The sequence below is a fragment of the Halomonas nitroreducens genome (genome assembly GCF_003966155.1).
Lineage (GTDB): Bacteria > Pseudomonadota > Gammaproteobacteria > Pseudomonadales > Halomonadaceae > Halomonas > Halomonas nitroreducens.
In genome coordinates, this window is sequence record NZ_RXNS01000002.1 from 1 (window position 1) to 111,650 (window position 111,650).

General features: G+C 66.8%; 106 protein-coding genes, 1 tRNA gene, 1 pseudogene and 1 CRISPR repeat array (1 of these 109 running past the window's edge). Of the genes and pseudogenes, 44 read left to right on the plus strand and 64 right to left on the minus strand.

Features of this window, described 5'->3' with window-relative positions:
• Window positions 1-256 (plus strand): hypothetical protein (locus EKG36_RS20580; RefSeq protein WP_126480488.1); only part of this gene is annotated, 256 nt, incomplete at its 5' end.
• A 3-nt stretch (window positions 257-259) separates the two neighbouring features.
• Here the strand turns inward: EKG36_RS20580 and EKG36_RS01910 are convergent.
• Together EKG36_RS01910 and hybE are read right to left on the minus strand one after the other, a co-directional pair.
• Complete coding sequence (locus EKG36_RS01910; protein ID WP_126480490.1) at window positions 260-1,030, minus strand: 3-hydroxybutyrate dehydrogenase; 771 nt, start codon at window positions 1,028-1,030, stop codon at window positions 260-262.
• A 70-nt stretch (window positions 1,031-1,100) separates the two neighbouring features.
• Window positions 1,101-1,526 (minus strand): [NiFe]-hydrogenase assembly chaperone HybE, encoded by a 426-nt coding sequence (gene hybE, locus EKG36_RS01915; protein ID WP_185827454.1) that lies wholly within the window; start codon window positions 1,524-1,526, stop codon window positions 1,101-1,103.
• Between the two features lie 113 nt (window positions 1,527-1,639).
• Between hybE and EKG36_RS01920 the strand changes: the two genes are divergently transcribed.
• The 3 genes from EKG36_RS01920 (at window position 1,640) to EKG36_RS01930 (ending at window position 3,782) form a co-directional block, all read left to right on the plus strand.
• Window positions 1,640-2,461 carry an inositol monophosphatase family protein gene (locus EKG36_RS01920; protein WP_126480494.1) on the plus strand — a complete coding sequence of 274 codons (822 nt, stop codon included), beginning with the start codon at window positions 1,640-1,642 and terminating at the stop codon, window positions 2,459-2,461.
• Between the two features lie 130 nt (window positions 2,462-2,591).
• Window positions 2,592-2,867 carry a GrxA family glutaredoxin gene (locus EKG36_RS01925; RefSeq protein WP_126480496.1) on the plus strand — a complete coding sequence of 92 codons (276 nt, stop codon included), beginning with the start codon at window positions 2,592-2,594 and terminating at the stop codon, window positions 2,865-2,867.
• 147 nt (window positions 2,868-3,014) lie between these two features.
• Window positions 3,015-3,782 (plus strand): VOC family protein, encoded by a 768-nt coding sequence (locus tag EKG36_RS01930; RefSeq protein ID WP_126480498.1) that lies wholly within the window; start codon window positions 3,015-3,017, stop codon window positions 3,780-3,782.
• Between the two features lie 177 nt (window positions 3,783-3,959).
• On the opposite strand, the gene EKG36_RS01935 is transcribed toward EKG36_RS01930, so the two are convergent.
• On the minus strand, window positions 3,960-4,622 hold the full coding sequence (locus tag EKG36_RS01935; RefSeq protein ID WP_126480499.1) for a CoA transferase subunit B: 663 nt from the start codon (window positions 4,620-4,622) through the stop codon (window positions 3,960-3,962).
• A 286-nt stretch (window positions 4,623-4,908) separates the two neighbouring features.
• Window positions 4,909-5,610 (minus strand): CoA transferase subunit A, encoded by a 702-nt coding sequence (locus EKG36_RS01940; protein WP_126480501.1) that lies wholly within the window; start codon window positions 5,608-5,610, stop codon window positions 4,909-4,911.
• 139 nt (window positions 5,611-5,749) lie between these two features.
• Here EKG36_RS01940 and EKG36_RS01945 point away from each other — a divergent pair, with 139 nt between their 5' ends.
• The 7 genes from EKG36_RS01945 to EKG36_RS01975 all read left to right on the plus strand — a co-directional run bounded on the left by EKG36_RS01945 (window position 5,750) and on the right by EKG36_RS01975 (window position 12,877).
• On the plus strand, window positions 5,750-6,652 hold the full coding sequence (locus tag EKG36_RS01945) for a LysR family transcriptional regulator (protein WP_126480503.1): 903 nt from the start codon (window positions 5,750-5,752) through the stop codon (window positions 6,650-6,652).
• Between the two features lie 25 nt (window positions 6,653-6,677).
• The gene (locus tag EKG36_RS01950) at window positions 6,678-8,627 is read left to right on the plus strand and encodes an acetoacetate--CoA ligase (RefSeq protein WP_126480505.1); all 1,950 of its coding nucleotides are present in this window, start codon (window positions 6,678-6,680) and stop codon (window positions 8,625-8,627) included.
• A gap of 92 nt (window positions 8,628-8,719) precedes the next feature.
• Window positions 8,720-9,589 carry an acetyltransferase gene (locus EKG36_RS01955; RefSeq protein ID WP_126480507.1) on the plus strand — a complete coding sequence of 290 codons (870 nt, stop codon included), beginning with the start codon at window positions 8,720-8,722 and terminating at the stop codon, window positions 9,587-9,589.
• Window positions 9,538-10,443 carry a LysM peptidoglycan-binding domain-containing protein gene (locus EKG36_RS01960; protein WP_126480509.1) on the plus strand — a complete coding sequence of 302 codons (906 nt, stop codon included), beginning with the start codon at window positions 9,538-9,540 and terminating at the stop codon, window positions 10,441-10,443. Before EKG36_RS01955 ends, EKG36_RS01960 begins: the two co-directional genes overlap by 52 nt.
• Window positions 10,444-10,554: 111 nt before the next feature.
• Window positions 10,555-11,712 carry a glycosyltransferase family 4 protein gene (locus EKG36_RS01965; RefSeq protein ID WP_126480512.1) on the plus strand — a complete coding sequence of 386 codons (1,158 nt, stop codon included), beginning with the start codon at window positions 10,555-10,557 and terminating at the stop codon, window positions 11,710-11,712.
• Window positions 11,684-12,223: a phosphatase PAP2 family protein gene (locus EKG36_RS01970; protein WP_126480514.1), complete on the plus strand. Its 540-nt coding sequence runs from the start codon at window positions 11,684-11,686 to the stop codon at window positions 12,221-12,223. Before EKG36_RS01965 ends, EKG36_RS01970 begins: the two co-directional genes overlap by 29 nt.
• A gap of 24 nt (window positions 12,224-12,247) precedes the next feature.
• Window positions 12,248-12,877: an alpha-ketoglutarate-dependent dioxygenase AlkB family protein gene (locus EKG36_RS01975; RefSeq protein ID WP_126480516.1), complete on the plus strand. Its 630-nt coding sequence runs from the start codon at window positions 12,248-12,250 to the stop codon at window positions 12,875-12,877.
• 91 nt (window positions 12,878-12,968) lie between these two features.
• Here the strand turns inward: EKG36_RS01975 and gcvT are convergent, their stop codons facing one another.
• Window positions 12,969-14,078: a glycine cleavage system aminomethyltransferase GcvT gene (gene gcvT / locus EKG36_RS01980; protein ID WP_126480518.1), complete on the minus strand. Its 1,110-nt coding sequence runs from the start codon at window positions 14,076-14,078 to the stop codon at window positions 12,969-12,971.
• Between the two features lie 68 nt (window positions 14,079-14,146).
• Window positions 14,147-15,523 carry an alanine/glycine:cation symporter family protein gene (locus EKG36_RS01985; protein WP_126480519.1) on the minus strand — a complete coding sequence of 459 codons (1,377 nt, stop codon included), beginning with the start codon at window positions 15,521-15,523 and terminating at the stop codon, window positions 14,147-14,149.
• A 521-nt stretch (window positions 15,524-16,044) separates the two neighbouring features.
• On the opposite strand from EKG36_RS01985, the gene gcvH reads away from it, so the two are divergent.
• Both gcvH and gcvP read left to right on the plus strand, forming a co-directional pair.
• The gene (gcvH, locus tag EKG36_RS01990) at window positions 16,045-16,437 is read left to right on the plus strand and encodes a glycine cleavage system protein GcvH (protein WP_126480521.1); all 393 of its coding nucleotides are present in this window, start codon (window positions 16,045-16,047) and stop codon (window positions 16,435-16,437) included.
• Between the two features lie 89 nt (window positions 16,438-16,526).
• A complete protein-coding gene (gene gcvP, locus EKG36_RS01995; protein WP_126480523.1) occupies window positions 16,527-19,421 on the plus strand; it encodes an aminomethyl-transferring glycine dehydrogenase in 2,895 nt (964 codons plus the stop codon).
• Between the two features lie 85 nt (window positions 19,422-19,506).
• Here the strand turns inward: gcvP and EKG36_RS02000 are convergent, their stop codons facing one another.
• Window positions 19,507-20,439, minus strand: coding sequence for a LysR family transcriptional regulator (locus tag EKG36_RS02000; RefSeq protein ID WP_126480525.1), 933 nt, complete (start codon window positions 20,437-20,439; stop codon window positions 19,507-19,509).
• A 189-nt stretch (window positions 20,440-20,628) separates the two neighbouring features.
• Between EKG36_RS02000 and ppnN the strand changes: the two genes are divergently transcribed.
• Window positions 20,629-21,990, plus strand: a complete 1,362-nt coding sequence (ppnN, locus tag EKG36_RS02005; RefSeq protein ID WP_126480527.1) for a nucleotide 5'-monophosphate nucleosidase PpnN — start codon at window positions 20,629-20,631, stop codon at window positions 21,988-21,990.
• Between the two features lie 114 nt (window positions 21,991-22,104).
• On the opposite strand, the gene EKG36_RS02010 is transcribed toward ppnN, so the two are convergent.
• Window positions 22,105-22,479, minus strand: a complete 375-nt coding sequence (locus EKG36_RS02010; RefSeq protein ID WP_126480529.1) for a hypothetical protein — start codon at window positions 22,477-22,479, stop codon at window positions 22,105-22,107.
• A 2-nt stretch (window positions 22,480-22,481) separates the two neighbouring features.
• The gene (locus tag EKG36_RS02015) at window positions 22,482-22,946 is read right to left on the minus strand and encodes a flavodoxin (protein ID WP_126480531.1); all 465 of its coding nucleotides are present in this window, start codon (window positions 22,944-22,946) and stop codon (window positions 22,482-22,484) included.
• Window positions 22,947-23,108: 162 nt separating this feature from the next.
• On the opposite strand from EKG36_RS02015, the gene EKG36_RS02020 reads away from it, so the two are divergent.
• A complete protein-coding gene (locus tag EKG36_RS02020; protein WP_126480533.1) occupies window positions 23,109-23,315 on the plus strand; it encodes a DUF2788 domain-containing protein in 207 nt (68 codons plus the stop codon).
• A gap of 67 nt (window positions 23,316-23,382) precedes the next feature.
• Here the strand turns inward: EKG36_RS02020 and ihfA are convergent, their stop codons facing one another.
• The 9 genes from ihfA to EKG36_RS02065 all read right to left on the minus strand — a co-directional run bounded on the left by ihfA (window position 23,383) and on the right by EKG36_RS02065 (window position 32,225).
• On the minus strand, window positions 23,383-23,685 hold the full coding sequence (ihfA, locus tag EKG36_RS02025) for an integration host factor subunit alpha (protein ID WP_126480536.1): 303 nt from the start codon (window positions 23,683-23,685) through the stop codon (window positions 23,383-23,385).
• Window positions 23,686-23,723: 38 nt separating this feature from the next.
• A complete protein-coding gene (gene pheT, locus EKG36_RS02030; protein ID WP_126480538.1) occupies window positions 23,724-26,105 on the minus strand; it encodes a phenylalanine--tRNA ligase subunit beta in 2,382 nt (793 codons plus the stop codon).
• A gap of 31 nt (window positions 26,106-26,136) precedes the next feature.
• Window positions 26,137-27,156: a phenylalanine--tRNA ligase subunit alpha gene (gene pheS, locus EKG36_RS02035; RefSeq protein ID WP_126480541.1), complete on the minus strand. Its 1,020-nt coding sequence runs from the start codon at window positions 27,154-27,156 to the stop codon at window positions 26,137-26,139.
• 134 nt (window positions 27,157-27,290) lie between these two features.
• Window positions 27,291-27,644: a 50S ribosomal protein L20 gene (rplT, locus tag EKG36_RS02040; RefSeq protein WP_021817421.1), complete on the minus strand. Its 354-nt coding sequence runs from the start codon at window positions 27,642-27,644 to the stop codon at window positions 27,291-27,293.
• Window positions 27,645-27,681: 37 nt separating this feature from the next.
• Window positions 27,682-27,876: a 50S ribosomal protein L35 gene (gene rpmI / locus EKG36_RS02045; RefSeq protein WP_016854829.1), complete on the minus strand. Its 195-nt coding sequence runs from the start codon at window positions 27,874-27,876 to the stop codon at window positions 27,682-27,684.
• Window positions 27,877-27,961: 85 nt separating this feature from the next.
• The gene (gene infC / locus EKG36_RS02050; RefSeq protein ID WP_126480542.1) at window positions 27,962-28,531 is read right to left on the minus strand and encodes a translation initiation factor IF-3; all 570 of its coding nucleotides are present in this window, start codon (window positions 28,529-28,531) and stop codon (window positions 27,962-27,964) included.
• A gap of 4 nt (window positions 28,532-28,535) precedes the next feature.
• Window positions 28,536-30,434 carry a threonine--tRNA ligase gene (gene thrS, locus EKG36_RS02055; RefSeq protein WP_126480544.1) on the minus strand — a complete coding sequence of 633 codons (1,899 nt, stop codon included), beginning with the start codon at window positions 30,432-30,434 and terminating at the stop codon, window positions 28,536-28,538.
• 223 nt (window positions 30,435-30,657) lie between these two features.
• Window positions 30,658-31,479: an OmpA family protein gene (locus tag EKG36_RS02060; RefSeq protein WP_126480546.1), complete on the minus strand. Its 822-nt coding sequence runs from the start codon at window positions 31,477-31,479 to the stop codon at window positions 30,658-30,660.
• A 278-nt stretch (window positions 31,480-31,757) separates the two neighbouring features.
• Window positions 31,758-32,225, minus strand: coding sequence for a DUF2489 domain-containing protein (locus EKG36_RS02065; RefSeq protein WP_126480548.1), 468 nt, complete (start codon window positions 32,223-32,225; stop codon window positions 31,758-31,760).
• A 167-nt stretch (window positions 32,226-32,392) separates the two neighbouring features.
• Here EKG36_RS02065 and EKG36_RS02070 point away from each other — a divergent pair, with 167 nt between their 5' ends.
• The gene (locus EKG36_RS02070; protein WP_126480550.1) at window positions 32,393-33,841 is read left to right on the plus strand and encodes an SLC13 family permease; all 1,449 of its coding nucleotides are present in this window, start codon (window positions 32,393-32,395) and stop codon (window positions 33,839-33,841) included.
• A gap of 55 nt (window positions 33,842-33,896) precedes the next feature.
• Here EKG36_RS02070 and cyoE read toward each other — a convergent pair whose 3' ends face one another.
• Genes cyoE through EKG36_RS02090 form a run of 4 tightly spaced genes read right to left on the minus strand, consistent with a single transcriptional unit; the run spans window position 33,897 to window position 37,148 of the window.
• On the minus strand, window positions 33,897-34,814 hold the full coding sequence (cyoE, locus tag EKG36_RS02075) for a heme o synthase (RefSeq protein WP_126480552.1): 918 nt from the start codon (window positions 34,812-34,814) through the stop codon (window positions 33,897-33,899).
• Window positions 34,796-35,872 (minus strand): COX15/CtaA family protein, encoded by a 1,077-nt coding sequence (locus tag EKG36_RS02080; protein ID WP_246007405.1) that lies wholly within the window; start codon window positions 35,870-35,872, stop codon window positions 34,796-34,798. Before EKG36_RS02080 ends, cyoE begins: the two co-directional genes overlap by 19 nt.
• Before the next feature lie 5 nt (window positions 35,873-35,877).
• Complete coding sequence (locus EKG36_RS02085) at window positions 35,878-36,414, minus strand: hypothetical protein (RefSeq protein WP_126480554.1); 537 nt, start codon at window positions 36,412-36,414, stop codon at window positions 35,878-35,880.
• Window positions 36,411-37,148: an SURF1 family protein gene (locus tag EKG36_RS02090; RefSeq protein ID WP_126480556.1), complete on the minus strand. Its 738-nt coding sequence runs from the start codon at window positions 37,146-37,148 to the stop codon at window positions 36,411-36,413. The genes EKG36_RS02085 and EKG36_RS02090 overlap by 4 nt, the downstream gene beginning before the upstream one ends.
• On the opposite strand from EKG36_RS02090, the gene EKG36_RS02095 reads away from it, so the two are divergent.
• Complete coding sequence (locus EKG36_RS02095; protein WP_126480558.1) at window positions 37,147-37,341, plus strand: DUF2909 family protein; 195 nt, start codon at window positions 37,147-37,149, stop codon at window positions 37,339-37,341. The genes EKG36_RS02090 and EKG36_RS02095 overlap by 2 nt on opposite strands.
• A gap of 6 nt (window positions 37,342-37,347) precedes the next feature.
• Here the strand turns inward: EKG36_RS02095 and EKG36_RS02100 are convergent, their stop codons facing one another.
• The 5 genes from EKG36_RS02100 to EKG36_RS02120 all read right to left on the minus strand — a co-directional run bounded on the left by EKG36_RS02100 (window position 37,348) and on the right by EKG36_RS02120 (window position 41,915).
• Window positions 37,348-38,211 carry a cytochrome c oxidase subunit 3 gene (locus EKG36_RS02100; RefSeq protein WP_126480560.1) on the minus strand — a complete coding sequence of 288 codons (864 nt, stop codon included), beginning with the start codon at window positions 38,209-38,211 and terminating at the stop codon, window positions 37,348-37,350.
• Window positions 38,208-38,801: a cytochrome c oxidase assembly protein gene (locus tag EKG36_RS02105; protein WP_126480562.1), complete on the minus strand. Its 594-nt coding sequence runs from the start codon at window positions 38,799-38,801 to the stop codon at window positions 38,208-38,210. Before EKG36_RS02105 ends, EKG36_RS02100 begins: the two co-directional genes overlap by 4 nt.
• A gap of 16 nt (window positions 38,802-38,817) precedes the next feature.
• A complete protein-coding gene (gene ctaD / locus EKG36_RS02110; RefSeq protein WP_126480564.1) occupies window positions 38,818-40,449 on the minus strand; it encodes a cytochrome c oxidase subunit I in 1,632 nt (543 codons plus the stop codon).
• Window positions 40,450-40,499: 50 nt separating this feature from the next.
• Window positions 40,500-41,618, minus strand: a complete 1,119-nt coding sequence (gene coxB / locus EKG36_RS02115) for a cytochrome c oxidase subunit II (protein WP_126480566.1) — start codon at window positions 41,616-41,618, stop codon at window positions 40,500-40,502.
• Window positions 41,619-41,741: 123 nt separating this feature from the next.
• Window positions 41,742-41,915, minus strand: a complete 174-nt coding sequence (locus tag EKG36_RS02120) for a DUF2970 domain-containing protein (RefSeq protein WP_126480568.1) — start codon at window positions 41,913-41,915, stop codon at window positions 41,742-41,744.
• A 207-nt stretch (window positions 41,916-42,122) separates the two neighbouring features.
• Here EKG36_RS02120 and EKG36_RS02125 point away from each other — a divergent pair, with 207 nt between their 5' ends.
• Complete coding sequence (locus EKG36_RS02125; protein ID WP_126480569.1) at window positions 42,123-42,479, plus strand: hypothetical protein; 357 nt, start codon at window positions 42,123-42,125, stop codon at window positions 42,477-42,479.
• Between the two features lie 193 nt (window positions 42,480-42,672).
• Here the strand turns inward: EKG36_RS02125 and EKG36_RS02130 are convergent, their stop codons facing one another.
• Together EKG36_RS02130 and EKG36_RS02135 are read right to left on the minus strand one after the other, a co-directional pair.
• Window positions 42,673-43,404 (minus strand): LrgB family protein, encoded by a 732-nt coding sequence (locus EKG36_RS02130; protein WP_126480571.1) that lies wholly within the window; start codon window positions 43,402-43,404, stop codon window positions 42,673-42,675.
• Window positions 43,401-43,760 carry a CidA/LrgA family protein gene (locus EKG36_RS02135; protein WP_126480573.1) on the minus strand — a complete coding sequence of 120 codons (360 nt, stop codon included), beginning with the start codon at window positions 43,758-43,760 and terminating at the stop codon, window positions 43,401-43,403. The genes EKG36_RS02130 and EKG36_RS02135 overlap by 4 nt, the downstream gene beginning before the upstream one ends.
• Window positions 43,761-43,972: 212 nt before the next feature.
• Here EKG36_RS02135 and EKG36_RS02140 point away from each other — a divergent pair.
• A tRNA-Pro gene (locus EKG36_RS02140) sits at window positions 43,973-44,049 on the plus strand.
• Window positions 44,050-44,457: 408 nt separating this feature from the next.
• A CRISPR array of direct repeats spans window positions 44,458-48,696; the repeat unit is 29 nt; unit sequence CGGGTCATCCCCGCACCTGCGGGGACCAG.
• A gap of 106 nt (window positions 48,697-48,802) precedes the next feature.
• Here EKG36_RS02140 and cas2e read toward each other — a convergent pair.
• Genes cas2e through cas3 form a run of 8 tightly spaced genes read right to left on the minus strand, consistent with a single transcriptional unit; the run spans window position 48,803 to window position 57,633 of the window.
• A complete protein-coding gene (cas2e, locus tag EKG36_RS02145; RefSeq protein ID WP_126480575.1) occupies window positions 48,803-49,099 on the minus strand; it encodes a type I-E CRISPR-associated endoribonuclease Cas2e in 297 nt (98 codons plus the stop codon).
• 1 nt (window position 49,100) lies between these two features.
• Window positions 49,101-50,021 carry a type I-E CRISPR-associated endonuclease Cas1e gene (gene cas1e, locus EKG36_RS02150; protein ID WP_126480577.1) on the minus strand — a complete coding sequence of 307 codons (921 nt, stop codon included), beginning with the start codon at window positions 50,019-50,021 and terminating at the stop codon, window positions 49,101-49,103.
• 24 nt (window positions 50,022-50,045) lie between these two features.
• Window positions 50,046-50,738: a type I-E CRISPR-associated protein Cas6/Cse3/CasE gene (gene cas6e, locus EKG36_RS02155; protein ID WP_126480579.1), complete on the minus strand. Its 693-nt coding sequence runs from the start codon at window positions 50,736-50,738 to the stop codon at window positions 50,046-50,048.
• Window positions 50,738-51,493 carry a type I-E CRISPR-associated protein Cas5/CasD gene (gene cas5e, locus EKG36_RS02160; RefSeq protein WP_126480581.1) on the minus strand — a complete coding sequence of 252 codons (756 nt, stop codon included), beginning with the start codon at window positions 51,491-51,493 and terminating at the stop codon, window positions 50,738-50,740. Before cas5e ends, cas6e begins: the two co-directional genes overlap by 1 nt.
• A gap of 9 nt (window positions 51,494-51,502) precedes the next feature.
• Window positions 51,503-52,576, minus strand: a complete 1,074-nt coding sequence (gene cas7e / locus EKG36_RS02165; protein WP_126480583.1) for a type I-E CRISPR-associated protein Cas7/Cse4/CasC — start codon at window positions 52,574-52,576, stop codon at window positions 51,503-51,505.
• 29 nt (window positions 52,577-52,605) lie between these two features.
• Entirely contained in the window at window positions 52,606-53,262 is a 657-nt protein-coding gene (gene casB / locus EKG36_RS02170; protein ID WP_126480585.1) for a type I-E CRISPR-associated protein Cse2/CasB, read from the minus strand.
• Window positions 53,259-54,947, minus strand: coding sequence for a type I-E CRISPR-associated protein Cse1/CasA (gene casA / locus EKG36_RS02175; protein WP_246007406.1), 1,689 nt, complete (start codon window positions 54,945-54,947; stop codon window positions 53,259-53,261). Before casA ends, casB begins: the two co-directional genes overlap by 4 nt.
• On the minus strand, window positions 54,928-57,633 hold the full coding sequence (gene cas3 / locus EKG36_RS02180; protein WP_126480587.1) for a CRISPR-associated helicase Cas3': 2,706 nt from the start codon (window positions 57,631-57,633) through the stop codon (window positions 54,928-54,930). The genes casA and cas3 overlap by 20 nt, the downstream gene beginning before the upstream one ends.
• Window positions 57,634-57,846: 213 nt before the next feature.
• On the opposite strand from cas3, the gene EKG36_RS21145 reads away from it, so the two are divergent.
• From EKG36_RS21145 to EKG36_RS02195, 4 genes are all read left to right on the plus strand, one after another.
• The gene (locus EKG36_RS21145) at window positions 57,847-58,362 is read left to right on the plus strand and encodes a helix-turn-helix domain-containing protein (RefSeq protein WP_484103581.1); all 516 of its coding nucleotides are present in this window, start codon (window positions 57,847-57,849) and stop codon (window positions 58,360-58,362) included.
• Between the two features lie 241 nt (window positions 58,363-58,603).
• Window positions 58,604-59,044, plus strand: coding sequence for a LexA family protein (locus EKG36_RS02185; protein ID WP_126480589.1), 441 nt, complete (start codon window positions 58,604-58,606; stop codon window positions 59,042-59,044).
• Window positions 59,041-60,318, plus strand: a complete 1,278-nt coding sequence (locus EKG36_RS02190) for a Y-family DNA polymerase (protein WP_126480591.1) — start codon at window positions 59,041-59,043, stop codon at window positions 60,316-60,318. The genes EKG36_RS02185 and EKG36_RS02190 overlap by 4 nt, the downstream gene beginning before the upstream one ends.
• A 189-nt stretch (window positions 60,319-60,507) precedes the next feature.
• On the plus strand, window positions 60,508-61,005 hold the full coding sequence (locus tag EKG36_RS02195; RefSeq protein WP_221766032.1) for a DUF2846 domain-containing protein: 498 nt from the start codon (window positions 60,508-60,510) through the stop codon (window positions 61,003-61,005).
• Between the two features lie 357 nt (window positions 61,006-61,362).
• Here the strand turns inward: EKG36_RS02195 and EKG36_RS02200 are convergent, their stop codons facing one another.
• The 3 genes from EKG36_RS02200 to EKG36_RS02210 all read right to left on the minus strand — a co-directional run bounded on the left by EKG36_RS02200 (window position 61,363) and on the right by EKG36_RS02210 (window position 62,703).
• A complete protein-coding gene (locus EKG36_RS02200; protein ID WP_246007407.1) occupies window positions 61,363-61,899 on the minus strand; it encodes an SOS response-associated peptidase in 537 nt (178 codons plus the stop codon).
• Window positions 61,900-62,016: 117 nt separating this feature from the next.
• Entirely contained in the window at window positions 62,017-62,175 is a 159-nt protein-coding gene (locus tag EKG36_RS02205) for a YqaE/Pmp3 family membrane protein (protein ID WP_126480595.1), read from the minus strand.
• 81 nt (window positions 62,176-62,256) lie between these two features.
• Window positions 62,257-62,703 carry a ComEA family DNA-binding protein gene (locus EKG36_RS02210; protein WP_126480597.1) on the minus strand — a complete coding sequence of 149 codons (447 nt, stop codon included), beginning with the start codon at window positions 62,701-62,703 and terminating at the stop codon, window positions 62,257-62,259.
• A gap of 296 nt (window positions 62,704-62,999) precedes the next feature.
• Between EKG36_RS02210 and EKG36_RS02215 the strand changes: the two genes are divergently transcribed.
• A complete protein-coding gene (locus EKG36_RS02215; RefSeq protein ID WP_126480599.1) occupies window positions 63,000-63,680 on the plus strand; it encodes an endonuclease in 681 nt (226 codons plus the stop codon).
• Window positions 63,681-63,985: 305 nt separating this feature from the next.
• Here EKG36_RS02215 and EKG36_RS02220 read toward each other — a convergent pair whose 3' ends face one another.
• From EKG36_RS02220 to EKG36_RS02265, 10 genes and pseudogenes are all read right to left on the minus strand, one after another.
• Window positions 63,986-64,402 carry a cupin domain-containing protein gene (locus tag EKG36_RS02220; RefSeq protein ID WP_185827455.1) on the minus strand — a complete coding sequence of 139 codons (417 nt, stop codon included), beginning with the start codon at window positions 64,400-64,402 and terminating at the stop codon, window positions 63,986-63,988.
• Between the two features lie 1,440 nt (window positions 64,403-65,842).
• Window positions 65,843-66,043 carry a hypothetical protein gene (locus EKG36_RS21050; RefSeq protein WP_185827456.1) on the minus strand — a complete coding sequence of 67 codons (201 nt, stop codon included), beginning with the start codon at window positions 66,041-66,043 and terminating at the stop codon, window positions 65,843-65,845.
• A gap of 2 nt (window positions 66,044-66,045) precedes the next feature.
• Entirely contained in the window at window positions 66,046-66,297 is a 252-nt protein-coding gene (locus EKG36_RS02230) for a transposase (RefSeq protein WP_126480603.1), read from the minus strand.
• A 3-nt stretch (window positions 66,298-66,300) separates the two neighbouring features.
• Window positions 66,301-67,251, minus strand: a complete 951-nt coding sequence (locus EKG36_RS02235) for an IS481 family transposase (protein ID WP_126480605.1) — start codon at window positions 67,249-67,251, stop codon at window positions 66,301-66,303.
• 83 nt (window positions 67,252-67,334) lie between these two features.
• A pseudogene (locus EKG36_RS20665) lies at window positions 67,335-67,469 on the minus strand (formyltetrahydrofolate deformylase); the annotation flags it as partial.
• Between the two features lie 4 nt (window positions 67,470-67,473).
• Window positions 67,474-68,178 carry a succinate dehydrogenase iron-sulfur subunit gene (locus EKG36_RS02245; protein WP_281274416.1) on the minus strand — a complete coding sequence of 235 codons (705 nt, stop codon included), beginning with the start codon at window positions 68,176-68,178 and terminating at the stop codon, window positions 67,474-67,476.
• Between the two features lie 31 nt (window positions 68,179-68,209).
• Window positions 68,210-68,443: a hexameric tyrosine-coordinated heme protein gene (locus tag EKG36_RS02250; RefSeq protein WP_126480609.1), complete on the minus strand. Its 234-nt coding sequence runs from the start codon at window positions 68,441-68,443 to the stop codon at window positions 68,210-68,212.
• A 184-nt stretch (window positions 68,444-68,627) separates the two neighbouring features.
• Window positions 68,628-71,798: an efflux RND transporter permease subunit gene (locus EKG36_RS02255; protein ID WP_126480611.1), complete on the minus strand. Its 3,171-nt coding sequence runs from the start codon at window positions 71,796-71,798 to the stop codon at window positions 68,628-68,630.
• On the minus strand, window positions 71,795-73,183 hold the full coding sequence (locus EKG36_RS02260) for an efflux RND transporter periplasmic adaptor subunit (RefSeq protein WP_126480613.1): 1,389 nt from the start codon (window positions 73,181-73,183) through the stop codon (window positions 71,795-71,797). The genes EKG36_RS02255 and EKG36_RS02260 overlap by 4 nt, the downstream gene beginning before the upstream one ends.
• Entirely contained in the window at window positions 73,180-73,797 is a 618-nt protein-coding gene (locus tag EKG36_RS02265; RefSeq protein WP_126480615.1) for a TetR/AcrR family transcriptional regulator, read from the minus strand. Before EKG36_RS02265 ends, EKG36_RS02260 begins: the two co-directional genes overlap by 4 nt.
• Before the next feature lie 289 nt (window positions 73,798-74,086).
• Between EKG36_RS02265 and EKG36_RS02270 the strand changes: the two genes are divergently transcribed.
• The gene (locus EKG36_RS02270; protein ID WP_126480617.1) at window positions 74,087-74,608 is read left to right on the plus strand and encodes a cytochrome b; all 522 of its coding nucleotides are present in this window, start codon (window positions 74,087-74,089) and stop codon (window positions 74,606-74,608) included.
• Window positions 74,609-74,737: 129 nt separating this feature from the next.
• Here the strand turns inward: EKG36_RS02270 and EKG36_RS02275 are convergent, their stop codons facing one another.
• Entirely contained in the window at window positions 74,738-75,211 is a 474-nt protein-coding gene (locus EKG36_RS02275) for a PepSY domain-containing protein (RefSeq protein ID WP_126480619.1), read from the minus strand.
• A 150-nt stretch (window positions 75,212-75,361) separates the two neighbouring features.
• Here EKG36_RS02275 and EKG36_RS02280 point away from each other — a divergent pair, with 150 nt between their 5' ends.
• Genes EKG36_RS02280 through EKG36_RS02290 form a run of 3 tightly spaced genes read left to right on the plus strand, consistent with a single transcriptional unit; the run spans window position 75,362 to window position 77,753 of the window.
• Entirely contained in the window at window positions 75,362-75,727 is a 366-nt protein-coding gene (locus EKG36_RS02280; RefSeq protein ID WP_126480621.1) for a PepSY domain-containing protein, read from the plus strand.
• Window positions 75,724-76,395 carry a response regulator transcription factor gene (locus EKG36_RS02285; protein WP_126480623.1) on the plus strand — a complete coding sequence of 224 codons (672 nt, stop codon included), beginning with the start codon at window positions 75,724-75,726 and terminating at the stop codon, window positions 76,393-76,395. Before EKG36_RS02280 ends, EKG36_RS02285 begins: the two co-directional genes overlap by 4 nt.
• Window positions 76,392-77,753, plus strand: a complete 1,362-nt coding sequence (locus EKG36_RS02290; RefSeq protein WP_126480624.1) for a sensor histidine kinase — start codon at window positions 76,392-76,394, stop codon at window positions 77,751-77,753. The genes EKG36_RS02285 and EKG36_RS02290 overlap by 4 nt, the downstream gene beginning before the upstream one ends.
• Before the next feature lie 261 nt (window positions 77,754-78,014).
• Here EKG36_RS02290 and EKG36_RS02295 read toward each other — a convergent pair whose 3' ends face one another.
• The 5 genes from EKG36_RS02295 to ytfE all read right to left on the minus strand — a co-directional run bounded on the left by EKG36_RS02295 (window position 78,015) and on the right by ytfE (window position 82,495).
• Window positions 78,015-78,581: a cytochrome c gene (locus EKG36_RS02295; protein ID WP_126480626.1), complete on the minus strand. Its 567-nt coding sequence runs from the start codon at window positions 78,579-78,581 to the stop codon at window positions 78,015-78,017.
• A gap of 460 nt (window positions 78,582-79,041) precedes the next feature.
• Window positions 79,042-79,635 carry a DUF6448 family protein gene (locus EKG36_RS02300; protein ID WP_126480628.1) on the minus strand — a complete coding sequence of 198 codons (594 nt, stop codon included), beginning with the start codon at window positions 79,633-79,635 and terminating at the stop codon, window positions 79,042-79,044.
• A gap of 155 nt (window positions 79,636-79,790) precedes the next feature.
• On the minus strand, window positions 79,791-80,975 hold the full coding sequence (locus tag EKG36_RS02305; protein WP_126480630.1) for a helix-turn-helix domain-containing protein: 1,185 nt from the start codon (window positions 80,973-80,975) through the stop codon (window positions 79,791-79,793).
• A gap of 185 nt (window positions 80,976-81,160) precedes the next feature.
• Window positions 81,161-81,778, minus strand: a complete 618-nt coding sequence (locus EKG36_RS02310; RefSeq protein ID WP_126480632.1) for a hemerythrin domain-containing protein — start codon at window positions 81,776-81,778, stop codon at window positions 81,161-81,163.
• 60 nt (window positions 81,779-81,838) lie between these two features.
• On the minus strand, window positions 81,839-82,495 hold the full coding sequence (ytfE, locus tag EKG36_RS02315) for an iron-sulfur cluster repair protein YtfE (protein WP_126480634.1): 657 nt from the start codon (window positions 82,493-82,495) through the stop codon (window positions 81,839-81,841).
• A gap of 165 nt (window positions 82,496-82,660) precedes the next feature.
• Here ytfE and EKG36_RS02320 point away from each other — a divergent pair, with 165 nt between their 5' ends.
• Window positions 82,661-83,026 (plus strand): GAF domain-containing protein, encoded by a 366-nt coding sequence (locus EKG36_RS02320; protein WP_246007408.1) that lies wholly within the window; start codon window positions 82,661-82,663, stop codon window positions 83,024-83,026.
• A 566-nt stretch (window positions 83,027-83,592) separates the two neighbouring features.
• The gene (locus EKG36_RS02325; RefSeq protein WP_126480636.1) at window positions 83,593-84,753 is read left to right on the plus strand and encodes an endonuclease/exonuclease/phosphatase family protein; all 1,161 of its coding nucleotides are present in this window, start codon (window positions 83,593-83,595) and stop codon (window positions 84,751-84,753) included.
• Window positions 84,754-85,031: 278 nt separating this feature from the next.
• On the opposite strand, the gene EKG36_RS02330 is transcribed toward EKG36_RS02325, so the two are convergent.
• Window positions 85,032-85,775 carry a sulfite exporter TauE/SafE family protein gene (locus tag EKG36_RS02330; protein WP_185827457.1) on the minus strand — a complete coding sequence of 248 codons (744 nt, stop codon included), beginning with the start codon at window positions 85,773-85,775 and terminating at the stop codon, window positions 85,032-85,034.
• Between the two features lie 344 nt (window positions 85,776-86,119).
• Window positions 86,120-86,290 carry a hypothetical protein gene (locus tag EKG36_RS20425; RefSeq protein ID WP_185827458.1) on the minus strand — a complete coding sequence of 57 codons (171 nt, stop codon included), beginning with the start codon at window positions 86,288-86,290 and terminating at the stop codon, window positions 86,120-86,122.
• A 403-nt stretch (window positions 86,291-86,693) separates the two neighbouring features.
• Here EKG36_RS20425 and EKG36_RS02335 point away from each other — a divergent pair, with 403 nt between their 5' ends.
• Window positions 86,694-86,972 carry a hypothetical protein gene (locus EKG36_RS02335; protein WP_148113483.1) on the plus strand — a complete coding sequence of 93 codons (279 nt, stop codon included), beginning with the start codon at window positions 86,694-86,696 and terminating at the stop codon, window positions 86,970-86,972.
• 71 nt (window positions 86,973-87,043) lie between these two features.
• The gene (locus tag EKG36_RS02340) at window positions 87,044-87,241 is read left to right on the plus strand and encodes a hypothetical protein (protein ID WP_126480642.1); all 198 of its coding nucleotides are present in this window, start codon (window positions 87,044-87,046) and stop codon (window positions 87,239-87,241) included.
• 39 nt (window positions 87,242-87,280) lie between these two features.
• Here the strand turns inward: EKG36_RS02340 and EKG36_RS02345 are convergent, their stop codons facing one another.
• Together EKG36_RS02345 and EKG36_RS02350 are read right to left on the minus strand one after the other, a co-directional pair.
• A complete protein-coding gene (locus tag EKG36_RS02345; RefSeq protein ID WP_126480644.1) occupies window positions 87,281-87,895 on the minus strand; it encodes a DUF938 domain-containing protein in 615 nt (204 codons plus the stop codon).
• A 135-nt stretch (window positions 87,896-88,030) separates the two neighbouring features.
• Window positions 88,031-88,567, minus strand: a complete 537-nt coding sequence (locus EKG36_RS02350; protein WP_126480646.1) for a DUF1269 domain-containing protein — start codon at window positions 88,565-88,567, stop codon at window positions 88,031-88,033.
• A 269-nt stretch (window positions 88,568-88,836) separates the two neighbouring features.
• On the opposite strand from EKG36_RS02350, the gene hutC reads away from it, so the two are divergent.
• Window positions 88,837-89,547, plus strand: coding sequence for a histidine utilization transcriptional repressor HutC (gene hutC, locus EKG36_RS02355; protein ID WP_126480648.1), 711 nt, complete (start codon window positions 88,837-88,839; stop codon window positions 89,545-89,547).
• A gap of 96 nt (window positions 89,548-89,643) precedes the next feature.
• Here the strand turns inward: hutC and EKG36_RS02360 are convergent, their stop codons facing one another.
• Complete coding sequence (locus EKG36_RS02360) at window positions 89,644-90,972, minus strand: YjiH family protein (RefSeq protein WP_126480650.1); 1,329 nt, start codon at window positions 90,970-90,972, stop codon at window positions 89,644-89,646.
• Window positions 90,973-91,280: 308 nt separating this feature from the next.
• On the opposite strand from EKG36_RS02360, the gene hutI reads away from it, so the two are divergent.
• The 6 genes from hutI to EKG36_RS02390 all read left to right on the plus strand — a co-directional run bounded on the left by hutI (window position 91,281) and on the right by EKG36_RS02390 (window position 99,950).
• Window positions 91,281-92,498, plus strand: coding sequence for an imidazolonepropionase (hutI, locus tag EKG36_RS02365; protein ID WP_126480652.1), 1,218 nt, complete (start codon window positions 91,281-91,283; stop codon window positions 92,496-92,498).
• Window positions 92,488-93,447 carry a formimidoylglutamase gene (gene hutG, locus EKG36_RS02370; RefSeq protein ID WP_126480654.1) on the plus strand — a complete coding sequence of 320 codons (960 nt, stop codon included), beginning with the start codon at window positions 92,488-92,490 and terminating at the stop codon, window positions 93,445-93,447. The genes hutI and hutG overlap by 11 nt, the downstream gene beginning before the upstream one ends.
• Before the next feature lie 55 nt (window positions 93,448-93,502).
• Window positions 93,503-95,182, plus strand: coding sequence for a urocanate hydratase (gene hutU, locus EKG36_RS02375; protein WP_126480656.1), 1,680 nt, complete (start codon window positions 93,503-93,505; stop codon window positions 95,180-95,182).
• 124 nt (window positions 95,183-95,306) lie between these two features.
• Window positions 95,307-96,839: a histidine ammonia-lyase gene (gene hutH / locus EKG36_RS02380; protein ID WP_126480658.1), complete on the plus strand. Its 1,533-nt coding sequence runs from the start codon at window positions 95,307-95,309 to the stop codon at window positions 96,837-96,839.
• A gap of 254 nt (window positions 96,840-97,093) precedes the next feature.
• Window positions 97,094-98,440: a Na+/H+ antiporter family protein gene (locus EKG36_RS02385; RefSeq protein ID WP_126480660.1), complete on the plus strand. Its 1,347-nt coding sequence runs from the start codon at window positions 97,094-97,096 to the stop codon at window positions 98,438-98,440.
• Between the two features lie 175 nt (window positions 98,441-98,615).
• Window positions 98,616-99,950: a Na+/H+ antiporter family protein gene (locus EKG36_RS02390; RefSeq protein ID WP_126480662.1), complete on the plus strand. Its 1,335-nt coding sequence runs from the start codon at window positions 98,616-98,618 to the stop codon at window positions 99,948-99,950.
• 128 nt (window positions 99,951-100,078) lie between these two features.
• On the opposite strand, the gene EKG36_RS02395 is transcribed toward EKG36_RS02390, so the two are convergent.
• A complete protein-coding gene (locus EKG36_RS02395; protein ID WP_126480664.1) occupies window positions 100,079-100,534 on the minus strand; it encodes a YchJ family protein in 456 nt (151 codons plus the stop codon).
• An 85-nt stretch (window positions 100,535-100,619) separates the two neighbouring features.
• Complete coding sequence (gene hrpB / locus EKG36_RS02400; protein WP_126480666.1) at window positions 100,620-103,061, minus strand: ATP-dependent helicase HrpB; 2,442 nt, start codon at window positions 103,059-103,061, stop codon at window positions 100,620-100,622.
• 177 nt (window positions 103,062-103,238) lie between these two features.
• On the opposite strand from hrpB, the gene EKG36_RS02405 reads away from it, so the two are divergent.
• Entirely contained in the window at window positions 103,239-104,615 is a 1,377-nt protein-coding gene (locus EKG36_RS02405) for an NCS2 family permease (protein WP_126480667.1), read from the plus strand.
• Window positions 104,616-104,670: 55 nt separating this feature from the next.
• On the opposite strand, the gene EKG36_RS02410 is transcribed toward EKG36_RS02405, so the two are convergent.
• Window positions 104,671-105,354: a TetR/AcrR family transcriptional regulator gene (locus tag EKG36_RS02410; protein WP_126480669.1), complete on the minus strand. Its 684-nt coding sequence runs from the start codon at window positions 105,352-105,354 to the stop codon at window positions 104,671-104,673.
• Window positions 105,355-105,534: 180 nt separating this feature from the next.
• On the opposite strand from EKG36_RS02410, the gene xdhA reads away from it, so the two are divergent.
• The 4 genes in view from xdhA to guaD are tightly spaced (at most 35 nt apart) and all read left to right on the plus strand, a layout consistent with a single transcriptional unit that may run on beyond the window.
• Window positions 105,535-107,007, plus strand: a complete 1,473-nt coding sequence (gene xdhA / locus EKG36_RS02415) for a xanthine dehydrogenase small subunit (protein ID WP_126480671.1) — start codon at window positions 105,535-105,537, stop codon at window positions 107,005-107,007.
• Window positions 106,991-109,453, plus strand: a complete 2,463-nt coding sequence (gene xdhB / locus EKG36_RS02420) for a xanthine dehydrogenase molybdopterin binding subunit (protein WP_126480673.1) — start codon at window positions 106,991-106,993, stop codon at window positions 109,451-109,453. Before xdhA ends, xdhB begins: the two co-directional genes overlap by 17 nt.
• Window positions 109,440-110,306 (plus strand): xanthine dehydrogenase accessory protein XdhC, encoded by an 867-nt coding sequence (gene xdhC, locus EKG36_RS02425; protein ID WP_126480675.1) that lies wholly within the window; start codon window positions 109,440-109,442, stop codon window positions 110,304-110,306. Before xdhB ends, xdhC begins: the two co-directional genes overlap by 14 nt.
• A 35-nt stretch (window positions 110,307-110,341) precedes the next feature.
• A protein-coding gene (guaD, locus tag EKG36_RS02430; protein WP_126480677.1) for a guanine deaminase crosses the window boundary here: on the plus strand, window positions 110,342-111,650 show its 5' portion. It continues 50 nt past the right edge of the window; the window shows 1,309 of its 1,359 coding nt (coding positions 1-1,309); the start codon lies at window positions 110,342-110,344; its stop codon lies beyond the right edge, outside the window.

Genomic DNA, 111,650 nt, shown 5'->3' on the forward strand with positions numbered 1-111,650 from the left:
GGAAGCTGGAAGCTGGAAGCTGGAAGCTGGAAGCTGGAAGCTGGAAGCTGGAAGCTGGAAGCTGGAAGCTGGAAGCTGGAAGCTGGAAGCTGGAAGCTGGAAGCTGGAAGCTGGAAGGCAGAATGTGGCCTCCAGAACCCGAGTCAAGGGGTTTCTTCCCGCTTCAGGCTTCTGCCTTAACGCTCCCGGCGAACCCGGTCGGGGGTTTCTTCAAGCTTCCAGCTTCCAGGCGCGTAGCGCCGCTCTTCAAGCTTGACGCTTATTGGGCCGTCCACCCCAGGTCGATGTTCCAGCTCGCGCCGGTGACCGCCCCGGCGGCCTCGGAGGCCAGGTAGCCCACCAGCGAGGCCACCTCGGACGGGTCGATCAGCCGCTTGATCGCGGCGTTCTTGAGCATCACCTGCTCGATGACCTCCTGCTCCTCCATGCCGTGCAGCTTGGCCTGGTCGGCGATCTGGTTGTCGACCAGCGGCGTCTTCACGTAGGCGGGGCAGATGGCGTTGGCGGTGATGCCCTGGCTGCCGCCCTCCAGCGCGGCGGTCTTGGTCAGGCCGATCATGCCGTGCTTGGCGCTGATATAGGCGGCCTTGCCCGGCGAGGCCACCTGGGCATGCACCGAGGCGACGTTGACGATGCGCCCCCAGCCCCCCTCGCGCATGGACGGCCAGGCGGCCTGGGTCAGCAGGAAGGGCGCGGTCAGCATCAGGTCGATGATGCGGCGCCACTGGTCCTCGGGAAAGTCCTCGATGGGCGAGACGTGCTGGATGCCGGCGTTGTTGACCAGGATATCCAGGTGGCCGAAGCGCTTCAGCGCCTCCTGGACCGCCGCCTTGCAGGCCTCGCCGTCGGTCAGGTCGGCCTGGAAGAAGGCGGCCCCGGCGCGTTCGGCGACCTCCTGGCCGGCGGGGTTGAAGTCCACGGCCAGCACCTGGTGGCCCTGCTCGCAGAAATGGCGGACCACGGCCTCGCCGATGCCGCTGCTGGTCCCGGTGACCAGGGCGACGCGGGGGGTGGGGGCTGTTGCGGTCATCTTGACTCCTTGAGGGTTCCCGCGGGGATAGACCCGTCCAGCATAAGGGCCAGCCACGCCCAGCACCAGATCAGCCCGACGCTGTCATGACCCTCTCCATCAGCTGCTGGGCCAGGCGACTGCCCTCCTGCAGCGAGCCGACATCGGACAGGTCGTCGAGCAGCTCGCAGGCCCACAGCCCGGGCTGGTCCTCGAGGGCCAGGGGGCAAAAGGGATAGTCCCCGGAGGGCAGGGACACCCGCTGCCGGGTCTCGGGCGCGGCGGGCGGCTCGTCCCGCACCGGCACCAGGATCAGGGACAGCGACAGCGGGGTGATCAGCGCGCCGATCAGCACCTCGCGCCCCTCCTCGAGGGCATGGGGCTGGAAGCACAGCGCATCCACCCCCAGCCGGGGGTTGTAGCGGGCCTCGGCCTTGGCCGCCTTGAGATGGCGCCGCTCCCAGGCCCGGGCCAGCTGCTGCAGCCGGGCGTATTGTTCGGCGGTCAATGCCTGCATATCGTCCTCCGGAGGCTGTCGGGGCGACAGTATAGGGGCTGTGGCCGGCATTCGGCAGGGGCCGGGCGAGCTGCTAGCATGAAGGCGTCCTTCCCCCAGCCCGAGGAGCCGTCATGAGCCCCGAGAACCGCCTCGAGATCGCCGTCGACATTGCCCGCCACGCCGGGCGCCTGATCGCCGAGGCCCGCGAGGAAGGCGGCATCGAGCACCGCTTCAAGCATGGCCAGGAGCTGGTGACCGATACCGATGTCGAGGTGGACACCTACATCGGCGAGCGCCTGCAGGCGAGCTTTCCCGACGAGCATCGCCTGAGCGAGGAGCTGGCCCCCGATCGCGAGGCCCTCGAGCATATCCAGGACATGTGGGTGGTGGACCCCATCGACGGCACCGTCAACTTCGCCCATGGCCTGCGCCACGTGGCCGTCTCCATCGGCTGGGTGAGCGGCGGGCACCTGAAGCTCGGGGTGGTCCATGCGCCCTTCCTCGACGAGACCTTCACGGCCCTGGCCGGCCGCGGCGCCTGGCGCAACGGCGAGCCGATCCATGCCAGCCGCACCCGGAAGCTGGGGCGCTGCCTGGTGGGTACCGGCTTCCCCCATCGGCGCGACAGCCGCCCGCCGCTGATGCGCCGCCTGGTGGCCGTGCTCACCCACTGCCAGGACGTGCGGCGCAACGGCTCGGCGGCCCTCGACCTCTGCGACGTGGCCTGCGGGCGCCTCGATGCCTACTACGAGAGCGTCTCGCCCTGGGACTTCGCCGCCGGCCTGCTGATCGCCCGGGAGGCCGGGGCCCGCACCGGCCACCTCTACCCCGGCCCCGGCGGCATCCCCGAGGAGCTCTACGGCGAGAACCTGCTGGTCACCAGCCCCGCCCTCTATGACGAGCTCGGCAACCTGCTGCGCCGCGCCGATACCAGCGACCTGGAGCCGTTCTGAGTCGCCCCCAATAGTCCTCCGCAATGACCTTGTCAGGCCTGGCCTATTGGCCAAATCCGCTGGGCTCGTTCACAATAACCCGCGTTTTTCCCGACCCCTTTCACGCATCCGCGGATGCAAGGAGTAGTTGATGTTCGTCGTTATCTTCGGTCGTCCCGCCTGCCCGTTCTGCGTGCGCGCCAAGGAACTCGCCGAGAAGCTCGAGGCCGCCGGCGCCATCCAGGGCTTCCGTTACGTGGATATCCACGAGGAGGGCATCACCAAGGCCGATATGGAGAAGACCATCGGCAAGCCGGTCGAGACCGTGCCGCAGATCTTCGTCGACCAGACCCACGTGGGCGGCTTCACCGAATTCGACCAGTACGTCCGCGATCAGGAGTGGCTGACCGCCGCCACCAGCGCCTGAGCCCCGCCGCCGTGCCCCGAAAACCGCCTACGGGCGGTTTTCGCGTTTCGGGCCGACGCTTCCTGCCTCGTTGAATCTGCCCACACCCCCGCCGCTTACACTGCGTAGAGTCAGCGCACAGGGCACCAGCACAGAGGGCAAGGCAGGATGCAACGCGAAGAATTCATTCAGCAACTATGGCTGGATTATGTCCATCACCACCCCGATATCGGCGGGCTGCGGCAGTGGCCGGTGGAGACGCCACCGGAATATCTGGCCCTGCTGACCCTCAACCATGGCCCCTGGTCCATGGAGGCGCTGCTGCCGACCCTGGTGCGCTTCGGCTACCGCCCCGTGCAGCGCTATGCCATGGCCGACCGCGGGCTGCTGGTGACGCTGCTGGCCGCCCCCGACGAGGGGGCCTGGCTGGTGCTCGCCGAGCTGCAGCTCGGCACCCTGTCGCGGGGGCCCCGGGCGGCGCTGGAGCAGCTGGTGGCACAGGCCCCGCCGGAGGCCACGCGCGGCCAGAACCTGCTGTGTCGCAGCCGACCCTGGCCGATGCCCGACTGGGCGAGCTACCAGGCCCTGGCCGCGGCCCATCCGCTGGCCGGGTGGCTGGCGGTGATGGGCCCCCGGCTGCATCACCCGGGCTTCGACTGTGCGCGCCTCGGCCAGGATATCGGTCAGCTGGACACCTCCCTGCGCCAGAACGGCCTGATCGGTAACGCCGACCGCCACCATGGGGTCTTTCCCATCTCTCCCCTGCTGGACTACCGCTTCTACCCGACGCTGCCCCGCCGGCTGGCCTTCGCCGACGGCGACGAGCACCGGCTGGCCCTGGGTGGCCTGGCGCTGGTCCAGAAGCAGGTCAGCGCCAACCAGGAGCGGACCGTCGAGCTGCTGCTGCCCCACCATACCCGCTGCGAGCTCAGCTGAGCGCAGCGGACCATCCACAGATTCTGTGGATAACGCTGTGCACCGCTGACGGACAACCGGCCAGGATCGGCATGACAGCACGATGTCGCTTGGAATGGTCAGATTTTCGGCATCCCGACACGCCTCGGCCCGGACACGGGGTCCGGGCCGAGGCAAGGGGGGACGAGGCGCGCCGTCTTATTCGGCGAAGGTCATCTCCGGGACGTGCTCCGGCACGATCAGCTTGCCGGCCGTCTTCTCGACGATCTCCTCGACGGATACTCCCGGGGCGCGCTCCTTGAGCACGAAGGCGCCGTTCTCGATCTCCAGGTAGGCGAGGTCGGTGAGCACCCGGTTGATGCAGCCGGCGCCGGTGAGCGGCAGGCTGCACTGCTCGAGCAGCTTGGACTCGCCGTGCTTGGAAGCATGGGTCATGGTGCAGATGATGTTCTCGGCGCCCGCCACCAGGTCCATGGCGCCGCCCATGCCCTTGATCAGCTTGCCCGGGATCATCCAGGAGGCGATGTTGCCATGCTGGTCGACCTCGAAGGCGCCCAGCACGGTGAGGTCCACGTGGCCGCCGCGGATCATGGCGAAGGACTCCGCCGAGGAGAAGATCGCCGCGCCCGGTCGGGCGGTGACGGTCTGCTTGCCGGCGTTGATCATGTCCGGATCCACCTCCTCCTCAGTGGGGAAGCGCCCCATGCCGAGCAGGCCGTTCTCGGACTGCAGCATCACGTCGATGTCGTCCGGGATATAGTTGGCGACCAGGGTGGGGATGCCGATGCCCAGGTTGACGTAGAAACCGTCTTCGAGTTCGCGCGCCACGCGCATTGCCATCTGTTCGCGAGTCAGTGCCATCTTGTTGCCTCTTGTCTCTTGTAAGGGATAAGCGCCGGTGAACCATGCTCGAGGCCAATGCCGGCGGCAGATCTATGCGGAGGCGCTGTGACCCCTTCCTTGGGCGCTACCGACGCCCTGCGGCGCTCTCGCATCCTGCGCCGCTTGCAGGGCCGGTGCTGGCCATCCGTGGCCAGCCCGTTCGGAGCAGTGCTCCTCACCCATGGCGTAGGACCTCCTCTACGATCTGCCCCCGGCGCCGCTCGCGCTATCCAACGGCGAATGTCCGGTAGATGGAGAATAACGCTCAGCCCTGGTGGACGGTGCGCTTCTCGATGCGCTTCTCGAAGCTGCCCTGGATGATGCGATCGACGTAGATGCCGGGGGTATGGATCTGGTCCGGATTGAGCTCGCCGGGCTCGACGATTTCCTCGACCTCGACCACGGTGATCCTGCCCGCCGTGGCGGCCATCGGGTTGAAGTTCTGCGCGGTGTCGCGATAGACGACGTTGCCGTAGCGGTCGGCCTTCCAGCCCTTGACGATGGCGAAGTCACCGACCACGGACTCCTCGAGGATGTAGTGGCGGCCGCCGAACTCGCGGACCTCCTTGCCCTCGCCGATGGGCGTGCCGTAGCCGGTGGCGGTATAGAAGGCGGGAATGCCGGCGCCGCCGGCGCGCATCTTCTCGGCCAGGGTGCCCTGGGGGGTCAGCACCACCTCGATCTCGCCTTCCAGCATCTGCTGCTCGAAGAGGGCGTTCTCGCCGACGTAGGAGGCATGAATCTCGCGGATCTGCTTGTCCTCCAGCAGCAGGCCCAGGCCGAAGCCGTCGACGCCGCAGTTGTTGGAGTAGACGGTCAGGTCCTTGACGCCGAGCCGCTTGATCTCGGCGATCAGGTTCTCGGGGATGCCGCACAGCCCGAAGCCGCCGGCGATGACGGTCATCCCGCTCTCGATGCCGGCCATCGCCTCTTCATAGGACTTCACACGCTTGTCGAATCCGGCCATATCGCTGCCTCAGATGGTTGGAGGATGGTTGTTATCGCGGTCCCTGCAGTGTCGCGGGGGGCAATATATTTGTTAAGTTTGTTTTTTTTATCGATTATTTTATATATCAAATCAATCGACACGGTTGCAGAGGCCAGCCATGACCGTCAAGCAACTCCGGGCCTTCCTCGCCGTGGCCCAGACCCTGAGTTTCACCCAGGCCTGCGAGCGACTCCACCTCTCCCAGCCGGCCCTGAGCCTGACCATCAAGGGCCTGGAGGAAAGCCTGGGCGGCCGGCTGCTGACCCGCAGCACCCGCAGCGTGCGCCTGACGCCGGAAGGCGAGTCCCTGGTCCCGCTGGCCAAGCGCCTGCTGGCCGACTGGGACAACACCGAGGAGCTGTTGCGCCAGCGCTTCACCCTGCGCCTGGGCCGAGTCGCCGTGGCCGCCATGCCGTCCTTCGCCGGCAGCCAGCTGCCCGACGCGCTGATGGTCTTCCGCCAGCGCTATCCGCGCATCAACGTGACCGTCCACGACGTCATCAACGAGCAGGTCATCGACATGGTCCACCAGGGTCGCGTCGAGCTGGGCATCGCCTTCGAGCCCGAGGCCGCCCAGTCGCTGCACTTCGCCCCGCTGTACCTGGATCGCTTCGTCGCCGTGGTCCCGGCCGACTCGGCACTGGCGGCGCGCACGACGATCGACTGGCCGGCCCTGTTGACTCGGGACTTCATCACCCTGCAGCGCCCCTCCATGGTCCGCCGACTCCTCGAGCAGCAGCTGCGCCTGCAGGGAATCGAGCTGCCGGTGGCCTTCGAGAGCCACCAGCTGGCCACCGTCGGGCGCATGGTCGCCAGCGGCCTGGGCGTCAGCGCCGTGCCCTCGCTGTGCATCCACCAGATGCAGGAGCTCGGTGCGCGCTGCCTGCCACTGCACGCGCCGATCATCGAGCGCGCGGTGGGCATCCTCTCGCCCAGCGCCGATGATCTCTCCGTGGCCGCCCAGGCCTTGCGGGAAGTGCTGCAGGAAACCGTCTCGACCCCGGTGCTACGCTCAAGATAGACGGCATGGCGCGGGAGGGAAGCACATGACCACCCCAGTCTGGCAACCGTCCCCCGAGGCCATCGCGGCCAGCCAGATGACGGCCCTGATGCGCCGCATCGAGGACGCCCATGGCGTGACGCTCAGCGACTACGGGGCCCTTCACGCCTGGAGCCTCGCCTACCCCGAGGCCTTCTGGGCCCTGCTGTGGCAGACCTTCGAGATCGTCGCCGAGACCCGGGGCGAGCGGGTGCTGGTCGATCCCGAAGCGATGCCCGGCGCCCGCTGGTTCCCGGACGCCCGGCTCAACTTCGCCGCCAACCTGCTGCGCCGCCGGGACGACCACCCGGCGCTGATCGCCCTCGACGAGCGCGGCCGGCGGCGGCGCCTCGGCTACGCCGCGTTGTATCGCCAGGTGGCGCGCCTGGCCGCGGCGCTGCGCGCCAGCGGCGTGACGCCCGGCGAGCGGGTCGCCGGCCTGGTGCCCAACGCCGAGCAGGCGGTGATCGCCATGCTGGCCACCGCCAGCCTCGGCGCCGTGTGGTCCTCCTGCTCGCCCGACTTCGGTGTCCAGGGGGTGCTCGACCGCTTCGGCCAGATCGCGCCCCGGGTGCTGATCGCCGCCGACGGCTACACCTGGAACGGCCAGGCGATCGACATCCGCCCGCGAGTGGCGCAGGTCGCCACGGCCCTCGAGGGCCTGGCGGCGGTGGTGGTCTTTCCCTTCCTCGACGAGAACCCCGACCTCGGCGAGCTTCCGGGCGCGGTGGCCTGGGACGACTACCTGGCCGAGGAGGCGGGCGAGCTGGCCTTCGCCGCCCTGCCCTTCGACCAGCCGCTGTATATCCTCTACTCCTCGGGGACCACCGGCACGCCCAAGTGCATCGTCCATTCCGCCGGCGGGACCCTGCTCCAGCACCTCAAGGAGCATCGCCTGCACACCGACCTGGGCCCGGACGACGTCTTCTTCTACTACACGACCTGTGGCTGGATGATGTGGAACTGGCTGGTCTCGGGACTCGCCAGCGGGGCCACCCTGGTGCTGTTCGACGGCGCCCCCTTCGCGCCCTCCCCCGAGGCCCTCTGGGCCATGGCCGAACGCGAGGGGGTGACGGTGTTCGGCACCAGCGCCCGGTATCTCGCGGCCTGCGAGAAGCAGGGCCTCGCCCCGGGCCGGGAGCACGACCTCTCGCGGCTGCGCGCGGTGCTCTCCACCGGCTCGGCCCTGGCCCATGAGTCCTTCGACTATGTGTACCGGGACATCAAGGCCGACCTGCTGCTCGCCTCCATCTCCGGCGGCACCGACATCGTCTCCTGCTTCGCCCTGGGCTGCCCGATCCGCCCCGTCTACCGCGGACAGCTGCAGTGCCGGGGGCTGGGCATGGCGGTGGATGTCGTCGACGACGACGGCCGGCCGCTGCGCCAGGCGAAGGGCGAGCTGGTCTGCACCCAGCCATTCCCGGCGATGCCCGTCGGCTTCTGGAACGACCCCGACGGCAAGCGCTATCACGATGCCTACTTCGCCACCTTCCCCGGCATCTGGGCCCACGGCGATCTCGCGGAGATCACCGCGGAGGACGGCCTGATCATCCATGGCCGCTCCGATGCCGTGCTCAATCCCGGCGGGGTGCGCATCGGCACCGCCGAGATCTACCGCCAGGTGGAGAAGGTCGATGAGGTCCTCGAGTCGCTGTGCATCACCCAGCAGTGGCAGGACGATGTGCGGCTCGTGCTCTTCGTGTGCCTGCGCGAGGGGCTGACCCTCGACGACCGCCTGCGGGAGAGGATCCGCGAGACCATCCGCGCCAGCACCACGCCGCGACATGTGCCGACGAAGATCCTCCAGGTCGACGACCTGCCACGCACCCGCTCGGGCAAGCTGGTGGAGCTGGCGGTGCGCAATGTCGTCCACGGGCAGCCGGTCAACAACCGCGAGGCGCTCGCCAATCCCGAGGCCCTGGAGGCGTTCCGGGACCTCGCCGAGCTGCAGCACTGAGCGCCGGTCGGGAGGACCTTGTCCCCGCCTCTGGGCACCCTCGTCATGATCCATTAGCATTACCTTTCCCGACGACGACGAAGGAGACCGGCATGTCGACCCTCAGGGGGATCGTCAGCCTGCTGCTGCTGACCCTCAACACCCTGTTCTGGGCGGTGCCGCTGATCGCGCTCACCCTGCTCAAGCTGGTCACGCCGGGACGCCCCCTGCGTCGCCGGGTGCTCGTCGGCCTCAACGCCGTCGCCCGCTGGTGGGTCGATGGCAACCTCTGGTGGATGCGCCACTGGATACGTCCCGAGCTGCGGCTGGCGCTGCCGGACGGCCTGACCCGGGACGACTGGTGGCTGGTGCTCTCCAACCACCGCAGCTGGACCGATATCTTCGTGCTGTTCATGGCCCTGCACCGGCGCATTCCCATGCCCCACTTCTTCGTCAAGCGCCAGCTGATCTGGTTGCCCGTGGTCGGCCTGGCCTTCTGGGCCCTGGAGTTTCCCATGCTGCGGCGCATGACCCGGGAGCAGCGGGAACGCCACCCGCACCTGGCGCGTCGCGACCAGGAAGCGACCGAGCGCATGTGCCGCCATGCCCGGGAGCGGCCCATCGCCATCTACAACTTCGTCGAGGGCACCCGCTTCACGCCGGCCAAGCATGCCGCCCGCCACAGCCCCTATCGCCACCTGCTGCCGCCCCGCGCCGGCGGCATCGCCCAGGTCCTCGGCCTGCTCGGGGACCGCCTGGGCGGCATCCTCGACGTGACAATCAGCTACGACAATCCCGACCCCAGCTTCTGGGGCTTCCTCTGCGGCCGCGAGCGCACCATCCACCTGCGGGCCCGGCACCTGGCGGTACCGGCCTGGATGCAGCAGGGCGACTATTACCAAGACCCGACCTACAAGGAACGCTTCCACTCATGGCTCAACGCCCTGTGGCAGGCCAAGGACGCCGCCCTCGACTCGCCCTGATCCTGCTGCTCGCCCTGCTGGCCGGCTGTGCCGGACCGCAGGGCGCCATGCGGGGCGGCGCGCCGCTGGCCGGCAACTGGATCACCATCCAGCGCGGCGATACCCTCGGCGAGATCGCCCGGCGCGCCGAGGTGCCGCTGATCCGCCTGCGCCGCTTCAATCCCGGCGTCGACCCCCGCCGCCTCGCCGTGGGGCAGCGCATCCTGGTGCCCAGCGGCCGCGAACGCGCCCCCTCCGGCGGGCCCTATCGCTATCAGGTGCGCCCCGGCGACACCTACACCGCCATCGCGCGGCGCTTCGGCACGGGGCCCGGCCGCGTGGCGGCGGCCAACCCGGACATCGCGGCCACCGACCTCAAGGTGGGACAGCTGATCCAGGTCCCCCTGGGCGGCACCCGCCAGGCCGCCCGGTCCACGAGCAAGCCGGCCACGTCCCGCCCGGCGCGGGCCCGCCTGCCGGATCCCGGCGAGGTGCCCCGCCAGGCCAGCGGCTGGCCCTGGCCGCTGGACGACTACCGGGTGGCGCGGCGCTACGGGCCCGATGCCCGCGGCACCCTCCAGCCGATGCTGCTGGCCACCGACGAGGGCGCCCGGGCCAAGGCCGTCGCCGACGGTGAGGTGCGCTTCGCCGGCGGCATGCGCCAGCTGGGCCGGGTGGTGATCGTCCATCACCCCGACAACCTGCAGAGCGTCTATGCCCTGTGCGAGACGCTGCTGGTCGAGAGCGGCAAGGACGTCAGCCGCGGCACGCCCCTCTGCGAGGTCGGCCACCATGCCGCCAGCGGTCGCCATGACCTGCTCTTCGACATGCGCCACGGCGGCAAGCCCATCGACCCGGCCACGATACTGCGCTGATCCCCCGCGGTGTCATCCCCGCTTCACCGCGCTGTCGCCCCGCTGTCATGCCCCTGGGGCACCGTCGTGACTGACGGGGCCATCCCGGCCCACGACGCCACGAGGGACGACATGCGCATCTGCCTGGTCAGCGACACCTGGTCACCGGACATCAACGGCGTGGCCCATACCCTGGGACGCCTCAGCGACGACCTGATGCGGCGAGGCATGACACTGCAGCTGGTTCGTCCGCGCCCCGCCGGTCAGGCGCATGTCGCCGAGGGCATTGCCGCCGAGCTGCAGGTCCGCGGCGTGTCGCTACCCGGCTACCGTGAGGTACGCCTGGGCCTGCCCGCGGCCCGTCGCATCCGGCGGCTCTGGGAGACCGCGCGCCCCGACGTCGTCTACCTGGCTACCGAGGGGCCGCTGGGCTGGTCGGCGCTGGGCGTGGCCGAGCGACTGGGCATCCCCGTGGCCAGCGGCTGGCACACCAACTTCGACCACTACTGCCGCGACTATGGCGTCGGCTGGCTGTCCTCCCTGGTCACCCGGCGCCTGCGTCGCTTCCACAACCGCTGCGAGGCCACCCTGGTGCCCACTCGGGCCCAGGCCCGGAGTCTCACCGCCCGGGGCTTCGAGCGGGTGCAGGTGATGGCCCGCGGCATCGACGGCGAGCACTTCTCCCCGCGCCACCGGGACCCGGCGCTGCGCGAGACCTGGGGCAGCGATGCCCATCGCCCGGTGGCGCTCTATGTGGGCCGGCTGGCCCCCGAGAAGAACCTCGACCTGCTGCGCGACACCTTCACGGCCATGCTCGCCGCCCGACCGGACATGACCCTCGTTGCGGTCGGCGACGGCCCCGGCCGGGCGGCCCTTGAGAAGGCACTGCCCGAGGTCCACTTCACCGGTTTCATCGACGCCGCGAGCCTGGCCCGCCACTATGCCAGCGCCGACCTGTTCATCTTTCCCTCGATTTCCGAGACCTGGGGCAACGTGCTGCTCGAGGCCATGGCCAGCGGCCTGGCCACGGTGGCCTTCAGACACGCCGCCGGCGCCGAGCTGATCGACGACGACGTCAACGGCGTCAGCCTGGATGTCGGCGACGAGGCCGGCTTCCTCGACGCCGCCACCACGCTGTGCCAGCAGCCGGCCCGCTATGGCCGGCTGGGGCGTGCCGCCCGGGAACGGGCGCTGCACTATCGCTGGCCGGCCATCACCGACGACTTTCTCGCCGCCCTGACCCTTGCCCGGGAGATGTCCGATGAAACCACGCGCCCCTGCGGTATTTGAACGCCTCGACCTGCTGGAGTGGCAGCTCTGCCAGCGGCTGGCCGGCTTCAGCATCCACCGTCCCTGGCTTGCCACCCTGCGCCTGGCCAGCAAGCTCGGCGACTGGCCGATCTGGGTCGCGGTGATCCTGGCCCAGCCCTGGCTGCACGGCCCGGCGGGCTGGCGACTGGCCGCCCAGTATGCCCTGACGGCCGTGGCGGCCATCCTCGTCTATCGTTTGCTCAAGACTCGGCTGTGTCGCGAACGGCCCTTCATCACCTTCACCGCCATCCCCTGCCAGGAGCCGGCCCGGGACCGCTACAGCTTTCCCAGCGGGCACACCATGCACGCGGTAATGTTCCTGACCCTGGTCGCGGCCCACAGCCCCGTCCTGCTGCCGGCCCTGGCGCCGCTGGTGGCGTTGATCGCGGTGTCACGCGTCGGCCTGGGGCTGCACTACCTCAGTGACGTGGCCGCCGGGGCGGCGATCGGCTACGCCTTCGCCGTGGCGAGCCTGGCCCTGGCCGGCTAGGCCAGGGGCTGGCATCCTCGGGGCATGGCCCCGTTTGACTCCTTGTTCGACGCTTTCCACGGCGAGGCGCTGCTGGCCTCGCCGGCGCTGGTGCGCTTCACCGACCTGCTCGGCGGTCCCGCCGCGGACGACGCCCTCGCCCGCCTGGACCGCGAGCTGGACTGGCAGCAACCGCGGCTGCGCCTCTACGGCCGCGAGCACCCGATCCCGCGCCGCCAGGTCTGGATGGGCGATGCCCGCTACCGCTACTCGGGCCGGGACTTCCTGCCGACGCCCTGGCATCCGACGGTCGTCGCCATCCGCGATGCCGTGATCCGGCGCCTGGCCGAGGCCGGCCAGGCGGCCCGCTTCAACAGCGTCCTGCTCAACCGCTACGCGACCGGCCAGGAACGCATGGGCTGGCACAGCGATGACGAACCGGAGCTGGGTCCCGCCCCGCTGATCGCGAGCGTCTCGCTGGGCACCGACCGCCCGCTGCGCTTCCGCTGGAAGGACCACCGCGCGCCGGCCTTCAATGTGGACCAGCCCCATGACAGCCTGCTGCTGATGGGCCCGGGCACCCAGGCCGAGCTCGAGCATGCGCTGCCAGCGCGCCGGCACGCCGGCCTGCGCATCAGCCTGACCTTCCGCTGGATCCCCCCGGCCGCCCGTTGAGCGGGCCCGGGCGGCCACCCGAGGCGCAACGAAAACGGCCACCCCTCTCGGGATGGCCGTGCGTTCCGCTACCGAAGATAACGGTATAAGATCAGCCGCGGTAGTACCCCGGCGTCACGAAGGGCATCTTGCTGACCGTCATCGGCAACCGCTTGCCGCGCACCTCGGCATGCACGATGGTGCCGACAGCCGCCTGGTCGATGTTCACGTAGCCCATCGCTACCGGCTTGCCGACGCTGGGACCGAAGCCGCCGGAGGTCACCGCGCCGATGCGATTGCCATCGGCGTCGACCAGCTCGGCGCCCTCGCGGACCGGTGCCCGGCCTTCCCCCAGCAGGCCCACCCGCTTGCGCTGGTGGTCCTTCTCGGCGACCTGGTGCAGGATCAGGTCGGCGCCCGGGAAGCCCCCGGGACGCTCGCCGTCCCGCCGACGCGGCTTGCCGATGGCCCAGATCAGCCCGCCCTCCACCGGGGTGGTGCTGGTGTCGATGTCGTGACCGTAGAGGCACAACCCCGCCTCGAGACGCAGCGAGTCCCGCGCGCCCAGGCCGATCGGCTCGACCTCGTCCTCGGCGAGCAGGCGACGCGCCAGGGCCTCGCTGTGCTCGGCGGGCACGGAGATCTCGAAGCCGTCTTCGCCGGTATAGCCGCTGCGGCTGATCCACACGGGGATACCGTCGATCTCGAAGCGACCATGCTGCATGAAGACCATCCGGCAGGCGTCGGGACACAGGCGGTCCATGACGCTGGCCGCCTTGGGGCCCTGCAGCGCCAGCAGCCCACGATCCAGCACCTCGATCTCGTGGTCGGCCAGGCCGCGCCGCAGGTGGGCGATGTCCTGCTCCTTGCAGGCGGCGTTCACCACCAGGTAGAGGTGGTCACCGGCATTGACGATCATCAGGTCGTCGAGGATGCCGCCGTCCTCGCTGGTGAACAGGCCATAGCGCTGCATGCCCTCGGCCAGGCCGACCAGGTCCGCCGGCACCAGGGTCTCCAGCGCCTTGGCCGGCTCGGGCCCGCGCAGCAGCACCTGCCCCATGTGCGAGACATCGAACAGGCCACAGGCCTCACGGGTGTGCTCATGCTCCTTCTTGACGCCGAGGGGGAACTGTACCGGCATGGCATAGCCGGCAAAGGGCACCATCTTGCCGCCCAGTTCGACGTGCAGATCGTAAAGCGGGGTCTTGCGTTGTTCGTTCATCGGTTCGTTTCACCCTTCCCATGAAATGAAAGCGGGCGTGGCCGGCCGTGGGCCGGCCACGCCGACGCTTACTGGTTGAGGTCCTCACCCGGCAGCACGGGCTTGCCCTCGAAGTAGTCCTTGGTCAGCTTGAACACCACCGGCGACAGCAGCGCCAGGGCGATCAGGTTGGGGATGGCCATCATGGCGTTGAACACGCTGGCCAGCAGCCACACGAAGCCGAGCGGCAGCACGGAGCCGACGAAGATCGCCAGGATGTAGACTACCCGGTAGAACTTGATCGAGCCGACGCCGAACAGGTACTCGAAGCACTTCTCGCCGTAGAAGGCCCAGCCCAGGATGGTGGTGAAGGCGAACACCGCCAGGGCGAAGGACACCACGTACTGGCCGACACCCGGCAGGGCCTCGTTGAAGGACAGGGCAGTGAGCGCCGCACCGGTCTCGCCGGAGGTCCAGGCCGTGGTCAGGATCGCCAGGGCGGTGATGGTGCAGACCACGATGGTGTCGATGAAGGTCCCGAGCATGGCGATCAGGCCCTGGCGCACCGGGTTCTTGGTCTGCGCCGCGGCGTGGGCGATGGGCGCGCTGCCCAGGCCGGCCTCGTTGGAGAACACGCCGCGCGCGACGCCGAACTGGATCGCCTTGGCCACGGCGGCCCCGGCGAAGCCGCCGGCGGCGGAGATCGGCGTGAAGGCGTGGCCGAAGATCATGCCCAGGGCGCTGCCGACGTGGTCGGCATTGATGATCAGCACCAGCACACCACAGACGATGTAGGCGATGGCCATGATCGGCACCAGCTTGCCCGCCACCTTGGCGATCCGCTTGATGCCGCCGAGGATCACCGCACCGGCCAGCACCATGATCACCAGGCCGGTGATCCAGTGCGGCAGGCCGATGGATTCGCCCAGGCCGTCGGCCACGGAGTTGGACTGCACGGTGTTGCCGATGCCGAAGGCCGCCACGGCGCCGAACAGCGCGAAGGCGCCGCCGAGCCAGCCCCACTTCTTGCCCAGGCCGTTGCGGATGTAGTACATCGGGCCGCCGACGTGATCGCCGGCGGCGTCCACCTGACGGTAACGCACCGCCAGCACCGCCTCGGCGAACTTGGTGGCCATGCCCACCAGGGCGGTGATCCACATCCAGAACACCGCGCCGGGCCCGCCCAGGAAGATGGCGGTGGCGACACCGGCGATGTTGCCGGTACCGATGGTCGCCGACAGCGAGGTCATCAGGGCGTTGAAGGGCGAGACCTCACCTTCGCCTTCCTCGCCCTTCGCGGTGGTGCGTCCCTGCCACAGCAGCTTGAAGCCCATGCCCAGCTTGCGGATGGGCAAAAAGCGCAGGCCCGCCTGCAGGTAGAGGCCGACCCCCAGCAGCAGCACCAGCATCAAGGGGCCCCAGACGACCCCCTCGATGGCTGACAGTAGATTGGTAAAGGTTTCCACGTCTCGTCTCCCTATACTGGTTGTTGTTATGCACCAACGTGCATGTGCTCGCGGTCGGGTGAAACCACGCTGATACGAACATGCGTACCATAGCGGATACGCCCGTTGGCGCTCCAGTCTCCTATTGGAAATTTTGGTGATTTCTCGATCCGGCAGGACAAAGTATAGTCCCAGCCGCGTCATGGCCCCCTCATCATGTGATCATCCCGGGGCCTGGCTGCCGTCCCGGCCTCGGACGCGGGCCCTTGAGAAGGCTATCGAGAAACTTGTTTCTTATTGGAAACGGTGCCACTCTAGCCCCGACGCCCCTCGAGGGCAAGGGTCGGCCACGGGCGACGCGGCGTCCACGCTCGACGCGACAGGCCATCACGGAACTGGGCAAGACCCGCGGCGGCCACCTAAGCTGGGGGTGGCCCCTCCCCCGTCACGGGGGATCCCGGCGCACGGGGGGTCGCCAAACGGCCACGAGGGCGTTAGGATGCCCCCGCATCAGAAAACCTTTTTCGTATAGGAAAATCGTTATGAGCTCTATCCCCGCCAACCTGCGCTATGCCGAAAGTCACGAGTGGGTGCTGGACAACGGTGACGGCACCGTGACCATCGGCATTACCGACCATGCCCAGCAGTCGCTGGGCGACGTGGTCTTCGTGGAGCTGCCCGAAGTCGGGGCCACCCTGGCCAAGGGCGACGAGTTCGGGGTCGTCGAGTCGGTCAAGGCCGCCTCCGACCTCTACGCCCCGGTCTCCGGCGAAGTGCTGGCGGTCAACGAGGCCCTCGAGGACGCCCCGGAGTCCATCAACGAGTCGCCCTACGAGGACGCCTGGATCATGAAGGTGCGCGTCGAGGACGCCGCCGCCCTCGACGACCTGATGGACGCCGATGCCTACCAGGCCGTGGCCGACGCCGACGACTGATCCCTCCCCGGGGACCCGGCCAGCGGCCGGGTCCCGGCTTCCCGCTTTCCTGCCCGGACTCGGGTGACGACACGTAAACAGGGTATTCCATGGCTTTCGACAAACGCCGCCTGGCCGACCTGGCCAATCATGATGCTTTCATCCGCCGCCACAACGGCCCGGAGGCTTCCGACGTGGCCACCATGCTGGCGACGCTGGACATGGACAGCATGGCCAGCCTCATCGAGCGCACCGTGCCGGCAGGCATCCGCCTGGGGCGCGAGCTGGATCTGGATCCGCCGCGCAGCGAGGCCGAGGCCCTGGACTATCTCTATCGCCTGGCCCGCCAGAACCGTGTGGCCAAGAGCTACATCGGCCAGGGCTACTATGACACCCACCTGCCGGCGGTCATCCAGCGCAACGTGCTGGAAAACCCGGGCTGGTACACCGCCTACACCCCCTACCAGCCGGAGATCTCCCAGGGCCGCCTGGAAGGCCTGCTGAACTTCCAGCAGATGGTCATGGACCTCACCGGCATGAGCCTGGCCAACGCCTCGCTGCTCGACGAGGCCACCGCCGCCGCCGAGGCCATGGCACTGTGTCGGCGCGCCAACAAGAAGGCCAAGACCGATGCCTTCTTCGTCGCCGACGATGTCTTCCCCCAGACCCTCGACGTGGTGCGCACCCGGGCCCACTACTTCGGCTTCGAGCTGGTCGTCGGCCCGGCCGAGGAGCTCGCCGCCCACGACGTCTTCGGCGCCCTGCTGCAGTATCCCGGCGACGGCGGCCGCGTCCACGACCTGGCCCCGCTGCTCGCCGCGGCCAGGGACCAGGGCATCATGACCTGCGTGGCCGCCGACATCATGTCGCTGGTGCTGCTCAAGGAGCCCGGCGCCCTGGGCGCCGACATGGTGGTCGGCTCCGCCCAGCGCTTCGGCGTGCCCATGGGCTTCGGCGGCCCGCACGCCGCCTTCTTCGCCACCACCGACAAGCTCAAGCGCTCCATCCCCGGCCGCATCATCGGCGTCTCCCAGGACAGCCGCGGCCACACCGCGCTGCGCATGGCCATGCAGACCCGCGAGCAGCACATCCGTCGCGAGAAGGCCACCTCCAACATCTGCACCGCCCAGGCGCTGCTGGCCAACATCGCCGGCTTCTACGCCGTCTATCATGGCGCCGAGGGCCTGCGTACCATCGCCGGGCGCATCCACCGCCTGACCACCATCCTCGCCGAGGGCCTGAAGCGCAGCGGCCTCACCCTGGCCCATGACAGCTGGTTCGACACCCTGCGGCTGACCGGCGCGGACGCCTTCAAGATCCACGGCCGCGCCATGGCCCACGACGTCAACCTGCGCTACTTCGCGGGGGGCGACGTGGGCATCAGCCTCGACGAGACCACCACCGCCCATGACCTCGACCTGCTGTTCGACGTCCTGCTGGGCGAGGAACACGGCCTGTCCGTGGCCGCCCTGGATGCGGAGATCGTCGCCGAGGGGGGGAGCGGGATCCCGGCGGCCAGCCGCCGCGAGTCCGAGTTCCTGACGCACCCGACCTTCCGTCGCTACCACAGCGAGACGGAGATGCTGCGCTACCTCAAGCGCCTGGAGAACAAGGACCTCTCCCTGGCCCACGCCATGATCCCGCTGGGCTCGTGCACCATGAAGCTCAACGCCACCACGGAGATGATCCCCATCACCTGGCCGGAGCTCGCGCGCATCCACCCCTTCGCGCCCAAGGACCAGGTCGCCGGCTACAAGCAGATCATCGACGAGCTGGCCGCCTTCCTGGTGGAGATCACCGGCTACGATCATATCTCCATGCAGCCCAACTCCGGCGCCCAGGGCGAGTACGCGGGCCTGGTGGCGATCCGTCGCTACCAGGCGGCCCAGGGCCAGGGGCACCGCGACGTCTGCCTGATTCCCAGTTCCGCCCACGGCACCAACCCGGCGTCGGCGGCCATGGCCCACATGAAGGTGGTGGTGGTGGAGTGCGATGAGGACGGCAACATCGACCTCGCCGACCTGCGCGCCAAGGCCGAGCAGCACGGCGAGGCCCTCTCGGCGATCATGCTCACCTACCCGTCCACCCACGGGGTGTTCGAGGAAGGCGTGCGCGAGGCCTGCGACATCGTCCATGCCCACGGCGGCCAGGTGTACATCGACGGCGCCAACATGAACGCCCAGGTCGGCCTGGCCCGCCCCGGCGACTTCGGCGGCGACGTCAGCCACCTCAACCTGCACAAGACCTTCTGCATCCCCCACGGCGGCGGCGGCCCGGGCATGGGCCCGATCGGCGTCAAGGCTCACCTGGCGCCCTATGTCTCCAACCACGTGGTGCGCCCGCTGGAAGGAGTCGAGGCGGAGGCCGGCGCGGTCTCGGCGGCGCCCTTCGGCAGCGCCTCGATCCTGCCGATCTCCTGGGCCTACATCAAGATGATGGGCGCGCGCGGCCTGCGCGAGGCCACCGAGCTGGCCATCCTCGGCGCCAACTACATCGCCCACCGCCTGGGCGAGCACTACCCGGTGCTCTACAAGGGCACCAACGGCACCGTGGCCCACGAGTGCATCATCGACATCCGCCCGCTCAAGGCGGCCTCGGGGATCAGCGAGGAGGATATCGCCAAGCGCCTGATGGACTACGGCTTCCATGCGCCGACCATGTCCTTCCCGGTGCCGGGCACGCTGATGATCGAGCCCACCGAATCGGAGTCCCGCTACGAGCTGGACCGCTTCTGCGACGCCATGATCGCCATTCGCGAGGAAGTGGCCCGGGTCGAGGCCGGCGAGTGGCCGGCGGACGACAACCCCCTGGTCCATGCCCCGCACACCATGGCCGACCTCATGAACGCCGCCTGGGAGCGCCCCTACTCCCGCGAGCTCGGCGCCTTCCCCTCGGCATCGGTCAAGGCCGCCAAGTACTGGCCCGCGGTCAACCGGGTCGACAATGTCCTGGGCGACCGCCAGCTGATCTGTTCCTGCCCGAGCATCGACGCCTACCGCGAGTGAGGCCGGCGCCCAGGACGCATGAGCCCCGCCATCGGCGGGGCTTTTTCTTGGCTCATCGCACCTTGCCGGCAGGCCCGGCGCCGGTTCAGCCCAGGCGCTCGCCGGCCTCGGGCACCGGCAGTTCGCCGTGCCCGTAGCGCTCGTGGCGGCGATGCTCCCGGAAGGCCTCGAGCAGCCGGGTATAGCGTCGCGGCATGCGACTGCCGCGCCGGGTGACCAGGTAGAGGGTCTCGTGGACCGGGTGCGGCAGCGACAGCTCCTTGACCTGACGCTGCCAGGGCGAGGTCTCCAGCACCAGCCGCGAAACCACGGTGAAGCCCAGGCCGCGCGCCACGGCGTCCAGCACCATGCTCACCTCGTTGGTAAAGCCCTGGCGCGGGAAGTGGCTCATCGAGCGGAATTCCGCGGGGAAGTTGTGGCGCAGCAGCACCCCGGCATGGTTGACGCCATCGGAGTAGCTGATGAAGCCGATGCCCATCAGGTCGGCCAGGCCGGTGCCGGCGAAGTCCGCCGGCACCACCAGGCACAGCGGCTCCTGGTGCCAGGCCTCGCACTCGATGTCCGGATGGCGCACGGCCTCGGTGACGATGCCCAGGTCGTGGCGTCCCGCCAGCACGTCGGTGACGATCTCGTGATTGAAGGCGAAGCTGTAGCTGACCGTCAGCCCGGTGTGCATCTGCTGCTGGCCGAGGATGAAGGGATACAGCATCAGGCCGACGCTGCCCGGCGAGGCCAGGCGGCACTCGCCGCTGTCGAGGCTCTCGTCGTCGAGGGAGTGGCGAAACTGCTCATGCTCGGCAAACAGCTTCAGGGCATAGTCGTAGGCGCGCCGTCCCGCCTCGGTGAGCACGAAACGGCGTCCCTGGCGGTCCAGCAGCGGCTTGCCCAGGTACAGCTCGAGCTTGCGCACATGCTGGCTGACCCCCGGCTGGGTCATCTCGAGGCGGCGGGCCGTACGCGTGAAGCTGCCGGTCTCGACGAGGGTGATGAAGGTACGGAAATACTGGGCGTTGAACATGGCACGAGCGTCGCTGGCAGGGGACCGGGCGATCCCATTCTACCAGCTCGCCCCCCGTGCCGCAGCGCTACCCAGCACGGGGCGGCGTGGTAGCATGGAGGCATCCACGACCGGCATCGCCGCACGGGCGGCGAGCCGAGCCGCGGGCCCACGCGCCCGCCCCTATCCCCAGTGACACGGACGCCCTGCATGGCCGACACCATCTCCAGTACCATCTCCCCGGAAGGCAGCCTCGAGATCCTCTCCCAGCACGAGGTCAACCGGCTGCACGACACCTCCCGCCGCGGGCTCCACGAGCTGCTGCGCAGCTGCGCCCTGGCCGTGCTCAATTCCGGCAACCCCACCGACGACGGCCTCGCGCTGATGGAGACCTACCCCGATTTCGACATCGAGGTGCTCCAGCAGGACCGCGGGGTGCGCCTCAAGCTGACCAACGCCCCCGCCGAGGCCTTCGTCGACGGCAAGATGATCCGCGGCATCCGCGAGCACCTGTCCTCGGTGCTGCGCGACATCGTCTATGTCTACAACGAGATCCAGACCCACCACCGCTTCGACCTGACCAGCGCCGAGGGCACCACCAACGCGGTCTTCCACATCCTGCGCAAGGCCGGCACCCTGAAGCCGAGCCGCGATCCCAGCCTGGTGGTGTGCTGGGGCGGCCACTCGATCAGCCGCGAGGAATACGACTACACCAAGCACGTCGGCTACCACCTGGGCCTGCGCGAGCTGGACATCTGCACCGGCTGCGGGCCGGGCGCCATGAAGGGACCGATGAAGGGCGCCAATGTGGCCCATGCCAAGCAGCGCCGCAGCGAGGGCCGCTACCTCGGCGTCTCCGAGCCCGGCATCATCGCTGCCGAGGCGCCGAACCCGATCGTCAACGAGCTGGTGGTGATGCCCGATATCGAGAAGCGCCTGGAGGCCTTCGTGCGCCTGGGCCATGGCATCATCGTCTTCCCCGGGGGGGTGGGCACCGCCGAGGAGATCCTCTACCTGCTCGGCATCCTGCTGCACCCGGACAACGCCGACATGGAACTGCCGGTGATCCTGACGGGCCCCGCGGACTCCGCCGACTACTTCAAGCGCATCGACGAGTTCCTGGTCTACACCCTGGGCGAGTCCGTGCGACGCCTCTACCGCATCATCATCGACGACCCCATCGAGGTCGCCCGCACCATGCGCAAGGGCATCGACGACGTCACCGAGTACCGCCGCGCCCGCCAGGACGCCTTCTACTACAACTGGCGGCTCACCGTGGCCCGTGACTTCCAGGAGACCTTCGAGCCCACCCACGAGACCATGGCCGGCCTGGCCCTGCACCGCAACCAGCCGGTGCACGAGCTCGCCGCGAACCTGCGCCGGGCCTTTTCGGGCATCGTCGCCGGCAACGTCAAGGAACGCGGCATCCGCCTGATCGAGGCCCATGGCCCCTTCCGGCTGAGCGCCGAGTCCGAGCTGATGGCCCGGCTGGACGAGCTGCTGGGCTCCTTCGTGGCCCAGGGCCGCATGAAGCTCGCCGGCGAGTACGAGCCCTGCTATACGCTGAGCTGAGCGAGGGTCGAGGGTCGAGGGTCGAGGGTCGAGGGTCGAGGGTCGAGGGCAGGCTCGAGTCGCGAGCCGCAAGGGCAATGAAGTCCTTGCCACTCGTCCCTCGAACCTCGCTCCCTACGTCCTCTCGCCGACCGGCTTCCACCATAGCCCCAGGGCATGCAGCAGCAGCCCCAGGGTGGCACCGTGGGAGGCGAGCAGCGCCCCGCCGCCCCAGCCGGCGGCCAGCCCCTGCCAGGCTCCCATCGCGACGACGCCCGCCACCAGGCAGGCAGCCAGGCGCCGCATCAGGGCGGGCAGCCGGGCGCGGGCCTCGGCGGCCAGCAGGCGCCAGTGAACCACCGCCACCACGGCCACCGCGGCGATGGCGATCAGCAGCAGCGTCAGGCGGGTCTGGTAAGCGCCGCTCAGGTAGCGCGGCACGCTGGCAAGCATCATCACCGCCAGGCCGACCAGCAGGCTCAGGCGTTCCGGCGTCGGCGTGGCCCCCATGTTCAGGCGACCTTGAGCTGCTGGGCCTCGATCCACTGCTCGACCCAGGGCAGGGCCTCGTCGTCGGCCATGAAGGTTTCCATGGCGTCCACCTCGAGGCGCTCGCCCAGGCGCGAGGCGCCCTGGCCCTGGAGCAGCTCGTCGAGGCTGCGACCGGCCCCGCAGTAGGAATCCACGTAGGAGCTGTCGCCGAGGGCGATCAGCCCGTAGCGCAGTGACCCCAGGCCGGGACTCTGGCTTTCCAGCGCGCGCACGAAGGGCACGATGTTGCCGGGGTAGTCGCCGCTGCCGGTGGTCGAGACGCAGAACAGCGCCAGGTCGGTGGGCGACCCGGTCAGGTCATCCAGGGTCGGTTGGTCGTAGATGACAACCTCGTAGCCGGCCTCCTCGAACAGCGGCTTGACCTGCTCGGCCACGTCCAGGGCGCCGCCATACATGGTACCTACGAAGATCTTCAGCATGGGCATGTCGTGGAATTACCTGAGAATTTCACTCGGATACTAACATGAGGCAGCCCCGGCCCGCACCCCGGGGCTGGGACACCATGTCGCGCCCGGCCCCCTGCGAACGCCTGGATGACCGAGTACAATACTCGGACTTATTGTCCCTACCCTCTCCCCGGAGGCAAGATGCAACAGACCTTCGAAGCCTGGATCACGCCGCTGATGATCGGCGGACTGATGCTGTTCATGTGCTTCATCATCTGGGACCTCGCCAAGCAGTCCCGGGCCGGACGCTTCGGCACCGTCATGCTGTTCGTGGTGCTCGGCGCCGGTATGCTCGGCTACGTCTTCAAGGTGGTGATCACCTGGGCGTTGGAGAACGGCGTGATCTAGCGCGTCACGGGATGCGAACACGACGACGCCACCCCGCGGGGTGGCGTCGTGGTTCATGGCGGGGGGCTCAGTGCTCCTCGGGGTGGTAGTCCTCGACCTGGGTCTTGAGCTTCTGCCCGGGACGGAAGGTCACCACGCGCCGGGCCGAGATGGGAATCTCCTCGCCGGTCTTGGGATTGCGCCCGGGGCGCTCACGCTTGTCGCGCAGGTCGAAGTTGCCGAAACCCGACAGCTTGACCTGCTCGTTCTCGCGCAGGCAGCCGCGGATCTCCTCGAAGAAGGCCTCCACCATGGACTTGGCCTCGCGCTTGGACAGGCCGAGTTCGGCGTGCAGGTGTTCGGCCAGTTCGGCCTTGGTCAACGCCCCCATGTCGCTTTCCTCACGCTGATGGCCGAGCCCCCTCGTCGTCATGCGCGAAGCTCGGCACCCAGGTGCAGCCGGGACTCCTCGACGATGGCATCGACCAACTGATTGATTTCATCGTCATTTAGCGTGCGCGAAGGATGCTGCCAGGTCAAGCCCAGGGCCACGCTCTTGCGCCCTTCCGGCACCCCCTTGCCCTGGTAGACGTCGAACAGGTGCGCCTCCACCAGCCACTCGCCTGCCTGGGCACGCAGGGTGTCGAGCAACGACTGCACCGGCAGGTCGACATCGACCAGGAAGGCCAGGTCGCGGCGCACCTCCGGGTAGCGCGACAGCGGCCGGAAGGCCGGCACCTTGCCGTGGGTCAGGGCGTCCAGGCGTACCTCGAAGAGCAGCGCGTCCACCTTCAGGCCCAGCTTGGCGCGCACCGCCGGATGCAGGGTGCCGATCCAGCCGGCCTCCTCGCCGCGGTAGAGGATGCGCGCGCACTGCCCCGGGTGCAGGGCGGCATGCTCGCCGAGCTCGAAGCGCCAGGCCTCGGGCTCGCCGCCCATCGCCAGCAGGCTCTCCAGGTCGCCCTTGAGGTCGAAGAAATCGACCTTGTCCTTGCCGCCGCTCCAGCCTTCGGGCTCGCGGGCGCCGCAGACCAGCGCCCCCAGCATCGGTACCTGGCTCAGCGCCTCCAGCTCGCCGCGGAACACCAGGCCGGTCTCGAACAGGCGCACGCGGCTCTGCTGGCGATTCAGGTTGTACTGCAGGGCCCGCACCAGGCCCGGAAAGAGGCTCGCCCGCATCACCGAGAGGTCGCTGGAAATGGGGTTGGCCAGCGTCGGCGAGACGGCCTCGGGCAGCAGGGCCGCCTGCAGCTCGGGGGCGACGAAGCTGTAGGTCACCGCCTCGAAGTAGCCCCGGGCCACCAGCTGGCGACGCAGCCGCGAAAGCGGCGTACGCGCCTCGTGGTCGGGGCGCAGGCTGAGGCGCGCCTGGGGCCGACGCGCCGGCAGGCGATTGTAGCCGTGGATGCGCGCCACCTCCTCGATGAGGTCCTCCTCGATGGCGACATCGAAACGCCAGCTCGGCACCCGGGCCCGCCAGCCCTCCTCGCAGGCCTCCACCGCCATGCCGAGACGCTCGAGGATCTCGCCGACGTCTTCGGCGGGCAGTGCCTTGTCGAGGGCCTGATCGAGACGCGCCCGGCGCAGCAGCACCTCGCGCTCGCCGGGCAGGTGGTCGGTGTCAACGACCTCGACCAGCGGGCCCGCCTCGCCACCAGTGATCGCCAACAGCAGGGCCGTGGCCCGCTCGGCGGCCTCGCGGGCCAGGGTCGGGTCGACACCGCGCTCGAAGCGATGCGAGGCATCGGTGTGCAGGCCGTAGGCGCGCGCCTGGCCGGCCACGGCCAGCGGCGAGAAGTGCGCCGACTCGAGGAAGATGTCCCGGGTCCCGGCGCTCACGCCGGAATGCTCGCCGCCCATGACGCCGGCGATGGCCAGGGGGCCGCGCTCGTCGGCGATGACCAGGGTGGCGTCGCTCAGGGTGATCTCCTGACCGTCGAGCAGTACCAGCCGCTCGCCTTCCCGCGCCTGGCGGACCACCACGGCGCCCTGCAGGTTGGCCCGGTCGAAGGCGTGCAGCGGCTGGCCGAGCTCGAGCATCACGTAGTTGGTGACATCGACCACCGGGTCGATGGCGCGGATGCCGCCGCGGCGCAGCCGCTCGACCATCCACAGCGGCGTCTCGGCGGTCACGTCGACGCCCTTGATCAGCCGCCCCAGGTAGCGCGGACAGCCCTCGGGGTCCTCGACGCGCACCGGGAAGGTCTCGTCGTGGGCCGGGGCTACCGGCGAGATGGCCGGCGGCGTCACTGCCAGGCGGTTGAGCACGCCGACCTCACGGGCCATGCCCTTCACGCTCAGGCAGTCGCCACGGTTGGGCGTGAGGTCGACCTCGATGGTGTGGTCGTCCAGGCTCAGGAAGTCCCGGAAGTCCTCGCCCACCGGCGCCTCGCCCGGCAGCACCAGGATGCCCTCGGAGGCCTCCTCGGCCAGGCCCAGCTCCGAGGCGGAGCAGATCATGCCGCGAGACTCGACCCCGCGCAGCTTGGCCTTCTTGATCTTGAAGTCACCGGGCAGCACCGCGCCGACCCGGGCGAAGGGCACCTTCTGGCCCTCGGCCACGTTGGGCGCGCCGCAGACCACCTGCACCGGCTCGGCGCTGCCGTCGTCGACCTGGCAGACGTTGAGCTTGTCGGCGCCGGGGTGCGGCGCCTTGGCGACGACTTCGGCCACCACCACGCCGTCAAAGGCGGACGCCACCGCCTCGATGGCATCGACCTCCAGGCCGGCCATGGTGATCTGGTCGGCCAGGGCCTGGGTCGCCAGCGCCGGGGAGACCCATTCACGCAGCCACTGTTCGGAAAATTTCATGACTAATCCTATCGCTGTGTTCGTGGGTCGTTCAGGCAAACTGCTTGAGAAAGCGCAGGTCGTTGTCGAAGAACAGCCGCAGGTCGTTGACCCCGTAGCGCAGCATGGCCAGCCGCTCGGCCCCCATGCCGAAGGCGAAGCCCTTGTAGCGCTCGGTATCGATGCCGGAGTGGCGGAATACCTCGGGATGCACCATGCCACAGCCCATGACCTCCAGCCAGCCGCTGTGCGAACAGACCCGGCAGCCGTCGCCGTTGCACATCACGCACTGGATATCCACCTCCGCCGAGGGCTCGGTGAAGGGGAAGTATGACGGGCGGAAACGCACCGAGAGGTCATCGCGCTCGAAGAAGGCGTGCAGGAAGTCCTCGATGGTGCCCTTGAGGTCGGCGAAGCTGACGTCCTCGTCCACCAGCAGTCCCTCGACCTGGTGGAACATCGGGGTATGCGTCAGGTCCGAGTCGCTGCGATAGACCCGCCCCGGGCAGACGATGCGGATCGGCGGCTCGGCCTCCTTCATGGTGCGCACCTGGACCGGCGAGGTGTGGGTGCGCAGCAGCCGGCTGGCATCGAAGTAGAAGGTATCGGCCATGCCCCGCGCCGGGTGGTGGGCGGGAATGTTGAGCGCCTCGAAGTTGTGGTAGTCGTCCTCGATCTCCGGGCCCACCGCCACGTCGTAGCCGATGCGGGTGAACAGCCCCTCGATGCGCTCCAGGGTCCGGGTCACCGGGTGCAGGCCGCCGCTCGGCTGGCCGCGACCGGGCAGGGTCACATCGATGCGCTCGGCGGCCAGGCGGGCTTCCAGGGCGGCCTTCTCCAGGGTCTGACGGCGCTCGTCGAGCTCCTCGGCCAGGGCCTGCTTGGCCTGGTTGATGCGCTCGCCGGCGGCGGGACGCTCTTCCGCCGGCAGCTTGCCGAGGCCCTTGAGCAGCGCGGTGATCTCGCCCTTCTTGCCGAGATAGCGCACGCGCAGCTCGTCCAGCGCGGCCATGTCGTCGGCGGCGTGGATGGCGTCGCGGGCCTCGGCGACCAGAGTGGGAAGGTGGTCCATCCGTTGATGCTCCGAAGTATTGATCTTGCTTTGTCGCATGCGAAAAAAACAGGGGAAGAGCGGCTGCTCTTCCCCTGCGACGATCATCGGGACGGCACGCACCATGGTCCGCACCCTCCCGGAATCGAGATCACTTACTGGGCAGCCTTGGCCTTCTCGACGATGGCAGCGAAGGCGGCCTTCTCGTGAACGGCCAGGTCGGCCAGCACCTTGCGGTCGATCTCGATGCCGGCCTTCTTAAGGCCGCCGACGAAGCGGCTGTAGGACAGACCGTGCTGACGGGCACCGGCGTTGATGCGCTGGATCCACAGGGCGCGGAACTGGCGCTTGCGCTGGCGACGGTCACGGTAGGCATACTGACCGGCCTTGATGACGGCCTGCTTGGCCACGCGGAAGACGCGTGAACGGGCACCGTAGTAGCCCTTGGCCTGCTTGAGAATCTTCTTGTGACGGCGACGTGCAACGACGCCACGCTTGACGCGAGTCATGGCTTACTCCTGACGGTAGAGGGTTGCGACCAAGGGGTTACAGGTTCGGCAGCATGCGCTGCACGAGCTGCTTGTCGGCGTCGTGGATCTGCTTCATACCGCGCAGCTGACGCTTCCGCTTGGTGGATTTCTTGGTCAGGATGTGACTGCGAAACGACTGCTTGTGCTTGAAGCCGTTGGCCGTCTTCTTGAAGCGCTTGGCAGCGCCACTGTTGCTCTTGATTTTCGGCATGAGATGAACTCCGCTCGAGATTTTTTAGAAAATCCGGGGCCGATGGCCGGCGCCTCGCCGGCCACCCGTTGACCGGGCCGTCGGATCACTTCTTCTTGGGGGCAATGATCATGATCATCTGGCGCCCTTCCATCTTGGGGAAGGACTCCACGGTGCCGATCTCCTCGAGATCGGCGGCGATCCGCTCCATCAGCTTGCGACCGAGGTCCTGATGGGCCATCTCGCGACCGCGGAAGCGCAGCGTGACCTTGCCCTTGTCGCCACCTTCGAGGAACCGCACCAGGTTCTTCATCTTCACCTGGTAGTCGCCCTCGTCGGTGCCAGGCCGGAACTTGACTTCCTTGACCTGGATCTGCTTCTGCTTCTTCTTCTGAGCCGCCTTCTGCTTCTTCTGCTCGAAGACGAACTTGCCGTAATCCATGATCTTGCAGACGATCGGATCGGCATTGGAAATCTGGACGAGGTCCATACCGGCCGCTTCGGCGCGCTCCAGCGCTTCGCTGGTGGGCACGATGCCCAGCTGCTCGCCGTCGTTGTCGATCAGGCGAACCTGATCCTCGGTAATGCGCTCGTTCATCGGGGGGCGCTTTTCCTGCGGGCGCCCTCTAGGGTTGCTTCGCTTGATGGTTCCGTCTCCACTTTCGCCTAGGAAGATGTCGCTATTGCCGCTCGGCCCGTACCAGGTCGATGAAGGCGTCCACCGTCATGGTACCGAGATCCTCTCCGGTGCGGGTTCGCACGGCCACCGAGTCGGCCTCGACTTCCTTATCTCCCACCACCAGGAGATAGGGGACCTTCTGCAACGTATGCTCGCGGATTTTAAAGCCGATCTTCTCGTTCCTCAAGTCCGCCTTGACGCGCAGGCCGATTTTTTGCAGACGCTGCTCGAGGTCGAGGGCATGATCCCGCTGGGCATCGGTGATGGTCAACACCGCCGCCTGCTGCGGGGCCAGCCACAGCGGCATGGCGCCGGCATAGTGCTCGATGAGGATGCCCAGGAAGCGTTCGAAGGAGCCGAGGATGGCGCGGTGCAGCATCACCGGGGTCTTGCGCGCCCCGTCCTCGTCGACGAACTGGGCGCCCAGGCGTCCCGGCAGATTGAAGTCCAGCTGCAGGGTGCCGCACTGCCAGACGCGGTTGAGGCAGTCACGCAACGAGAACTCGATCTTGGGCCCGTAGAAGGCGCCCTCCCCCGGCTGCAGCTCCCAGTCCAGGCCGGTGGCATCCAGGGCGGCCTCGAGGCCCGCCTCGGCCCGGTCCCAGAGCTCCGGCTCGCCCATGAAGCCCTCGGGGCGGGTCGACAGCTTGAGCTCGACGTCCTCGAAGCCCAGCTCCCGATAGACCTTGAGGGTCAGGGCGATGAAGGCCTCGGCTTCGGACTGGATCTGGCCCTCGGTACAGAAGATATGGGCATCGTCCTGGGTGAAGCCCCGCACGCGCATCAGGCCGTGCAGCGAGCCGGAGGGCTCGTTGCGGTGGCAGCTGCCGAACTCGGCCAGGCGCAGCGGCAGGTCCCGGTAGCTCTTCAGGCCCTGGTTGAACACCTGCACGTGGCACGGGCAGTTCATCGGCTTGACCGCGTACTCGCGCTTCTCCGACTCGGTGGTGAACATCAGGTCGCTGTAGTGCCCCCAGTGGCCGGAGGCCTTCCACAGCGAGAGGTCGACCACCTGGGGGGTCTTGATCTCCTGGTAGCCGTTCTCGAGCTGTACCCGGCGCATGTACTGCTCGAGGGCCTGGTAGATGGTCCAGCCGTTGGGGTGCCAGAACACCATCCCCGGGGCCTCTTCCTGCAGGTGAAAGAGGTCCATCTTCTTGGCCAGTTTGCGGTGATCGCGCTTCTCGGCTTCCTCGAGGCGCTTGAGGTAGGCCTTGAGCTGCTTCTTGTCGCCCCAGGCGGTGCCGTAGATGCGGGTCAGCATGGGACGCTCGGCGTCGCCTCGCCAGTAGGCGCCGGCCAGCTTGGTCAGCTTGAAGGCCTTGAGGTGCCGGGTATTGGGCACATGGGGGCCCCGGCACATGTCGGTGTATTCCTGGTGGTGGTAGAGGCGGATGGTCTCGCCCTCGGGGATCTCGCGAACGATCTCCTGCTTGTACGGCTCGTCGCGATGCAGGAAGGTCAGCATCGCCTTGTCGCGGTCGACGTACTCGCGCACCACGTCATAGCCCGTGTCGATCAGCGCCTTCATGCGCTCTTCGATGGCCTCGAGGTCCTCGGGGGTCACCGAGCGGCCGAAGTCGATATCGTAGTAGAAGCCGTCATCGATCACCGGGCCGATGGCCATCTTGGCCTCGGGGTAGAGCTGCTTGACGGCGTGGCCGATGAGGTGGGCACAGGAGTGGCGAATGATCTCCAGCCCTTCCGGGTCACGGGCGGTGATGATGGCCACCTCGGCATCATGGTCGATGATGTCCGCGGCATCCACCGGCACGCCATCGATGCGCCCGGCCACGCAGGCCTTGGCCAGGCCGGTGCCGATGCTCTCGGCCAGCTGCATCACGGTGAGCGGTTCGTCGAAGGATCTCTGGCTGCCGTCCGGCAGGGTCACGATGGGCATGATGAAGAGGTTCCTTGTGCGCAGTGGTGATCCATACCAGGGATCACGTGTCGCCAGAAAGAATGGTCGTCGGGACGCTCGAAAAAGCGCCGCCTAGCCTAGCAGACGCCCCCCCGCGATGCCATGGCCGGCGGCAGAGGCGACACGAAAAGAGGCGCCCGAAGGCGCCTCCCAGGGACTCGCCATGCCCCGACTGGGCGGGGCATGCAGGGTCAGCGTGGGATCACTCCCATTCGCCCAGTTCCACGCGACGGTTCTCGGCACGGCCGGCATCGGTGTCGTTGGTCGCGACCGGCTGCGATTCACCATAGCCGATGGTGCGCATGCGGTTGCGATCGACGCCCTGGGTCGCCAGGTAGTCGGCCACGGAGTCGGCACGACGCTGGGACAGGTCCTCGTTGTAGGCCTCGCTACCCACGGAGTCGGTGTGACCCTCGATGCGCACGCGAACGTTGTCGTTGGCACGCAGCTTCTCGGCGACATCGGCCAGGATCTGCTCGGCCCCCATGGTCAGCTTGGCGGAGTCGAACTCGAAGTTGACGTCACGCAGCACCAGGTCTTCCTCGCAGCCCAGGGCGTTGACCTCGGCACCGGCCGGGGTACCCGGGCACTGGTCCTGGAAGTCCGGCACGCCGTCGCCGTCGGAATCCAGCGGGCAGCCAACGGCATCCACGGCCACACCGGCCGGGGTGCCCGGGCACTGGTCGTTGGCATCGATGACACCGTCACCGTCGGTATCGCGGGCCTCCCGCTCGGGGGCCGGGGTGCGGTTGGGCTCGGCACACAGCAGCGCGCCGAGGGTGGCACCGGCGGTGGTGCCGATGGCCGCGCCCTGGTCCTCGTCGGAATCGCTGCTGGTGGCATAGCCGATGCCGCCACCGACCAGGCCGCCGGCCAGGCCGCAGACGAAGGGACTCTGGTACCAGGCGCGATCAGAGGAGGCGGTATCCCCCATGCCGGATGATTGAGAGGCCGAGCTGGCGCAGCCGGAAAGGCCGACAACCAGCGCGGAACCGAGCAGCAAGCCAGTCGTTGATTTCTTCATGTAAGACTCCTTCTTGACACAAAATCTGGCATGGGCAACAGCAGCGAAGCCATCCAGGGGCAGTGGGTCCGATCTGCGATTGGGGCAAGGCGAGCAAACCCCGCCCTCTCCGACCAAGAAAGCACGGATATGCCTTTTCGGCCAGTCAACACCGCAAGATGGCTGCGGACTCCTTCCACATATCAGCCATCTACGGTCAGGGGGCAAGCTTGCCGAACTCCGCCGGATGATGCAATCAAAAGGCTGTCAAGCGCCGGCAACGACAGCCTTGACCTGGATCAATGCAGCGACCCCGGCCAGCCGCGTCGAAAGCTGACCACGGCACCGGCGGCCGCGAGGACGGCGTCGCGCAGCTCGTCCTCGACGGCCAGCCGTTCGCGGTCCTCCTGGAACCGCGCCTTGGGACTCAGGGCCTGGCGAGCGGAGTGGGTATGCAGGTGGCGGGTCCGGCTATGCACCTCGCCGAAGGCACGGAACTCGGGGCGCTCGATCAGGCTCGGGTCGAGGATCTCGAGCAGGGTCTTGCAGCGCCAGGCACCCTCGGTGATGTCCACCTGTTGCTGCATCAGGGCCGACGCGACCAGCTCGAGGTTCTCGAGGCAATTCTCGTGGGCGCGGCGCTGCTCCTCCTCGCGAAAGTCCCGGCGACGTTTCACTTCCCGCCACAGGGTAAAGGCATAGGCCCCGAGGCCGGCCACGACGGCCAGGGCAAGACCAAGCAGGATCAGCGCGGTGGTGGTGGTCATGGGTAGCTTCCCGACGAGCGATGAGTGGACACGGCATTCTATACTGCCCCAGGGACGCGCCCCAAACCCTCGATAGCCATGCGCTTGCCGACCAGTCGGCGCACTGGCGCCGGCGAGTGCCGCACGGCGACGTTCTCGATCGGCGGCCGCGAGACAAGGAGAGCCTCATGTCGACAGACAGCCCGACCGCCCACAAACCCACGCGCGCCGCGCAGATCGGCCTCTGGCTGGGCCCTCTCTGGCTGGCGCTCTGCCTGCTGACTCCCGCCCCGGCCGGCATGCCGGATTCGGCCTGGGCATGCGTCGGCCTGGCCCTGCTGATGGCCACCTGGTGGTCCACGGAAGCCATCCCCATCCCCGCCACCTCGCTGCTGCCCCTGGTGCTGGTCCCCGCCCTGGGCATCGGCGAGATGCGCGAGACGGCCGCCAGCTACGCCAACCCCATCATCTACCTCTTCCTCGGCGGCTTCCTGCTGGGCATCGCCATGCAGCGCTGGAACCTGCACCGGCGGATCGCCCTGCACGTGCTGCGGGTCGTGGGGCACCATCCCCGACGGCAGATCGGCGGCTTCATGCTGGCGACCGGCTTTCTCAGCATGTGGGTCTCGAACACCGCCACTACCATCATGATGCTGCCGATCGGCATGTCGGTGATCAGCCTGCTCGACGACAGCAATCCCGAGGAACTGGGACGCTATGCCACCGCCCTGCTGTTGGCCATCGCCTACTCGGCGAGCATCGGCGGCGTGGCCACCCTGATCGGCACGCCCCCCAATGCCCTGCTCGCCGGCTACCTCGCCGACAGCCGCGGTATCGATCTGGGCTTCGCCCAGTGGATGCTGGTGGGCCTGCCGATCAGCCTGGCGATGATGGCCTGCGCCTGGTGGTGGCTGACCCGCCGCAGCTTCTCCCTGGCGGCCGGCGAGGACAGCGCCGCCATGATCGCGGACGAACTCGACCGACTGGGGCGCACCTCGTCCGCGGAGCGCCGGGTGGCAACGATCTTCCTGCTGGCCGCCGCGGCCTGGGTCGGCCGCCCGCTGCTCAACGACGTCGGCCTGGCCTGGCTGACCGATACCGGCATCGCCATTGCCGCCGGCCTGCTGCTCTTCCTGACCCCGGCCGCCCGCGCCCCCGGCGAACGCCTGATGACCTGGGAGGCTGCCCGCGAGCTGCCCTGGGGGATTCTGCTGCTGTTCGGCGGCGGCCTGGCCCTGGCGGGCACCATCAGCCGCTCGGGGCTGGCGGAGTGGATCGCCGAACAGCTCGGCGTGTTCGGGGTCTTCCCGCTGCTGGCCCTGATCGGCGTCGTGGTGCTGGTGATCGTCTTCCTGACCGAGATCACCTCCAATACCGCGACCGCCGCGGCCTTCCTGCCCCTGCTGGGCGCATTGGCCCTGTCACTGGATATCTCGCCGCTGCTGATCACCGTCCCCGCGGCAATCGCCGCCAGCTGCGCCTTCATGATGCCGGTGGCAACCCCGCCCAACGCCATCGTCTTCGCCACCGGGCACCTGCGCATCCAGTCGATGATCCGGGCCGGGTTCGCGCTCAACCTGATCGGCACCCTGCTGGTGACACTGATGGCCTACGCCCTGCTGCGACTGCTCTGGTAGAGCGACACGACGTCGCCGGGCCAAGACCGGCGACGGCTACCCCGCCTCCCGCCGGCTAAACCGGCCAGGCCGCGGCGTAGTGGTCCAGCAGCAGGACCCCGAACACGCCCAGGATGTAGCGGATCGAGAACCAGAAGGCGGCGATCGGCGCGGCCGGGTCGCGGCCGCGCCAGACCCGCCAGTTCCACACCATGAAGCGGGCGTTCAGCGCCAGCACCCCGGCCAGGTACAGCGCCCCACTCATGCCGATGACGAAGGGCAACAGCGTCACCGCCACCGTGAGCCAGCCATAGAGCCACACCTGGAGCCGGGTGAAGGCCTCGCCATGAGTGACCGGCAGCATCGGCACGCCGGCCCGGGCGTACTCGTCCCGCTTGTGGATGGCCAGGGCCCAGAAGTGCGGCGGGGTCCAGGCGAACACGATCAGCATCAGCAGCAGCGGCTCGGGCCCCAGCTGGCCGGTCACCGCGGTCCAGCCCAGCAGCGGCGGCGCCGCCCCCGCCACCCCGCCGATGACGATGTTCTGCGGGGTGGCGCGCTTGAGGAAGGCGGTATAGACCAGGGCGTAGCCGATCAACGAGGCCAGCGTCAGCCAGGCCGTCAGGGCGTTGACCTGCCAGTGCAACAGCGTGATCCCGGCCACCGACAGCAGCGTGGCCCAGCCCAGCGCCAGCGAGGTGGGCAGGCGCCGGCTGGCCAGCGGCCGTCGTGCCGTGCGCAGCATCAGGGCGTCCAGCCGGCGGTCGACCACGTGGTTGAAGGCCGCCGCGCCACCGGCCGCCAGGCCGATGCCAACCAACCCGAACCCCAGGGGGCCCGCGCCCGGCCAGGGACCGGCCAGCAGCATGCCGACCAGGCTGCAGACCAGCATCACCACCACCACCCTGGGCTTGCACAGGGTGAGGAGGTCGTGCCAGGTCCAGGTGGCGCCCGCCTCGAGGCGCGTCTGCTCCATCACGATGCCGTCAGGCATGGCTCCCCTCCTTCCGCGTGTTGTCGAGTATCGGCCGCCCCCCGGGGCAGCGGCCATCGCCAGTGCCAGACCGCCAGCAGCATGGCGGCCACCAGCGCCACCGCCCCGGCCGTGTGCAGCAGGGCCAGCCACAGCGGCAGCCACAGCAGCACATTGGCAATGCCGAGGGAGGCCTGCAGCAGGCAGGCACTGCACAGCAGGCCGAGCCATAAGCGCAGCCGCGGGTCACGCCGGTGGCGAAGCCCGAGTGTCAGCAGGCAGGCGATCAGCGCCAGGGCACCGAGGCGGTGGCCAACCTGGATGGCCGTGCGAGCCTCGGCATGGAGCTGACCATGCAGGTAGCTGGGCCCCACGGTCTGGGCCAGGTTGAAGCCTTCGGCCCAGTCCAGCGCCGGCCACCACTGGGCGTTGCAGGTGGGGAACCCCTGGCAGGCGATACCGGCATAGTTGCTCGAGGTCCAGCCGCCCAGCGCCAGCTGCCCCACCAGCAATACCACGGCCGCCCCCCATAGCGGGGTAAGGCGCCGGGGCGACCGCGGCGGCCCGACGCCGACCAGTTGCCGCAGCCGCAGGTGCAGCCACAGGAAGAGCCCCATGAGGGTGAGGCCACCGAGCAGGTGCAGGGTCACCACCTGGGGCCACAGCTTGAGCGTGACGGTGAAGGCCCCGAAGGCGCCCTGCAACAGGATGGCGCCGAGCAGGGCCAGGGAGAGCCGCCAGGGATAGCCGACGCGACGACGCTGGGAGGCCCCCAGCACCACCACGGCGATGACCAGCAGGCCGAGGAAGGTCGCCAGGTAGCGGTGAATCATCTCCATCCAGGCCTTGGCGGCTTCCAGCGGGACCTCCGGCGTGTGCGCCATGGCCCGCCCGGCATCCGGCACCACCAGCGCACCATAGCACCCCGGCCAGTCGGGGCACCCCAGCCCCGCATCCACCAGCCGGGTCCAGGCCCCGGCCAGGACCACCAGGGCCGTGAACACGGCCCCCAGCAGGGTCAGCCGACACAGCCAGCGCAGGCGCCGCTGCTGATCTCCAGACTCCCCGACCATGGCCATGGCCCTCACTCGGCATGGAGCCGCGCCACGGGCGGCTCGGGGTTGAGGCGCAGCAGCCGCTCGACGTCCTCGAGGACCTGCGCGGTCTCGACCTCGGCCCCATAGCGCAGCACCGCCCGGCCTTCCGGGTCGAGGATCCACAGCGCCCCCGGCACCCGCCACGCCGGCGGCCCCCCCGCCCAGGCGACCGGGGCCTCGCCCGGCAGGGCCGACGAGCCGCCACCGATGCGCAACCGGCTCACACGGTGCGCATCGCGCCCCAGGGCGCGATGCAACCGCCACCAGCGATCGGCCGCCTGCGGGCAGGCATCCGGGCAGTCGAAGGCCAGCAGCCAGTCATCGTCGCCGTCCTTGACCACCCGCGTCAGCGGCCAGTTCGAGAGCGCGGGGACGTCGGGATGCAGGGTACCGTGGGCGGTGCGCCCCTCGGGAATGCCCAGGCGCCACTCGACCATGCCCCAGGCCATGGCCATGGGCAGCGTGAAGACGGCGAACAAGGCGAGCAGCTTGAGCCGGGAACGGGCGGGACGGGACAGGCTCATGGGCGCGACTCCTCGGCAGAGCGTTGCGGGGCACGGCCATCTCGGCAGAGCCGACGGCCACCGACGACCATCATCACCAGGGCGGCCAGGGCCAGCCCCCACCATTGAACGGCATAGCCCAGATGACGCGCCGGGGGCAGGACACTGGGCTGCCACCAGGAAGCGAGATGGCCGGGACCGCTCTCCAGATGCAACCAGCCGGCGTGGGCGAATGCGCCCGGCAACGACCAGGCGGCCAGGTCGATGCGCTGCAGCCGTTGCCCCTCGCGATTGGGGCCGAACACCGGGGCCGCCTCGCCGTCGACCTGCCAGCGCCCCTGGAGCCGGACCACCCCCTCGGGGGTGGCCACGCGGGGCGTGGCCCGGCTGGGGCCGGTGGCCAGGAAGCCCCGCTCGACCAGCCAGAGGCGCCCATCCTCGCCGCGCAGGGGCGTCAGCACCGCCACCCCGAGCCGCCCCTCATGGGTCCGGTTGTCCAGAAACAGCGTCTCGTCGGCCAGGTACTGCCCCTCCAGGGTCAGCCGCGCCCCGTTGGGCGGCGCCGTCCGGGGGGCCTCCAGCCGCGGCGCCGAGGCGAAGCGCGCCAGCATCTCGCGCTTGTCGGCGGCGCGTTCCCACTGCCATAGTCCCAGTCCCAGACCCAGCCCCACCAGGCAGGTCCAGAACCCGCACCAGATCGTCAGGCGCAGGCCGGCGTGCCGCTTGGTGGATGAGCCTTCAACGGAGTGTTCCATGCTGCTCAAGACCCTGATTACCTTCGTCTTTGTTGCCATGGTGGCGAGCCTGGCGGCGGGTGCCGGCTTCCTGATCAAGGACGGCGGTCGCTCGCGGCGGGTGCTCGCCTCCCTCAAGCTGCGAGTGGGCCTGGCGGCACTGCTGATGGCCCTGCTCGTCTATGGTTTCTACATCGGCGACCTCGGTACCTGAGCCCCGTCAGAACACATAGACGAAGGTGAACAGGCCGATCCACACCACATCCACGAAGTGCCAGTACCAGGCGGCCGCCTCGAAGCCGAAGTGGTCGTCGCGGGAAAAATGCCCGCGCTGCACCCGGACCAGGATCGAGATGAGGATGATGGTGCCGATGATCACGTGCAGGCCGTGAAAGCCGGTCAGCAGGAAGAAGGTCGCACCGTAGATGCCCGCCTGCAGGGTGATGCCGTAGTGGCTGTAGGCCTCGTAATACTCGAAGCCCTGGATGGTGATGAAGCAAAGCCCCAGCAGCACAGTGCCCAGCAGCCAGTGGCGAGCGGTCTCCCGGTAGCCTTCCTTGAGGCCCTCGTGCGCCACCGTCAGGGTGATGCTCGAACTGACCAGGATCAGGGTATTGACCAGCGGCAGGTGCCAGGGACTGAATGTCTCGTGGGGCCCCTCGATGGCCGCATCCGGTGGGTCCATCAACGGCCAGGAGGCGGTGAAGTCGGGCCACAGCAGGGCGGCCACCCCCTTGGCGCCCTCGCCGTCCAGCCAGGGCAGCGCGAAGGTGCGCACATAGAAGAGCGTGCCGAAGAAGGCGGCGAAGAACATCACCTCCGAGAAGATGAACCAGCCCATGCCCCAGCGGAAGGAGCGATCCATCTGCGCATCATAGAGGCCGCTGCGTGATTCGTGGATGACATCGCGGAACCACAGCGTCATCACCGCGAGGATGGCCAGCAGGCCCACCACCATCACCGGCAGGCCGGCGATGCCGTACACCAGCAGGGTGCCGGTCCCCGCCATCATCGCCCCCATCGCCAGGGAGGCCAGCGCCGGCCACTTGCTGGAGGCCGGGACATAGTAGGTGCCACCGCTCATGCTTGGTCTCCTTCACTGATGAACCCCAGATAGCGCCGTGCCAGCGTCTGTTCCACGGGATAGAGGGTGTAGACCAGAGTCACGGTCTTGATGTCGTCGGGAAGGTCGGGGGTCAGCTGGAAGACCAGTGGCGCCTCCAGGCGCTCCCCGCCGGCGAGCCGCTGCTCCTGGAAGCAGAAGCAGGTGATCTTGCGCAGGTGCAGCGAGGCCTCGGAAGGCGACACGCTGGGCACCGCCCGCGCCAGGCTCGGCCCCTCGCCCTGGTTGCGGAAGCGGAAGACGACCTCGCGGCTCTCGCCGGGGTGCACGCGCAGCTGGCGGGTGTCGGTCTCCAGCTTCCAGGGCAGGCCCGGGCTGCCCCGGGTGATGAACTGCACGGTGATCGTGCGCGTGGTGTCCATGTCGGCATGGACGAGGCTCTGGGCACTGCCGCTGGTCTTGCCGTTCAGCCCGGTCACCTGGCAGAAGACGTCGTAGAGGGGCACCAGCGCGAAGGCGAAGACGAACATGCCGGCCAGCACCACCAGCGTCCGGGACACGGTGCGCCGGACGCCCGTCTGTCTCGCCTGTTGGTCGCCGTTGGCCGCCATGCCTGCCCTCCGGTGGTCAGTGCTGCTGCGGTTTGAAGTCGGGAGGCGTCTCGAAGGTGTGCAGCGGCGCCGGGCTGGGCACGCTCCACTCGAGGTCCTCGCCCCCCTCCCAGGCCCTGGCCGGCGCCTTCTCGCCGCCGCGGATGCAGAGGATCACCACGGCCACGAAGAGCAGCTGGGAGGCACCGAACAGGAAGGCCCCAAGGCTGGTCACCATGTTGAAGTCGGCGAACTGCAGCGCATAGTCGGGAATGCGCCGCGGCATGCCCGCGAGCCCGGCGAAGTGCATGGGAAAGAAGGTCAGGTTCACGCCGATCACCGACAGCCAGAAGTGCCACTGGGACAGGCGCAGATGCGGGTAGTGGCCGGTCCACTTGGGCAGCCAGTAATAGACTCCGGCCATGATGGCGAACACCGCCCCGGGGACCAGCACATAGTGGAAGTGCGCCACCACGAAATAGGTGTCGTGGTACTGGAAGTCGGCCGGCGAGATGGCCAGCATCAGCCCCGAGAAGCCACCGATGGTGAACAGCACCACGAAGGCCAGGGCGAACAGCATCGGCGGCTCGAAGCTGATCGAGCCGCGAAACAGGGTGGTGATCCAGTTGAAGACCTTCACCCCGGTGGGTACCGCGATCAGCATGGTGCTGTACATGAAGAACAGTTCCGCCACCAGCGGCAGGCCGACGACGAACATGTGGTGGGCCCAGACCAGAAACGACAGGATGGCGATGGAGGCCGTGGCGTAGACCATGGAGGCATAGCCGAACAGCCGCTTGCGGGCGAAGGTCGGGATGATCACCGAGACGATGCCGAAGGCCGGCAGGATCATGATGTAGACCTCGGGGTGGCCGAAGAACCAGAACAGGTGCTGGAAGAGCACCGGGTCGCCGCCCCCCGCCGCATTGAAGAAGCTGGTCCCGAAGTTGATGTCCAGCAACATCATGGTGATCACGCCGGCCAGCACGGGCATCACCGCGATCAGCAGGAAGGCGGTGATCAACCAGGTCCACACGAACAGCGGCATGTCCATCATGCGCATCCCCGGGGCCCGCAGGTTGAGGATGGTGGCAATGATGTTGATGGCCCCCAGGATCGAGCTGATGCCGGCCAGGTGCAGCGAGAAGATGAAGAAGGTCGTCGACGGCGGCGCATAGGTAGTGGACAGGGGGGCATAGAAGGTCCAGCCGAAGTCGGGGGCTCCACCGGGCATCACCAGGGTCGACAGCAGCATCAGGAAGGCCACGGGCAGCAGCCAGAAGCTGAAGTTGTTGAGCCGCGGCAGGGCCATGTCCGGCGCCCCGATCTGCAGGGGGACCATCCAGTTGGCGAGCCCCACGAAGGCCGGCATCACCGCCCCGAACACCATGATCAGGCCATGCATGGTGGTCATCTGGTTGAAGAATTCCGGCTGGACCAGCTGGAGCCCCGGCTGGAAGAGCTCCGCCCGGATCACCATGGCGAAGATGCCGCCGATGAAGAACATGGTCAGGGAGAAGATCAGGTAGAGGGTGCCGATCTCCTTGTGGTTGGTGGTCAGCAGCCAGCGCATCATGCCGCGCGGGGCATGCGGCGCCCCGGCGGCCAGGCCGCCGCCCGCGGTCTCCTCATACTGCGCAGTGGGCTTGGGAGGCAGGTGCGAAGCCATCGAAATTCTCCCTGGTTGCCGTCTCGTATAGGTGGAGGGCTGCCGCCCGACTAGTCGGAAAGCTGCTCGGCAATGGCCGAGGGCTGAATGACATCACCGGTCTCGTTGCCCCAGGCATTGCGCTCATAGGTGATCACCGCGGCGACCTCCACCGGATTGAGCGTGCTGCGGAAGGCCGGCATGGCGGAGCCCGAGACGCCGTTAACGACGGTATCGATATGCCGCTCCCGGTCGTCCATCAGCGTCTGGTTGCCGGCCAGGGCCGGAAAGGCCGGCGGGTTGCCGGAGCCATCGGGCTGGTGACAGGAGGCGCAGATGGTGCCGTAGACCTGCTCGCCCCGCTCCATCAGCTCCTCGCGGGACCATTCGCGATCCACGCCCATGGCCTCCTGGGCCGCCGCCTCCTTGCGCTGGGCGAGCCAGGTGTCGAACTGCTCGGGCTCCACCGCCTTGACCACCACCGGCATGAAGCCATGGTTGCGACCGCACAGCTCGGCACATTGGCCGCGATAGATCCCGGGCTCGTTGATGCGCACCCAGTTCTCGTTGACGAAGCCGGGCACGGCGTCCTGCTTGACCGCCAGGTCCGGCACCCACCAGGAATGGATGACGTCGTCGGAGGTGAGCAGCAGGCGCACCTTGCGCCCCGTCGGCAGCACCAGCGGCTCGTCCACTTCCAGCAGGTAGGTGTCGTCCTTGGCATCGCTGCCGTCGATCTGCGCGCGCGGCGTGGCCAGGTTCGAGAGGAAGGACACCTCCTCGCCCATGTATTCATAGCGCCAGCGCCACTGCTGACCGGTGACCATGACGTCGAGATCCGCCTCGGAGGCGTCGTACATGTTCTTCAGGGTGGCGGTGGCCGGGACGGCCATGCCGACGAGGATCAGCAACGGGATGATGGTCCAGATGATCTCGACGGTGGTGTGCTCGTGGAACTGGGTGGCCTTGGCCCCCTGGGAGCGACGGTAGCGGAACAGCGAATAGAACATCGCGCCGAAGACCACGACCCCGATGACCACGCAGATCCAGAAGATGATCATGTGCAGGGAGTGGATCTCGCGACTGACGTCGGTCACCCCGACCGGCATGTTCCAGCCGTTGGCCAGTACGACCTGGGACAGTCCCGTGAAGGCGAGTCCCGCCGCCATCGACACGAGCCGCTTGCGCATCGCCCCCTCCTGAATCGTATTGTTGTATTAGCCATGCCTTGATCGAGTATAGAAGCCCGCCAGGACATCACCGGCCAGAGGGAAGCCGCCCCGTAAACGCGCCTATCAACGTTCAGCACGGCATCATTTCGCCGCCATCGAGGCCACCAGAGCGATCAACACGACCAGCACGACGCCCATCACCACGCCGACGATGATGAAGGGACCGGCCCGGCCCTTCTCGAAGTCCTCGCGCCGACGGGCCTCCTTCTGGACGCCGAAGAAGGCGGCCAGCACCGACTTGATCACGTTCCACATGGGGTAATGCCTCCTCACTGGACGTTTGCCCCGGGAGTATGGCTCAGCACGACGACAGCGGGGCGTTGACCTACATCATCACAAGCGACGAATGCACGCCACGACGCTCCCGGGACAGGCATGCCCTTCTATACTGGTAACGATGCGGAGCGCGCCGTGCTCGCGGCCTCCGCAGCGCCTGTCCCCGACACCTCCAGGAGACGCGTGATGACTGAACAAAAGGGTGATGCCGCCGATGCGCTCAAAGAGCCCACTGACGCCATGATGCAGTTGTGGAGTCAGCAATGGCTCCAGGGCGTCACGCCCATGGCCCGCATGCAACTGGCCTGGATGGAAAGCCTTGCGGAAGCCATGCAGTTCGAGGCTCAGTGCCTGCATGCGCTGGCCGAGAGCGGCCAGCGGCTATCCGGGTGTATCAACAGCGAGACCCCCGCCAACCCGCAGGACCTCCAGGAGTGCTACCAGCAGCTCATGGAACACGTCACCCAGACCCACATGCAGCGGCTCGAGAAGGTCGCCGAGCTGTCAGAGGACTTTCGCAAGCGGATTTGGGAGGAAATCTGAACCACTCGCCGCCTCGCCCCCGCAGGGCCATCCAGTGGCCCCGGGGGCGACTGTGCTTTGTCTGAAAACTGCCTGCGCTCGCCCATCCGGCGTTAAAAATCGGCTCAAAGTACTCATTTACACCGCGTAAACTCCGTCTTTTCTCCGATTTTTGCCTTGTCTGGCCATCGCTCGCCGACTTTTCAGACAAAGCTTAGCCTAGCCCCAGCAGGCGAGTGATCAGCGGCAGCAGGAAGGCCGTCAGCAGCCCCGTCAGCCCCATGGAAAGCCCCGAGAACGCCCCGGCGACGGCGCCGAGCCGTGCAAAGGAATGCGCCGTGCCGAAGCCGTGGGCGGCCAGCCCCATGGTGAAGCCCTGCACCGCGGGATCGGTGATCCTCAATAGCCGGAAGATCGGGGGGCCGAGAATGCAACCGATGGAGCCAGTCAGCAGCACCAGTCCGGCCGCCAGCGAGGGAATGCCGCCGATCTGCTCGGCGATCCCCATGGCGATGGGCGAGGTCACCGAGCGCGGCGCCAGCGACATCAGGGTCTCGTGGCGCGCCCCGAACAGCATGGCCAGGCCGAGGGTGCTGGCCACGGCGGTGACGATGCCGGTGACGCAGGCCACCAGCAACGGCAGCAACAGCCGCCGCACGCGCTCGCGGTGATCGTAGAGCGGGATGGCCAGGGCTACGGTGGCCGGCCCCAGGAGGAAGTGGATGAACTGGGCGCCCTCGAAGTAGGTGGCGTAGTCCATGTCCACCAGCAGCAGAAAGCCGATCAACAAGGCAATGGATAGCGTCACCGGATGCAGCAGCGGCGTGCCGCCCAAGGCCCGGTTGACCCTCACCGCCAGCTGGAACGCCAGCAGGGTCACCAGCAGCGACAGCAGCGGATTGCCGGAAAGGTAGACCCAGAGCTGGTCGAGGGCCGCAACTTTCATGACGACCTCCGGGCACGACGCCCCTGGAGCCGGGCCAGCACCCAGCCGGTTACCGCGAGGGTCACGGCGGTGGCCGCGAACAGGGTTATCACGATGGGCCAGAAATCGGCACCGATCAGGGCGCCATGCACCATCAGTCCCACGCCCGCCGGCACGAACAGCAGCGTCAGGTAGCGCAGCAGTCCCTCTCCCGTGCTCCTCAGGCTACTCGGCACCTTGCCGTACACCATCAGGCTCGCCAACAGTATCACCATGCCGATCACCGGCCCCGGTATCGACACCCCCAGGCCCCTGGCGACCAGCTCCCCCAGCATCTGGCATGCCAGCAGCATGCTCATTCCCATGATCAATGGCATCGCCGCCCTCCCCGGCTCGGCTTGTGTCTCACAGCACCCGTTCAGGTCCTTATTGTGACAAAGCCTGGCCGTACCGGCACCGCCCGGGCCAGCAGGGCCAAGCAATTGAAACAAAAGCGCAAAAGGGGGCTTTTCATTTGCCGTGGAACGCGCTAGTATACGCCTCGTTCTCGGGGGTCAGGCAGGATCAGGGCCCGAAAAAATGAGGACGTCGGAGCGTGGCGCAGCTTGGTAGCGCGTTGCAATGGGGTTGCAAAGGTCGCAGGTTCGAATCCTGTCGCTCCGACCATGAACACCAAGAGAAACCGCCACTTACGGATCATGCCGGGTGGCGGTTTTTCGTTTGTATCGCTGTGGGTTCCGTATGGGTTCCATGCGATAGCAACAACAAACCACGACCAACCCGACCTTTCGACACAGTGGCCGGTCGGTGTCCATGCTGGCGCTGGTAACGGTCAACATAATCTCGCAGTAGTTGGTACGCCTCGGCAACCTCTAGGCCCCTCGGTGTTGTGCTCATAAGTCTCGTGTCACCCCTTCGAGTCGCACAGGGGGAAAGTTTCAGATTCGGTATTGTATAACACGCCAAATTGCGTAAGCGCCGAACCTGTAAAGCCGCGTTCAGCCATTAGTTGCAGGGTGCCGGATGATCGTAGTGTCGAAGGAAAGGCGTCAAAAAGTCGCTGCCGCCCCCGACGGGGTCATCCCCGCACCTGCGGGGACCAGTCCAGTAATATCCCGCCTGTCGCTCGCTCATCCGGGTCATCCCCGCACCTGCGGGGACCAGTAGGCGAATACCTCCAGGTCTTCGGTTCGGACCGGGTCATCCCCGCACCTGCGGGGACCAGGATCACATAACTGGAGTTACACCACCCCCTAACGGGTCATCCCCGCACCTGCGGGGGCCAGGCTTCTCATCATTCGATGACCTCCTCTAGCTGCGGGTCATCCCCGCACCTGCGGGGACCAGCATCACTGTCGCGGATTGGCCATGCTAGCCATCGGGTCATCCCCGCACCTGCGGGGACCAGCCCATGGACAACGAGGGCAACCGCCTCGAGGACGGGTCATCCCCGCACCTGCGGGGACCAGTTCTCCCGGGGCCGGTAGTAGTAGGCCCCGTGCGGGTCATCCCCGCACCTGCGGGGACCAGCATGGCGACTGGATCAACGGGCATTCCCGCACCGGGTCATCCCCGCACCTGCGGGGACCAGGGACGCCTGTTCTTCGATTCATCGACCAGGGGCGGGTCATCCCCGCACCTGCGGGGACCAGGCCATCAGGCTGGGCGGCATCGGGGAAAACACCGGGTCATCCCCGCACCTGCGGGGACCAGAGTGGCGCCACCCAGGTGTCGGGTATTGATGGCGGGTCATCCCCGCACCTGCGGGGACCAGCCCGGCATCGTCCGGTGGCTGGAGGGGCTGGGCGGGTCATCCCCGCACCTGCGGGGACCAGAGGGCGTGCCATCAGGGAGAGGGCATTCATGGCGGGTCATCCCCGCACCTGCGGGGACCAGAGAAAGAGGGGCTAGGTATTCGGTGGCGGAGTCGGGTCATCCCCGCACCTGCGGGGACCAGGAATCCCAGCGCCTCAGTCTGGCCGGCGACGTCGGGTCATCCCCGCACCTGCGGGGACCAGAGCCTGGCCGTGGGCCGGGCGGCCATCGTCAACGGGTCATCCCCGCACCTGCGGGGACCAGGAGTATGGTGCTGCCCCGCTGTTGCTCGTGCCCGGGTCATCCCCGCACCTGCGGGGACCAGGGCGCCCAGCTGCGCGCCGACCCGCGCGACGGCGGGTCATCCCCGCACCTGCGGGGACCAGGCCTCGAGGATGTCGAGCGCCGGTGACATGTCCGGGTCATCCCCGCACCTGCGGGGACCAGCGGCTGCCGCCCGTGCTGTGCTCGGCCTGGATCGGGTCATCCCCGCACCTGCGGGGACCAGGCGGTAATCTCGGCGGCCAGCAGGCCGGCGGCCGGGTCATCCCCGCACCTGCGGGGACCAGCCCCCGATGCTTTCACTAGCCTGCGCCGTGAGCGGGTCATCCCCGCACCTGCGGGGACCAGATGTCCTCGCCGGTCCAGGGGATCTGCACGCCCGGGTCATCCCCGCACCTGCGGGGACCAGCATGGCTGACCCTCCATGTGGTTGAACGAAGGCGGGTCATCCCCGCACCTGCGGGGACCAGTGGCAGGCCGGCTACCCGGCACTGTCCGTGCCCGGGTCATCCCCGCACCTGCGGGGACCAGGTGGGGCACACCATCGTCGGTGCCCCAACCACCGGGTCATCCCCGCACCTGCGGGGACCAGCGCCACGGCGGGCTCGGGCACCAGGTTGAAGACGGGTCATCCCCGCACCTGCGGGGACCAGCATCCCTGCCATGGGCCCCTCTCCGGAGGGGCCGGGTCATCCCCGCACCTGCGGGGACCAGAGGTAGTGCCGCACCAGCGCATTGACCTCGGTCGGGTCATCCCCGCACCTGCGGGGACCAGCGCTGCTGGCCGCGTGCCCAGCGCCGCGCCGTCGGGTCATCCCCGCACCTGCGGGGACCAGTCGGCGACCTGGGGTATCCGTCAGTTTCAGTTCGGGTCATCCCCGCACCTGCGGGGACCAGCTGACCCCGGCTGAGATGGCGCAAGAGGTGGACGGGTCATCCCCGCACCTGCGGGGACCAGTGATCTCGACCCTTACCATCCCTTTCTAGCTCCGGGTCATCCCCGCACCTGCGGGGACCAGAAAGGGGCATCAGCTCGGCGATACGGCTCATCCGGGTCATCCCCGCACCTGCGGGGACCAGCGTGGGTCGCTGCCGTCGTACTTGGGATTCACCGGGTCATCCCCGCACCTGCGGGGACCAGGTGGACCGAGGACCCGACCAGCGGCGAAATCACGGGTCATCCCCGCACCTGCGGGGACCAGACGCCCTCCCGGGCCGCCATCTCTTTTACCTGCGGGTCATCCCCGCACCTGCGGGGACCAGCCATTAAAAACTATATTTCTCAGGCTCGCGAACGGGTCATCCCCGCACCTGCGGGGACCAGGGCTGGACCAGCGAGATGGGCCTCAGCCAGGCCGGGTCATCCCCGCACCTGCGGGGACCAGTTTGGCTGTTGGGCATGACGTGCCTCCTGCGCCGGGTCATCCCCGCACCTGCGGGGACCAGATAAACAGATTGATGGCTACCTCGAGGGGTTTCGGGTCATCCCCGCACCTGCGGGGACCAGGACACCAACCCCGACGTGATTCAGGACCAACGCGGGTCATCCCCGCACCTGCGGGGACCGGGCCTTGTCTACACCCAGCGGGACCGGCCCAAACGGGTCATCCCCGCACCTGCGGGGACCAGTTGACATGAGTCGCCCTCAGCAGGATGTGGAGCGGGTCATCCCCGCACCTGCGGGGACCAGACGGGCGACACGGTAACGCCACTGCCTGACGCCGGGTCATCCCCGCACCTGCGGGGACCAGGGACTGTCGGGGGTATTTTGCTGTGATTACGCTGGGTCATCCCCGCACCTGCGGGGACCAGCGGCGCAGGTCCTTCTCCACCTGGCGCCGCCACGGGTCATCCCCGCACCTGCGGGGACCAGTTCAACGGCTGGCTGAGCAATCCCTGAGAGAGCGGGTCATCCCCGCACCTGCGGGGACCAGGAGATCGCCGCACTGCTCGACCAGGGAGACACCGGGTCATCCCCGCACCTGCGGGGACCAGCCTGGCTCCGGGAAGTCCCTGCGTGCTGTCTACGGGTCATCCCCGCACCTGCGGGGACCAGGGCGGCAATCGGACCAAGCTTGGGCATGATACCGGGTCATCCCCGCACCTGCGGGGACCAGGCGTTCGGTGCGAGTGGTCACTCGGCATCCTCCGGGTCATCCCCGCACCTGCGGGGACCAGTATCTCGCATGGGTTCGCGCCCGCCCCTGCTGCGGGTCATCCCCGCACCTGCGGGGACCAGCAGGACACCGAGATAGCTACCCGCCAAGAGGCCGGGTCATCCCCGCACCTGCGGGGACCAGTGCCATCGATGGGAGCCCTCTCACCGTGACCACGGGTCATCCCCGCACCTGCGGGGACCAGTCCGCCCACTCTGGCGCATCATCCCATGAAGGCGGGTCATCCCCGCACCTGCGGGGACCAGCGTGTTCGTGATGATGCAATTGTCATAGGTGCCGGGTCATCCCCGCACCTGCGGGGACCAGAGCGTACCAGTCGGCAAACATCACGATGAACTCGGGTCATCCCCGCACCTGCGGGGACCAGGCGCCGAGTTGAAAGGCAGAGTCTTTAGCGGACGGGTCATCCCCGCACCTGCGGGGACCAGCATCAAGTACCACGGTACGCTCGACGTTACGCCGGGTCATCCCCGCACCTGCGGGGACCAGAACAGGGGGAAATGAAATGAAAATACTGGTAGCGGGTCATCCCCGCACCTGCGGGGACCAGCCTGACACTCTCGTTGAGCAGGTCGAGGCTTTCCGGGTCATCCCCGCACCTGCGGGGACCAGTCCACCCATGCGCCCTTTAGCCGGACGTGGTACGGGTCATCCCCGCACCTGCGGGGACCAGCGCAGTGCTGGCAGGCCAGCGCATCGTCATCGCGGGTCATCCCCGCACCTGCGGGGACCAGGGCGCCCAGTTCCCCCATCAGAACGGCCATCGCGGGTCATCCCCGCACCTGCGGGGACCAGTCGGATCCGCGCAGGCGGATTAGGTGCTCGGCCGGGTCATCCCCGCACCTGCGGGGACCAGCTCTGCCCGGCCTCACCCATGACGTTACCGGCCGGGTCATCCCCGCACCTGCGGGGACCAGGACAGAGGCGGTCGCGCCGTCCTGATATTCCTCGGGTCATCCCCGCACCTGCGGGGACCAGTTTCGCGAGATTGAGACGGCTACCGGGATCAACGGGTCATCCCCGCACCTGCGGGGACCAGTCTAATTGTAGATAACTGTTTACAATGAAGAAAATCGCCAGTGAATTTTCCACCAGCGATTTTGCTTACTTTTCAACCAGACTACATTGTTAAAGAACATGAAAAATCAGTTAGTTGGCTTTGGCGGCAGAAAACGCACCAGCCGTAGACCATCATGGTCGATCGGCTCGCGCCGGTTGACCCCGTAAGTCTGGAATTCGAAGCCGGACTCATGGTTGCTGGCCCAGGCCATGGCGACATTACCGTCCTCAGCCAGGGCATTGATCTGTTCCCAGATCGTTTCGCGTACGCGCTTGGTGACATCGCCGACGTATACACCGGCGCGAATCTCCAGCAGCCAGACGGCTAACCTGCCGCGCAAGCGCGGCGGCACCGCCTCAGTCACCACGACCAGCATCGCCATATCACTTGCTCCGGTGCCCCTGGTCGCCAACAGACTCCGGCTCGGGAATGGCCGGCGGCATGGCCTCGGGCGCTGGGAGCGGTGGGGATATTTCGCCGGCCGCCAGCACCTCCTCGATCATCGGAATCAGGCGCTGCAGCAGCTTTGTCTGCTTGAAGGCATCACGGCAGGCGATGCGCACCTCACGTTCTGGCGCCAGAGGACTCCTCGCCGCTACCCTGAAGGCCGCCGGGACCACCGTCTCGAATTTCACGAGATCCGCAATATCGTAGACGAAACTCTGCGGTTTGCCGGTATGCAGGAAGCCGATAGCCGGTGCATAGCCCGCTGCCAGGATTGCCGCCTCGGTGATACCGTAAAGACAGGCGGTGGCAGCGGACAGGCACTGGTTGGCCACGTCTGAGGCGGACCACTGGGCTGGGTCATAGCGCCGACCATGCCACTTCACGCCATACTGCTTGGCGAGAAGCTGATAGGTCTTGCGGACCCGAGCGCCCTCCATGCCGCGGAGCTGATCGACACTACGCCGCGAAGGCGGTGGCTCGCCGAATCGAAGTTCGAACATCTTGCGCACAACCTTCAAGCGCAGCTGGTCATCCAGCGCTAACTGTGCCTGATAGAGCAGCTTGTCGGAGCGTGCCCCACCAGGTTGGCCGGCGCTATAGAGACGAACCCCGGCATCGCCAACCCAGATCAGCAGTGTGCCAACGACTGAGGCCAACTTGACCGCAGCATGCGAGATCCGGGTGCCCGGCTCAAGCAACAGGCAGGCCACCGAGCCAACGGGGATATGCATGCGCTCCCCATTGACCTCGTCGATGACGACGAAGGCTCCGTCACGCACGTCGATCTGCCCCATGCCGACGAAGATCATCGACATGCGGTCCTTCTCGGGGATGGGCTTGAGTGGAATGAATCCCATCTCGGCCTCCTTGCCCGGTGTCGATTAAGGTCGACGCAGCAACATCAAGCCACATCCGAAGGCCTTGGCACGCCCGACGCCCTGAGCCAGCATTTCGATCAATCGGCCCGGTTCGGTGACCTCTAGCAAGCCTTCATAGTCGACACTGGAAAAGCGGATGGGATGGCCCCTGTCCTTTGGCAAGGCATGCTGACGATAGGCTCCCACCTCGGGCTTAACCGGCAAGTGGAATCCCCAAAATTCGGCGCGCTCTGCCAGCCACCCACGCGCAGCCTCATCCATCGCCTCGATACAGGCCTGGCTGGTCCGCTCCTTGCCCACCTCGAAGGGGTACTTAGCCGCCATCAACACATCGGCACGCTGCCCTCGCTTGCCTGCCACCGACTTCGCGACGGTAGGATTGGCCCGCAGCCGGAAGGCGAGCTTATCTCCTGCTTCCAAGGCCGGCGCGAACGGCTTGCACTGCGTTTCAAGCAAACGGGGGATGGGCACCGGTTCGCGATCGGACAACACATAGAAAAGCGGCAAGCCCCTCGGCGCCCCTCCCTCTTCGGGTTCGTCCATTTCCTGGCGAAACAGGAACGGTCGCGGCCCCTGGTGCTCCGGGAACAACCGCCAGAGCAGCTGGTGGGCGCCATAGGCCTCACCGCCCATGATCTCAAACAGGGTCTCACGAGACAGGCCGTTGAGATCGACACGTACACGAGAAAGGTACATTAGCGTTCCTCCCTAGCCCGTATTACGCGGCGGTATTCGACGCGCGGCCCGAACTGCCAGCGGCGGCGATTGAGTGGCATATCCCAGACCTCGCTAGACTCCACGCCCTGACCGTTGCCATCCAGGACATCTGCAGCCCCTTCCCAGGCATAGAACTCGTTTTCCGGCAGTCTCAGGGCCCTGCGCTCGTCACCCGCATTCTTTCCGTATAACGGAGGAAATTCGGCATCCAGGGCTTCTCGCAGCTGGGCGAATGCTTCTCGACGCGGCGCGAGCGGAGCCCCCGGTGGGCACGCCTTCCGCCCCAGATAGAGCGGGAAATGCGGTGCCTTGAGTGCCCGCTCCAGGTCTTCGAGCGTCAACTCCGCCTGAGGCGTCAGCCAGACGGCGACTGTCCAGAGCCCGTCGCATCGGTAATCACGGCTGGAAAGAATAGTGTTGATGACCTTGCGCGGGGCACTCAATTCATCCCGCCGAGTACGGTACGTCACCTTGGATTGCGATGCCGGCACCTGCACGGTGTGGTAGTCGCGCATAAGGCTGCCAGGGGAACGCTGCTTGATGGCGATACTGACGCTATTGCGCAGTTGGCGTTGTCCCGAATCATCATCCCGACGCACCCCCAGCGCCGCGCCAAGCAACCCGATGATGGCACTGCGCCCCGGGTAAGTGGCGGTGGGGCGCGACTCACCCACCGCCGCCTCGCCCCAGCTGGCGAGAGGCGCATAGAGCCGAAAGACCAGATACTCCATCATGTCGGCTCCTTACTGCTCATTGGCCAGAAAGTCAGCCAGCTCGGTGAGGTTCCCCATGGCGACACCGCCGGCCAGACGCGGCTCCCGGTAGTCGGGGTCGGCGACCAAAATGAAACGACGTTCGGCGCCCGGGCCATAGGCATCGTCGAACGCCTGCGCCTGGCGCTCTAACCGGCTGATGGCATCCAGCGTCTGGTCCTGTCCCGAGACAGGACGCAGGAAAGCGGCCGAGAGTGAACGTGGCTGCTGGTCGCCTTTCTCGGCCAGTACATAGCTCGCGTGGGCGCGGGAGCCGAAGCTGTTCTGCTTGCCCTTGGGCGAGGTCTTCACGGCCGCCTCCACCAGGGCAGCGATGGCCCGATCGGCCAGGGCATCATCACCGTTGAGGTTCTCGATCAGCTGACGTCGATCGATGCACACATAGCTATAGAACAGGCCTGCGCCGAACCCAGCTTCGCCGACGTGCGCCGCCCCGCGATGCTCATCGCCAGTGTTCAGGTCATCCACCGCTGTGAAGTAGTCGTCCTCGACTTCGGCGGCATGCACGGTGATCGCATGGGCGACCTGGCAGGCGGCCTCGACGTTGAAGGCCGGAGACGCCGCCAGCATGCGGCCGAACAACGCAATATCGACGGCCGACGTCCTGTGGCGCAGCAGATCGAGATCTTCCTTCTCCGGCGCACGGTTTTCGTCGGCCAGCCTCTCGACCAACGCATCGACCGCGGCCTGCTCCTCGGGGCCGACGTGGACCAGCTGGCTGGTTTCCAGCTCGCCCTTGGCCACCTCGCCGAAGACCTTGGCGATCTCCGTGGCCCAGGCACGGGCATCTTTCTCTTTCACGCCCTTTTCCCACAGGCATTTCTCGGCCTCGAGACCCACGCGCTTGGTCCGCATGCCGCGATGCTGCCCCACGGCTTCCTCGAACATCGCCGAGGTGCGCCAGGTACGCTTGAGACTCTGTGACGAAACGCGCAGGCGCTTGGCGCCCCCCATGATCGCGGTCTTGGGCCGGCCCAGATCGTCGCGGTTGAGATTGGCGGGTGGATAGGCGGTCAGCAGGTGCAGTTGGATGAAGTGGCTCATGTGCTTGGTTCCTAGTTCTGATTGACGAATCACTGGTTGTCTTGTCGATAGCCGGCCGTAGCGCCGAAATAGTCGTTGGCCCACACGAAGCCCAGTCGCCGGGTGGGTTGCGGCGAGGACCCACCTTGATATTCACGCCACCACAGCGCGATGTTGTCGGCCAGATGCACGACGCTGACGCCCCGCTTGTCGATCAACGCCAGGGCACGGCGCAGACGCTGCACCAGCTCCTCCGGCGTACGAGACGTCATCAGTTGCTGGAACCGCAATTCGCTCATGCATGGCTTGCCGGTGTCGCGCTTCTGCCGACCGAGGCCAGCTCCCAGCGGCATATTGGGCTGTTCCTCGCGAAGCTCGGCCACCACCAATGCGATAGATGCCCAGGCCTGCAACCGCTGGTCCCGCGGTCTTTCCGGCTGATCGTCTGTCGCCGGCAATGAGCTCCATAGATGCCGGAAGGCCTCCGTCAGCATGGCGGCTTCGATGGTGTCGCAGCGACGCAGTGTCGCCCGAATGCCCTTGGGCCAAGGCGGGGCATCGGTATGGGCCTTCAACGCCTCAGCGGAAAGTGTCAGACGCTGCCACCAGCGCCGCAGGGCACCCGCTTCCCTTGGCTTGATGGCATACAGCCATTCGTTGACGCGCGACGGGGCCTCCGCCGCGGGTGCGAGTTCCGGTTCACTCATGACACACCCTCTTCTGTAGCTGCCGGCTCGGGGATCAAATCGAAGCCGCCGGTCTCGGCAAATTGACGAATGACTTTGCTGCCCTTGCTACGACCGGACAGAAAGCCCTGCAACTGACGCCTTGCCGCGGTCGCACGCTGTAGGTCCACCGCCTCCAGCGCCCCGCTCAGGGCCTGCTCCTCGAATAGCGCCACTCCCTCACGCTTCAAGGTCCGGTACCACTGCTCGGCCACCTTGGAAGGCAGACACGGCGTGCCATCGGCCTCTGCCAGCGTCTGCTGGAAGACGAACAAGGCGTGAAAAAAAGCATCGCGGGTGGCGTCGTAGAAGGCCAGATCGATATGGCTCATGTCGCCCTTGGCATCGGAGGGGCGAGCGAACCAGGCATTCTTGACCTGGGTGCGCACCATCCAGGCCACCTGGCGAGCCAAGTCGGTGAAGCGCTGTACCCACTCACGCAGCCGCTCGTGGTGAGCGGGAGGCACGGCGACCAGTGGCATCTCGACGCTGTACCAACCCCGGGGCTTCATGTTGTCCATGTCATAGCCGAAGGCCCACAACCGGACATGCTTGAACAGGGCGTCGATCTCTTCCCCGAAGCGGCGTTCCTCGTCGACGGCCACCACCTTTTCCGAGACATAGTGCTGCACCACCAAAGCGGGCAGCGCGCCGCTGGTGTCGGCATCGTGCAATACCAGGTTCGACCAGTGCTGATAGCCCAGCCCGCCCGACTGCCCCTTGGTGGATAAGGGCGGCTCATTGGGCTTCTTGGGATCACGACGGTAAGGCGTCAGCGGGTGCAGCCAGGGCCCGTCGTAGTTGGGGCCCTGCTTCTTGCCACGGATGCGACGCACGGCGCGAGTGGTTTCCCGCCCACAGATGTCGCAGCGACACGCAGTGTCCTCAAACAGCAGCCGAAAGCGGCGCGGCATCGACCAGTAGGGATGCAACGCATGCATGCCCTCGGGGAGGACCTCCGTGCCCTTTTTGTCGCTGACCCGGGTCGGCGCCATCCAGAGGAACAAGCTATCGTCATCGGCGCGTGGCGCCTGCCATGACTGCCCGGACCGCGCCAGCGCCTTGGATGTCACGACGTTCAGCCACAAACGAGGCCACAGACTGGCATCAGCTGCCTCAGGCAATACAAGCGTGGTCAGCGGCCCACCTCCTCGCAGGCCGACGCGAATGCCCGCCCCGCCGGCAGGGGCATTGATCTGAATGGTAAACAGGGCCAATGCCGCGCAGTCCTCGCACATCGACTCGGCACGCCCACGCTTGACGAAGAAGTCGGTGTTGTTCTTGATGCCGTTCGCCCCCGGCGCATCGATCAACAAGCCGCTAACTGTGCCGTCCTTGACGTCATCGAGAGGATCGAGATCCTGCATAAAGCGGGGACCATCGCCATCCAGCTCAAAGGCCGCGCCAAAAGGTGCGAAGGCGGCTCCCAGCTCATTGACGCTAGGCGGCTCGATAAAGCGGACCAGCCAGTCGACGTGATCCTGCGGCGGCAACGCGGTCTGCAATAAGCCGATCAGGAACTGATAGGCGGCGCCCTGAAAATCCGCTCGAGGTAGCACCAGATCGACGATTTCGGGATCGGCTACCGCAGTGGGCGGGCGATAGACGATGGCACCTTCCCAGGTGCGGAAAGGCAGCCATGGACTTTTAAGCAGATTCACATTCATCCCCCTGGTTATCCGTATTGACTGAAAACAGCACGCCCCACCGCGCGTCATAGGAACAGGCGGTATCGGACTCGACCAGCCAAGGCTGAGTGAAACACAGCGCCTTGTAATGTTTCTGGAGGGCTTCCCATTGGGTCTGGTGGTCGGCCGGCAAGCCCGCCAGCTTCTCTGCCTGGCTCTGGCGCAGCTTGACCTGGCTGAGCATGGCGGCGTGGTGCTCCCCCTCGGTCCATAGCGTCAGCTCACCATCGGCCATGCATTTGAGCAGTGCGACGTTTACCGTGGGCTCATCGATCAGGCGAGTGCCGATCTCCTGCTGCTCCTGCCATTGATCGAACTCGGGATGACATAGATAGCCCTGCTCGAGTGACAGTGAATTGAAGTTGGCCATCGAGACGGCCACTCCCTGCATGCCGCGTTGCTCCCACCTCGCCTCCTGCAAGCCATCCGGTATCAAGTCGGCGACCTCGCCGTAGACGCTCTCGATCAGCGTCCGCGCCTCATCGGGCATGCGGATTGCGCCCAGCTCGCGTAGCACGCGCTGGGTCAGCCACACCAGGGAGGTATCGCGATATACCGCCTGGGTCCCTGGAAGAGTGCGCCTAAGCCACTGGGCATCCGGCGAGTCGCTCCATTCCGGCGCCAGCACAGCAAGCACGGGGGCGCAACGCAGGCCACGCACATGTCGCTGCAGCCGCCCGGCACGCTGGACCAGCAGATCAATGGGAGCGAGATCGCTGACCATATGATCGACATCGCAATCTAGGGATTCCTGGAAAACCTGGGTGCTGATCAGTACCTGGCCACGACGCTGATCGGGGGTGGAGGCCTTGCCCAATCGCTCGATGACATCCGACTCAAGGCGTTGACGATCGGCCATCACGAAGCGGCTGTGGAACAGCAGGCAGCGCTCGGGATCGGGATGGTGCTGACGTATCTGCTCATAGGCACGAATGGCATCGTCCACGGTGTTGCGGACCCAGGCGACGCACTCCCCTACCTCGAGTGCCGCCAGTACCGTCTCGAGCGCCTGCTCTTCCGTGGCCAGCCAATCGATGCGCACTTCGCGTGACACTTCGGAGCGAGTGGCCAAGGGGACTTCCCGCTCCATCTCATGGCCGATCTGGGTCAACAGCGGGAATGTCTCTTCTTGCATCGAGGCCGGTGCCTGTCCCAGTCCTTCCTTCCATGCCGTGGCCAGGGCCTCGCGCATGGCGCGTGGCATGGTGGCTGTCAGCAGGATGGCGCTCCCCCCCTGACGCGCATGATGGGCCAGCAGCTGATTGAGCAGGGTCTGCATGTAGTGGTCGTAGGCATGCACCTCATCGACGATCAGCACCTTGCGTGCAAGGCCATATAGGCGCAGCGACTGGTGCCGAAACGGCAGCAGCCCCATCAGCGCCTGGTCGATGGTACCCACCCCCACATCGGCCAAAAGAGACTTCTTGCGTGAATCGGCCAGCCAGCGGTTGCAGCGCGTCGTGGCCGTCATGTCATCGGCGGTATAGTCTCGGTCTTCCGGCTGCTCCGCGGCCACGGCCTTAACGAAGGTATCGTTCAGTTCGCGAGCGCCATGGGCCAGCACGAAGGAAGGGCGAGACGACGCGGCATAGAAACGTTGATGCAGATTCCCCAGTCGCTCATACATGGCATTGGAGGTCGCCATGGTTGGCAGGGCGAAATAGAGCCCCTCGCCATGCCCCGCCGCCAGCAGGCGCTGGGCGAGGATGCAGGCCGCCTCGGTCTTGCCGGTGCCGGTCACGTCCTCAAGGATGAATAGCTGGGGGCCGTCGCCGATGGGCAGGGTTTCGGCTTCCCGCTGCAGCGGGGTCGGCGTGATTGACTGGCTGCCGAACCAACTGGCCAGCCCGACATAGGGCACCGGCTCGGGAGGCTTTGCAAAGCCGCTCTCCTGCAACGCTTGCTCGGCACGTTCGAGCGCGATGGGCCAGTAATCGGCCAGCGGCATCGGGCCTTGGCAGTATGTGAAATGGTCGCGATTCGAGCCCAACCAATCGCTGAGGGTGGCCCAGCCCGCGACCGTCCAACTCAATTCGAGAAAGGCTTCCCGCCACTCGGGGCAGAGTAGTTGATCGACCGGCCAGTCGAGGTCGGTCAAGTCGGCCCAGTCGGCGACGAATCGGCGGGCGGCTTCACTGTCCGAGGCGCAATCGTCGTGCCCGAAGAACTCCGTCGGCTCCAGCCGGCCGGCCTCCACTGGCTGGCCATGATGGCCAAACATCGGGGCCAGGATGACCCGCAACGTCTCGCTGAGCTGTCGACGCGCCTTGCGATCGAGATCGCGGTCAGGCCAGCGCAGCGTGCCGTCCTGCAGCCACTCGATCCAGCAGGACTGCCATAGCAAGGCCCCTAGCCGGTCATGGCGCTCGTTATAGGCCAACCGCTCGATTGGGGGCGCCAGTTCGACACCATCCGGCCGGGCCACCCCCTGAAAGGCACGGGCGAATTTGCCGAGATCATGCAGGCCTAGAAGAAAGACGAAGAATCGTCGCAAGGAGTCGGGAGGTAGACCGAGCTGGCTGGCCAAACGCTGGGTCAGGGGTCGTTGAGGCTCGAGCAGGTACCAACCCACAGCCCCCACATCCAAACTGTGGTATGGCAACAGATGGCAGCTATCGCCCCTATCCTCCGGCTTGGCCTTACCCCAGTAGAGGTAATACGACATCCTTGTCCCTCGCATTATCTTGTCGGCTATTTCATACAAGCATTCTTAATCACCCCCTGCCACCCTGAAGATTCATCCATAATACTTATCAACCCGGTCTTGACTTGGATCACCCACGGATCCGGACTGGCCACCACGGACGCAGATCTCATGAACACTCTTACTCCAATCCCCTGGGAAAGCCTGGCTCGTTACCGGCTGATCTAGATCCTGGTGTTCTGGGAGGGCCAGGTGGTGGCCTCACAGATCGGTGAAGCGTTCGGCATCGGCCGTCAGCAGGCCCAGAAAGTGCTGCGTCGCTACCGGGAACACGCACCGGACAACCTGACCTACGACGAGTCGCGGCGCGGCGCGGCTTCCTGCACATGGGCCGTTTTCCTAGCGCCTTGCCCAAGGCAGGGTCGAGTATTACCCACTTCTGATGGGCTCCTGCCGGACGCCAGACTCTCCCTTCTCCGGGCTGGGCATCGGCCCGGTCACGACCAAAAAACGTTGCCGCTTCCGACTCAACTGGTGCCACCACAGAGGGTGCGAGGTCGTCATGGCTGCCCGAGAGGGCAGCGTCGGGAGATCACCTACGTTTCCTTCTTCCGCGCCGCCGGCGAAAAGCGGGTCATTGTTCCCCATACGCTGGTGTTTGCAGGAGGACGTTTGCATTTGAAGGCCTCCTTCGAGAAGCACTGCGACTATCTGGAATACATTCGCTTCCTAGATCCCCCTACCAGATAGCAGCTTGTCTTGAAGTGCGTCAGGTCATAGCCCTCCAGCGCGGGGTGGTCGATGCCCAGACATGCCGGGCCCAGGTAGTTCAATCGCATATCGTCCCTGCCAGTTCTGATTGCTCCCCAGCCGCGCCATGCCGGGCCCGGCTGCCCTGCGCCCCTCGTGTTTGTACATATTAGCGTTTGCCTAAGGGTGCGCCGGTGTCGAATACTGTATAAACAATCAGTATTTAGCAAGAGACCATGCCATGCGTGTCCCCGAGATCTACCATCCCCACCCGGCACCGCCGTACCGCGCCCTGCCCCACCCGCTGGCCACCATTCGCGCGGGCATCTCCGGCTTTCCCTCGCCGGCAGAGGACTACGTCGGCCGCACGCTCGACCTCAACGAGCGGCTGGTGAAGCGCCCCTCGGCCACGTTCTTCATGACCGTCACTGGCGACAGCATGGTCGACTTCGGCATCCAGGACGGCGACACCCTGGTGGTGGACCGCTCCATCGACGCCCGGCCCGGCCACATCGTCGTCGCCCTGGTGGATGGCGAGGTGATCGTCAAGCGTTACGAGATGATCGGTAAGCGGCCCTACCTGTGCTCCGGCAACAGCCGCTACACGCCGATCCCGGTGGCGGACCTGGACTGCCAGGTGTGGGGCGTGGTGCGCTCAGTGATTCACGAGTACCCCGTATGATCGGCCTGGTGGACTGCAATAACTTCTACGTCAGCTGCGAGCGGGTCTTCCAGCCGCGACTGGAGGGCGTACCCGTGGGCGTGATGTCCAACAACGACGGCTGCGTGATCGCTCGCTCCAACGAGCTCAAGGCCCTGGGCGTGGAGATGGGCACCCCAGCCTTCGAGCTGCAGCAGTGGGTCAACCAGGGCCGCATCCACCTGCTCTCCTCCAACTACGAGCTCTACGGCGACATGTCCGCCCGGGTGCGCGAGGTCCTTGAGGAGTTCTCCGCCGGCGTCGAGCCCTACTCCATCGACGAGATGTTCGTCCTGTTCGACGGCTTCGATGCGGCCACCACCCGACAGCTGGCACGCACCCTCTACCGCAACGTGCGCCAGTTCACCGGCATCCCCGTCTGCGTGGGCGTGGCGCCCACCCGCACCCTGGCCAAGCTGGCCAACCGCGCCGCCAAGAAGCTGCCGGAGTACGGTGGCACCTGCGTGATACCCGCCGACGGCGCCGAGACACGCCGCCTGCTCGAGCGCACCGCCCTGGGCGACGTCTGGGGTGTCGGCCGGCGGCTAGTCGAGCGGCTGGCCCTCCAGGGCATCGAGACCGCCTGGGATCTCCGCCAGGCCGATCCCAAGGCCATCCGCCGGCGCTTCTCCGTCACGCTCGAGCGCACGGTACGCGAGCTCCAGGGCATGCCCTGCATCGAGCTCAACGACGCCGACCGGCCACGCGATCGCATCATGACCTCGCGCTCCTTCGGCCGCCACACCGGCGACTTGGGCGAGCTGCAGGAGGCGATCCGCCAGCATGCTCAGCGCGGTGCCGAGAAGCTGCGCCGGCAGGACAGCCTGGCCCGCGCCATACTCGTCTTCCTCAAGACCAACTGCCATCGATCGGACCTGCCCCAGTACTCCCCCAGCGTCGTGGTCGAGCTGCCCGAGCCCACAGACGACAGCCGACCGATTCTGGCCGCCGCCCATCAGGGCCTCGAGGCGATCTATCGCCGCGGGTACCAGTTCATGAAAGGTGGGGTGATGTTGTTCGACCTGGTGGACGCCAACCGCCAGCAGCTCTCGCTGCTCGACACGCCCGAACGGGCCGCCCAGCGTGATCGCGATCACCAGCTAATGGCCGCCCTGGACGAGCTCAACCAGAAAATGGGCCACGGCACCGTGCGTCTCGGCATGCCAAGCCAGAACGCCGCCTGGCATCTGCGATGCGCTCACCGCACTCCCCGCTGGACGACCAACTGGCTCGAGCTACCCAAAGGCGCCACTTGACGCCCTATAAGCCAAGGCTAAAGTAAAGCTCGGGCTTGCCGATCAGACACTCTGGTCAGCGAAGACACTGCCCGCAGATCGAGCGATAGGTATGACCTCCCCTCGTGATGAGATGGAGGGAAACAGCCTCTTGCCGACTGACAAAGGGCTTTCATAATGAGAGCCGAAAAAAATCATAAGGAGTTGTTCATGAACGCAGGAAACGCGCGGGTGATGGGTTACGGCAAGCTAGTGCTGGCAATGCTGGTGTTGGTGCTGATGACGGGCTGTGTGGCCAAGGCGCCCTCCTCGGCCAACATGCAAGCTGATCTGCAGGGCTACACCCTCCCCCAGCAGCCGGCGGCCGATGAAGGCATGGTCTACGTCGTGCGCCCTGAGATGGTCGGCACGCTGGTTCGCTTCAATGTCTTTCTGGATGACAAGGCGGATACCTCCGAGGTTGGTTACAACCGGGGTAACCAGCACATCTACTTCCCCGTCGAGCCGGGCCAGCACACCGTCTACTCCAAGGCAGAGAACTGGGCCTCCATCGATATCAATGTGGAACCCGGCAACACCGTGTTCCTTCGCCAGCACCCGAAAATGGGCCTGCTGATGGCCCGCAATACGCTCTCCCTGCTGGATGAGTTGGAAGGCACCTACTTCGTCAAGGAAACCGGGCTGGGAACCCTCAAGCCCGCCGAGTAATCCCACCGGCTCGAGGGCCTTGCCGACCTTGCTCGGCAAGGCCTGCCTCCCCAACCCTCCACCACCTCACGGCACGAATCGTCGTACCAGCACAGAGCCCATCGTCGATGTCCTACAGTCGCCGCCTGACTGCGTTGCATACCTTGAAGGGGCAACAGGGAAGGCCAGGCCATGCCAGAAATCACACTGATGCCAGTACCCAGGGGGGCGCTGGGTGATGATGTGCCCGTGTGGCGCCACGGAGATCCGCGCGAAGGACGGCCCACGCTGGGCTGCGTTCGACCTGGAGAAGACCGATAGCAGGCGATATCGCATCACCTGCCAGGCCTGCGGCCACATTACGGAGCACTACTCGAATCAGGAAGCGATGGGCTCGATCAAGTCCGCATCATCGTGAGTGGGCTTGTTGACCCTCGTGCTCACCGGCCAGTGGGTTAGCATGTCGGCAGGCAGATGGTGCACAACCTGCCGAATCGTCTCGCGGTCAGTCAGGTGGGGGTCGAGCCAGGACTCGAGGCTCTCCTCGTCCAGGGCCAGTGGCATGCGCGGGTGAATCTCCTTGGCCACACCGCGGGCCGGCTCGGTGAGCATGGCACAGCCGGGCTTGCCGTCCGGCCGCTCGCTCCAGATGCCCGCCAGCCAGATCGGCTCGCTATCCTCGCGGCACAGCAAGTGCGACTGCTTCCTGCCGTCCACCGGCAGCCACTCGTACCAGCCGTCCGCCGGCACCAGGCAGCGGTGATGGGCGAACGCCCCTTTGAAGTAGTTGGAAGTGGCCACCTTCTCGACGGTGGCGTTGATGGGCTCGGGCGCTTTCTCCTTTGCCCAGTGCGGCCGGTAGCCCCACCACACCTGGTCCATCACCAGTGGTGCGTCATCGCTGGGATGACGCACCACAGTGATCCAAGTGCCCGGCGCCACGTTATACCGGCTTCGGGTAAGGGCTATAGAGGGCAAAACGTCCACACATGAGATCAGCATAGCCGGCCCCGCCGAACCAGCACTATCGCCTCACCGCCGTGCGATGATCCACACCGCGTGAACAATACCGGGAATGTAGCCCAGCAGCGTCAGCAGGATGTTGATCCAGAAGTGAAGGCCGAGGCCGACCTGGAGGAAGACGCCCAACGGGGGCGGGAGAATCGACAGTATAATTCGGATCACGTCCATGAGAAGATTCCTTGTTGATAGTCAGAGGCTTGGGGACTATGTCGACCACAACGGGGCTAGGAATGTTCCAAGTGCCAGCGGTCAGATGCAGAGCAGCCCGCTGTCACGTATCTCTTCCATCCGGGCAGGGCCAATCCCGGCGATTTCTACCAACTCATCAACCGATCCCCAATTCCGGCCGTCGATGATGTCCTGAGCGCGGGCCGGACTGACGTTCGGCAACTCGTCGAGTTTGCTGGCTCGCGCGCTGTTTAGGTCAATACAGTCACTGGTGCTGGCCACAGCATCGCCAGCTGGTGACACGAATCCTGGAGTCGCATCACCAAGTGTGAGATAGATCGGCGCGTGGTCGGAAACCACGGTACGGACCGTCTCCTGGCTCATGTCCAGCAGTTCAGGGAACCGAACAATGCTGCTGTTCGTCACGTCGAGGGCGCTCTCGTCGAACCAGTGATTGTCATTGAGACCGCCCTGCATTTCGCCAGGTACAGGGTCAGGACTGACGAGGTCGGTGAGGATACATGCCAATGCACGGTGCTAGAGGTTATGGCTACCGGACCAGGAAATGAGTGATTGAATGGGAACTACTCAATGGTAGAGTCACAGCTACCGTGGCATCCCTTCCCCTATCAGCACCCTGCAAGGCCCTCTGTCTCACAATTCTTGGATTGTCTCACACCGCCATTGGAAGTCGTTGAACGATCCAGCGCAAGCGCCACGACAAGATACCGGACAGGAACCCAGCATCACTCCCATCCGGCCGACCATCAGGAGGCACCATCGGGCTGCTACACTCCGGGCATTGGCTGCCGGGGAGCACAGGGATGCGCCTACCAACGATCATTACCATCACCCTGCTGGCCATGCTGCCTTCCTTGGCTGGAGCAGAGTTCCCCTCCTCCTTCTCGGCCGCGAAGCGACTCGCAGAGCAGGAGATCTACCATGACCGGGAACTCACCTTCTACTGCCAATGCGCCTTCGACTTCGAGGAAGGGCCGGAGCTCGCCAACTGTGGGTATGAGGTGCGCAAGCAGCAGGAGCGCGCCTCTCGCATCGAGTGGGAACACGTCGTCCCTGCCTACGACTTCGGACGGCAGCGTCAGTGCTGGCAAGAAGGCGGACGTGATCTCTGCCGCTCCGATGACGAGGTGTTCCGTCGGGCCGAGGTCGACCTCCACAACTTGGTACCATCGGTAGGCGAGGTGAACGGGGATAGGTCAAACTTACGGTATGGCATGCTCACTGGCTCGGATGCATACCAGTACGGCCAGTGCCAGGCCCAGGTATCCTTCGAAGTCGACGCCTTCCAGCCTCCTGCCTATGTCCGAGGTGATATTGCTCGAACCTACTGGTACATGCGCGACACCTACGGCATTCGTATCAGCCGCCAGCAACAGCAGCTCTTTAATGCCTGGCCGAATCAGGATCCGGTAGATAGATGGGAGCGCGAGCGGAACCGATGGATCACGGCCATCCAGAGCAATAGCAACCCCTACGTGAAATGATGGCGTCACCCGTATATTAATGGGTCATCAACCCACAACTCTGCCAGTATTACCCCCTACCCTCCTTAGCTTACTGCCATGCTTGATATTCCACCCCTCTAGGGTAGAAGCATATACAGCATATGCGATCCGCATGTTTACTGGCGTGACGGCGGGGTTTTGCGTGACCTCTAGGAAAGAGGAGGGCAGATCAATCTTCGAAGTATGATAAGGAAAAAGTGTGATCTACCCTCACTCATGAAAAGCATGGAAAGCAACTCCCCCTCAGGGCTTAGCACCAGCGCTACTGCCGCGAGTGGGAACACCTATTCCTGCGGCTCCTCCTCAAGGAATGCCTCCTCTGTAGGGCTGATCTGGAATACCACTGCTCGGGCAGGTTTATCGGTCGTGTTCAGTGCCCGCATCCGGGCATCCAGGGGTTCGGCAATCGCTTCTCCTGCCTTGATCGTCTTGCTTTCACCTTCCACCTCGAGCACCACCTCGCCTTCTTCGACATACACATAGACTGGACTAGGATGGTTGTGCCATGCCGCTGCCGTATGCGGTTCCATCGTGACCCTGACCACCCGTACCTCTTGAGCACCGGCGGACAGCTCAACTTCATGTGCTAGCACCTGTTCCAATTCCGAGGCGGGCTTATCGATTTCCGTCAGATCTTGCGCCAGGCTCATGGATGAGGCTGTGGCAAGAACAGCAACAGCAGCCAACGTCATCAGTTTCATCGTTTCCCCTCCCCTATGGATGATGTATAACTTCATCCTGCTACCGCGACTGAAACATGCGGCGATCCGCAATCTCACTATAGCCAAACGGAAATAAGTGATCATTCCGTGATGTGGCGGGCTCCCGTGCCTCTACTAGACCATGCGCCGATGATGGCAGTATATGGGCATCCATCCAGAGCCAGCAGCCGGAAAGCCGCGCCACTGCTGGCCTGATCAATCACCTACCTGCCCCGCCCTACCCCATCAAATGGCATAGAATGGCGTCCGGTTTGCCCCATTCATGCCCCATGGAGCGCCAGCCCTCCTCGCACACTGCGGGTCGTCGATGTCCTACATCACGTCGGACCGATCACCGACCACTCAGCCTCATTGATCACGTGGCTGATGCCGGACCCAACCGGGCGATGGGTAATGATGTGCCCCTGCGGGACAACGGAGATCCGGGCCGCCCCCGGGCCCGCCTGGCAGGATTTCGAACTGCGCCAGCTCGAAGCTCACCGGTACCGGGTGACATGTGCTTCCTGCGGGCGGGTCACCGAGCATGTCATGAGCCATGGTGTCGCAACCGCGAGGGCCGCAGGCCCTTCTTGATCACATTGCAGTGATGGCACAGGTTCCGAGCGAGGAAAAGGACGACGCCGACCTAGCAAGGGTTGCCATTCATATCAAATGTGTAGAACATTAACGCTTCATCATAAATCAAGGAGGATGAATTGATGGATCAATTACAATGCCCTCACTGTATGAGTGACGTACCTCGGGGAGCCAGCGTTTGTACAGGATGCAAAGCAGAGGTAAAATATGGCTCCCCGAGCATTGCCATTGCTGTTGCTATCGCCCTTCCTCTATTCATTGCCTTTCAAGCTGGACAATTTGCCAATGACATGTGGAAACCAGCTGGTTGGCCTGTCCTGATTGCCACTTTGACGGTGCTCCTCTTTTTCAGTACGAAGGTCTGCAAACGAATCTTCGCTGAACGGGTCATCTTCAAGCGGTATTTTCGAAGTTGAGAAATCGGCCTGATCGGTTCGGCATACTTACTGCCCTTTCGATTGACACCACGGCTCGCAAACTTGTGTATTCAGAGAGAGACGTCGGACTGACGGGCCGCGTTTAAGCTCCTCTCACGGTTAGTCATCCATCTGCAGCTGGTATCCAGGCAACCCGGTCTATCAGCTGGATCGCAGGGAGGGCGTCTGAAGAGTGGCACGGCAGAAAGTGGCCGCACCAGTTCAAATGGTGCGGCCGATGCCATGCTGAAACAACTGTGACCGTTGGGTCCTTGCCATCCCTGGCGTCGGAATCGTCCAAGGCTCACACCCTTTGTGACGTGAAGGAGATCGAACCGTCACGCTTTCAGCGTAGGCCAGACGTTATGTGCCTGATGCAGGACATTGACGATCAACCATGTGCGAATATGATCACTCTAAGATGTGATCAGGACCGGCCCTTTATTGACAGAGCTCTTCTGGATCTGACCTTCCCCCTGGTTATTTTCCATCCACAATGTGAGAAACCGCTCCTTCCTGCACACCGCTGGATATAGGCGACGGGAGGCAGATAACCCAGCGCGCTTTGCAGTTTGACATGGTTGTAGCAGCCTCTCCATTGGCCGATTTCATGCCGGACATCGGTCAAGCTCAGAAACCAGTGCTGATTGAGGCAGGGGCATCGCGGAACTTTCCGTTGAAGCTCTCGGTGAAGACATTCTGTGTCGTCTTGCCCGTTTGGATGAAGGCCAGCGCCGCCTTCCGTTCACGCGCCCAGAAGAATATCGCCTTGCTGGTCAGCTCGGGGCCATTATCACAGACAATCGAAACGGGCAGAGTGCGCTGCTGCGCAATGTCGTCCAGGAACCTGGCCAGCCGCCGCCCGGAAATGGACGTGTCCACCAGCTAGCTGTGTAAACCCACCAGGTTACTCACGGAATGCCCCAGCCGGCTAATGGGAGGTTGGTAGTTCAGGCTGGCATGGGGCCGATGCCAGTTGTATTGGTGGAGCCAGACGGGCAGATGCTTGCCTCGTGCCTCCGAACTCTCGTAGCGCCACGCATAGGCCCGCTCGCGCAGAGCGGTTTGAATGAACCGTTCTGCCTTGCCATTGGTTCGGGGCGTGTAAGGCTGGGTGCGCTTGTGCTTCAGCCTCAGTCGCCGGCATAGACGGTGGAACGCCTTGGATCGGTAGCAGGCGCCGTTGTCGGTCAGCACACGCGTGAAGCGAACGCCCAGTCGTCGGTAGTACCGCACGACCTCGAGCAGGGCATAACACGCACTCCAGCCGGTTTCATCGGGATAGCGGGTGCCGTAAGCCACCCGCGAGTGATCGTCGATGGCGATGTGAACATACTCCCAGCCAGCCCCACGGGTGGCCTGTTGTCGATCGCCGGTGACGCGATGCCCGGGACGCTCGAAGCAACCGAGCTTCTTGATGTCCAGGTGCAGGAGATCGCCCGGCGCCTCATGTTCGTAGCGATTCGCGGGACGGGCAGGCGCCAAGGCCGAGAGACGGTTCAGCCCCTCGCGCGCGAGGAGGCGCGCGACGGTGCTGAGTCCGATGCTCAGCAGATGGGCGATCTGGCGGTAAGTCTGACGCTGCCGGCGGCGCTCGATAACCTGCTCGCGGAGCTCATCCGGAGTTGCACGAGGACAGCGGCCCGGGCGAGACGAGCGGTTCTGGAGTCCCGCGGCACCTTCCTCCCGGTACCGGCGTAGCCACTTGTAGACCGTTCGAACACTGACCCCTTGAGCCTGGGCGGCCTCCTCTGGGCGAAGCCCTTCCTCAACGACTCGATGGACCAGCAGGGCTCGACCATGAGGAGTGAGACGGGCATTCTTATAGGTGTTCATCCGGGCCTCCTGGAGGTTGGTTTGGGTCGCACCTCCAATTGTCCGGGTAGGTTCCGGATGAACAACCTATCGAGAGATCACACCTAGCGGCTGAACACTACCGTACGGCGCTTGTGCAGGAAGACGCGCCGCTCGACGTGGTAGGCCACTGCCCTGGCCAGGGTCAGACACTCGATATCACGTCCCTTGGCGACCAGGTCCTCCGGGTAGTCGGCATGGCTATCAGCTGCCGCGTGCCAGCAGCATCGCCTTGATCCGGCCGATGGCGCGCATCGGGTTGAGCCCCTTGGGGCAGACCCAAGTACAGTTGGCGATCTGTCGGCAGCGGAACACACTGAAGGGATCATCCAGCGCCGCCAGGCGCTCGTCGGTGGCCGTGTCGCGGCTGTCGACCAGGAAGCGATAGGCCTGGATCAAACCGGCCGGGCCAATGTATTTTTCGGGGTTCCACCACCAGGAGGGGCAGGCCGAGCTGCAGCAGGCGCAGAGAATACATTCGTAGAGGCCATCGAGCTTCTCGCGTTCTGCGGGACTCTGCCGACGCTCCATGGCCAACGGCGGTGCGTCGTTTATCAACCAAGGGCGAACCTTCTCGAACTGGCGGAAGAACAGCGTCTGATCCACCACCAGATCGCGGATCACCGGCATCCCGGGCAGCGGCCTCAGGGTGAGGGTGCCGGCACGCCCCAGGACCTCGGCCACCGGCGTGATGCAGGCCAAGCCATTCTTGCCGTTGATGTTCATGCCGTCGGAACCACACACCCCCTCGCGGCAGGAGCGGCGATAGGTCAGGCTTGGATCCACTTGCTTCAAGTGCTCGAGCACGTCCAGCACCATCGCCTGGCGAAACTGCTCCTCGACCTCGCACACTTCCATTCGAGGCTGGGCATCGGTCTCTGGATGATAGCGGTAGAGGCGTACCTTGATCATGGGATCTAGCTCCCGGCAAGCAGGGATGTCACTCTCGCCAGTAGTCGTTGGCCGCGACGATGGTCTGGAAGTGGGTGGCGATGACGTGCGACACCGTGACCAGGCTATCAGCATCCTCGGCGTATTCGGGTCGTTGTGCTCTGCGAAACTCGACGTCGAGCTGGGTAGTCGCCACCCCTTTCTGGGACAGGGTCACGGCCAGGGCGAAGCCCTCCCGCGGCGTCGCGGTGATCAGGCTGGGCAGCCAGGGCGCCTGAACCATCGCCAGCTCAAATTCCTGGGCGCTGACGCCACCCAGCAGCAGAGCGGTGACATGAGGCTACATGCGAGAGGCGGCGCGACGTGATCTGATCATCGGATTGGCTCCTCGATATCTTTCACGCTCCAGAGATTGGCGCCCCACGGCGGCGTGAGGCGCCTTTTATAGATGCATTTATTTTTACCACTTAAAGACTAGACGCTGGCTCCTGGGGGGCAAGGGTTCCAGGATGCCCCGGCCCCGCATACGGACCTTGCTTCAGGTGGTGGCCAAGATCATGGGTCCAGCCCCAGTCGTCGAACAACACATAGAGCGCCGGGATCACCAGCAGCACCAGCACGGTGGCACTGAGCAGCCCGAATACCACCGCGATCACCAGCGGCTTGATGGCATCCGCCTGGGTGCTGGTCTCGGCCAGCAACGGCAGCAGGCCGGCGATGGTGGTGGTGGATGAGATCAGGATGGCGCGCAGCCGGTCGCGGCTCGCCTGGCCGGCCGCGGTAACGGCATCCCGCCCCTGCCGCCGGTACCCTTTGATGAACTGGATCAGCAGGATGGCGTTATTGACCACGATGCCGGCCAGCGAGGCCGCACCGATCAACGAGGGCATGGAGAGGTAGTAGCCCATGGCCACGTGACCCCAGAGGGCCCCGATGAAAGCCAGCGGAATGGAGAGCATGACGATCAGCGGTTCGATGTAGCTGCGGAACTGAAACGACAGGATCACGAAGATCCCCACCAGACCGATCAGCAGGCCGCGACCGATGGAGCCGCCGGTCTCTGCGGAGCTCGCCACCTGACCTTCGAAGGTCACCACCACCTCGGGATGACGGGCCTCGAAGTCGGCCAGCCAGCCGCTGCCGATCAGGTCGTCGACGATGGCTTGGCCGCTGGCCTGGTGGGCCTCAACGTTGGCCTCCACGGTTACCGTACGCCGTCCGTTGATGCGGGTGATCCGTGCCCACTCGCGGCGTTCGTCCATATCGGCCACCACCGAGAGCGGCACCCGACTGCCGTCGGGCAGCGTCAGGATCTGGTCCGCCAGGTCGTCGAGGCCGTCGCGGTTGGTCTCGGCCTGGCGCACCAGCACCTCGATCTCCTGTTCGCCGATGCGCTGGGTGTCGGCGATCTCGCCGAGCAGGGCGGCGCGCAGTTGACCGGCCACCTCCTCGGCGGTCAGTCCCAGGCCGTGAGCGCCCGGCGCCAGGGAGTAGGCGCGCTGGGACTTACCCAGGCGCTGGTCGTCCATGACGTTGTAGACCGCCGAGTAGCCCTCGAGGCGCTCGGTCAGTTCCCGCGCGGCCGCCTGCATGACGTTCAGATCCTCGCCGGTCAGGCGCACCTCCACCGGCACGCCGGCGGGGCCGAAGCCCGGCTCCTGGATGATCAGCCGCTGCAGGCCCGCGATCTCGCCGATCGCCTGGCGCCAGTCCGTGATGAGCGTGTCCAGCGTCACCGAGCGTTGCTCGGCAGTCAGCAGGTCGACGCTAACCGTGGCCACGTGGGGCCCCGCCTCCCGTGCGCTGGCATTGTGGTTGAAGCGCACCTGGATCGCCTCCACCAGCGCCGCGCCTTCCGGTTGCTCGGGTGAATAGCGCGCGTCGAGCTCACGCATGGCCGCTTCCACCCGTTCGGCCACCGTCTCGGTGCGTGCCAGGGGCGTCCCCTGGGGCATCAAGATACGCGCCTCGAGCACGTCGCCGTCGATGTCGGGCATCGCCTCGGTGCCGAGATGGCCGCCGGCCATGAAGCCGACGGAGGCCAATATCACTGCAAGCACCAGACCCAGCACCGCATGGCGGAAGCGAATGGCGTGGTCGGCCAGCCGCCCCACCCCCTCGCGGAAGCGCTCGAAGCCGCGGTCGAAAGCGGTGCGCAGGCGCGAGTCATGGCCCTGCTGGAGGTGTGTCACACTGCCCTTGAGATGATGCGGCAGGATCCAGAACGCCTCGACCAGGCTCGCCGCCAGGGCGGCGATCAGCACCACCGGCAGCACCTCCAGCACCGCCCCCAGCTCGCCGGCCAGGAAGGAGAGCGGCACAAACACCGAGGCAGTGGTCAGGAAGGAGGACAGCACCCCGGGCAGCACCTGGCGGGTACCGGCCACCACCGCCTCCAGCGGTGAGGTACCCTCGCCGGGGTGGGCGGCGATGTTGTCGGTGATGACGATCGCGTCGTCCATGACGATGCCGATGGCCATCAACAGCGCCACCAGTGTGATCATGTTGAGCGACAGCCCGGTCAGGCCCATCACCAGGAAGGCGCCCATGAAAGCGGCAGGCAGCCCCAGCACCGCCCACAGCGCCAGGCGCGGGCGAAAGAAGAGGCTCATCACCAGCACCACCAGCACGAGCCCCATGAGGCCGTTGGCCACCAGCATCTGCAGGCGATCACGCACGATGCTGGTCATGTCCTGGGTAAGCGTCAGCGAGACACCATCGTCGAAGCGGCGGCGCTCCGCCTCGAGCAACCCCTCGAGATCCTCCTTCACCGTCAGGGCGTCGTCGCGCAGGCTCTTGCTCACCTCCAGCACCAGCGCCGGCTCGCCGTTGAAGCGAAGCTTCTCCTCCTCGCGCTCGCCGGTCTCTCTCAGAGTGGCGATATCGCCCAGGGTCAGCTCGCCGCCGGCCGGGTCGGATATCACCACCAGGCTCTCCAGCTCGGCGAGCGAGCGGCGCTGGTCGGTGAAGCGCAGCAGGATGTCGCGCTCGGGGGTCTCCAAGGTGCCCAACGGCAGGTCCAGGCTCTGGGCGGAGATCCTCCGCGCCAGCTCGCGGGCCGAGAGGCCATGCTGGGCGAGCACTTCGCCGGCCACCTCCACCTGCCACTGACGCTGAGACATGCCGTGGATGGCCAGGTCCGCCACCCCGGGCAGCGCCATGATGCGCTCCTCCAGACGCAGTGCGTACTCCTCGAGCTGGCGCATCGGCATGGGGGCCGACACCGCCACCGCCGCCACCAGGTCGCTGCGGTTCAGCTCGCGTACCACCGGCGGATCGGCCCGCGCCGGGAACTCCGTGATGGCGCTCACCTCGGTGTCGATCTCATTGAGAAAGCGCAGGGCATCGCCGCCGGCCTCCATGGTGGCGGTGGCGCTGGCCAGATTATCCTGGGCGACACAGACGAATTCGTCCAGGAACTCGACGCCCTTGACCGCTTCGTGCAGGCGCCGACACACGGCGTCCTCCACGTCGGCGGCACTGGCCCCGCGGTAGACCACCTCCACCGACACCTCCACCGGACGATAGTCGGGGAAGGTCTCGCGCTTGAGCGAAGGTGCCGAGAAGAGCCCGGCAGCCACTAGCAGCACCAGCAGCAGGTTGGCCGCAGTCGGGTGGGCGGCGAACCAGCGGATCATGGCTGCCCTCCCTCGCCCCGGGTCCATTCACCCAGTGCCCGAGCGGCGACGCGCGCTTCCAGAGTGTCGTCGCGGCGTGGCTCGAGGCGCATTCCGGCGATCGCCGTGGGCAGATCATCAACCACCACCTGGTCGCCGGGGGCCAGGCCTGCCTCGATCACTGCCAGGTCGTTCTGGGTGAAAGACACCTCGATCTGGCGTCGCTCGAGGTGATCCTCGTCATCGACCCGCCATACCTCGCCCAGGTGCACCGCGCTGGCCGGTATCACCAGTCGCGGGCCGGGGCTCGGCGCCGATAGCTGTGTGCGTACGTACATGTCGCGCTGCAGCGGCGGTCGATCCGGCGGGCGGGCATCGCGGTAGGGATGCTCTACCTGCACCACGGCGCGCACCGTGCGGGTGGCCGGGTCCAACCCACTGGCCACGCGCACCAACTTGCCGGACCAGCCCACACCTTCGGCCCCGACCAGGGAGAGCTCGGCCTCTACCGCCGAGAAGTCGAGCTGTTCGTTGAGCTCCGGCCCTTGGCCGAAGGGCCTCTCGGGCAGAACCGCCCCGAGCAAGCGACGCATCATGGCAATGGGAATGTGCGCCTCCACCTCGGCGGCGGCCAGGCTCTCAGCCTGGAACAGCCGTTGCCCTACCGCCACGAACTGGTGGCGCTCGACTTCCACCTCGCCAAGACGCAGGTCGTAGGGCGCCTCAAAACGAGTGTCGGCGAGGTCTTCCCGGGCCTGCGCCAGGCGCACCGTGGCACGCTCTCGCTGGGCCGTTAGGACCTCGTGCCGTGCCGGCATCAGCGCCAGGGTGTTCTCCAGCGAGGCCACTGCCTGGCGCTGCCCTAGGGTGCTGCGCCGCTGCGCGTCACGCCGCGAGGTAGAGACCGAGCCGGAGGCTGCCAAGTTCTCGATGCGGGACAGCTCCTGCTCGGCCAGGTTGAGTGCTTCTTTCTCCAGCGCCAACAGGCGGCGAGTGTTCTCCTCCTCGACCGCGAGCTGGGCCAATTCGCCGGCCAGGCTCGCCAATTCCGCCTCGGCCTCGGCGATGGCCAGCTCATAGCGGCTCGAGTCCAATGCCACCAGCAGGGTGCCCTCGGGCAGCAGGGTACCGCTCTCCAGCGCCGGGTGGCGCTCGATCACCCGACCGGCCACATTGGCCACCGCCTGCCAGGTCTCAGCAGGTCGCGCCAGACCGTGGCCGCGGGCCTCCAGGCGCAGGGCCAGCGGCCGGGCCTCGATGACTCGTACCGGAGTGGCGGAGACTGGCGCCTCCTGCCGCTCGGGGGCCTGACGATTCGCCACAAAGAAGACCAGCAGCGCCACGCCCAGGATCATGCCGACCAGCATCGCCATCCCCCGCCCCCGCCGCCGAATCCAGGGCCTCATGCATCACCTCCCACCGTCGTGCGGATGCCGTGCCGATAGAGCTCGAAAGCCGCCGGCGCCCGCTCGCCGATGCTGGCCACGTCGTCGGCGATTAGCGACTGCATCACCAGCCCCTGCAAGCAGCCGATGAATTGGGTCGCTGCGGCATCCAGGTCGAGCCCGGGGCGCAACCGGCCCTGGCGCCGAGCCTCCTCGAGCAGGCCGAGCAGGCGTCGCTGATAGCGTTTCATCAGGCCTCTGACCATTCGGCTGGCGATGGTGGGTCGAGGATGCTGCAACTGGGCCATCAGCAACCGCGGTACGCCGGGATGCTCGGCGATGAACGCCACATGGGCCAGAAACATCGCCTCCAAGGCGGCGAGAGGATCCTCGGCGGCCTCCGCAGCAGCACCGACCCGCGCCATCACCTGATCGGTGACCCAGGCCACCACCGCCGCCCAAATGGCATCCTTGTTGGGGAAGTGACGAAACAGCGCGCCCTGGGTGACCCCCATGCGCTGGGCGATGCGTCCGGTGGTCAGGGTGGCGGGCTCCTCCTCGCTGCAGAGGGTGACGACCGTCTCCACGGTGCGTTCGCGACGCTCCTTGGCGCTGAGGTGTTGGCGTTCCGACATACTGGAATCCCAAAAGATAGTAACTAGTTACTATCTAGCACGACAACAACGCCTCTGCCAGTCGAATCAGCAGATGCCTGATCACAGACAAGCCGCTGAAGAAACAGTCTTCTTGTTCTGGCTGAACCGGGACATTTCTACGAATCAATGGATGACAAAGCCGAACCCGACTTTTCTAAGCAGTGACGCGGTTGCGGAAGATGAACCCGGCATGAACGGGCCATTAAGGCTCATGCAAGGCGAGCGAGTGTAGAAGGGGCGTGTACCCATCCAATAAGGAGTGATCTACATGAGCTGGCTCGATACACACCACCGCTACGGCCTTGTGTCCCGCTTCCTCCACTGGTCCATGGCAGTGTTAATCCTGTTCATGCTGGCCAGCGAGGTTTGGATGGAGGCCTTCGAGCACTTCGTCGAGGCCAACCTGATGGGCTTGCACAAGAGCATCGGCGTGCTGCTACTGGCCTTGCTCGCCTTCCGCCTGGCATGGCGCTGGTTTAACCGGGGCCGCCTCGCACCGCCCGTCCATTGGCGCCTCGCCGCCCGCCTCGGCCACCTGGCGCTCTATGCCCTGCTCCTGATCATTCCGATTAGTGGAGTGCTCGCCGCCTGGGGCAGTGGTCACGGTGTGGCCTTCTTCGGGGTGCCACTACTTCCGGCGGGTTCCGAGATCGAATGGCTGGAAGACGCCTTCGAGGAGACCCACGAGATACTGGCCAACCTGCTGTGGCTGGTACTCGGCGGCCATGTGCTTGCCGCCCTCGTCCACCAATGGTGGCTCGGCGAGCGCAGCCTGCAGCGCATCACCTGATTGGCCATCCACGAAAATCGCTCATCCGTGAAAGGGGCCCGGCGCGAGTCCTTTGCGCCGGGCTCATTGGGTGGAGAGCAACACAGGTGGAAAAAACCAAACGCCGGGGCAGCACCCCGGCGGAAGGGATCAGTCGTACTCCACCTCGACAACCTCAAGCTCGCCCTGGAGGCTCTTCACCTCGAGCTCTCGACCGTCGGCATCATAGCCCCCGACCTCGATTCGCCCGTCGCGGTCAATCTGGAGTTCAGCGAACTCGGCCATGCCCTCGGCCTCTGCGGCCTCCATGGCCAGGCGTATGTCAGCCTCGCTCATGCCCCTGGCACCGCCCTCACGTCGCTGGCGCTCCTCCTCGAGGCTCTCTCCACTCACCAGCGCCAGGCGAACCTCCGCTTGCCACTCGTCATCGAGCCAACCCTCGACCTCCACGCGCTCGTCGCGCTTGATCTCGATCTCCTGGTAGTGAGTGAAGCCCAAGGCCGCAGCCTGCTCGAGCACGCTGTCGAGGCGATCCACCGACAGCCGCTCCTCGTCAGCCTGGGCCGCACCGGCGCCAATCAGCAGGGAGGCCAGGGAAGTGGTCAGCATCATCTTGTGTTTCATGGGTCTTGTCTCCGTTTATCGGCACCGAGTCGATGGTGCTCGGCACGCCATTGAGGGGTGCCGGTTTGTTGTTGTATCGAAGGCCACCTTGCCCTGGGCTGACAGCACGGTTCATGCTCTATTCATGTTCACGCTGGCATCCTCACCACCATGAGACGCCGATATGCCCGCTGCCCTCACCCCCTGGCCCTGCCGCTGCTCCTGCTGGCGGTGGCACTAACGTTCGCCTTCCCCACGCTGGCCGACGAGCACTGGCACGACCTCCACGACGAAGTACGCCACGGCCGCCTAGTCGCTCTGCCCGAGATCCTCGACTGGCTGGAGGCGCGCTACCACGGGCAGGTGCTGGAAGTGGAGCTGGAGCGCGACGACGGACGGCTAAGCTACGAGGTCGAGATGCTCGGCCCTCAGGGCCAGGTCGTGGAGTTCGAGTTCGACGCCAGGAGCGGCGAGCTCATCGGCATGGAAGGCGTGAACATCAACGCCATGCGACGCGAAAGAGGCGACGAAGAATGAAGGTGCTGTTGGTGGAGGACGACGCGGCCCTGGCCGAAGCCTTGGGCGAGGCGCTCACTGATGCCGGTGTGCTGGTCGAGCAAGCCGCGACGGGCGGCGAGGCCGACTTCCTGGTGCGCACCGAGCGCTACGATGCGGTGATCCTCGATCTGGGCCTGCCCGACGGCGACGGCAGCCGTTGGCTCGCCGAGTGGCGCGAGGATGCCATCGAGCTGCCGGTGCTGGTGCTCACTGCCCGCACCCGCTGGAGCGACAAAGCCGCCGGCTTCTCCGCCGGCGCCGACGATTACGTCACCAAGCCCTTCGAAACGGCCGAAGTGTTGTTCCGCCTGCACGCCCTGGTGCGGCGTAGCCACGGCCACGCCCATCCGTTGCTGCGCATCGGCGAGCTGGCCTTCGACACCCACACCGGCAGCGTGACGCTCGCCGGGCGCCCGGTCAGCCTCACCGCCCAGGAGTCGCGCCTACTCGCCTACCTCGCCCATGCGGCCCCTCGGGTGGTGAGCCGCAGCGAGCTCGCTGAGCATGTCTACGACCGTGACCATGAGCCCGACTCCAATGTCATTGACGTGCAGATCAGCCGCCTGCGCCGCAAGCTCGGTGCGACGTGCATCGAGACGCGACGCGGACGGGGCTACCGCCTGGTCGACGGCGACGCTGCCTCATGAGACGTCGTCGGCCGTCATTGGCCACGGCTCCGATCGCCGTGCGCCTGCTGGCCGCAGCCCTGGTGATCATGCTGATCTCCCTGCCCCTCGCCGGTGTCGGCCTGGCCCACCACTTCCGCGCCTCGGCCACTGCCGCCTTCGACGAGCGCCTCGAATCGCTGCTCAATGTGGTAGTAGCGCGGCTCACCTACGACAGTTCTACGCAACGCCTGAAACATGACGCCGCGCTGGGCGATCCGCGCTTCGACCAGGTTTTCTCCGGCTGGTACTGGCAGGTCAGCGACGGGGCCGACATCCGGCTCACCTCGCGATCGCTGTGGGATCAGCGCTTGCCAATACGCGCTCATGACACCGTAGTGACCCGCGACCTACTTGGCCCCCGCGGGACGGCTTTGCGCATCATCGAGCGCGATATCCACCTGGCCCCGCTCGACACGCCGCTGCATGTCAGCGTGGCCATCACGCGAGAGGAGCTGAATGCCGCTCTTGATGACTTCACGACGCGCCTCTCGGCCTCCCTGATCGGCGTAGGCGTGCTGCTCCTGCTGACCCTAGCGCTACAGGTGCACTGGGGGCTCGCCCCACTGCGCCGCCTGCAGGCGGACCTCAATGCGGTCGAGAACGGCACCCGAGAGATGCTAGACACCCGCCTGCCGGCCGAGCTGGCACGCCTCGCTGGCGCCATCAACGGCGTGCTGGCGCGAGATCAGCGTCTGATGGAGCGCGCCCGCCACGCTGCCGGCAACCTGGCTCATGCCCTGAAGACGCCGGTGAGCGTGCTGAGCACTCTGGCCGAGGGATTCGACGACCCCGCCCGACGGCGCGTGAAGGCCGAGGTGGCGCGAATCGACGAGGCGGTGCGTCACCACCTGGCTCGCGCGTCGGCGGCCGGCGCCACTGGCCTGAACCGCCGCGTCGCCGTGGCCGGCACGCTCGCCCCGGTACTTGACGGACTCGGTCGGCTGGCGGCTCGGCGTAGCATCACGCTGGACAGTGACCTGCCCGAGGGGTTGTGCATGCATCTCGACCCGCAAGATCTGCAGGAACTGGTCGGCAATCTCCTGGAGAACGCCCTGCACTGGGCTCGAAGCCGCGTCTTGGTGAGCGGCGGCAGTGATCCGTACGGCACCTGGCTGACCATCGAGGACGATGGCCCCGGGATGAGCACAGACGAGCGCCGGCAGTCATTGAGTCGCGGGGCTCGGCTCGACGAGCTACAACCTGGCAGCGGCCTGGGCCTGGCCATCGTCAACGAGTTGGTGAGCCTCTACGGCGGCCGCCTGCGCCTCGAGGCCTCCCCGCGCGGCGGTCTGGCCGCCCACGTCTGGCTGCCCGACCACGTGCCAACCAAGGCCTGAGCCACGTGGTTCAGCCATGGCACTCATCGATCTTGTCGGCACAACAGTTGTGGCGATCCAACTGGATAGTGGCAGGCAGCGAAAACAGATGCCGGCCCGAAGTAAGCGACCAAGCATGGACGTGCTACACATCGCGGAATAGCGCAAGGCGCTCCGGCAGCTCGCGCTGGATGCGCGCAACGTCAAGTTCCCCCGCCAACAGCCACACGAACCCGGTTGCGCATGCTTTCGATGTGGCAGAGACGCGATATGTAATGCATTTCATCCTTCAGTGTTGTCTTCTCTTTCCTTCATTGACATTCCCCATTCGGCAGGAATAACAGCGCCTTCAAGACCCTCAAAACGATCGGTTACGTATGCGCTATGGCACGCCACACAGGCTTCGGTCATGCGTCCGAACGTCTCCACCTGACGCGCGGCATCTTCGGCATGGGCGGCCTCAGCTAGGGATGCCGATAACTCATGAAGGTAGGCATCCATGTGAAGAAACTCCTGTGGGACGGCGGCCTTGAGATCTCGACGATCCTCATCGGTGAGCGACTGCTCGAGAATAAAACTGTCATGGATCGACTGCCCCTTTTCAGCCACCACGGCATGCTGACCTTTCAGCATTGCACTATAAATTTCCTGCATCGCCTTTTCGATCTGGATCATCTCTTGTTTCAGCAAGCCCTGTAGCTTGGGCGGCAGATCCTGTCTGACAGGCTCAGCTACTGCGCTGGCGGCACTTAGCCCAAGTCCCGCTAGCACGCCAACGGTGCTGGCGGCGAACCGCTTGCGTCGACAGGAAGAAGCCTCATAACGAGTTGACATAGAGAAAAAAAACATAACCCACCTCCTATAATTGTTGGGGTATGGAATTAGATAAATGAGGATAACAACGCATCACAAGTGCATAATACCCGACTGGAAAAGGAATGATTAGTGCCATTAACACGTCTACTATAGACCAAATGTTAAGCGGAAGGCGAACTCCCCCGCTCATTGATCAGACGATTATCCGAAGTGCCCCCTATCGTTCTACAACCCAACAGGCGATCTAAGATAAGATCGGATTATAATCAGCCGCCAGGCCGCCACGAGTCAGTGAAATGTCGCTACTTGGCGATTCCCTACTTTTCGACGACCGGTTGATCCAAGATATGCTCCACTAACAGCTTACTCATGCGTATTGTCGCCACAGGTGGGGCATGGGGAACCTGCCGCACAACACGGATAAGGGCCCATACAGCACACCGCCTCGATCCATTCAGGCCACTCGTGGTGGTGCTATTCTACACCCTAATGCTCAATGGTCGTGGGAGCCACTGTTGCCTGCGATCTCACTGTGTACATTTTCAAGGTAATGCACGTATTGCACATAGTTCTCGACGAACTCACGGCCTTTCTCGGGACTTTCATTGGCCCGCTCCTTTGCTGCTAGGGTAGCTTCAAAAACAGAGCGGGTCTGCTTTTCGAACTTCTCGACTACTCGTGCCAGTAAGGTGTCTATCTCACCCTCCTCCAGTGCGCGGTCCGCAGCCTGGATGGCTGGATCGATCTCGCCGGCTGGCTTGATGCCGGTGAAGGGAGCGCCCTCATAGGCACGGTGAATCTTCACCAAAGTGGCAAAGAACTGCTGGTCGGCCAGTTCCTGGGCGTCATCGCTGAGCTTTCTTACCTCCAGTGTCTTGTCGAAGCTCTCTGCTAATGCGGTTTCATCCTTGGCCGGTACCCACTTGAGCAGCGGGCCGATATCGCCTGAATCGAGCGCCTTCTGCGCTTCCGTTATCACCGGTCCGTCCACGGCGTCGCAGTGGGCGAATGCCGGGGTGGCCAGTGGCAGGGCCAGAGCGGAGGCGGAGACTAAGGCCAATAGATGCTTGCGGAGGGCGAGTGTCATGGTGTCGTGCTCCAGAGTGTGGATGAGTCAGTCGATCTGCATGTCGGCTGTGCTTCCATACTAGGGAGCCGAGTCGCGTGGGTCGTCCGATAACGCAATCTCGCACTTCAGAGAACTTCTTTTTTATCAGTGGCTTGAAGGTTCTATTTCGGGATTCACATAGTCGAACGCCGAGGGGGGAAGGTTTCGGGTCGGTCGTGGTTCCAGCAGCTGGCGCGATAAGCGCTGGGGGTCATGCCGGTAGCCCTCTTGAAGGCCGTGTTGAACACTGACTTAGAGTTGAAGCCCGAATCGTACATCACCTGCAGAATGGTGGTGCTGGTACCAGCCGCCTGCAGTCGCCGGCGAGCCTCGGCGATACGGTAGTCGCTGACGAACTCGAAGAAGTTCTTCTCGAGCCCCCGATTGATGGTGCGTGACAGTTCGCGTGCTGGCACATCTAGCTGGCGTGCCAGCTGTTCCACGGAAAGATTGGCATCCAGGTAGGGCTTGGTCTCGCTCATATGAGCCTCAAGGCGGTGGAGCATCAAGCTTGCGATGCCACCGATGGTCTCTGCCGGGTCGTCGTCATTGCTCTGGGCCAGCCGCGCTTCCTCGGCGCTCAGCCCCGAGAAGATGACGGGCTGGCGCAGGGCGTGAAGGATCAGGTAGTTGATGAACAGAAAGCCGGTTACCGCACCAATGGCAGACACCCATTGCACGCTGGCGCTGCTCTTGAAGACATGGGCGGAGAGGCAATAGAGCAGGCTGACGGTCCAGACACAGGCGTAACCGATCAGCAGTGTGCGCAGCCAGGCCAGCTGCTTGTTCTCAGTGTTGGAGAAGAGTTGTCGTATCGTGGTGCCGAAGCAGCTGAGCTCACGGATGGTGGCCCAGAGGTAGCCGAGAACGACCAGATGAATGGCCGCGGCCAATAAGGGAGAAGTGATCACGCCCGGATGGTCGCGGCTCATCAGGATCTGAAGCTTCACCTCGCCGGGCTGCAGGTAGTACTCCACCACGAAGATGGCTGTGACCACCCAGAACAGCAGGGTATGGATGGCGTGTCCTGGAACGAGCTGGAAGTCCCGATACATCAGCGACTTTGCGTAGAGATAGAGCAGGCTCGCCTGCAGCAGGCCGATCAGGGTGCCCACATAGGCCAGGTTCGGATGCTCAAGGGCGAGCCCGGTGGAATAGAGGAAGACCTCGCCGAGGCCCGCTGCAAAGGTGAGAACGCCAGCCGCCAGCAGGCGGTTGCTGGTCAGTCGGAAGGTCTCGGGTAGCAGTAGAAAGGCGGCCAGGACCAATGACTGCAGGATGCTAGTGGCAAGCAGAATATCGGCCAGCGTCAAGTACATGATGGTGACCTTCGTCCGGTTAGCTGCTTCAGTCGTGCAGCTTGATGAATATGAAGTGGCTCTGGATTCGCTTTCCCAAGGCTTCCTTCACCGCTCTGACGGCGCGTAGAACACGGGTAATACGGCCGGAACGTCCGCTTCTATTAGAGCGGTACAACCAACTCTCCATCCACGAGATTGCTGGATCATGAAGAGGCCGCCGGCCTTGCATCGCAGAGCGGACAGAAGTCGGCCTGTTCACCATGGCCCAGACGCAGCCCGGTGTGGTGGTCTGAGATCAGCCGATAGAGCTCCTGGAAGCTGGGTCTGCCTTCGGCGGGGATCACAAGCGGGATGCGGGGCGACATCTCATCCAGCTCAGCGGCGGGGATACAGCGCTCGATGAGCGGATAGATGTGGCGGTTCTCGCTGTACAGATGATGGTGATAGAGCTCGCTGAAGGCACGAGCCAGCTTGAGCCGGCTGGGATCGAGCTCTTCCTCCGGCATGTCATCCGCCTGGCGGCGGAAGGTCGCCTCGAGCTCGTTTCCATCGCGGGTGATTCGCCGGCGCTCCTCGGAGAGCACCGCAAGCAGCTCAGCGCTCTGCGCATGGCAGCCGGTCAGGCAGGTGAAAAGGACATCCTCCACCGGATGGTGCCACTCCTCGGGCTGGTGGGTCAGGTAATGGCATAGCCTGGCCAGCAGGTGGTAGTCGGGGAGTTCGTCGCAGGCCACGATATGCAGCTGACGGTCGAGGATGCAGATCAGCGCCGCATAGCGATGGTGGTCGGCGTGCAGGCGTTCGAGAACGATGGCTTTCATGGTGGCCTCCCTGACGCGCCGCCGGCATGGCGACGCGTCGCGGTTGGATGCGCCTGGGGGTCAGCCAGCGCGTTCGAAGAGCAGGTTGTTCTCCAGGTGGATGTGCTGCATCAGGTCGTCGCGGAACTCACGCAGCCCGGTGTAGAGGGCGCGCCAGGTGGTACATGCGCCCTTCGGCGGGGTGATATCGTCGGTCAGCGTTGCCAACTGCTCGAGATGTTCGCCGTGGTCGTCGTGCTCGTGGCGCATCACCGCGATGGGCCCCTGGGCCTGAGAGCCCATGCCCCGGCGCAGCATCGGGAAAAGGATCTGCTCCTCCTTCTGCATATGGCTCTCCATTTCCTGGTAGATCGTGGTAAGCAGGTCGGCCAGGCCGTTGGGGCAGGTATCGCGCTCGCCGTGGACCTGCTCGACCCGACGGGCCATGCGCACCAGTTCGGGCAGCTGCTGGCGGTGGACGTCGTGGTAGCGAGTCAGGATATGGTCGATCAGTTCATCGTTGCTGGCCGACTGCCAGTCGACCTCGTCCCTGGCCCCAGACGGCAGCGCCTCGAGCGCATCAACCAGCGCCTCGGGGGCCAGGCCGATGCGCTCGGCGGCCTCACGTAGACTAATGCGGCCACCACAACAGAAGTCGATGTTGTGGTCGCGGAACACCCGGGTGGCGCCGGGCAAGGTCAGGGCGGTGCGGCCCACGGTCTGTTCGATCAGGCTCATGGTAGGAGCTCCTTGGTCAGATGGGTGACAGTGGTGAGTGGTTCTCTCAACCAGCAAGCGGCGTGCCAGTTTCCAACGGCCCGTTTTATGGGGCTTTGAGGCCATAATGGTGACAATTACCCGAATCGATTAGGGTAGATAGAACCCTTAAAGGTGAATATCACCATGCTAGACGAAACCCTTCTAGCGGATCTGGTCGCCGACCTGCTCAGCGCGTTACGCCTGCAGCGCCTGGTGCTTACCCTGCGCGAAGGCTTTCGCTGCGGCGCCGTCTGCCTGTTGCGTCTGGAGGAGGGCACCCTGGTGCCGGTGGCCGTGAACGGCCTGGTACGCGAGGCACTGGGTCGGCGCTTCGAGTTGGCCCAGCATCCACGCCTTGCCACCATCCTTGCCAGTCGGCGCACCACCCTCTTCCCGCCCGATGCCAGCCTTCCTGACACCTACGTTGGTCTGGTGGAGCAGCAGCCCGGTCAGCCGCTGCATGTCCACGACTGCATGGGCATCAGCCTGCACGTGGAGGGCGAGCCTTGAGGGGGTCACTTCAATCAGGCCGACGCCAACGGTGATAGCGGCTGATGTCCATCACCCACCTCCGGCAACAGGAATACACCCGCCCTTGGCTCACAGATAGACACGAGCATCGCCGCTACAGCCCCGACTGGACACCCGACGATGGAGTTTTCCCGTCAACGTCAGCGGCACCCTTCACCGCTGGGGCGCCCTCGAACGCGCAACCACGTCGGAGCGAATCGCCGGTCCGATCAGCCTCCACCGCCGGGCATAGTGTCTCGCCGATGCCAACACAGATACGCCGCAAGGTGAGTCTTGAAGCTTCCCCTCCAAGAGACTAGACACCGTACCTGATGGATCAGGGGCTGGATTTGGTGATTGAGACCGCTGTCTGTCACAGGAGGCCAGGTGGTTTATAGTGACTTAGCGTTGGCTTCTGCATGACGCTCAGAAATACGGCAAGGGCAAGCCGGGGATCCAGACACGAGCCTGCTTGAAGGCAGGATGGGAAGGATATGTGCTGCCATGGAAGCAAGTGCGAGTGTGGGCTACTTCGTTCGCTGCTGCCACGCGATTGATGAGGTGACATGGCTGCCAAGCTCCTTCTCTGGACCACCCGGGTGCTGACGCTGCTGATGGTGGTTGTGAGCGTACTGCCGATGATCCCCAGCGGTCAGTGGTGGGTCCGTCTCTGGGAGTTCCCACGGCTTCAGTTGACCTGGGCGCTGGTTGTGCCTCTGGTGCTGCTGGCAATGCTTGCGGGGTGGAATCGACCGCGGAAAGAGCACGCAGCGTGGCTGGCGGTGATCCTCGCGACAGGGGGATGGCAGCTGTCGCACATCCTGCCGTTCACGCCGGTCTGGCCGACCGCGGTCCCAGCCGCCGAGATTCGGCCCGGCGGCGACCGAACGACCTTCAAGGTGCTGAGCGCAAACGTCAACTACACCAACGACCGCTACACCGAGGTACTGGCGATGGTCCGCCGTGAGGATCCGGATCTCCTGCTGCTGATCGAAGTCGATCGTGGCTGGGCCGAGGGACTGACGCCGCTGGATCAGCACTACGCGCACCGGATCGGTGAGGTCCGCGGCGAGGGGCTGGGGATCGTGCTTTGGTCGCGGTTCCCGGTGCTGGAGCAGGAGGTCAAGCATCTGGTCTCCGAGCGCCGGCCATCGATCTTCGTGACCCTGGACGTTCCGGGGATCGGACCGGTTCGGTACGTCGGCACCCACCCCGTCCCGCCGGGGCTGCGAGATCGGATCAGCAGCAACGACGAGACCACCGAGCGGCGGGACAGTCGGGTCCGCGACGCGGAGCTGATGCTCGTTGCTCGCCACGTTCAGCAAGACGCGGACAACCGTTGGATCGTCACTGGAGACTTCAATGACGTCGCGTGGTCGGACGGCACTCTGCTGTTCGCCGACCTGAGCGACCTGAAGGACCCCCGCCGCGGCCGGCAGCTGCTGAATTCGTACCACGCGGAGCGCCTGCTGTGGCGATATCCGATCGACCACCTGTTCGTCTCTGACGGCTTCCATCTGGTCGACCTCAACCGGGTGAGGGTGCATGGCTCCGACCACTTCGCCGTCACCGCGACACTGGCCGTCGCGCAGAAAGACCAGGCAAAGCCGGGGGCCTCGGCGGAGGAGGAGCAGAAAGCCAGGGAGATGGTCGAGGAAGGTGCCGAAGACGCCGCTGAGCACGGCGTCAGCTCGACGCAGACGGGTCGAGAGGGGACGCCCCCCTAGGCTACGCGATGTGGCGACTGGCAAGGTCAAGCCCGAGTGTTCGCCAATCCTCGGCAGGCCTTTCCACGCTTGCTTGAATGGCTCGAACACCAGGCCGGCGAGCTCAGGGCTCCTCGAGACGCAAACCGAATATCAACCACAATCCGCGGTTGTGGCCGGTTAGGAGAGAGGGTATCTGGCCCGATAGCGCTGACTCGGAGCGGCTCGAGATATCACTTTGCGGCTCGGCCAACGGCCGGGAAGTCCCTGATCTTCAAGCAACGGGCAGCATCACGCACTCAGACAAGGGCCTTGAGCATCAGCTGCACGCCAACGATGGCCATGGCCAGGATCACCAGCCGATAGAACAGCACCTCGCTGACGCGATGCTGCAGCCACAGCCCGCTCCTCACCCCCAGCCAGGCCACCGGCACCAGCAGCGCGGAGGCCCAGAGGCTGGTCAGGTTGATCTCGCCGAGCCAGACATAGGGTCCCAGCTTCATCAGGTTGACCGTCGCGAACAGGATCGCACTGGTGGCAATGAAGATGTCCTTGGGCAGCCGCCGGGGAATCAGGTAGAGGTTGGCCGGCGGCGCCCCGGCATGGGCCAGGAAGCTGGTGAAGCCGCAGCCGGCCCCCGCCGGCAGGGCCCAGAACGGCGCGATGGGATGGCCGGTGGCCGGCCGCACCACCATGTAGACGGCGAACAGCAGGGAGATCACGCCGAGCAGCAGGCGAACGCCATTCTCGTCCAGACGGCCGATCAGCAGGGTGCCGATCACCACGCCGAGTGTCAGTCCCGGCGTCATCCGCCTGAGCTCGGCCCCGTCCTGCCGCCCCCACCACGCCTTGACCGTGAAGCCATCCATGACCAGCAGCAGCGGCAGGAGCAGACCGGCGGCCTCGATGGGCCCGATGGCCAGGGCCATGATCGGCACGGAGAGGCTTCCGAAGCCTCCGGCGAAGCCTCCCTTGGACACGCCCGTCAAGTAGGTGGAGAGCAGGATCAGCGTCCAGGCGATCCAGGTGTAGTCGGGTAACATCATGTCTTCCTGAAATGAGTCGATCGACTCCAGCGGTCCGACGCCGGCGGTGCGCACATGCCCCCCAGCCCGGCCCTGAGCCAGGCGCGGTCATGCAGCGTAACGTCGACGGACCTGGCGGCAACTGACTCCCTGCCCGCCGCCACCGTCTACGGCGACATGCGCGACGTGACGCGGGGTGCCGGGTGCCGCCAGGAGTGGCGATGACGTCGAGCGGCATGTCGGGGCAGTCGGCAAGGCCGCCGGAGAAACGGCTCTGGGAATGGCCTGCCGCGAGGCCGGCTAATGGCATGTCACAGGGCTGGCGGGGAACGCCAGCCTGCAACCATCACCGGGGTGGGGGATCAGCAGTTGCCCTTCTTGGCCTGGCCCGGCGGGCAGAAATCGCCGCCGCCCCCGTGCCCGTCATCATCGAGGATGACCAGTGGCTCGGTGGAAACTCGCGCGGGATCGTAACTGCACCCCGCCAGCCCCAACAGAACGGCGACACTCAACAACAGGAACATCGGACGCATCGTGTTCTCCAGCAATGACTGAGCCCTGCATCCTAGCAAGTCATGCCACGGAGTACATGAGAGATTGCCTGGCATGAGCCGGCGGAAGAGGTCGGGAGACACCGGCATGACCGGCGCAGGGGTCGCGGGTGGCGACTGCCCCTGAACGCAATCGGGAGCCACAGGGGCTCCCGATCCATACCGCCGCGGAGGGCGAGGCATTCAGCCGATATAGGCGGCGATGGCCTCGCGCGCCTCACGCTGGGCGGTCGCGTGGGAGGTCCAGTGCGCGAGGACTTCACAGGTCAGGGCGGGCTGTTGTGCGGTCATGGTCGACTCCAGTCAAACGTATGTTTCAGAGCAGACATTACCGCCTGCACCGGACAGGCTCCATTCGCCTTTCGGCTAAGCCATTGCGATACTGATGGCACACCCTCGAATGGAGGTCACCCCGGTGCGGCAATACGAAAAGACCATCATTGCCTTCGACGAACAGGGCAACGAGTACGTCATCGACCAGTACAACGACATCAAGGATATCGATACCCTGCAGCATGGCGGGGCGATCCATCGCGGCCTGCCCTCCTTCAAGACCCGTGACGGCCATGAGGTCACTCTGCTCGGGCCCGGGGAGTTCTCGGTGGTAGTCCCCGGCGAGGAGGATGGCGTGAAGGTCTGGACACACGATCCCGAGCACGTGTGATACTGCATCCCGGCACGCCACCGTGCCGGATGCACCGCCATCCACATTCACGCCTTCCCCGGAGACATGGCATGCCCCGAGCCCCTCGCGCCCTCCTGCTGGCGACGCTGCTGCTGAGCGCGACGACCAGCGGCTGCACCACCTACACCTGGCCCGACGGCAGCCGTGAGACGGTGTGGGGCGTGCCCGCCGAGGACGAGACCAAGACGCCGGAGGAGCGGCAAGCCGAGGGGGTGCGCTACCGGGTGCCCGGCGAGATCCCCGAGTGATTCCCCGCCGGCCACGGGGCCGGCGTCCTCCCCCTTGCCTCAGACGTCCCGGTCGGCGCCCATCCGATAGACCAGGCTGAGGTTGTTGGCGGGCATCGCCACGACCCGCTCGAGGTCGAGCCCGCGGTGTCTCGCCTCGGCCGTCACGGCCTCGAGGTCGCGCACACCCCAGCGAGGATCCCGGGCCCGGAGCTCGGCGTCGAAGGCCGCGTTGCTCGGCGCAGTGTGCGCCCCCGCCCGACGGAAGGGGCCATAGAGGAAGAGCACGCCGCCACGCTCCAACCGGGCCGGCGCCTTCGCCATCAGCGCCTCGGTGACCGCCCAGGGGGCGATATGCAGCAGGTTGATGGCCACGATCGCGTCGTAACGTCCCTCGGGCCAGTCGCGCGTGATGTCCAGCGCCAGGGGCTCACGCAGGTTGTGCGGCCCGAGGGCGTCCCGCCAGGCCGCGATCGAGGCCCGGGCCCGGGACGACGGGTCACTCGGCTGCCAGTCCCAGTCGGGCCTGGCCGTGGCAAAATGCAGGCCGTGTTCACCGCTGCCGGCGGCCAGCTCCAGGACTTGGGCACGGCGGGGCAGGCTCCCGGCCAGCGCCTCGAGGATCGAGGCGCGATTGCGCGCGACGGCGGGACTCTGTAGACGGGCATCGGCCAAGGGGCACCTCGTGGGAATCGCGACGGGGCCTGCGATGGTAGCCCAGCGGCTGCCCCGCCGTCTGCCCTGTCCGCGCCGCCCTGTCCGCGCCGCCCTGTCCGCGCCGCCCTGTCCGCGCCGCCCGGGGCGCGGCCCCTAGTCGCCGGCGCCCAGGTGCTGCTGACGCTCCCGGGTCGTGACCTTGTCGATGGTCACGCCGGGATGATGGCGATGGATGATCGCCCGGACCTTGCCCTCTCGCTCATCACTGACATCGACCATCATCAGGAAGGCGCCGCCTTCGATCTCGCGCGCGTACTTGTCGATCTTCGCGTCATGGACCGAGACGCCCACCATGGTGCTGACCCAGATGCCGAACACGCCGCCCCCGATGGCCATGCCCACCATCAGACTCGTGAGGCCGAGAGCGGGGATATCGTCGGCCAGGCCGAAGTAGACGAGCAGGCCCAGCACCATGCCTAGCGGTGCACCATAGAGCACACCGCGCACCGCCGCATGGACGGCATCCGAGGTCTGGCGCAGCGAGGCCGTCTGGATACCCTGGGCCGCCAGGGCCTGCCAGTCGCGACCGGCCACATGGACCCGCTCGCCGCTCAGGCCGAGCGCGCCGAGCTCATCGTTGATGCGCACGGTGGTGTCGAGATCCGGCGTCAGGAAGTAGAGACGTGACATGTCTTGCCCTCCGCAAACGACGGGCGGCCCACGGAACCGGAGGCACCTGCCCTTCCTGACCGCGACGACTCCGATGGTGGCGCTCCCCGGCGGGGGCGCCGGCGCAGTCCCGCCCGACAGGGGACACCTCATTCTCAGCGTTGTCGAAAGTGGCGGTATCATCAATGCCCGGCGCGCCGGGGCTGCCATGGGGTGTGCCGCACGGCGGCGACGGGTAGACTGGTCGACACGATGCCATCGATACCACAGTGAAGGATTCACGGCCGACCATGGGCAGCACTCTCCCGCTCTACCTCAGGATCCAGCAGCACCTGCTGGAGAAGATTCGCGGCGGCGAATGGCCCCCCCATCACCAGATCCCCCCCGAGGAACAGCTGGCCCGCGACTTCGGCGTCAGTCGCATGACCGCCAACAAGGCAATCCGCGACCTCGTGCAGCAAGGCTACCTGACCCGCCAGCCGGGCGTCGGGACCTTCGTCACCGACCACAAGGCGGAGTCCTCCCTGGTCGAGGTCCACAACATCGCCGCCGAGGTGGCCGGCCGCGGCCATGGCCACACCAGCCAGCTACTGTCCGCCGAGGCCCTGGAGGCCGGCGACGAGGTCTCGATGCGCCTCGGGGTCCGCCTGGGCACTCGGGTCTTCCACACCCTGATCGTCCATCGCGAGGATGGCGTGCCCATCCAGCTGGAGGATCGTTACGTCAATCCGCGCCATGTGCCCCATTACCTGGAGACGGACTTCACCCGCGTGACGCCCAATGAGGTCCTGGTGGCGGCCTGCCCGATCAGCGACGTGGAACATGTCGTCGAGGCCGTGCTGGTGGATCCCGCCACCGCCGACCGGCTGGAGATAAGCCCGGAGCAGCCCTGCCTGCGCATGATCCGGCGCACCTGGTCCGGCGACCACCTGGTCAGCTATGCCCGGCTGCTCCATCCGGGGGATCGCTACAAGCTGCGCTCCTCCCTGCATACCGGCTGACGCCCCGCCACACAAGGCGGCCGGGGGCCTCTCGTCCCCGGCCGTTACCGGGCCTCCCGTCCCGTCCTTCCCCTGCCGGCTCGGCAGGAGTACCGCCTAGCCGAGCAGCGACTGCACCAGGTAGCCGGCCGGCATGGCCAGCAGCAGGCTCAGTGCCACCCGCAGGAACCAGACGATGACAATGCGTCCCACCGACAGCGGAATGCTGGTGGAGAGGATGCAGGGGATGGAGGCGGAGAAGAACAGCACCGCGGACACCGAGACCACCCCGGTGGCGAAGCGCGCCACGAAGCCGGCATCGCCCATCAGCAGGGCCGGCAGGAACATCTCGGCGAGCCCCGCCGCCGCGGCCTGGGCCACGCCCGCTGCCTCTTCCACGCCCCAGACGGCGACGAAGGGGTAGAACAGCCAGCCGAGCCACTCGAACAGCGGGGTGTACTTGGCCAGCAACAGCCCCGCCAGCCCCACCGACATGATCGAGGGCAGGATGCTGATCGCCATCACCAGCCCTTCGCGGAAGTTCAGCGCCACACTGGCCGGCAGGCTCGGCGCCTTGGCCGCCACGTCCAGCCCGGTATGCCAGGCGGTGGCCAGCCGCTTGCCGGGAGCCGCCTCGGGCTCGGGATCGGTCTTGGCGTCATCCATGCGGGACAGTGGCGGCAGGCGCACGGTGATGGCGGTGACCAGGAAGGTGATCGCCAGGGTCAGCCAGAAGTAGGCATTCCACACGGCCATCAGGTCCAGGGTCTTGGCGACGATGATCATGAAGGTCGCCGACACGGTGGAGAAGCCCGTGGCGATGATCGCCGCTTCCCGGGCGGAGTATTCGCCAGCCTGGTAGACCCGGTTGGTGATCAGCAGGCCGATGGAATAGCTGCCCACGAAGGAGGCCACGGCATCGATGGCGCTGCGGCCCGGCGTCCGCCAGATCGGGCGCATGATCGGCTGGACCAGCACCCCGATCAGCTCGAGCAGGCCGAAGCCGATCAGCAGCGCCAGGAAGATGGCTCCGATCGGCACGATCAGCCCCACCGGGATGACCAGCTTGTCGAACAGGAAGGGCAGCATGTCCGGCGTGTGCAGGAGGGCCGGCCCCCAGCCGGTCAACGCCAGCACCGCGGTCACGGTGCCGGCGAACTTGAGCACCGTGAAGATCCCGTCGGTCAGGCTGCGCCGCCAGCTGCCCGTGTACAGCGGGTAAAGGGCCCCCGCCACGATCAACGCCAGGGCATAGACACCGCTGGCCTCGCCCAGCAGCGCCCGGGCGCCGGTGACCATGTGGTCCAGCGGAATGGTCGTCGTGCCGCCCAGGGTCAGCGGCACGAAGAAGATCAGCACGCCCAGCAGGCTGGGCAGGAAGAGTTTCAGCACGGTGGCGGCCGAATGCCGCCGGTCACCGTGGGCGACGGAGGGAGGAGTAGCCATGGAACGCTCCTGAGTTGTCGTTGTGAGGACGGCGTCGGGATGCCGTGTAATGTATATACAATAGCTTCCCCCGCAGCGCCAACCGTCACCCGAATCACTCCCTTATACTTTGGTCGACCTATAAATCAATCGCCGTGGCTTCGCCCACCCGATAAACATCTTATCTTTCTGTTTTTAAACAACTTGTTATATCGAAAAAGCATCCTTGGATGCTTCGCAATGTCCGCAAGGCGTTCTCGCCGCGAGGGGTGACGCGACGCGAGAGTTCGGCTAGCATTTGTATATACAAAGCAACCGGAGACCTTCTCATGACTCAGGCAACGCCGACCCGCCTGCTCTGGCGCGACGTCACCGTCTTCGACGGGCTGGCGACGCGGCCCGAGTCCATGGCGGTCATCGTCGAGGGGGAACGCATCGCCCGACTGATCCCGATGCCGCAGCTCGACGCTGAGCTCGCCCACGGCTGCCGGGACATGGGCCGCGGCGGGGTCATGACCCCCGGCCTGGTGGACTGTCATACCCACATCGTCTTTGGCGGTGGCCGTGCCGGGGAGTTCGAGGCGCGCCTCGAGGGAGCCAGCTACGAGGAAATCGCCCGCCGAGGCGGCGGCATCCTGAGTACCGTGGCGGCCACCCGCGAGGCCGATGAGGACGCCCTGTTCGCCGCCGCCCTGCCCCGCCTGGAGGCGATGCTCGCCGACGGCGCGACCACCGTGGAGATCAAGTCGGGCTACGGCCTCACGGTGGCCGACGAGCTGAAGATGCTGCGTGTCGCCCGCCGTCTGGGCGAGGCCCTGCCGGTGCGGGTCGTCACTACCCTGCTCGGCGCCCACGCCCTGCCGCCGGAATACCGGGATGCCCCCGACGCCTACATCGACCTGGTCTGCGAGGCGATGATCCCGGCCGCGGCCGCGGAGGGCCTGGCCGATGCCGTCGATGTCTTCTGCGAGACGATCGCCTTCTCGGTCGCCCAGTGCGAGCGGGTCTTCCAGGCGGCGAAGGCCCATGGCCTGCCCATCAAGGCCCATGCCGAGCAGCTCTCGAACCTCGGCGGCAGCGCCATGGCGGCACGCCACGGCGCCCTGTCCGCAGACCATGTCGAATACCTGGACGAGGCCGGGGTCCAGGCCATGCGCGAGGCCGGCAGCGTGGCGGTTATCCTGCCCGGCGCCTACCACACCCTGCACGAGACCCAGGCGCCGCCCATCGCCGCCCTGCGGCGTGCCGGCGTGCCCATGGCCGTCGCCACCGACGCCAACCCGGGCAGCTCGCCGCTGTTCATGCCGACCCTGATGCTCAACCTGGCCTGCACCCTATTCCGGCTCACCCCGTCGGAGGCACTGGCCGGCATGACCGCCCATGGCGCCGCGGCCCTGGGCCTCGGCGAGCTGGGCCGACTCGCCGAGGGCGCCCCCGCCGATCTCTGCGTGTGGAACCTCGACGCGCCCGCCGAGCTGGCCTACGCCGTCCAGCCGGGGCGTCTGCGCCAGCGGGTCTTCCAGGGAGCGATCAGCCATGACATCTAAGCGCAGCCTCCCAGCCGCCATCGACATGGCCCCGTGGCAGGGCCGCACCGATCCGGAACCGGACAGCGAGCGCTGGCACCAGTGCATCCGGCCCCTCGAGGCCGGCGACACACCCGGTGCCGTGCTGGTCGGCTTCGCCAGCGATGCTGGCGTGGCCCGCAACCAGGGACGTCCCGGCGCCGCCGCGGGCCCCTCGGCCATTCGCCGCGCCCTGGCCCCGCTGGCCTGGCACCGCGAGGGCCCTGCCTTCGATGCCGGCGACGTGACCTGCGAGGGCGACGCCCTCGAGACCGCCCAGGACGCCCTGGCCACACGCCTGGCCCCGCTGCTCGATGCCGGCCACCTGCCCATCGTGCTGGGCGGCGGCCATGAGGTGGCCTACGCCAGCTGGTCGGGCCTGGCCCGGCATCTCGAGACGCGGGAAGACGCGCCGCGCATCGGCATCATCAACTTCGATGCCCACTTCGACCTGCGCGACCCGACCCAGGTGCGCTCCTCCGGCACGCCCTTCGCCCAGATCGCCGAGCAGTGCCGGGCCCGAAGCTGGCCCTTTCGCTATGCCTGCCTGGGCGTCAGCCGGGCCGCCAACACCCGCGCGCTGTTTCGCCGCGCCGAGGCACTCGACGTGCTGGTTCGCGAGGATCGCGAGTTCGATGCCCGCCGGCTCGACGCCCTCCAGCGCGATCTGGAGCGCTTCATCGCCCGCTGCGATCACCTCTATCTGACCATCGACCTCGACGTGCTGCCCGCCGCCGAGGCGCCGGGGGTCAGCGCCCCCGCCGCTCGCGGTGTGTCGCTGGCCCTGCTCGAGCCGCTGCTCGAGGTGATCCGCGACAGCGGCAAGCTGCGCCTGGCCGACCTGGCCGAGCTGAACCCCGATTTCGACCTGGACGCCCGCACCGCCAAGGCCGCGGCCCGGCTCGTCCATCTCCTGACCCTGAACGGCTGAACCGGCACCCCGGCCGTCAGCCCCCTTACCGCGAGACCCAGCGAGGAATCCAAGCATGTCCCCTACCGACCAGCGTCACGATCCCAGCCGCCAGATCGCCGCGCCCACCGGCAGTGAACTGTCCTGCAAGAGCTGGCTCACCGAAGCGCCGCTGCGCATGCTGATGAACAACCTGCACCCGGATGTCGCCGAGCGCCCCGAGGACCTGGTGGTCTACGGCGGCATCGGCCGCGCCGCCCGCGACTGGGAGTGCTACGACAGGATCGTCGAGACCCTCCAGCGCCTGGAGGACACCCAGTCGCTGCTGATCCAGTCCGGCAAGCCGGTGGGCGTCTTCGAGACCCACAAGGACGCGCCCCGGGTGCTGATCGCCAACTCCAACCTGGTGCCGGCCTGGGCCAACTGGGAGCACTTCAACGAGCTGGATAAGAAAGGCCTGATGATGTATGGCCAGATGACCGCCGGCTCCTGGATCTACATCGGTTCCCAGGGCATCGTCCAGGGCACCTACGAGACATTCGTGGAAGCCGGCCGCCAGCACTACGCCGGCGACCTCACCGGCCGCTGGATCCTCACCGCCGGCCTCGGCGGCATGGGCGGCGCCCAGCCCCTGGCCGCCACCCTGGCCGGCGCCTGCTCGCTGAACATCGAGTGCCAGCAGTCGCGCCTCGACTTCCGCCTGCGCACCCGCTACCTGGACGAGCAGGCCGACGACCTGGACGACGCCCTGGCCCGCCTCGAGCGCTATACTGCCGAGGGCCAGGCCATCTCCATCGGCCTGTGTGCCAACGCCGCCGACGTGCTGCCGGAACTGGTCAAGCGGGGCGTGAAACCGGACATGGTCACCGACCAGACCAGCGCCCACGACCCGCTGCACGGCTACCTGCCGTCCGGCTGGAGCTGGGACGACTACGTGGCCCGGGGCGAGTCCGAGCCCGAGGCGGTGGTCAAGGCCGCCAAGCGCTCCATGGCCGTCCACGTGCGCGCCATGCTCGACTTCCAGGCCCAGGGCATCCCGACCTTCGACTACGGCAACAATATCCGCCAGATGGCCCTCGAGGAAGGCGTCGACAACGCCTTCGACTTCCCCGGCTTCGTGCCGGCCTACATCCGCCCGCTGTTCTGCCAGGGCATCGGCCCCTTCCGTTGGGCGGCGCTGTCCGGCGACCCCGAGGACATCTACAAGACCGACCAGAAGGTCAAGGAGCTGATCCCGGACGACCCGCACCTGCACAACTGGCTGGACATGGCCCGGGAGCGCATCAGCTTCCAGGGCCTGCCGGCGCGCATCTGCTGGGTGGGCCTCAAGGACCGCGCGCGTCTCGGCCAGGCCTTCAACGAGATGGTCGCCAACGGCGAGCTCAAGGCGCCGGTGGTCATCGGCCGCGACCATCTGGACTCCGGCTCGGTGGCCAGTCCCAACCGCGAGACCGAGGCGATGATGGACGGCTCCGACGCCGTGTCCGACTGGCCACTGCTCAACGCCCTGCTCAATACCGCCGGCGGCGCCACCTGGGTGTCGCTGCACCACGGCGGCGGCGTGGGCATGGGTTACTCCCAGCACGCCGGGGTGGTGATCGTCGCCGACGGCAGCGATGACGCCCACGCCCGCCTGGGCCGGGTGCTGCGCAACGACCCGGGCACCGGCGTCATGCGCCACGCCGACGCCGGCTACGACATTGCCCGGCGCTGCGCCGTCGAGAACGGCCTCGACCTGCCGATGGTCAACCAGTAACAGCGTCTTCCCCTACGGACCGCCGGGGCAAGACGCGCCGGGGTCGGTGGACGCGCAGGGGCCTGCCCCTCGCCACGACCGGCCCCGGCCAGGTTCCGACCCGGCACAGTCAAGGAACTTTCCCATGAACCATCTCGAGATCCATCCCGGCCAGATGACCCTGGCCCAGGCGCGTCGAGCCTTCGAGGCCGCCGTGAACGTCAGCCTCCCCGAGAGTGCCAATGCCGACATCCAGCAGGGCGTCGACTGCGTCAACCGGGTGGTCGAGGAAGACCGCACCGTCTACGGCATCAACACCGGCTTCGGCCTGCTGGCCCAGACCCGCATCGACAAGGACCACCTCGAGGACCTGCAGCGCTCCCTGGTGCTGTCACATGCCACCGGCGTCGGCGAGCCCATGAGTGACGACCTGGTGCGGCTGATCATGGTCCTCAAGGTCAACAGTCTGGCCCGGGGCTTCTCCGGCATCCGCCGCGAGGTGCTGGACGCCCTGGTGGCCCTGGTCAATGCCGGGGTCTATCCGCATATCCCGCTCAAGGGCTCGGTCGGCGCCTCCGGCGACCTGGCCCCCTTGGCCCATATGAGCGTGGTGCTGCTCGGCGAGGGCAAGGCCCGCCACCGCGGCGAGTGGCTGCCGGCCAGCGAGGCGCTGGCGGTCGCCGGCCTCGAGCCGCTGCGGCTGGCGCCCAAGGAGGGCCTGGCGCTGCTCAACGGTACCCAGGTGTCAACCGCCTACGCCCTCAAGGGCCTGTTCGAGGCCGAGGACCTGTTCGCGGCGGCCACGGTGTGCGGCTCATTGACCGTGGAGGCGACCCTGAGCTCCCGCTCGCCCTTCGATGCGCGCATCCACGAGGTACGCGGCCAGCGCGGCCAGATCGACGCCGCCGGCGCCTATCGCCACCTGCTGGACAACCGCAGCGAGATCAGCGATTCCCACGCCCACTGCGGCAAGGTCCAGGACCCCTACTCTCTGCGCTGCCAGCCCCAGGTGATGGGCGCCGCCCTGACCCAGCTCCGCCAGGCCGCCGATGTGCTGGCCGTCGAGGTCAATGCAGTCTCCGACAACCCCCTGGTGTTCGCCGAGCAGGGCGACATCATCTCCGGCGGCAACTTCCACGCCGAGCCGGTGGCCATGGCCGCCGACAACCTGGCGCTGGCCATCGCCGAGATCGGCTCGCTCACCGAACGCCGCGTCTCGCTGATGATGGACAAGCACATGTCCCAGCTGCCGCCCTTCCTGGTGGAGAACGGCGGCGTCAACTCCGGCTTCATGATTGCCCAGGTCACGGCCGCCGCCCTGGCCAGCGAGAACAAGGCCCTGGCCCACCCGCACAGCGTCGACAGCCTGCCCACCTCGGCCAACCAGGAAGACCACGTGTCCATGGCGCCGGCTGCCGGCAAGCGCCTGTGGGAGATGGCCGACAACGTGCGCGGCATCCTGGCCATCGAATGGCTGGCTGCCTGCCAGGGGCTGGACTTCCGTCAGGGCCTCGCGACCACCGAGGCGCTGGAGGAGGCCCGCCAGGCGCTGCGTGAGCGCGTCGCCCATTACGACCAGGATCGCTTCTTCGCCCCGGACATCGAGGCGGCCAGCGAGCTGCTGGCCAAGCGCACCCTGAGTCGCCTGGTGCCCGGCGAGCTGCTGCCCAGCCACTGAGGCCACTCTCTACTCCCGCTCGTCCCCGGCTGGGGGCGGGAGGCCTTAAGTGCCTTTCCATGGGTCGAGGGAGATGAGCGCCGGGGACAAGGCGGAGCGAGGGTCTTTTGACCAGGGACGGCAAAAGTAGCGCCCATGGAAGGGTCTACAGCGCCCTCGCGAAGGCTTGGCGCCGGGACAGCTCATCCCTTGCGCTGGGATAAAGGCCATCAACCCGATATCCAACAACAATTCCGCTCTTCCAAGGACCCTTCATGAATGCAGTCGTCCTGGCCATCCTGGTGATGGTCACGCTGAGTCTCGCCCGCGTTTCCGTGGTCTTCTCCCTGATCGTCGCCACCCTGGTCGGCGGGCTCTATGCCGGCATGCCGATCAGCGAGATCATGGATGCCTTCAATGACGGCCTGGGCAACGGCGCCACCGTCGCCATCTCCTATGCCGTGCTCGGCGCCTTCGCCGTGGCCCTGTCGCGCTCGGGAATCACCGAGCTGCTTTCCCGAAAGGCCATCGCCGGCCTCAGGCTCGATGAAGGCATCCCCAACCGCCGGCTGATCAGCTTCGGCCTGCTGGGTATCCTGCTGGCCGCCGCCGTGAGTTCCCAGAACCTGATCCCGGTGCATATCGCCTTCATTCCGGTGCTGGTGCCGCCGCTGCTCAAGCTGATGAACCACCTCAAGCTCGACCGCCGCGCCGTGGCCTGCGTGATCACCTTCGGCATCACCGCGCCCTACATGCTGCTGCCGGTGGGCTTCGGCTCGATCTTCCTCCACGACATCCTGCTCACCAACATCAACGAGAGTGGCGCCGGCCTCGGCCTCGAGGTATCCGCGAACATGGTGCCGATGGCCATGATCGTACCCATCGGCGGCATGGGAGTGGGACTGCTGGCCGCCCTGCTGTTCAGCTATCGCGGCCAGCGTGAGTACCGGGACCTGGACCTGGCCCACGGCGACGAGAGCCAGGCCCAGGCGGCCGGGCACCTCAAGCCCTGGCAGCTCGGCGTGCTGGCCATTGCCCTGGGCGGCACCGTGGCCACCCAGCTGGTCACCGGCTCCATGGTGCTGGGCGGCATCTTCGGCTTCGCCCTGCTCTCGGTGAGCGGCGTCTTCCGCTGGCACGAGCAGGACGGCATCTTCACCGAGGGCATGCGCATGATGGCGCTGGTCGGCTTCATCATGATCTCGGCGGCGGGCTTCGCCAGCGTCATGCAGGCCAGCGGCCAGGTCGAGACCCTGGTGACGAGCTCCACCGAGCTGATCGGCGACAACAAGGGCCTGGCCGCCCTGGTGATGCTGCTCGTCGGGCTGTTCATCACCATGGGCATCGGCTCGTCCTTCTCGACCATCCCGATCATCGCCTCGCTCTACGTGCCGCTGGCCATCAACTTCGGCTTCTCGCCGATGGCCACCATCGCCCTGGTCGGCACCGCCGCCGCCCTGGGCGACGCCGGCTCCCCGGCCTCGGACTCCACCCTCGGCCCCACCGCCGGCCTCAACGCCGACGGCCAGCACGATCATATCTGGGACAGCGTGGTGCCGACCTTCCTGCACTACAACATCCCGCTGATCGCCTTCGGCTGGCTCGCCGCCATGACCCTCTGAGACGCGCCACGCCCGGCCTGCCCGCGGGCAGGCCGGTCATGTCCCTGCCTCCTTCGCTCGATCACGGCAAGCGGCTCGCAAGCGGGCAACGGATGCCGACTGGCACCCAGCCACAGCGCCGTTACAATGTGCGGCTTTGCAGATGTCACGCCCACTCTCCGAGCAAGGACCCCACATGAACGCCATCGTGCTCTCCATCCTGATCATGGTCACCCTCAGCCTGATGCGGGTCTCCGTGGTCTTCGCGCTGATCGCCGCCACCCTGGTCGGCGGCCTCTATGCCGGCATGCCGATCGGCGAGATCATGGACGCCTTCAACGACGGCCTGGGCAATGGCGCCACCGTGGCCATCTCCTATGCCGTGCTCGGCGCCTTCGCCGTGGCGCTGTCGCGCTCCGGCATAACCCAGCTGCTTTCCCGGAAGGCCATCGCCGGGCTGCATCTCGACGAGGGCATCCCGCACCGCCGGACCATCGTCTTCACCCTGCTTGGCGTGCTGCTGGCCTTCGCGGTGAGCTCCCAGAACCTGATCCCGGTGCATATCGCCTTCATCCCGGTGCTGGTGCCGCCGCTGCTCACGCTGATGAACCACCTCAAGCTCGACCGCCGCGCCGTGGCCTGCGTGATCACCTTCGGCATCACCGCGCCCTACATGCTGTTGCCCGTGGGCTTCGGCTCGATCTTCCTCCACGACATCCTGCTGACCAACCTCAACGACAACGGCCTGGACGTCACCGCAGGCATGGTGCCGACGGCCATGGTGGTACCCATCGCGGGCATGGCGCTGGGCCTGGTCGTCGCCGTGCTGCTGAGCTATCGCGGCAAGCGGGACTACGAGGATCGCAACCTGGCCCACGGCGACGAGACGCCCGCCGAGGCCGCCCGACACCTCAAGCCCTGGCAGATGGTCGTGCTCGCCCTGGCCCTGGTCGGCACCGTGGTGGTGCAGCTGCTGAGCGGCTCCATGGTGCTCGGCGGCCTGTTCGGCTTCGCCCTGCTCTCGGTGAGCGGCGTCTTCCACTGGCACGAGCAGGACAGCATCTTCACCGAGGGCATGCGCATGATGGCCCTGGTCGGCTTCATCATGATCTCGGCGGCGGGCTTCGCCAGCGTCATGCAGGCCAGCGGCCAGGTCGAGACCCTGGTGACGAGCTCCACCGAGCTGATCGGCGACAACAAGGGCCTGGCCGCCCTGGTGATGCTGCTCGTCGGGCTGTTCATCACCATGGGCATCGGCTCGTCCTTCTCGACCATCCCGATCATCGCCTCGCTCTACGTGCCGCTGGCCATCAACTTCGGCTTCTCGCCGATGGCCACCATCGCCCTGGTCGGCACCGCCGCCGCCCTGGGCGACGCCGGCTCCCCGGCCTCGGACTCCACCCTCGGCCCCACCGCCGGCCTCAACGCCGACGGCCAGCACGATCATATCTGGGACAGCGTGGTGCCGACCTTCCTGCACTACAACATCCCGCTGATCGCCTTCGGCTGGCTCGCCGCCATGACCCTCTGAGCCCGGGCTTCGCCCGGGAGCTTTAAGCCATAAGCTTGAAGCTGTAAGAAGAGACAACCCCGCCGGGGGTTGAACTGCCCTTAATAGTGGGACATTTCATTCAGCCGGCGGGGGCGCTCGCGACCGGGCTAGCCGCGCAAGCAGCAGGCCTTGCCCTTCTTGCCACTGCCGCAGGGGCAGGGATCGTTGCGCCCCGGCTTGAGGCGCGTCACCGAGGGGGCCCCATCCACGTAGAACCAGCGCCCCGCCTCGCGGCGAAAGCGCGAGTGCTCTTCCAGCACGCCCCAGCGCCGCCCCTCCCGGAAGGTCGCGCGAAAGTGCACCGTCCCCTCATCGCCCGACTCGCCATGCTCGAGGATCTCCAGGCGCACCCACTGGGTCGGGCCGTCGTCCGGCAGAGACGCCGGCCGCGTCTCGGACGCCCAGCTACTCAGCAGGTAGTCGGCCAGGCCCAGGGCGAAGGCGCTGTAGCGCGAGCGCATCAGGGCCTCGGGCGTCGGCGCCGGTTCGCCGTCGTGGTAGCGGCCGCAGCAGGCGGCGAGCGGCCGGCCGCTGCCGCAGGGACAATCATGGCGTATCGTCATCGGGTGATGGTGTCCATAGTCGCTGTGAGTTACTGCCCCAGGCTCACCGAGAACTCGACGAGCGCAGGCACTGTTCGGACATGGCCTAGCGGCGCTTGGTGCGCGCGGTGGCCTCGGCCGACCAGGGGTTCTCTGGCCAGGGATGCTTGGGGTAGCGGCCGCGCATGTCCTTGCGCACCTCCGGATAGCCGTTGGCCCAGAAGCTCGCCAGGTCCGCGGTCACCTGCAGCGGCCGCCGTGCCGGGGACAGCAGGTGCAGCAGTGGTGCGACCCGCCCGCCGACCAGCCGCGGCGCCTCGCGCCAACCGAACACCTCCTGGAGCTTGACCGCCAGCACCGGCGTCTCGCCCCGGTAGTCCAGGCGAATCCGCGAGCCGCTGGGCACCGCCAGGTGGGTCGGCGCCAGCTCGTCGAGCCGCGAGCGCAGCGACCAGTCGAGACGATCGAGCAGGATGCGGGCGAACGGCAGTCGCTCCACCGCCTCGAGGCGCGTCAGCCCGTCGAGGTAGGGGCCGAGCCAGGCCTCGAGGTCGTCGAGCAGGGCGGCATCGGACCAGTCGGGCCAGGGCTCGCCCAGCTCGCGGCGCAACAGGGCGACCCGGCCGCGAAGCTGCTCGGCGGCCTCGTCGAGGGGCAGGCGCTGGCGGCGTCGCAGCGCCGCGAGCAGCGCCCGGCGCACCGCCTCCGGTGGCAGCTCGTGCAGGGGCCGTCGCTCGAGCACCACCGCCCCCAGGCCGCGCCGGCGCTCTCCGACCAGCCGCCCCGCCTCGTCGGACCACTCCAGGTGCTCGTGCCACTCCCCGGCCTCGGGATGCAGGGCCGGCAGGCGCTCCGACTCGAGGACCGCGGCGCGGAATATCCGCCCGCCGCCGGCCTCGCCGTCGAGGGCCACCGCCACCAGCAGCTCGGCGTGGGCCAGGGGGTGGTCGCCGGGCAGGCTCGCCTGGCCGCCGCCGGCCAGCCGGAAGCGCCCGGCGTCGAGCCGCTGGGCGATGCGCTCGGGCCAGGCCAGGGCCAGCAGCTCGCCCAGCGGCGCCAGGCTCGGGGCCTCGAGCCGACAGCCCATGCGGCTCGCCAGCCGCCGGGCGTCGCGCTGCCAGGTGCGATCCTCGCCGGGGGCGGCGAAGCGCCGCTCGAGCGCGGCGGCCAGGTCCCGCTCGTCATCGGCGTCGCGGCCCTCGAGCAGCGCGGCGAGCCCACAGGCCAGGCCCTTCGCCTCGAGTTCGCCGGCCCGCTCGAGCATCACCGCCAGGCGCGGATGGGTGGGCCAGCGGGTGCAGGCTCGGCCAAGCGACGTCAGCCGATGCCCGGCATCCAGCAGCCCCAGACGCGCGAGCAGTTCACGCCCGGCGGCCAGCGCCGCCGCCGAGGGCGGCGTGACCCAGGTCAGAGCCGCGGGATCGCTGATCCCCCAGCGTGCCAGTTCGAAGGCCAGCGGTGCCAGGTCGGCCTGGTGGATCTCCGGCTCGCGGTCCGGGGCCAGCGGCTGCTCCTCGGCCCACAACCGATAGCAGACGCCGGGACCCTGGCGACCGGCCCGGCCGCGGCGCTGGTCGGCGCTGGCCCGGTTGACGCGTCGGGTCTCCAACCGGGTGAGCCCGGTGCGGGGCTGGAACACCGGCAGCCGCTCGCGGCCGGCATCGATGACCAGCCGCACCCCGTCCACGGTCACGCTGGACTCGGCGATGGCGGTGGCCAGCACCACTCGGCGGCGTCCCTGCGGGTCCGGGCGCAGCGCCCGCCGCTGGGCCGCCAGGGGCAGCCGGCCGTGCAGCTCGTGGACCGCGACGTCAGGCAGACGCTCGGCCAGGTGCCCGGCCAGCCGGCGGATCTCGCCGACCCCGGGCAGGATCACCAGGGCGTCGCCCTCGTCGGCCGCCAGGGCCTCGGTCACCACCGTCGCCTGGTGGCGGGCCGCGTCGTCCCGGGCCCGGGGCGGCCGGTAACGGGTCACAACCGGGTGCTGCCGCCCCGGGCAGTCGATCACCGGGGTGGCCTCGCCGAGCACGGCGGTGAGCGCGGCCACGTCCAGGGTTGCCGACATCACCAGCAACCGCAGGTCGTCGCGCACCGACTGGGCGTCCAGGGCCAGCGCCAGCCCCAGGTCTGCCTCCAGGCTGCGTTCGTGGAACTCATCGAAGACGATCCCCGCCACGCCCTCGAGCAGGGGATCGTCCTGGAGCATGCGCGTCATCACGCCCTGGGTCACCACCTCGAGGCGCGTGGCCGGCCCCACCCGGGACTCGCCGCGCATGCGGTAGCCCACCGTCTCGCCGACCGCCTCGCCCAGGGCCTCGGCCATATAGCCGGCGGCCAGCCGCGCGGCCACGCGGCGCGGCTCCAGCAGCAGCAACCGCCCGCCATGGCACCAGTCGGCGCCGAGCAGCGCGAGCGGCACCCGGGTGGTCTTGCCGGCCCCGGGCTCGGCGACCAGCAGCGCCCGCGAGTGGCTGGCCAGGGCGGCCAGGATCTCGCCCAGCCGCGCCTCGATGGGCAAGGCCGTCGGCGAGGCGTCCTCATCGTTCATGGTGGCATCGGTCTCCCATGGTGGCGTATCGGCACCCGCTTAATCGTATACAAAAATCACTCTGACTGTTGCCTAGTCACGGTCTTGTTGACTAGTCTTGAAGCGCCGACAACCTGACCAAAAGGTCAGGTTGCCAAAAAATCCGTCCCATGCCGACCAACAACAAAGGTAAGACGCATGCAACAATCCTCCTCTGCCCGCCCCGCGGACGTCACGGCGGGCGATGTCCCGCAGACTTCCCAGGCCCCGTGGCTGGACACCTATTTCGGTGTCAGTCGTCGCGGCTCCACCCTCAAGACCGAGATCCTGGCCGGCATCGCCACCTTCCTGGCCGGCATGTACATCATCGTGGTCAACCCGGCCGTGCTCTCCGACGCCGGCATCCCCTTCTCTGCCGCCCTCTCGGCCACGGTGCTGATCAGCTTCATGAGCAGCCTGGCCATGGGCCTCTATGCCCGCAACCCCATCCTGGTGGCGCCGGGCATGGGCATGAACGCCCTGTTCACCTATACCCTGGTGCTGGGCGCCGGCCTGACCTGGGAAGTGGCCCTGGGCTGCGTCTTCTGGTCCGGGGTGATGTTCGCGGTGCTGGCCATGTTCAACGTGCGCCGCGCGATCATCGAGGCCATCCCGCTGTCGCTGCGCTACGCCATCACCTGCGGCATCGGGCTCTTCATCACCTTCATCGGCCTGCAGAATGCCGGCTTCATCGTCGGCAGCGACGCCACCCTGGTCACCCTCGGCAACATGGACGCGAGCCTCGCGACCTTCTTCATCGGCCTGGTGGCCACCGGCGTGTTCGTGATCCTGCGCTTCAACGGCGCGCTGATCATGGGCATCGCCCTGACCACCCTACTGGCCGCGCCCATGGGCCGCCTGTGGGGCGACGAGGTCATGGTCGCCTGGAACGGCCTGGCCGCCTGGCCCGACTTCGGCGCCGTGATGCAGGTCGATATCGTCGGCGCCCTCAAGGTGGCCTACCTGCCGTTCATCTTCGTGATGCTGTTCACCAACTTCTTCGATGCACTGTCCTGCTTCATGGCCCTGTCGGAGTCGGCGGACCTCAAGGACCAGGACGGCAACCCGCGCAACCTGAAGCGCTCCATGACGGTGGATGCCTTCGCCTCGATGATCGCCGCGCCGCTGGGCACCAGCGCCGCCCAGACCTTCATCGAGTCCGGCGCCGGCGTGGCCCAGGGCGGGCGCACCGGCCTGGTGGCCGTGGTCATCGCCCTGCTCTTCCTGCCCTTCCTGTTCCTCTCGCCGCTGCTGTCGCTGGTCCCCGGCATCGCCACCGCTCCGGCCCTGGTGCTGGTGGGCCTGTTCATGATGGCGCCCATCGGCAAGATCGACTGGCAGCACTTCGATCAGGCCCTGCCGGCCTTCCTGGCGATCATCCTGATGCCGCTGACCTACTCGATTACCCTCGGCATCGCCTTCGGCTTCATGAGCTTCGTGCTGATCAAGGCCGCGACCGGACGAATCGCCGAGATCAAGCCGGCGATGTGGGTCTCCGCGGCGCTGTCGGTACTGATGCTGCTCACCGCTCAGTAGGCAGGGACAGCCGTCGGCGCGGGCGGCAGGCGATCATCTCGCCGCCCGCGCCGGGTCAGGAATGCACCGGCTGCCCATGCGGCGCGGCCGCCTGATCGGGATGGCGAACCCCGCAGCCCTTGATGACCACGCGGGTCAGGAAATCGGTGATGCGCTCCAGGTCGTCGTCGCTCAGCGCCTCGCGGCCGGTGATGCCCAGCACCTGGGCCTCGAAGTCGGCGTAGTGCTGGGTGGAGGACCAGATCAGGAAGATCAGCCAGATCGGGTCGACCGGATCCATCAGGCCCCGGTCGGCCCACTCCCGGAACACCGCGGCACGGCTCTGCACCCAGTCGCGCAGCTCGCCGCTCAGGTACTCCTGCAGGAAGGGGGCCCCGCCGAGAATCTCGCTGGCGAACAGTCGCGATCCCTCGGGATGACGCCGCGACATCTGCATCTTGGAGCGGATGAAGGCGGCGAGCACCTCGGCCGGGTCGTCCTCCGCGGAGATGTCGTCGAGCATCATATTCCAGCGTTCCATCATCCGCTCGAGCAGGCGGACATAGAGCTTGCGCTTGCTGCCCATGTAGTAGAGGACATTGGACTTCGGCAGGCCCGCCTGCTCGGCGATCGCCTGGAGGCTGGTGCCCCGGTAGCCATGCCGGGCGAAGACCCGCTCCGCCGCCGCCAGGATCGCCTGCTCGTTACGCCGGCGGATGGCGCCGCCTTCCTGTTCGCTTAGCTGTTCTGCCTTGGCCATGGGCCCTCGCTGTTCGATCCGCTCATGGGGCGAAAGCTTGCCTGAGAGGCGCCCCACAAGGCAATTCGACGCGGCTTTCGACAAAAAAGTGCGGGGGGAACTTGCCAAAGCTGACCGAATGGTCAAGAATCAACTCATCCCCTTGTCCTTCGGCCAACACAACCACAAACGGAGCCGGCCATGATCGACTTCTACCTCAACGGCAGGCGTCAGCGCTGCAGCGACGTGAGCGCCGACACCAGCATCCTCGAGCTGCTGCGCACGACACTGGGCCAGACCGGCACCAAGGAGGGCTGCGCCTCCGGTGACTGCGGGGCCTGTACCGTGGCCATCGGCGAGCCGGATGCCTCCGGCGAGCTCGTCTATCACAATGCCAACGCCTGTATCACCCCCGCCCACCAGCTCGAGGGCTGCCACCTGGTGACCGTGGAGGGCCTGGCCCGTGGCGAGCGGCTGCATCCGGCCCAGGCGGCCATGGTCGACTGCCACGGCAGCCAGTGCGGCTTCTGCACGCCGGGCATCGTGATGTCGCTGTTCACCCTCTACGAGAACCAGCGCCGCCAGCCCGCCCCGCTGACCCAGGAACGCCTCGAGGAGGCGCTGGGCGGCAACCTGTGCCGCTGCACCGGCTACCGGCCGATCCGCGATGCCGCCCTCGCCATGAGCGACTACCCGGCGGCTGACCCCGCCTGGGCCGAGGATCCCATGCTGGCCAGCAACGTCGTCTGGCTGCGCCGCCCCGCCGAGGGCGCCCCGGCCGGCAGCGGTCACTACGTGGCCCCCCAGGACCTCGCCGCGCTGCGCGCCCTCAAGGCCAGGCGGCCCGGCGCCCGCCTGGTGGCCGGCGGCACCGACCTGTGGCTCGAGACCACCCAGCAGCTCAAGCCCCTGGACGACATCATCGACGTCCGCCAGGTCGCCGAGCTGCATGCCCTGGACGAGACCGCCGAGGGCTGGTGGATCGGCGCCGCCGTGACACTGGCGCGGCTGACCCCGCTGCTGGCCGAGCCCTACCCGGCCTTCGAGCACCTGATGCATCGCTTCGCCTCCTCGCAGATCCGCAACCGCGCGACGCTGGGCGGCAACATCGCCAATGCCTCGCCGATCGGTGACACCCCGCCGGTGCTGCTGGCCCTCGACGCCCGGCTGCGGCTGGACGGCCCGCGGGGAGAGCGGGAGCTGCCGCTGGCAGACTTCTTCCTCGACTACAGGCGCACGGCGCTGGCCGAGGACGAGTTCATCGCCGCAATCTTCCTGCCGCGCCCGAGCGCCGAGCAGAATCTGAAGGTCTGGAAACTGTCCAAGCGTCGGGAGGACGATATCTCGGCGGTGCTGGCCGCCTTCGCCTGGCGCCTGGAGCATGGCGTGATGCGCGACGTCCACCTGGCCTTCGGCGGCATGGCGGCGATCCCGCGACGGGCCCCGGCCGCCGAGGCCGCCCTGGAGGGCCGGGCCCCCGACGCCGAGGCCTTCGCCGCCGCCCGCGCGGCGCTCGGCGAGGAGCTGAGCCCGATGTCCGACGTACGCGGCAGCGCCGAGTACCGGCGCCTCGCCGCCGGCAACCTGCTCGAGCGGCTGCGCCTGATGATCGCGGCCGACGCCGATAACAACATCCCTGCGACCAAGGTGACTCTCGATGCGTACGCTCACTGATCTCGACCTGCCCCGCGACAAGACCCGGCGCAACCAGGGGGATGCGCCCCTGGCGCGGGAGACCGTCGACCCCCAGGGCGGCGCGGGCAGCTCCCGCGCCCACGAGAGCGCCGTCAAGCACGTCACCGGCCGGGCCGCCTACATCGACGACATCCCCAGTCCCGCCGATACCCTGCACGTGGCGCTGGGCCTGTCGCCGGTGGCCCACGGCCGGCTGACCCGCCTCGACCTCGACGCAGTGCGGGCCGCCCCCGGCGTGGTGGACGTGATCACCCTCACCGATGTGCCCGGCCACACCGACATCGGCCCGGTCTTCCCCGGCGATCCGCTGTTCGCCGATGACGAGATCAGCTACGTCGGCCAGTGTCTGTTCGCCGTGGCCGCCAAGAGCCACCGGGCCGCCCGGCTAGCGGCGCAGGCGGCGGTGGTCGAGATCGACGAGCAGCCGGCCTGCCTGGACCCGGTGGACGCCGCCGAGCGCGGCGACTTCGTGCGCCCCACCCACACCCACGAGCGCGGCGACTGGCAGCAGGCCCTGACTGACGCGCCCCACGTCCTCGAGGGCGAGCAGTTCGTCGGCGGCCAGGAGCACTTCTACCTGGAGGGCCAGGCCTGCCTGGTCCAGCCCACCGAGGACGAGGGGGTGATGGTCTACACCTCCAACCAGCACCCCAGCGAGACCCAGAAGCTGGTCGCCGAGGTGCTCGGCATCCCCTTCCACGCGGTGACCATGGAGATGCGCCGCATGGGCGGGGGCTTCGGCGGCAAGGAGACCCAGGCCTCGCCCTGGGCCTGCATCGCCGCCCTGCTTGCCCGGCGCACCGGCCGGGCCACCAGGATCCGCCTGCCCCGCGCCGAGGACAGCCGCGCCACCGGCAAGCGCCATCCCTTCCACAACCGCTATCGGCTCGGCTTCGATGACCACGGCGTGCTGGCCGGCGGCGAGATCACCGTGATCGGCGACTGCGGCTACTCGCCGGATTTGTCCGACGCCATCGTCGATCGCGCCATGTTTCATGCCGACAACGCCTACTCGCTGGGCGCCGCCCGCGTCACCGGCCAGCGGGCCAGGACCCACAAGGCCTCGAACACCGCCTTCCGCGGCTTCGGCGGCCCCCAGGGCATGATGATCATCGAACGGGCCATGGACGACATCGCCCGGCACCTGGGCGAGGACCCGCTGACCATCCGCCAGCGCAACCTCTATCGCGAGAAGGACCCGGATGGCACGCCCCGCGACGTCACCCACTACGGCCAGCGGGTCGAGCAGCTCTCGCTGCTGCAGGACATCGTGTCGCAGCTCGAGGCCAGCAGCGACTACTGGGCGCGCCGTCGGGAAATCACCGCGTTCAACGCCCAGAGCCCGATCATCAAGAAGGGCCTGGCGCTGACCCCGGTGAAGTTCGGCATCTCCTTCACCGTTCAGCACCTCAACCAGGCCGGTGCACTGCTGCTCGTCTATACCGACGGCAGCGTGATGATCAACCACGGCGGCACCGAGATGGGCCAGGGCCTGCACACCAAGGTCTGCCAGGTGGTGGCCCGTGAGCTGGGCCTGGACCTGGAGCGCGTGCGCATCAGCGCCACCCGCACCGACAAGGTGCCCAACACCTCGCCCACCGCCGCCTCCAGCGGCGCCGACCTCAACGGCCAGGCCGCCCGGGATGCCGCCAGCAAGCTGCGCGAGCGGCTGTTCGACTTCGCCGCCGCGCACTTCGACCGCGAGGCCGGCGGGCTCGACCGCGAGGCCATGCGCCTGGAGGACGGCCACCTGGTGGCCGGCATCGGCGAGGCCGAGACGCGCATCCCCTGGGGCGAGCTCGTCCAGGCGGCCTACATGGCCCGGGTCTCGCTCTCCGAGAAGGGCTTCTACGCCACCCCGCTGATCCACTACGACCGCGCCACCGGGCGTGGCCGGCCCTTCTACTACTATGCCCACGGCGCCGCCGTGGCCGAGGTGGAGGTCGACACCCTGTCCGGCGAGTACCGGCTGAGCCGCGCCGACATCCTCCACGACGTCGGCGACTCCCTGAACCCGGCCATCGACATCGGCCAGATCGAGGGCGCCTTCATCCAGGGCATGGGCTGGCTGACCAGCGAGGAACTCAAGTGGAACGACGCCGGCCAGCTGGTCTCCGATGGCCCGGCCACCTACAAGATCCCGGCCTTCGGTGACCTGCCGCCGACCTTCAACGTCGACCTGCTGCAGGGGCATCCCAACTCCCAGGCCAGCATCTACCGCTCCAAGGCCGTGGGCGAGCCGCCGTTCATGCTCGGCATCTCGGTGTGGTCGGCGCTGCGCGATGCCCTGGCGAGCCTCGCCGACTACCGGGTGAGCCCGGCGCTGGATACTCCGGCCACCCCGGAGCGGGTGCTGATGGCCGCCGAGGCGCTGCGCCGGGCCGAGCCATCGCCCGCCGCGAGGCCCGACCATGCACCGGCCTGAGCCCTGGCATGCCGCCCTGGATCGCCTGCAGCGCGAAGCACGCCCCCATGCGTTGGCCAGCGTCGTGGGGGTGGCAGGCTCCACGCCCCGGGAGCCCGGCGCCAAGATGGTGATTACCCCGGAGGCCGTCCACGACACCCTGGGCGGCGGCAGCTTCGAGCTGCAGGTCATCGAGGCGGCCCGGGAGGCCCTGGCGCGGGGCGAGGCCGGCACGCGACTGGAGGCCTTCCCCCTGGGCGGGCGCTCCGGCCAGTGCTGCGGCGGCTACGTGCACGTGCTGATCGAACTGTTCGCCGGCGCCGAGATGAGCGTGGCGCTGTTCGGCGCCGGCCACGTGGGCCAGGCGCTGGTCGAGGTGCTCGCGCCGCTGCCCTGGCGGGTGCTGTGGTTCGACAGCCGCGAGGACGCCTTTCCGGCCCGGGGCGCCGAGGGCGAGCGCGTGCACCGCCGGCGCATCGTGCCGGGCGCCGGGGGCCCCCGGGTCGAGGATGCCGTGGACAGCCTGCCCGCGGGCTGCCATGCCCTGGTGATGACCCATGACCACGCCGAGGACCGGGCCCTGGTCGATGCCCTGCTGCGCCGCGGCGACTGCGCCTCCCTCGGCCTGATCGGCTCGCAGAGCAAGTGGGCGAGCTTTCGCCGCCGGCTCGGCGATGCCGGCCACGACGCGGCGGCCCTGGACAGCGTGCGCTGTCCCATCGGCGTCCCGGGCGCCGCCGGCAAGCGCCCCTACGAGATCGCCCTGGCCGTGGCCGCGGAGCTGCTGACCCTCAAGCCCGAGAGCGAGCGCCAGGATCGCCGCGGTGTGTCCCCCGAGACCCTGCGCGAGACCTTTTCCCCTACACGCGACTGAGCGCCGGCAGCGACCGGCGCCCATCGGAGAGACTGATGACCGATCCACGTTCCCATATGCGCGTCCTGCGTGGCCCTCTGCTGAGCTTCGACGCCGATCCCGGCGATGGCGACACCGCGGTGCCGGACAGCGTGCGCTACCTGGAGGACGGCGCCCTCTGGCTGGTCGACGGCCATATCCGCGCCGTCGCCGACTACGCCGCCCTGGCGCCCCACCTGCCGGCGGACATCGAGATGGTGGACTATTCGGGCAAGCTGATGCTGCCGGGGTTCATCGACAGCCACGTGCACTATGCGCAGCTCGACATCATGGCCTCCTACGGTCGCCAGCTGCTCGACTGGCTCAACGACTACACCTTTCCCGAGGAGTGCCGCTTCGCCGAGCGCGTCCATGCCGAGGCCGTGGCCGAGGCCTTCCTCGACGAGTCGCTGCGGGTCGGTACCACCACCGCCCAGGTGTTCTGCACCTCCCACCCGGGCTCGGTGGATGCCTTCTTCACCGCCGCCAAGCGCCGCGGTCTGCGCATGCTGGCCGGCAAGGTGCTGATGGACCGCCACGCCCCCGAGGCCCTGGTGGACGACACCCTGGGCGGGCTCGCCGACAGCGAACGGCTGATCGGCGACTGGCACGGCAAGGGGCGCCTGGGCTACAGCCTGACGCCGCGCTTCGCCCCCACCTCGAGCCGCGAGCAGCTCGAGGCCACCGGCGCCGTCCTGCGCAATGCCCCCGACCTGCACCTGCAGACGCACCTGTCCGAGAACCCGGGCGAGATCGCCTGGGTCGCCGAGCTGTTCCCGGAATGCGAGGACTACCTGGCGGTCTACGAGCGCTACGGGCTGGTGGGCCCGCGCAGCACCTTCGCCCATGGCATCCACCTGGACCAGGGGATGCGCCAGCGGCTGGCCGGTGCCGGCGCCAATATCGCCTTCTGCCCTACCTCCAACCTCTTTCTGGGCAGCGGGCTGTTCGACCGCCAGGCCTGCCGGGAAGCGGGGCTTGCCACCAGCCTGGCCAGCGACGTGGGCGGCGGCACCGACCTCTCGGGCCTGGCCACCCTCAAGGCCGCCTACCAGGTCGGCCAGCTGCTCGGCCAGCCGCTGACCGCCTGGCAGGGCTTCTACCGCCTGACCCTGGGCAATGCCCGGGCATTGCACCTGGACGGCCAGGTCGGCCGGCTGCGCGAGGGGGGCGAGGCCGACATCGTGGTCCTCGACCCCGAGGCCACCCCGCTGCTGGCCCGGCGCACCGCTCATTGCAGGACCCTGGCCGAGCGCCTGTTCGCGCTGATGATGCTCGGCGACGACCGGGCCGTATTGGCCACCTGGGCGGACGGCCGCTGCGTGC

Excerpts from the sequence above, each read along its gene's own strand:
- EKG36_RS02255 (WP_126480611.1), bottom strand. The coding sequence starts at position 71,798 with ATGATCCGCTGGTTCGCCGCCCACCCGACTGCGGCCAACCTGCTGCTG.
- EKG36_RS02350 (WP_126480646.1), bottom strand. The coding sequence starts at position 88,567 with ATGTCACGTCTCTACTTCCTGACGCCGGATCTCGACACCACCGTGCGC.
- ctaD (WP_126480564.1), bottom strand. The coding sequence starts at position 40,449 with ATGGCTTCGCACCTGCCTCCCAAGCCCACTGCGCAGTATGAGGAGACC.
- hutU (WP_126480656.1), top strand. The coding sequence starts at position 93,503 with ATGTCCCCTACCGACCAGCGTCACGATCCCAGCCGCCAGATCGCCGCG.
- EKG36_RS02010 (WP_126480529.1), bottom strand. The coding sequence starts at position 22,479 with ATGGGGGCCACGCCGACGCCGGAACGCCTGAGCCTGCTGGTCGGCCTG.
- EKG36_RS01920 (WP_126480494.1), top strand. The coding sequence starts at position 1,640 with ATGAGCCCCGAGAACCGCCTCGAGATCGCCGTCGACATTGCCCGCCAC.
- gcvH (WP_126480521.1), top strand. The coding sequence starts at position 16,045 with ATGAGCTCTATCCCCGCCAACCTGCGCTATGCCGAAAGTCACGAGTGG.
- EKG36_RS02405 (WP_126480667.1), top strand. The coding sequence starts at position 103,239 with ATGCAACAATCCTCCTCTGCCCGCCCCGCGGACGTCACGGCGGGCGAT.
- EKG36_RS02065 (WP_126480548.1), bottom strand. The coding sequence starts at position 32,225 with ATGACCACCACCACCGCGCTGATCCTGCTTGGTCTTGCCCTGGCCGTC.
- EKG36_RS02105 (WP_126480562.1), bottom strand. The coding sequence starts at position 38,801 with ATGGCGGCCAACGGCGACCAACAGGCGAGACAGACGGGCGTCCGGCGC.
- hutH (WP_126480658.1), top strand. The coding sequence starts at position 95,307 with ATGAACCATCTCGAGATCCATCCCGGCCAGATGACCCTGGCCCAGGCG.
- EKG36_RS20425 (WP_185827458.1), bottom strand. The coding sequence starts at position 86,290 with ATGCGTCCGATGTTCCTGTTGTTGAGTGTCGCCGTTCTGTTGGGGCTG.
- hutC (WP_126480648.1), top strand. The coding sequence starts at position 88,837 with ATGGGCAGCACTCTCCCGCTCTACCTCAGGATCCAGCAGCACCTGCTG.
- EKG36_RS02325 (WP_126480636.1), top strand. The coding sequence starts at position 83,593 with ATGGCTGCCAAGCTCCTTCTCTGGACCACCCGGGTGCTGACGCTGCTG.
- EKG36_RS02185 (WP_126480589.1), top strand. The coding sequence starts at position 58,604 with ATGCGTGTCCCCGAGATCTACCATCCCCACCCGGCACCGCCGTACCGC.
- cas6e (WP_126480579.1), bottom strand. The coding sequence starts at position 50,738 with ATGTACCTTTCTCGTGTACGTGTCGATCTCAACGGCCTGTCTCGTGAG.
- coxB (WP_126480566.1), bottom strand. The coding sequence starts at position 41,618 with ATGCGCAAGCGGCTCGTGTCGATGGCGGCGGGACTCGCCTTCACGGGA.
- EKG36_RS02335 (WP_148113483.1), top strand. The coding sequence starts at position 86,694 with ATGGCACACCCTCGAATGGAGGTCACCCCGGTGCGGCAATACGAAAAG.
- hutG (WP_126480654.1), top strand. The coding sequence starts at position 92,488 with ATGACATCTAAGCGCAGCCTCCCAGCCGCCATCGACATGGCCCCGTGG.
- EKG36_RS02095 (WP_126480558.1), top strand. The coding sequence starts at position 37,147 with ATGCTGCTCAAGACCCTGATTACCTTCGTCTTTGTTGCCATGGTGGCG.
- cas3 (WP_126480587.1), bottom strand. The coding sequence starts at position 57,633 with ATGTCGTATTACCTCTACTGGGGTAAGGCCAAGCCGGAGGATAGGGGC.
- casB (WP_126480585.1), bottom strand. The coding sequence starts at position 53,262 with ATGAGTGAACCGGAACTCGCACCCGCGGCGGAGGCCCCGTCGCGCGTC.
- EKG36_RS02080 (WP_246007405.1), bottom strand. The coding sequence starts at position 35,872 with ATGGCCATGGTCGGGGAGTCTGGAGATCAGCAGCGGCGCCTGCGCTGG.
- ppnN (WP_126480527.1), top strand. The coding sequence starts at position 20,629 with ATGGCCGACACCATCTCCAGTACCATCTCCCCGGAAGGCAGCCTCGAG.
- EKG36_RS02390 (WP_126480662.1), top strand. The coding sequence starts at position 98,616 with ATGAACGCCATCGTGCTCTCCATCCTGATCATGGTCACCCTCAGCCTG.
- cas7e (WP_126480583.1), bottom strand. The coding sequence starts at position 52,576 with ATGAGCCACTTCATCCAACTGCACCTGCTGACCGCCTATCCACCCGCC.
- EKG36_RS02020 (WP_126480533.1), top strand. The coding sequence starts at position 23,109 with ATGCAACAGACCTTCGAAGCCTGGATCACGCCGCTGATGATCGGCGGA.
- pheS (WP_126480541.1), bottom strand. The coding sequence starts at position 27,156 with ATGGACCACCTTCCCACTCTGGTCGCCGAGGCCCGCGACGCCATCCAC.
- EKG36_RS02250 (WP_126480609.1), bottom strand. The coding sequence starts at position 68,443 with ATGGTTCAGGCGCCCTGGCTGCCCAGCCTGATCACCGCGACGCCGCGG.
- EKG36_RS02190 (WP_126480591.1), top strand. The coding sequence starts at position 59,041 with ATGATCGGCCTGGTGGACTGCAATAACTTCTACGTCAGCTGCGAGCGG.
- hutI (WP_126480652.1), top strand. The coding sequence starts at position 91,281 with ATGACTCAGGCAACGCCGACCCGCCTGCTCTGGCGCGACGTCACCGTC.
- EKG36_RS02120 (WP_126480568.1), bottom strand. The coding sequence starts at position 41,915 with ATGTGGAACGTGATCAAGTCGGTGCTGGCCGCCTTCTTCGGCGTCCAG.
- EKG36_RS02310 (WP_126480632.1), bottom strand. The coding sequence starts at position 81,778 with ATGAAAGCCATCGTTCTCGAACGCCTGCACGCCGACCACCATCGCTAT.
- EKG36_RS02135 (WP_126480573.1), bottom strand. The coding sequence starts at position 43,760 with ATGCCATTGATCATGGGAATGAGCATGCTGCTGGCATGCCAGATGCTG.
- cyoE (WP_126480552.1), bottom strand. The coding sequence starts at position 34,814 with ATGCCTGACGGCATCGTGATGGAGCAGACGCGCCTCGAGGCGGGCGCC.
- cas1e (WP_126480577.1), bottom strand. The coding sequence starts at position 50,021 with ATGGGATTCATTCCACTCAAGCCCATCCCCGAGAAGGACCGCATGTCG.
- cas5e (WP_126480581.1), bottom strand. The coding sequence starts at position 51,493 with ATGATGGAGTATCTGGTCTTTCGGCTCTATGCGCCTCTCGCCAGCTGG.
- xdhC (WP_126480675.1), top strand. The coding sequence starts at position 109,440 with ATGCACCGGCCTGAGCCCTGGCATGCCGCCCTGGATCGCCTGCAGCGC.
- EKG36_RS01925 (WP_126480496.1), top strand. The coding sequence starts at position 2,592 with ATGTTCGTCGTTATCTTCGGTCGTCCCGCCTGCCCGTTCTGCGTGCGC.
- EKG36_RS02340 (WP_126480642.1), top strand. The coding sequence starts at position 87,044 with ATGCCCCGAGCCCCTCGCGCCCTCCTGCTGGCGACGCTGCTGCTGAGC.
- EKG36_RS02070 (WP_126480550.1), top strand. The coding sequence starts at position 32,393 with ATGTCGACAGACAGCCCGACCGCCCACAAACCCACGCGCGCCGCGCAG.
- ihfA (WP_126480536.1), bottom strand. The coding sequence starts at position 23,685 with ATGGGGGCGTTGACCAAGGCCGAACTGGCCGAACACCTGCACGCCGAA.
- EKG36_RS01970 (WP_126480514.1), top strand. The coding sequence starts at position 11,684 with ATGAAACCACGCGCCCCTGCGGTATTTGAACGCCTCGACCTGCTGGAG.
- EKG36_RS02265 (WP_126480615.1), bottom strand. The coding sequence starts at position 73,797 with ATGTCGGAACGCCAACACCTCAGCGCCAAGGAGCGTCGCGAACGCACC.
- rplT (WP_021817421.1), bottom strand. The coding sequence starts at position 27,644 with ATGACTCGCGTCAAGCGTGGCGTCGTTGCACGTCGCCGTCACAAGAAG.
- EKG36_RS02130 (WP_126480571.1), bottom strand. The coding sequence starts at position 43,404 with ATGAAAGTTGCGGCCCTCGACCAGCTCTGGGTCTACCTTTCCGGCAAT.
- EKG36_RS02300 (WP_126480628.1), bottom strand. The coding sequence starts at position 79,635 with ATGACACTCGCCCTCCGCAAGCATCTATTGGCCTTAGTCTCCGCCTCC.
- EKG36_RS02385 (WP_126480660.1), top strand. The coding sequence starts at position 97,094 with ATGAATGCAGTCGTCCTGGCCATCCTGGTGATGGTCACGCTGAGTCTC.
- EKG36_RS02395 (WP_126480664.1), bottom strand. The coding sequence starts at position 100,534 with ATGACGATACGCCATGATTGTCCCTGCGGCAGCGGCCGGCCGCTCGCC.
- EKG36_RS02360 (WP_126480650.1), bottom strand. The coding sequence starts at position 90,972 with ATGGCTACTCCTCCCTCCGTCGCCCACGGTGACCGGCGGCATTCGGCC.
- EKG36_RS01945 (WP_126480503.1), top strand. The coding sequence starts at position 5,750 with ATGACCGTCAAGCAACTCCGGGCCTTCCTCGCCGTGGCCCAGACCCTG.
- EKG36_RS02320 (WP_246007408.1), top strand. The coding sequence starts at position 82,661 with ATGCTAGACGAAACCCTTCTAGCGGATCTGGTCGCCGACCTGCTCAGC.
- EKG36_RS02275 (WP_126480619.1), bottom strand. The coding sequence starts at position 75,211 with ATGAAACACAAGATGATGCTGACCACTTCCCTGGCCTCCCTGCTGATT.
- EKG36_RS01960 (WP_126480509.1), top strand. The coding sequence starts at position 9,538 with ATGGCTCAACGCCCTGTGGCAGGCCAAGGACGCCGCCCTCGACTCGCC.
- EKG36_RS01910 (WP_126480490.1), bottom strand. The coding sequence starts at position 1,030 with ATGACCGCAACAGCCCCCACCCCCCGCGTCGCCCTGGTCACCGGGACC.
- hybE (WP_185827454.1), bottom strand. The coding sequence starts at position 1,526 with ATGCAGGCATTGACCGCCGAACAATACGCCCGGCTGCAGCAGCTGGCC.
- thrS (WP_126480544.1), bottom strand. The coding sequence starts at position 30,434 with ATGCCCATCGTGACCCTGCCGGACGGCAGCCAGAGATCCTTCGACGAA.
- EKG36_RS02260 (WP_126480613.1), bottom strand. The coding sequence starts at position 73,183 with ATGAGGCCCTGGATTCGGCGGCGGGGGCGGGGGATGGCGATGCTGGTC.
- gcvT (WP_126480518.1), bottom strand. The coding sequence starts at position 14,078 with ATGAACGAACAACGCAAGACCCCGCTTTACGATCTGCACGTCGAACTG.
- EKG36_RS01930 (WP_126480498.1), top strand. The coding sequence starts at position 3,015 with ATGCAACGCGAAGAATTCATTCAGCAACTATGGCTGGATTATGTCCAT.
- EKG36_RS02220 (WP_185827455.1), bottom strand. The coding sequence starts at position 64,402 with ATGAAACTGATGACGTTGGCTGCTGTTGCTGTTCTTGCCACAGCCTCA.
- EKG36_RS02235 (WP_126480605.1), bottom strand. The coding sequence starts at position 67,251 with ATGAACACCTATAAGAATGCCCGTCTCACTCCTCATGGTCGAGCCCTG.
- EKG36_RS02270 (WP_126480617.1), top strand. The coding sequence starts at position 74,087 with ATGAGCTGGCTCGATACACACCACCGCTACGGCCTTGTGTCCCGCTTC.
- EKG36_RS02280 (WP_126480621.1), top strand. The coding sequence starts at position 75,362 with ATGAGACGCCGATATGCCCGCTGCCCTCACCCCCTGGCCCTGCCGCTG.
- EKG36_RS01950 (WP_126480505.1), top strand. The coding sequence starts at position 6,678 with ATGACCACCCCAGTCTGGCAACCGTCCCCCGAGGCCATCGCGGCCAGC.
- EKG36_RS01935 (WP_126480499.1), bottom strand. The coding sequence starts at position 4,622 with ATGGCACTGACTCGCGAACAGATGGCAATGCGCGTGGCGCGCGAACTC.
- gcvP (WP_126480523.1), top strand. The coding sequence starts at position 16,527 with ATGGCTTTCGACAAACGCCGCCTGGCCGACCTGGCCAATCATGATGCT.
- casA (WP_246007406.1), bottom strand. The coding sequence starts at position 54,947 with ATGAATGTGAATCTGCTTAAAAGTCCATGGCTGCCTTTCCGCACCTGG.
- EKG36_RS01975 (WP_126480516.1), top strand. The coding sequence starts at position 12,248 with ATGGCCCCGTTTGACTCCTTGTTCGACGCTTTCCACGGCGAGGCGCTG.
- EKG36_RS02205 (WP_126480595.1), bottom strand. The coding sequence starts at position 62,175 with ATGGACGTGATCCGAATTATACTGTCGATTCTCCCGCCCCCGTTGGGC.
- EKG36_RS01955 (WP_126480507.1), top strand. The coding sequence starts at position 8,720 with ATGTCGACCCTCAGGGGGATCGTCAGCCTGCTGCTGCTGACCCTCAAC.
- EKG36_RS02195 (WP_221766032.1), top strand. The coding sequence starts at position 60,508 with ATGAACGCAGGAAACGCGCGGGTGATGGGTTACGGCAAGCTAGTGCTG.
- EKG36_RS02015 (WP_126480531.1), bottom strand. The coding sequence starts at position 22,946 with ATGCCCATGCTGAAGATCTTCGTAGGTACCATGTATGGCGGCGCCCTG.
- EKG36_RS02305 (WP_126480630.1), bottom strand. The coding sequence starts at position 80,975 with ATGTACTTGACGCTGGCCGATATTCTGCTTGCCACTAGCATCCTGCAG.
- EKG36_RS02330 (WP_185827457.1), bottom strand. The coding sequence starts at position 85,775 with ATGTTACCCGACTACACCTGGATCGCCTGGACGCTGATCCTGCTCTCC.
- EKG36_RS02100 (WP_126480560.1), bottom strand. The coding sequence starts at position 38,211 with ATGAGCGGTGGCACCTACTATGTCCCGGCCTCCAGCAAGTGGCCGGCG.
- EKG36_RS02285 (WP_126480623.1), top strand. The coding sequence starts at position 75,724 with ATGAAGGTGCTGTTGGTGGAGGACGACGCGGCCCTGGCCGAAGCCTTG.
- rpmI (WP_016854829.1), bottom strand. The coding sequence starts at position 27,876 with ATGCCGAAAATCAAGAGCAACAGTGGCGCTGCCAAGCGCTTCAAGAAG.
- EKG36_RS02090 (WP_126480556.1), bottom strand. The coding sequence starts at position 37,148 with ATGGAACACTCCGTTGAAGGCTCATCCACCAAGCGGCACGCCGGCCTG.
- EKG36_RS02295 (WP_126480626.1), bottom strand. The coding sequence starts at position 78,581 with ATGTTTTTTTTCTCTATGTCAACTCGTTATGAGGCTTCTTCCTGTCGA.
- EKG36_RS02060 (WP_126480546.1), bottom strand. The coding sequence starts at position 31,479 with ATGAAGAAATCAACGACTGGCTTGCTGCTCGGTTCCGCGCTGGTTGTC.
- hrpB (WP_126480666.1), bottom strand. The coding sequence starts at position 103,061 with ATGAACGATGAGGACGCCTCGCCGACGGCCTTGCCCATCGAGGCGCGG.
- ytfE (WP_126480634.1), bottom strand. The coding sequence starts at position 82,495 with ATGAGCCTGATCGAACAGACCGTGGGCCGCACCGCCCTGACCTTGCCC.
- EKG36_RS02215 (WP_126480599.1), top strand. The coding sequence starts at position 63,000 with ATGCGCCTACCAACGATCATTACCATCACCCTGCTGGCCATGCTGCCT.
- EKG36_RS02125 (WP_126480569.1), top strand. The coding sequence starts at position 42,123 with ATGACTGAACAAAAGGGTGATGCCGCCGATGCGCTCAAAGAGCCCACT.
- EKG36_RS02290 (WP_126480624.1), top strand. The coding sequence starts at position 76,392 with ATGAGACGTCGTCGGCCGTCATTGGCCACGGCTCCGATCGCCGTGCGC.
- EKG36_RS01940 (WP_126480501.1), bottom strand. The coding sequence starts at position 5,610 with ATGGCCGGATTCGACAAGCGTGTGAAGTCCTATGAAGAGGCGATGGCC.
- cas2e (WP_126480575.1), bottom strand. The coding sequence starts at position 49,099 with ATGGCGATGCTGGTCGTGGTGACTGAGGCGGTGCCGCCGCGCTTGCGC.
- EKG36_RS01965 (WP_126480512.1), top strand. The coding sequence starts at position 10,555 with ATGCGCATCTGCCTGGTCAGCGACACCTGGTCACCGGACATCAACGGC.
- xdhB (WP_126480673.1), top strand. The coding sequence starts at position 106,991 with ATGCGTACGCTCACTGATCTCGACCTGCCCCGCGACAAGACCCGGCGC.
- pheT (WP_126480538.1), bottom strand. The coding sequence starts at position 26,105 with ATGAAATTTTCCGAACAGTGGCTGCGTGAATGGGTCTCCCCGGCGCTG.
- xdhA (WP_126480671.1), top strand. The coding sequence starts at position 105,535 with ATGATCGACTTCTACCTCAACGGCAGGCGTCAGCGCTGCAGCGACGTG.
- EKG36_RS02410 (WP_126480669.1), bottom strand. The coding sequence starts at position 105,354 with ATGGCCAAGGCAGAACAGCTAAGCGAACAGGAAGGCGGCGCCATCCGC.
- EKG36_RS02085 (WP_126480554.1), bottom strand. The coding sequence starts at position 36,414 with ATGAGCCTGTCCCGTCCCGCCCGTTCCCGGCTCAAGCTGCTCGCCTTG.
- EKG36_RS02000 (WP_126480525.1), bottom strand. The coding sequence starts at position 20,439 with ATGTTCAACGCCCAGTATTTCCGTACCTTCATCACCCTCGTCGAGACC.